Consider the following 114615-nt stretch of genomic DNA (forward strand, 5'->3'; position numbering starts at 1 on the left):
CGGCTTGGTCTCACACATTGCTGTATGAACCCCAAGATAGAGATCTTGGAGTTCCAGCTATCGAAGGTGGGTTTCCCCATTCGGAAATCCGTGGATCAAAGCTTCTTCGCAGCTCCCCACGGCTTATCGCAGCGTAGCACGTCCTTCATCGCCTCTCAGCGCCAAGGCATCCACCGAACACCCTTAAGGCACTTGATTGCTCTCATTATCAATGTCCACACACTCGGCAGAATGTTGTCTGCGCAACAGCCATTGAAGGCACGCATCCTCGATGAATGCGATTGCAACAGCCGGACACTGATTAGAAAGACCAGCTTGCTTCGTAAGATCGAACCGATAGCGAGGCGGTCAAGCTTCGCTAAAAAGGTCATTTACAACCCGATCATCTTGCGATGAACGAGCGCCGAAATGACCTGGAGATTATGAATGAGAGCCCGCAAATTGCTTTGCAGATCCCAAACTCGGATCGATCTCCTCTTTACGATGTCAGATATCACGCACGTCGCAGTCCATCCGGACAAGCGCGTGCGAAGTGATGTTTCGCGGACGATTATTCGAGGCATTCTCGATCTTCGATTTCATCTGGTGGAGCCAGACGGGATCGAACCGACGACCTCATGCTTGCAAAGCACGCGCTCTCCCAGCTGAGCTATGGCCCCGTACCAGAAGACGAATGCTCCGCACTCGATCAAAGTGGTGGGCCTGGGAAGACTTGAACTTCCGACCTCACGCTTATCAAGCGCGCGCTCTAACCAACTGAGCTACAAGCCCCTAACACGAAGGACTCCAGCTCGCGCGCAATCGGCTCACGCCAAATGCATCGCACAAGCGCTAAGCCCCTGGCGCGTGTTCGTCCGCGAAGAAAGAGAAACGAAGACGGCGAAATCCCGCCAATGCAGCTCAACAATCCTGACGATTGTTGGCCACTGATGTTTCTAAAACGATCCGATAGATAGCAAGCTATCTGAAGGATCATCCTTAGAAAGGAGGTGATCCAGCCGCAGGTTCCCCTACGGCTACCTTGTTACGACTTCACCCCAGTCGCTGACCCTACCGTGGCCGGCTGCCCCCTTTCGGTTAGCGCACCGTCTTCAGGTAAAACCAACTCCCATGGTGTGACGGGCGGTGTGTACAAGGCCCGGGAACGTATTCACCGTGGCGTGCTGATCCACGATTACTAGCGATTCCAACTTCATGGGCTCGAGTTGCAGAGCCCAATCCGAACTGAGACGGCTTTTTGAGATTTGCGAAGGGTCACCCCTTAGCATCCCATTGTCACCGCCATTGTAGCACGTGTGTAGCCCAGCCCGTAAGGGCCATGAGGACTTGACGTCATCCCCACCTTCCTCGCGGCTTATCACCGGCAGTCTCCTTAGAGTGCTCAACTAAATGGTAGCAACTAAGGACGGGGGTTGCGCTCGTTGCGGGACTTAACCCAACATCTCACGACACGAGCTGACGACAGCCATGCAGCACCTGTCTCCGGTCCAGCCGAACTGAAGAACTCCGTCTCTGGAGTCCGCGACCGGGATGTCAAGGGCTGGTAAGGTTCTGCGCGTTGCGTCGAATTAAACCACATGCTCCACCGCTTGTGCGGGCCCCCGTCAATTCCTTTGAGTTTTAATCTTGCGACCGTACTCCCCAGGCGGAATGCTTAAAGCGTTAGCTGCGCCACTAGTGAGTAAACCCACTAACGGCTGGCATTCATCGTTTACGGCGTGGACTACCAGGGTATCTAATCCTGTTTGCTCCCCACGCTTTCGTGCCTCAGCGTCAGTATCGGGCCAGTGAGCCGCCTTCGCCACTGGTGTTCTTGCGAATATCTACGAATTTCACCTCTACACTCGCAGTTCCACTCACCTCTCCCGAACTCAAGATCTTCAGTATCAAAGGCAGTTCTGGAGTTGAGCTCCAGGATTTCACCCCTGACTTAAAGACCCGCCTACGCACCCTTTACGCCCAGTGATTCCGAGCAACGCTAGCCCCCTTCGTATTACCGCGGCTGCTGGCACGAAGTTAGCCGGGGCTTATTCTTGCGGTACCGTCATTATCTTCCCGCACAAAAGAGCTTTACAACCCTAGGGCCTTCATCACTCACGCGGCATGGCTGGATCAGGCTTGCGCCCATTGTCCAATATTCCCCACTGCTGCCTCCCGTAGGAGTTTGGGCCGTGTCTCAGTCCCAATGTGGCTGATCATCCTCTCAGACCAGCTACTGATCGTCGCCTTGGTGAGCCATTACCTCACCAACTAGCTAATCAGACGCGGGCCGATCTTTCGGCGATAAATCTTTCCCCGTAAGGGCTTATCCGGTATTAGCCCAAGTTTCCCTGGGTTGTTCCGAACCAAAAGGTACGTTCCCACGCGTTACTCACCCGTCTGCCGCTGACGTATTGCTACGCCCGCTCGACTTGCATGTGTTAAGCCTGCCGCCAGCGTTCGCTCTGAGCCAGGATCAAACTCTCAAGTTGGACTTGAAACCTTGAACCGGCTGATCACAACGTTTGACGAGGTCCCACCATATTTATCGCCCGCGATTCACATCGCTGACGACGATGGTGTAACCTTTAAAACGTGTACCGCCGAAGTCTTTCGTCCAGCCTCAATGCTTCAATACTTGCGTATTCAAGCGATCGAGACTCGCAAGGACTCCGCCGTCCACGTTTCTCTTTCTTCATCTTCACTTGTCAAACAGCCCGGGACCGCTGGGGATCCCACCCTTCCATCTCTGGAAGGTTCCGTAGCCACCCATCCGACGACAATTAACAACCGACTGGTATCGGCTGTTGAGTCACTCATCGTAATGAGGAGCTTACGGGGCGCGAATAGATGCCTTGGCCTCGAGGCCAATGCATCGCCGCGCTCAGTGGCCGGGTTATAGGCCCGCCCGATCGGGGTTGTCAACGCCCTTCGTCAACAAATTGTCGCATCACGTCGAAGAATTTTGGGACGCCAAGAAGTCCCTATGTTTCGGGCCTTTGGCCGCACTTGAGCCACAATCCTGCGACGTTCTGACTATAAGGTAAGCATTGAATCACCGGATGCCAGTGGGGGCTGCCCGGTGTTCATCTACCCGGGACAGGCGGTCTCGAGGAACCCGTCGCCTTTCCCACGCGGCCAGGAAACTTCGAGAGATCTGCTGACCATTGACGTTCGAGACTGCGGCCGGTCTTCTTCTGGCCTCTGATTCCCGAATTTCCATGCGTGCGGCAACGCCATGCTCCGAATCGCTCCCTCAAAAGGGCGGAAACGTGGGGTCTGGATCGGGCGAGGTCTTGTCGGATGTTGATGGAATTTGGGGGGATACAGGGTTGAGCCAGAGGGCGCCACGCGGAAGCGGCTATGGACGCGAGATCGGGATCATTGATCTCGGTCACGAGCCGCCACTTTCCGTCGATGGCTCCGAAGCCGCGGTGATCGATCGCCGCCGTGTCTCTGTACAATGGTTCAGCGGCACTATCCTGACCGGTCTGTGCGGCGCGGCCCTCATCCGGCGGCGCCGTTTTTGCGTCCCTCGACGGCGAAATGACCTTTGCCAAGGTGCCAGAGCGCGTCGAAGGCGCGTTGCGCGGGGCATTCGGCGCCAATGACCGCACTGCCACCCTGCACAAGAGCGACCGCCTGCCGCCGCCCGGCGAATCCACCGCCTCGCGCAATGTGATGCGGGTATCGACGGTTACCCGCGTCGGGAACCGCGACGTGATGCGGGTGCGGCCATTCGTTCGCATCTCCGGCAATCTATCGATGACGACGAGCGATCTCGCCGCCAAGATCCCGCCGTTCAACGCGCAGCGCATGCTCACCGATGTCGGCAGCCCGACTCAGCCGGCTTCCGAGGATCCGAACAATCCCGAGGCGGTCGAACCCGACGCCGAGGTTTCCTTCGTGACCAAGGATCTCGCAACGGTGCTGCCGAAGGCGAAAGTCTCCGCCGTGGTCGCGCTGGACGAAGTCCTGATGCGGGTGCGGGATGCCGCGAACTGGCGCGGCTCGGGCGGCGTCCGCTACACGGCGCTTGCCAATGCAGCCGCCGACGCCAGCGGCGTGCAGTCCGATCTCAAGCTCGCCTATGCCACCGAAGGCAACGTCTCCGATCCCTATGCCGGCTTTGAAACCCGCATCGTGCCGGAAAATGTCACCCTGCTGCCGAAGACCAAGGACCAGATCACCGGCGGCAACCCCACCGGCGAACGCGTTCACATCGTGAAGAAGGGCGACAGCGTCGCTTCGATCCTGCGCGACCAGGGCGCGACGCCCGATGAAGCCAGGGCGATCGCGCTGACCCTTGGCGCCCGCGGCCGCGACGGCGGCCTGAAGGAAGGCCAGAAGCTGCGCATCCTGATGGCGCCCTCGGGCCTCGGCCCCGCCGCCCGGCTGCAGCCCTATCGCGTGATCGTCGCTAACGACACCACCGTCGAAGCCGTGGCCGCGCTGTCGGACGTCGGTAAATATGTCGCGGTCGACGTGCAGAGCATGAATACCGTCGCTGAAGCCCCCGCCGGCAAAGATGACGACGATGACGACGAGGATGATGGCAGCGGCGTCCGGCTCTACCAGAGCATCTACGAGACCGCCATGCGCAACAAGGTGCCGGCCGCCGTGATCGAGGACATGGTCCGCATCTATTCCTACGACATCGATTTCCAGCGCAAGGTGCAGCCGGGCGATTCCTTCGACGTGTTCTTCGCCGGCGACGACGAAGCCACCCCCACCACCGAAAAGACCGAGGTGCTGTTCGCGTCCCTCACCGTCGGCGGCGAGACCAAAAAATACTATCGCTTCCAGACCCCCGACGACTCCGTCGTCGATTTTTACGACGAGACCGGCAAAAGCGCGAAGAAGTTCCTGGTCCGCAAACCTGTCAACAACGCCATCATGCGTTCGGGCTTCGGCGGCCGCCGCCACCCGATCCTGGGCTACACCAAGATGCACACCGGCGTGGACTGGGCGACCCCCTACGGCACGCCGATCTTCGCCTCCGGCAACGGCGTGGTCGAGAAGGTCGGCTGGGAGGGCGGCTACGGCAAATATGTTCTTCTGAAACACAATAACGGCTACGAGACCGCCTACGGTCACATGTCGGCCTATGCCAAGGGCATGGAGCCCGGCAAGCGGGTGCGGCAAGGCCAGGTAATCGGCTTCGTTGGATCGACCGGCATGTCGACCGGCGCGCATGTTCACTATGAAATCAAGGTCAATGGCCGCTTCGTCGACCCGATGCGCGTCAAGCTGCCGCGCGGCCGTTCGCTCGAAGGCTCAATGCTGGCGAGCTTCGAAAAGGAGCGGGACCGTCTCGACGCCCAGATGAGCAACCGCGGCAACTCGGCGCGGGTTTCCGAAGCCACCGGCACCACGCCGCAGACGCGCCAGGTCAGCCGCTGAGCCTTCGATAGTATATCTGCAAGGCCGGCAGGGCTTCTCACGCCGCGTGCCGGATCTATGGCAGCGGCTGCGCCCGACGGTTTCGTTTGCCAAACCCCCCGCCGCGACAAATACTACCTCCACAAAAATCCGTGGGAGGTAGCGTCATGACGAGCAGGCTTGCACTCGCAGCGAGTGTTGCGGCGATCGCTTTTGGATACGCGGCCGGCGCATCGGCGCAGACCTATGAGGTCATCAAGCTGGTTCCAGGCTCTGCGTTCCACGGCGTGCACGGGCTAGGCATCGACAAGTCCGGCCGCCTGTTCGCCGGTAGCGTCGCGGGCGCCGCGCTCTATGAGGTCGATCGCGCGAACGGCACGGCGAAGATTGCGGTCCCCTCCCCCGAAGGCATGTCCGACGACATTGCGTTTGCGCCCGACGGCACCATGGCATGGACCGCCTTCCTCACCGGCGATCTCTATTCGCGCAAGGGCGATGGCCCGGTGAAGAAACTTGCCTCCGGCCTGCCCGGCATCAACTCGCTCGCCTTCCGCAAGGACGGGCGGCTGTACGCGACGCAGGTATTTTTGGGCGATGCGCTCTATGAGATCGATGTCGAGGGCGCAAAGCCGCCGCGCAAGATCATGGAGAAGATGGGCGGTCTCAACGGCTTTGAATTCGGACCGGACGACAGACTGTATGGTCCTCTATGGTTCAAGGGCCAGGTCGCCAGGGTCGACGTCGACAAGGCCGAACTCTCCGTGGTCGCCGACGGCTTCAAGATTCCGGCCGCGGTCAACTTCGATTCCAGGGGCAATCTCTGGGTGGTCGATACCGCGCTCGGCCAATTGGTGCGGGTCGATCCGAAGACCGGCGCGAAGAAGATGGTTGCCCAACTCAAGCCCTCGCTGGACAATCTCGCGATCGACGACAAAGACCGCATCTTCGTCTCCAACATGGCCGACAACGGCATCCAGGAGGTCGATCCCGAGACCGGCGCGGCGAAGCAGGTCATATCAGGCAAGGTGGCGCTGCCCGGCGGCATCGGCGTCGTCTCCGACGGGGCAAAGGATACGATCTACATCGCCGACGTATTCGCCTACCGCACCGTGGACGGCGCGACCGGCGAAGTCTCCGAACCGGCGCGCATGCATGCCGACGGCGTGACGCTGGAATATCCGATGAGCGCCACCGCCAAGGGCGACGACGTGCTGCTGTCAAGCTGGTTCACCGGCACGGTGCAACTGATCGACCGCAAGACCGGCAAGACCAAGGAGATGCTGCACGGCTTCAAGGCGCCGCACGACGCCGTCAAGCTCGGTGACGGCTCTATCCTCGTCAACGAGCTCGGCAGCAAATCGCTGGTCCGCGCCAGCGGCGAACACGGCAAGGACCGTACCGTGGTGATCGGTAACCTCGAAGGCCCGGTCGGCCTCGCCGCCGGATCGGGCGACACGGTCTATCTGACCGAAGCTTTTGCCGGACTGGTCTCGAAGGTCGAAGCCAACGGCGAGAAAACGGTGGTCGCCAAGGACCTGAAGGGCCCAGAGGGCATCGCAGTCGCGCCCGATGGCAAGCTGATCGTGGCCGAAGTCGGCGCGAAACGCATCGTGCAAATCGATCCAGGCAACGGCGCCGTCACCGAAATCGCCGGCAACCTCCCGATCGGCCTCCCCGCCGCGCCCGGCGGCCTGCCGAGCAACATCCCGACCGGCGTCGGCGTCGGCGCAACGGGGGTAATCTACTTCTCGTCGGATATCGAGAACGCGATTTACAAGGTGGTGAGGAAGTAGGGGTTTTGCGACACGCATCGCATCGCAATGTTCCGCTATCCCGTCCAATCCCTGTTCACACCCCTTGTGTCGCAATGAACGAACGAACTATACACACCGATACCTCCGGAAAATACACCTCTGCTTCTGTATTCTCTCAGTTTTCCGGCCCAGATGCTGGGGCGACCGACGTCGCAGACAAAGTCGATGGCCTGGTAGCGCATGTGAAAACTATTTGTGGCTGACCCGTCAATGCATCGATTGTACGCAGGCGCTCGATAAAGGCTGAGGAAATGCATCGGCGCCCCAAGTTCTTCGCGCAACTTGTCGAGCACCGCTACCGTTGGCGCAATGTTGCGCCAAAGGATTTCTGGCGGATATTCGTTTAGACCCTTGCAGGATCCCGCACCGTTTTGGTTACCCAGGAACAAGAGTTCATCAGCCACGAAGTGCCGCAGTCCTAAAGTGGCCACGAAGCCGACGAACTTGGTATAGAGCGCCCAGCCCGCATGCGGGCTCACAACAGTGGCCGCAGCAGCATCCGACACCACTGGAATAACAGCCGGACCAGTCATGCTGGCCGCTTCGCCAGCTTCTTCGTCCGGAGCGAAGATGACCTCGCTTGCGGCGGACACCCCAGCCCCCAATATTTGAACTATTGTCGAGGGTGAGGCTATCTGCTCAGGACTCCGTTGAGCGCCGGTAAGACCCCAGTCCGAAAGCTGATAATCCGAGCTGTGAACGGTACCTTGTCCAACTGCATAAGTCATTTTGCGCGCCAAGACGTCCTTGCGCCATCTGGGAGCGCTCCCTTCTGCAATTGTTGTCGCAAATGCCTCGCGCAGCGCGCCTCCGACCCTAGCAGATGAACCTATCCTCTCAAGTCCGCTTCGTTCCTCCTGATCCAGCGAGTTTTGAACCGCCACATCGAACCAAAGCCCGGCATCCAGGTCGACCACGGGTTTTCCGGCCATAAAGTCAGTGATGTGTTGTTGAGCGGCCTTCCAATAGACTGAGTAAGCGCGCTCCATTTGGGCCCGCCTCGCCTCCGGCAACTGACCTATCCGCTGGAACGCATCTCTCCAAGGTTTCGCAACTTCCATTTTTGCGGAGCCAAGAGAAATTCCATCCGCCCAACGTTGCTGCTCTGCTTTCGAGAGAGCCAAAACGGACATCAACTCGGAATGGAGCGCTCCAAATGTTGTCGCGACGCTGCCGGGACGCAGCGTCTCGATCGTCGACAGTAGTCTCCTGATCTCGCCGTTAACGAGCGTAAATCCAATTAACCCAAATGTGATACCAGCTCCGTCGAAATTGCCAACGACTCGATCGAATCCGGTGCCTTCAAAATCGGAAACCAAATTGACGCAGACGTCGAACAGTGATGGGGCTGGCAGCCCCGTCAGAGTTTGCCATTGCTGAGCATCGATCGAGTTGCTTTGCGGCAACCCCTGTCCCGCCTGCCAGCGTCTTAACGCATCGCATGTAATTCTGCCGAACTCGCCGTCTGGCTCCATTGCCTGTCCCGCTTTAATCAGGGCAAGTTGCAGTGCCATCACGAGCGGGCCACTAGGTCGCCGGAACGGACCCGTCGGAAAACGGACAATTGCGCCAGAAATGCCGACGGGCGGATCTCCGGCACCGCTCGCCGGTCGACCTGCATTGCCACCTGTGCCTCCACCCAGACTAGCTTGGCCGGCCACAGGAACAGGCACCTTCGCAACTTCTAACGTAAACAGCCCGTTCGGTTGCCTGGTCTGTTTGACGACCTGAAACTGCGGTTGCCGGGCCAGATCGGAAAGAACATCCGGAAGTGCATCTTCCGGGATATCAGGCATAATGAATGTCGCCATTATCTTCTTCCCCTCAATAACTACGGAATTCCTAATTCACGAACCATCCTTTGCTGAAGTTCGCGGTTTGACGATCGCAAGAAGAAAGCAATCGGCATGTCGACTCCGTTCTTGGCCAACCAAGCTTCCACGGCTGCTTGATTCTTCGAATTGGCATTAGAAAACGCACGAATTCGCGCAGTGATGTCAGTCGGCTGCGTAAAGACGACTCTCGTTGAGACCACTGGCGCGGGAGTGCTCGCCTGCTCAAGAATTGCCGCTCGCTGAGCTGGAGGAGCTTGGGTGACGGCCTCCTTTATTTCCCTGCTGGTAGCTTCTCTTATGCCCACCGTGGTTGACGTGTCGATGACTCCGCTCGTCAACGTTCCGGCGGCGTAGTATTCTTCAAGGTCCGACAACGCAGCAGAGAGCGGGTACTCGCTAACGCTCTGAACGATCTTGGCAGATATGCTTGATGCGATTTGATTTCGGCTCGCACGCATCTGCTTTTGAATTGTCCTGATTGTTTGCGCGACGAGTATCTCGCTCTCGTAATAGCCCTTCGTTGAAAGGACGGCAGTGGAGAGTCCGCTCAGAACGGACTTGGTGACGACTGGCGTAAATAGGGTTGAGGCTGTACCGAGCGCGCCGGCGGTGGTCAGTGCACCAAACCCGACTTCCTGCCCCTCACGAGTAAGAGCCGTCTCATACTGGGTGTATTGGACGTCGATCGCATACATTCGCTGCGCGATAATTTCATTCCGAATAAGCTTCGCTTGGACAGGGGCTGAAAAGACATACATGTTGTACTGTCTAACCAGCTCTTCTTGCGTCGCCCTCACAACGTTCATCTCGTCCACAATAGGGTACAGCCGCTCAGGCGTACGCGTGGAAGGAAGGCAACCGGCTAGCAATATCGATAAAGCAATAGAACACAGCAAATTAATGTGCAGCAAAGTATTACGCATCGCACGCACCCCCTTAACTCCCCGTTAGAGATTGTGGGGACCGGGTCCGAAGTTGTTCAAGGAGAATCTCACAGCCCTTGCGAGATCACGCGATACGTGTCTCTTTTAAACAACACTCTCTTTTGATGCAGCGCCGCAGCGCGCGCTGAGGTTGCGGTATTATGCGGCCTGTTTGCTGCGACGGAGAACGCGGTACCAAGGGGGACGATCTCCTGAGCGGCATGATCCGTTGCTCCGCGGGCCAACAGCGATGCCCCGGCGCACTGTCTAGATCGATCGCCAGGGAAAGCGCCGCCCCGAGAGGCAACTCTACGGCGCCGCGCGAGTGCTGATCAGGAAAACTATTCCTATCGCCGTAAGTCCGAAGGCAACGGAGGCCAGCGGCAGCAGCATGTCGATTGCCGCGTGCGTACCATGGATCTTGCTGTCCCAGACCGCGAAGTCGCCAATTCTCCAATCATGAAATGAGGTCTCGTCGGAGTGCGGTTGATGTGGCTTCGCGTGCCTCTTCCAGACCAGCGACAGCGACCACGGAAGCAGGACGGCAACCAGCAACAATACGCTGACCATGGCCAACAGGAGTCCGATGTCACTCTGGCGGTCGAACAGTATCCAGGCCGCTGCCGCAAACCACGCCACAAGCCCGACGGCGGCTCCATAGATGGTGGGGTGGATCTGATCGAAGACGGGTCTGTTGTGCAGGACTATTTCTTTCGTCATCGGAGGGAACCCTGTCTCTGGGTTACTCTGGGCCGATGCTCCCGGCAGTAGCCGACGCCCATTACCTGCAAGGGCAATCGCAGCGCCGCCCGGCGGTTTCATTAATTTACATTCAGCCGCAGCCCCGATGGAACCCGAACGGCCGTTACCCGGTTGACTAATTGGCAAAATCTTCAATGGAGGATGCCATGGAGAACTGGAGCAACGCAAAATTGTGCGACGTCGCGAACCTGGTCCTCGGCGCGATATTGTTCTTTTCGCCCTGGATGTTCGGCTTTGACGCCGGAACGGTTTCCACCAACGCCTATCTCACGGGTCTCGTAATCGCGATCATTGCGATAGCGGCGCTGGCAGCGTTCGCGGTGTGGGAGGAGTGGCTGAACCTGATCGTCGGACTGTGGGCGCTGGTATCGCCTTGGGTACTGGGCTTCCAGGGGACCACGGCGATGACGGTGCACGTGTTGATCGGCGCTGCCGTGGCGGTGCTGGCGGCCATCGAAATCTGGCTCATGACGCAATACCCGCCGCGGCTTACTACGGGCCGCTGAGGCGCCTTGCCCTCGTACCGCCCGCCGCGAGCATGCGGCGGGCGGTTGTTGGCGCGACGTGAAGGGGATGAGCAGCAATGAACCGCATTACCCGGGACGACATCATCAAGGCAGTCAGCGGGGCTGACGAAGTCACGATCGCCCAGATCATCGGAACCGGCGCCACAGTAGATGAGCTGGCGGAGGCTCAAGCCTGGATGGCCAATGACGAGCCGATGCTGAATGCGGGCCGGCCGCTAGCGACCGGCCGGGTCCGCGAACTCGTGGATATATTGACGGAGCTCGAGCCCGAGGACGATGATCCCGGTGAGCCGGGGCCCGCCGTCAGTTCAACGGAATGACGCAGCCACAGGCTCCTTGGCCAAAGGCCCCGAACATTGCGTGCTCGGGGCTTTTGCGTTGGTGAGGCTCAATTCAGCTTGCGCTTCGGCACCGGCGCTTCGAACTGGGCGATCTCCGCGGTTTGCGCGGCATTGCCGTTGAAGGTCAGCACGTTGCCTTCGCTCGAGATCACGACGCGGTCGCCGTCGGCGATCTCGCCGGCGAGGATCATCTCGGCCAACGGGTCCTGCAGGTTGCGCTGGATCACACGCTTCAGCGGCCGCGCGCCATAGGCCGGATCCCAACCCTTGGCGGCCAGCCAGTCGCGCGCCGCTGCATCCAGCGTCAGCGTGATCTTGCGATCCTCCAGGAGCCTCTGCAGGCGAGCGAACTGGATCTCGACGATCCGGCCCATCTCGCTCTTCTGCAAGCGGTGGAACAGGATGATCTCGTCGACGCGGTTGAGGAATTCGGGCCGGAAATGCGCCCGCACCATCCCCATCACCTGTTCGCGCACCGCTATTGTGTCCTCGCCTTCCGGCTGGTTCACCAAAAACTCCGAACCGAGGTTCGAGGTCATGATGATCAGCGTGTTGCGGAAGTCGACGGTGCGACCCTGGCCGTCGGTCAGCCGGCCGTCGTCGAGCACCTGCAGCAGCACGTTGAAGACGTCGGGATGCGCCTTTTCGATCTCGTCGAAGAGCACGACCTGATAGGGCCGCCGCCGCACCGCTTCGGTGAGCGCCCCGCCCTCGTCATAGCCGACATAGCCGGGAGGCGCGCCGATCAGCCGTGACACCGAGTGCTTTTCCATGAACTCGGACATGTCGAGGCGGACCATCGCGGTCTCGTCGTTGAACAGGTACTCCGCCAGCGCCTTCGTCAGTTCGGTCTTGCCGACGCCGGTCGGGCCCAAGAACATGAACGAGCCCATCGGGCGGTTCGGGTCCTGCAGGCCGGCGCGCGATCGGCGCACGGCGGTTGCCACCGCACGCACGGCTTCGGCCTGGCCGACTACGCGCTTGCCGAGTTGGTTCTCCATTTTCAGGAGCTTGTCCTTTTCGCCTTCCAGCATCTTGTCGACGGGAACGCCGGTCCAGCGCGACACCACCTGCGCGATGTGGTTGGCGGTTACCGCCTCCTCCATCATCTCGCCCACGTCTTCCTTGGCTTCGAGTTCGGCGAGCTTCTTTTCGAGTTCGGGAATTCGGCCATAGGCGAGCTCACCCGCACGCTGGAATTCGCCGCGGCGCTGGGCATTGGCGAGTTCGATGCGCAAGGTGTCGAGTTCGCTCTTCAGCTTCTGCGCGTTCGACAGCTTGTTCTTCTCCGCGCTCCAGCGCGAAGTCAGGTCGGCCGATTGCTTCTCGAGTTCGGCCAGTTCCTTTTCCAGCGTCTGCAGGCGGGTTTTCGAGCCGAGATCGGTTTCCTTCTTCAGGGCCTCCTGCTCGATCTTCAGCCGGATGATTTCCCGGTCCATCAAATCGAGCTCTTCCGGCTTGGAATCGACCTGCATCTTCAGCCGCGCCGAGGCCTCATCCACGAGGTCGATGGCCTTATCGGGCAGGAAACGATCGGTGATGTAGCGGTTCGACAGCGTGGTCGCGGCGACAAGCGCGGAATCGGTGATGCGAACGCCGTGGTGCTGCTCGTATTTGTCCTTCAGCCCACGCAGGATCGAGATGGTATCCTCGACCGTCGGCTCGGAGACGAAGATCGGCTGGAAGCGCCGCGCCAGCGCGGCGTCCTTCTCGACATGCTTGCGAAATTCGTCGAGCGTGGTCGCGCCGATGCAGTGCAACTCGCCGCGCGCCAATGCCGGCTTCAAGAGGTTGGACGCGTCCATCGCGCCGTCCGCCTTGCCGGCGCCGACCAGCGTATGCATCTCGTCGATGAACAGGATGATCGAGCCTTCGGCTGAGGTAACTTCCTGCAGCACCGCCTTCAACCGCTCCTCGAACTCGCCGCGGTACTTGGCGCCTGCAATCAGCGCGCCCATGTCGAGCGAGAGCAGTTTCTTGTCTTTCAGGCTTTCGGGCACGTCGCCGTTGAGGATACGCAGCGCCAGGCCTTCGACAATCGCGGTCTTGCCGACGCCAGGTTCGCCGATCAGCACCGGATTGTTCTTGGTGCGGCGGGAAAGCACCTGGATGGTGCGGCGGATTTCCTCGTCCCGGCCAATAACTGGGTCGAGCTTGCCGTCGCGCGCGGCTTGCGTGAGGTCGCGGGCGTATTTCTTCAGCGCGTCATAGGCGTTTTCGGCCGATGCGCTATCGGCTGTACGGCCCTTGCGCAGCGATTCGATTGCCGCATTGAGGTTTTGCGGCGTGACGCCGCCCTTGCTCAGAATGGTACCGGCCTCGCCGCTCTTCTCGAGCGTCAGCCCCAACAGCAGCCGCTCGACCGTGACGAAGCTGTCGCCGGCCTTCTCGGCCGCTTTTTCCGCCGCGTCGAAGGCGCGCGCCATATCGGGGGCAAGATAAATCTGCCCGGCGCCGCTGCCCGAGACTTTCGGCAGCTTCTTCAGCGCGTCCTCGGTGGCCTTGAGGATGGCGCGGGAATTACCGCCCGCGCGGTCGATCAGACCGCCGGCAAGCCCCTCGCTGTCGTCCAGCAGCACTTTCAGCACATGCAGCGTCGAGAACTGCTGGTGCCCATCGCGCATGGCGAGCGATTGCGCAGACTGGATGAAGCCGCGCGCCCGCTCGGTGTATTTTTCAATATTCATCTTTTGCTTCCCTCGGCATGCCGCTCCCACCCGGGGCGCGATCAGCAAAAGTGGAAACCGGTTTTGCGTCCGATCGCGCCCCATTTATGTTTGGCGCGTGACCTTGACGCGAAACCGCACACACTTTCGCGGGTCACGCGTGGCATGATTACGGCATCTTCATTGGGTATCCGCGGACCGCGTTGATATTCCTCAACCGACCGCGGGTCGTCGCCCTGTTTTCAGGCTTGACGCAAATGTGGGCACTGCCGGGCAAAACGGAAGAGCCGCAGCCATAAATTCGGAGTTGTGGCGCGAGTCGGGGGAATCTCTTAATAAGCCGCATGGACACGACCTCCCCCGCCCGGATCGCCGGGATTTACCGTTACCCCGTCAAAGGCCTGACCCCGGAGCAGCTCGACCGCGCCGAGCTCAAGCCCGGGCAAACCCTTTTGGCTGACCGCCGCTACGCCATCGAGAACGGCCCCTCCGGTTTCGACCCGGCGGAGCCGAAATGGCTGCCGAAGCCGCACTTCCTGATGCTGATGCGGGATGAGTGGCTGGCAGGCCTGCACACCCATTTCGACGACGCCAGCAACGTCCTCTCGATCCGCCGGAACGGCGAGATTGCAGCCCAGGGCGACCTCACGACTGCCGAGGGCCGGCGGACAATCGAGAACTTCTTTGCCACCACCTTTGCCGGCCATATCAAGGGCCCGCCGAAGGTGCTGGAAAGCCCCGGCCACAGTTTTTCGGACGTCGCCCGCAAGGTCGTTTCGATCATCAACCTTGCCAGCGTCCGCGCCATCGAAGACATCGTCGGCGCCCCGGTCCATCCGCTTCGCTTCCGCGCCAATCTCTATGTCGAGGGCTGGCCGGCCTGGCACGAATTCGACCTGCTCGACCGGACGCTTGCGATCGGCGACAGCAGGCTGAAGGTGGTGAAACGCATCGTCCGCTGCGCCGCCGTCAATGTCGATCCCGATACGGCCGAACGCGATCTCGCGATTCCCCCGGCGCTGCAGCGCCAGCTCGGCCACGGCGATTGCGGGATCTATGCCGAGGTGATCACCGGCGGCAGCATCAGCACTGGCGATGCGATCGCGGCGGAGCAGGCGGAGTTGTTGTAGGGCGTCTGCCGTCATTTGCGAGTACGTCCACCATACTCCGCATGCGGGAGTACGCCGCGGCCTATCCGCGTCATTGCGAGCGCAGCGACGCAATCCACATCTCGGCTCGGGGATAGCTGGATTGCTTCGCTCCGCTCGCAATGACGTGGAGATAGCGACGCAACACTCGACTGTCATCCCCGCCAACGGGTCGCGCGAATGCGCGCCCGATGACAGGCTCCGGCGGGGATCCAGTACGCCGCGGCTTATCGGTTCAATCACTGCTGTCTCTGGAATACTGGGTCACCCGCCTTCGCGGGTGACGACAACGGAATATGAGGCGACATTCTCGCGACGCATTGCGCCCGAGGTTTACTCTCAACTTCACGCCCTCTTGTTCTGAGGGCGCAGGGAAGACCGGGTGCTTGCTGCACCCGCGGTCTCGTGTGCCATTGCGTATAAAGAACACGCACACGAGCATACAGGTACAGCGGGAGCATCCCGGCCTTCCCTGCGCAATGGCTTTACGGCTTACTTCGTGCTCTTCCCGGAGAACGGCTCTTTTGCCTCCGTCGCCGACGGGATAATTCCCGCAGACTTAACGCCAGCACCGCGGCGCCCGAACCACACGACTTCGCCGTACGCTCCCGTCTTCGCCAAGAGGCTTCGCCGAGTTTGGTACCGGTCCGCCGAAGCTTTAGCGAAGGCGGATCCTGCGCCTACGTCTTGCGCATTCCGCGTCCATCGCATCTCACCGCACGGTCGTGACGATCGCGAGCGCACCCTCAATGGGTGAGACGGACGGAGTTATGCGACTGATTTGCCCCTCGTGTGAAGCGGAATATTTTTGATTCCCGGGCTTGACACGATTTCTGAAAATCAGAAGTGATTTGCCCGTCAGAGGCAGTCACAGACAAAGTCACAGAAGTCGTCGGGTGAGCAAAGCGCTCACCGACAATTGTGACGGCCGCGGCTTTGATCACCCTCCCCTGGAGGGGGAGGGTCGACGCTCATGCAATGAGCGGCGGGGTGGGGTGACGGTCTCTCCACATCCAACAGTGCCCGTGAGGAGAGATCACCCCACCCCGTTTCGCATTTCGCTACGCTCATGCGAACCGACCCTCCCCCTCCAGGGGAGGGTAAGCAACACCTGCTGCACGTCGATGACGACGCGCGATAGAGCTACTCCGCCGGTGCAAGCTGGCCTCTGCTCGAGCGTGCTGCAGCGGTTTCGCGCACCCGGACACGGGCACGGCGCTTGCGCCACCAGATCACGACGCCGGTCACCGATAGCGCCGCAACCACCAGCCCCATCACCGAGATCAGGATGCGGCCGGGCAGTCCGACGATGCGTCCGGAATGCAGCGGGAATTGCGCCTGCACGAAGATATCCGCGGCGGTGCCGACCCACGGCAGTCGCTCGCCGATCGGGCGTCCATCCTCGCTGTCGTAATAAAGCTGCGCCGGACCGACGCCGCCGGCGCCATGATCGTCGCCGGGATGGAAGAAGGCCGCTGCATACACGCCGTGCGCCGGGCCGTAGTTGATCGAACCGACAGGCGTGGTCCACCCCCTGCTCTTGCCGTCGGCCGCGGCGCGCGCGGCGATGTCGGCATACGTGACCTTGGGTTCGATCGGATCGTCGAGGTGCCGATAGGGACGCTGCTCATACGGCGTCGGGGTGTAGTTCGATACCGTCTTCATCAGCGGCGAGAATACCTCGAAATACAGGTTGAGCGAGAACGCCGTGAAGGCGATGACGAACAGCAGCGCCCAGGTCCACAGGCTGAAAGCGCGGTGGATATCGAAATTTATTCGATAGGCACTGCCCGAGGTCTTGATCTTCCAGGCTGGCGCCCAGCGCGCCCAGAAGCCTCGGCCGAGTTCGCGCGCAACGGCAGGCGCCCGCTCAGCCCTGGCGCGGCGACGCGACGGCAGCGTGAGATAAAAACCGACGAAGCAATCGATGGTCCAGATGATCGCGATGACGCCAAGCACGCGCATCCCCCAGCGATCGCTGCCCCAGAACTCCGGAATGTGCATGGTATAGTGCAGCTTGTAGAGGAACGAGACGAAGTTGGCGCGCGTCACCGGCCACACCGCACCCCAATGGCGCCGCCCGAGTTCGGCGCCGGTGTTGGGATCGAGGAAGATCTGATTGTAGTCGAGCTCAAATCGCTTGCCGGTCGCGGGATCGATCCGCGGCAGCACGAAGAACCACAGCGAATGGTCTTTCTCCGGGGTCATGAACATGTGGACGACGCGCGCGCGCGGATCGCGCTGCTCGATCAGCTTGACCAGCTCGACGGAAGGAATCGCAGGACCGCTGCTGGTCACGTCGAACAGATGCGCGTTCAGGAGGTCGTCGATCTCGTGATCCCACGAGATGATCGCACCGGTGATGCCGGAAAAAAACAGAAAGCCGGCGGTGAGAAGGCCGGCCCAGCGATGCAGTCGCCCGAAGATCGATTTCATGGCTTCGCCCGTGCTGTTGGTGCCTCAATTAGCAAACATCATCACCGCCGGTCGATTTGACCGGCGGTGATGTATACGTCGCATTTCGCGGCAGACCTACCATCGATAGGTCAGCTTGGCGATCGCCTTGCGGCCTTCGGCATAGAAGCAGCTGGTGTAGCCGTAGCAGGCCGCGACATAGCGGGTGTCGGCGATGTTGGTGACGTTCAGCGCCAGGCGATAGTTGTCTTTGGTGTAGGCCAGCAGCGCGTCGACCGCCGTCGATGCCGGCACCTTGAAGGTGTTGGCATCGTCGCCGAAGGTTGAGCCGACATAACGGACGCCGCCACCGACCTGGACGCCGGCGAGCGAGCCACCCTGCACCGTGTAATCGGTCCACAGCGCGAACCGGTTGAGCGGCACGGTGGTCGGCGCCTTGCCGACGTTTACGGGGTCCTCCGTGACCACGGCATCGATGTAGGAGTAGGCGCCGCGAACGTTGAAACCTTCGATCAGCGTGGCCGTGCCTTCGAGCTCGATGCCGCGCGAGTTCACCTGCCCTCTCTGCTCGGCGAAGTACGACGGAGGTGCGAAGGTGACGACATTGGACCGCGTCAGATCGAACGCCGCCAAAGTGATCAGCGCATTGATTCCGACCGGCTGATACTTCACGCCGACTTCATACTGAACGCCGGTTTCCGGCTTCAGCAGCTCGCCCGCGGCGTTGGTGTTGAGCACCGGCAGGAATGATTCGGCGTAGCTGAAATACGGCGCGATACCGTTGTCGAAATTGTACATCACGGCGGCGCGACGGGTGAATGCCGAAGCATTGGTCGTGGCGAAAGACTTGTTGAAACGGTCGTCGAGATCGGTCGTCGCGAAATCCTGCCGGCCGCCCAGCAAGAACGAGAGCCGGCCGAGTTTGATCTGGTCCTGCGCGTAGAACCCCATCTGCGACTGCTTGATGTCCTTGTCGTCGTACGGGCCGTCATTGGTCCATGTGTTGGTGTAGACAGGCGCAAATACGTTGATCTTGCCGGTGCTGTACCCTGAAGCGGCGTCCCGGAACGAGGTGTTGCGGTAGTCGATGCCGAACAACGTGGTGTGGCTCAGGATGCCGGTGACGAACTTACCCTGCAGCTGGTTATCGACAGCGAAGGAGTTGATGGTCGATGCACCGCCTGCGCCATAGCGTGACATCAGTCCCGCGGCTTCGTCGGCCGCGGAGGCGTAGCCCATGCCGTAGAAGCTCTGCTGTTCGTTGTGCATCCACGCATAACGCAGGTTCTGCCGGAACGTGAGCGCCTCGTTGATGTCGTGCGAGAGCAAATACCCGGCTGTGGCCAGTTCGGTATCAAACCGGTTGAAATTGGGTTCGCCGCCGAAAAACGTATTCCGGATGTAGCGGCCGTTATTGGCAAACGCCGTGCCCGATGCCGGCAGGAATTGCAGGCCCCACCCCGTGGTGTCCTTTTGATAGTTGGCCAGCAGCGTGATGGTGGTGTCTTCGTTCGGCTTGATCGTCAGCGCCGGCGCGATGAAGACGCGGTTGTCCTTGGTGAAATCGACCTGGGTTTCGCCGTCGCGGACGACGCCGGTCAGGCGCCACAATACGGTGCCTTCCTTGTTGGCGGGGCCGCCAACGTCAAATTCGCCTTGATAACGATTGAAGCTGCCGCCCGAGACGGAGATCTCGCCGAACTGATGGGCCGTGGGCAGCTTGCTGACATAGTTGAGAATGCCGCCGGTGCCGCTGCCGCCATACATCACGGAGGACGGCCCCCTCAGCACTTCCAGACGCTCGGCGCCGTAGGGATCGAGGCAGAGAAAGTGCACGTAGTTGCTGCTGGGCAGCCGCAGGCCGTCGAGATAAAGGCCCGGCATGGTCATGTCGAAACTGCGGATCTGCAGGCCGCCGCAACGCGTGTCGGAGCCGCCGTTGACGTCGCCGCTGACGCCCGCCGTGTAGCGCAGCGCCGCGCCGACCGATTCCGCGCCCTGGTTTTTGACCTGGTCTGTGGTGACGACGGAAATCGACTGCGGGGTTTCGATGATCGGCGTGTCGGTCTTGGTCGCGGTGCCGGTGCGGGTTGCGACAAAGCCGCGCACGGGACCATTGGCGCGTTCGCCGGCGCCGGGGCCTGACACGGCCGCAGGCGCCGCCGCTTGCGGGTTGGCGGCGGCGCGAGTGACGCGCGTCGCGCGCGTGTTCGCAGCACGGCGGGATGGTTGGGCCGCGGCTGGGCGCGCGCGCTGCTGCGGCGCGTCCACGGTGACCGGCGGCAGTGACGACTGCGCCAGCGCAGCGCCCGTCGGCAGGAAGAGGGTGAAACTGCTGACTGCCCCGAGGCAGATCATTCGCATCAGTTGAAGTCGAGTGGCGGAAAACGAATGAAATGCTGTTGGTGTCACCCTTAGATACCCCGAAGTCTGCCGGCTTGGCCGGTAGGATTTTTGATGCCCCGCTCTAGCGCAGGCATCTTCGGAGTTCGATGGGCGGTTGCTAGAATTGCTCCAGACTGCGCGATCGATCGGAATATCCCTGAAATCGTTCAATACGCGCACGTCGTCTTGCAGACAGCCACGACGTGCGGCGGCGATCTCATCATCAACGTCGATGCGACTGGAGAGAAGCGCCGGTTTGCCGAAGGCAACAGCGGGAGAGACGTGCGCTCGCGTCGCCTTCAATCGTGGCGCGCATCAGCGTCGCGCCGACGCACGGGTCGCCTCCAACTGGATTTCAGATTCCAAGCGCTAGAAGGCCAGTACAAACCACAATCAAACTGACGACGATAACCGCAAGAAAACTGGATGAAGCAAAATCTTCGCGCATGACGACACCTACCGCCTCAGGCAAATCTCGCGTGAGCCTGAACCTCGCCCCAGGGAGTCTCTCCGGTTGTTTGGGGACAGCCATCAAACCACTGGTTTGTTTCAAGGCGTCTTCGTCGGACTGAGAAAACGACTTCGTCGGAAGGTCCTGCTGTTACGTCCCAGAGTTCCCACGAAACGTCCTCACGAAACTGAGAAGCCAGTGCGGCATAGGGATACGCAACAAGGGGCGGGTTTCCGAGATGTGGCGTAGTTCATACGCCGCTGCCGCGCCCCGCATTACACATTAGCGACCGGAGGGCAGACCCGTAGGGTGGGCAAAGCTAGCGTGCCCACCATCACGAAGCGTGCTCGACGATAGATGGTGGGCACGGCGCACGCGCGCCTGCGTCATAAGTTCCTCATGGTGAGGAGCGCGAAGCGCGTCTCGAACCATGAGGCCCCGTCTGTGGCCTACATCCTTCGAGACGCCCGCTCTGCGGGCTCCTCAGGATGAGGGTTTGAACGGGTGTGACGCAGTAGAATTTGCCCACCCTACCGTTTAGCCGCGCCTCAGCTCGCCGGCATGACGTAGGCGTAGATGCGGCCGCGCGAGACTGGGGCCGGCGTCCCTAAAACGTCGCCCGTTCGCCGGCCATTGCACGATCGATCGCGTCTATCAAGCCCTGTATCTCGACGAATTTTAGCCGCGCGCGCTCCGCCTTGTCGCGATCGAACGGCGCGGCGAGCACCTTTGCGTGTGCATCGCGATCCTCAATCATGCGGTCCCGAGCCTTCTTCAAAATCTCATGGCGTTCGTTCATCTTGTTTCTACCTCTATTGTGCCGAAATCCCTCAGGCGAAGCGGACTACCAATTGATAATCACCACGCCGGGGCGAGCAGCCCCAGGAAGACCGGCAAAAGGATCGGTGGGACAAGCCGCCAGCTCTCATGCTCATCATTTCTTTCGAACGGGTTGAGGATCGATCTCCGCAATCCTGCGCAGGCACTCGGCTTCGGAATCGTGCGGGCCAGAGACGAATGTCCCGCTGACTTTGGTGGAGTACCATCCGGAAACGACACCGAGGCGGAGCGATTCTTCAGTCTTGACGTGACGAGGCGAGAGATTTTGCATTCGGTGCTTTCAGTTGCGCGTTCGAGGGAATTCGAGTGCGTGGCAAGAAGCTCGACTGCCGAGCCGGAATATTCGCCACGTCAGCTTTCACCAGCCAGGCGGGTGAGGTCGGCCAGTACGGTGGCCACGAGGTCGCGGTGATGCGTGTCGGTCGGCGCCAAATCCGCCGCATAGAGATTCAGGACGTACCGCGCCTTTGCGACCGCTTCCGGCCACGACTCAGCCGGGACGGTCAGGAGCTGCAGCTCGAGGGCGGCCTGGCGGTCCCGCTGCAGCTTTGCGTTAGCCTCGACGTCGGCGAGCGCGCGGCGGATATCGGTGGCCTTTTGCGCCGCCATGCCCCGGTGCTTGTCGAGATCGACCGGGGTTTCACTCACGAGATGCGATCGCGTCGTCGCGCTGCGCATCGGAAAGGTCGACCGAGCTGATCGAAATCATTTCCGTCGAAGCTTGGTGCGGCGCCGCGCCGGGGACCATGATCATGGTGGCGACGCGGCGGAAGCTCTGAAATGAAAGACCTTCGATCATTTCCTCGTCGGTGATGACCTCATAAGCACCAGGCGGCAACAGCCGGCCGACCCCCTTGAGATGGAACGGACGCTTGAAATGAACCATTTCCCGTCGCGAGCGCGTGGTCATGTATCGACCGTGCGCCCTTTCCCCGCAAATAGCTATCGATTTCTCGAACAAAGCGGCATTCGTCCAGGTTAAGGCAACCCGCGCCAGCCGCTGAACCGGAGACTAATACGGCCCGGCATCGCAATTACGAGAACAATCGATCGGTCGCCTTGTCGAGCCGCTTCGCCGAACCGCTCGCGTCACTTAGATGACCAACCAATTCACCGGATAGCCGGTAGATGTTCTTGCCCTTGAGGTCAAAGAGCTTCTTGCCGCTAAGATCGAAAATTTCGGGACCGACCACCACAGCGACGCGGGTTCCCTTACTGTTGAATATGTTGCCGTTCATGAGCGGGCCTCCTTGTCTGACAGCCTGCTGTGAATGCTGCGCCCATTCGTCGACAGTAGCGAGATAAATCGACCGGCGCCCGCGCCTTTACTGGGGCGGTCTGGGCGGACTGCCCAACCATCCCAGCGCTATGCGCAAAGCGCCGGCTGCCGAGGTATCTGTCTTCCCGGCCTTCACCCTGCCTTCAAGCATCATCGTGAAGGCAGCCTCGCCCCGCATGGAACGGGCGAGGAGAACAAGCGCCGCGACGCAATCCGCCTCAGCTCGTCGGCATGACGTAGGCGTAGATCCGGCCGCGCGAGACTGGCATCTCGCGGACGCGGTTGCCGCTGTTGCCGGAGATCATGATCGGATTGCCCTTGGCGTCGACGCCGGTGATGATGCCGACATGACCGCCGCGGCGGCCGCGCGACATCACCGCAATCGCGCCGACCTGCGGGCCGGAAATGCGCTGGCCGTATTTCGCGAACGAGCTCGCCATGTCCGAGCCGGTGCCGCGATAACCGGAATGCTGCAGAACCATGTTCATGAACCGCGCGCACCACAGGCTGCCGCGTCCCGTCGGGTTGCCGCCGAGATATTTCCGTGCTTCGGCGACGACGTTCGACGAGGTGTAGCCTGAGGCCATTGCGCCGCTGGTCGGCGTTACCGTTGAATTGGATTCGACGCTCGTTCCCGGCGTGACGCTAGCGTTGGCATCGGCAAGACCACGCGCGTGCATTTTCGCGACCGCGCGCTCCCAGCGCGATGCGTGCGCGGCGTGCCGGATCCGGGCACGACGGCCGGCGCGATCGGCGCGCTCTGTCTTGACTGTGTTGGACGAGACGAAACCGCCAGGTGCAACCGTCTGGGGACTGCTTTCCATGAAGCTCGGGTTGATGCCCGCAAAGCCGCCGGCATGCGCTCGCGCGACCCTGCGCTCCCCGCGCGACATCCTGAGAGCATGGCGATGGTGGCGATATGCGTAGTGATGCTTCGCATGATGGCCGGCGTGATGGGCCCGGGCATGTCGCCCTGCGCCGTGGTGAGGCCGTGCTGAAGCTGGAGAGACGAATACGATGATGGAAGCCGAACACAGTGCCAGCGCAATTACTCGAAGCGACCGGCGAAACGCAAACAACTGACTCATACTTGGTCCTCTAACACTCCCACACTTTGCGTTCGTCTACGAACGAACGCGGGCGGCGTTTTGCGTTGCGGGATGTGACGAGAGGAAGATTTTATGTGGCGGAGAGGAAACAATTCCGGGGTGATTCCGTGACGATCCGAAGGCGAAAATGCAACTATTCTGCCGCATTGCAGCCCCGAGAATTAATTGCAATTTTGTGGATTGGCTGCGCAAGGAAGTTACGCAAAAACAAGAAAATCGAGAGGAATCCGAAATGCCCTATGCCGTCGCCAAGGATAGCGTCCGCCTCCATTTCGAGGAGGCCGGAAGCGGAACGCCAATCATCTTCCTGCACGAATTTGCGGCCGACCACACCAATTGGGAGCCGCAGATGCGCTACTTCTCGCGCGGCCATCGCTGCATCGCCTATTCGGCACGCGGCTATACGCCATCCGACGTGCCGCCCTCGGCCGAGGTCTACACCTACGAGCATTTCTACACCGACGCGCTCGCCGTGCTCGATCACCTCGGCATCGCCAAAGCGCATTTCGTCGGCCTGTCGATGGGCTCCTATTCCTCGCTGCAGGTCGGCCTCAATGCGCCGGAGCGCGCCCTGTCGATGACACTCGCCGCCGTCGGCGCCGGCTCGTCACTCGAACATCTCGACGCCTTCCGCGCGCAATGCGTCGCCAATGCCGAGCAGTATGAAACGATCGGATCGGTTGAAGTCGCCAAGGTGACGCGTGAGGCGCCGAGCCGGATTCCATTTTTGCTGAAGGACCCGCGCGGCCACGCCGATTTCTACGCCGCGCTGGCGCGGCATGATGCCAGGGGCTCGGCCAACACCATGCGCAGCTTTCAAGGCAAGCGACCGTCGATCTACACCATGACGGATGCGATCCGGCGCGTGCCGACGCCGGCGCTGATCCTGTGCGGCGACGAGGACGACAACTGCATCGGGCCGAGCCTGTTCCTGAAGCAGCATCTGCCGGCGGCGGGACTTTCGTTCTTTCCGAAGTCAGGCCACGTGCTCAATCTGGAAGAGCCGGCGCTGTTCAACGAGATGGTGGAGCGGTTCATCGCGCTGGTCGAAGCCGGGCGATGGCCGGCGCGCGATCCGCGGTCGATGGTGGCGGTTCACGTCTAGCCGCCACGGTCGCTGCAAGTTGCGCCTCGGCGTGACAACCACGTGTGAGGGATGTACCGGCGCATGGGTTCCCTCTCCCCTTGCGGGAGAGGGTTAGGGAGAGGGGTGCCGCTTGCTCCGTCGTTGGACGGATAAAGATAGCCTCTGCGAAGACTTTCTCGCGATGCGAGCCATGTTGAGCTCACCGTATCTCTTCCGCCGGAGCCGGGGCTTACCCCTCTCCCCAACCCTCCCCCGCAAGGGGGGAGGGAGCCCTGGCAGCGTGCTTACCTCACAATGGTGCGCGATCCGGGTCGCGCTGGTGGCGGTTTGACGGCGTCACTTCCCCTTCCCGCCCCTACTCAGCAAAAACACGCCCTGCTCGCCGAACATGTTCCAGACCCACCAGGGCAGGTTCAGCGGCACCGGGCGGCCGTAGAGATCGAGCGCGACGGCGCGCTCCATCTTGACGTTGATCTCGTCGCAGAGCTGCACGAAGTCCTTGATCGTGCAGAAATGGATGTTCGGCGTGTCGTACCAGGTGGCGGGGAGATTTTCGGTACGCGGCATGTGGCCGCCGACGAGTAACTGCAGCCGCATCTTCCAGAAGCCGAAATTCGGGAACGACACGATCGCGCGCCGGCCGATGCGCAGCAGGTTTTCCAGGACCGGCTTCGGCTGCCGCGTCGCCTGCAGCGTCTGCGACAGGATGACGTAATCGAAGGCATCGTCCGGATAATTGACGAGATCGGTGTCGGCGTCGCCCTGCACCACGGCGAGCCCCTTGGCGACGCAGCGGTTGACGCCCTCGCGCGACAGCTCGATGCCGCGGCCATCGATGCCGCGGCTCTCCAGGAGCTGCAGCAACTCGCCGTCGCCACAGCCGACGTCGAGCACTTTTGAGCCGGCCGCAATCATTTCGGCGACGAGGAGATGGTCGGTGCGATATTTGCCCGTGCGGTCGGGCGCGACGCCGCCGAGCGGCAATGCTTGTTCCTGAAGGGCCATGTCAGCCACCTGTACCATCGAGACCGCGCGACTTGCCCGCGGATTCCAGGAAGGCGCGAGAAATGTCGAAGAACTCGGGCACGTCGAGCAGGAAGGCATCGTGGCCGCGGTCGGTCTCGATCTCGGCGAACGACACCCGCGCGCTCGAAGCATTCAGCGCATGCACCAGCGCGCGCGATTCCGAGGTCGGAAACAGCCAGTCGGACGTGAACGACACCACGCAGAAGCGGGTCTTGATGCCGCGAAACGCTTCCGCCAGCACGCCGTCATGGTCGGCGGCGATATCGAAATAATCCATCGCGCGCGTCAGATAGAGGTAGCTGTTGGCATCGAAGCGCTCGACGAACGACGAGCCCTGATAGCGCAGATAGCTTTCGACCTGGAAATCCGCGTCGAACGAAAACGTCGGCAGTTCGCGGTCCTGCATCCGCCGCCCGAACTTGCGATGCAGCGCAGCGTCGGAAAGATAGGTGATGTGCCCCGCCATGCGCGCCACCGCCAGTCCGCGGTGCGGATGCGTGCTGCGCTCGAAATAGCGCCCATGGTGCCAGTCCGGATCAGCCATCACGGCCTGCCGGCCGAGTTCGTGAAACGCGATGTTTTGCGCCGAATGGCGCGTCGAGCAGGCGACCGGCAGCGCGGAAAACACCCGTTCCGGATAGGCTGCCGTCCATTGCAGCACCTGCATGCCGCCCATCGAGCCGCCTATGACGCACAACAATGTTTGGATGCCCAGCCGGTCGAGCAACATGGCCTGCGCGCGGACCATGTCGGGGATGGTGATGATCGGAAAATCCAGTCCCCACGCCTTGCCGGTCGCCGGGTTGGTCGAGGCCGGACCGGTCGATCCCATGCAACCGCCGATCACGTTCGAACAGATGATGAAATATCTGTCGGTATCGAGCGGGCGCCCTGGACCGACCATGATTTCCCACCAGCCGGCCTTGCCGGTCAGAGGATGCACGTTGGCGACATGCTGGTCCAGCGTCAGCGCGTGGCAGATCAGGATCGCGTTGGAGCGGTCGGCGTTCAACTCGCCATAGGTCTGGTACGCGATCTGGAATGGCGCGAGATCGATGCCGCAATCGAGCTTCAAGGGCTGCTCGATGCCGAATTTGACCACCGGCGAGGTCGGATGATCGGCCTCATGGGCGCGGTCCTCGCTGTGAATCGACGGACTGGATACCGACTGCAATTGTGTCATCCCGACCTTCCTCCTCGCGGAGGTCCTTAACGACAGAAATCAGGCCGTAAAAAACCCGGCCTGAACGAAAGGTTCGGCCGGGATCAATCTGTCCCCGGCCTGTTTAGCGAGTTGTTTAACGTGGCTGCAAGCCGGCCGGCTCAAATGACCACGGAATGGAACAAAGCTAGTCCGAAGCAGGCCCCCCGTCAAGGCAGCCGCATGGTTAACCCTGCAGCGATCATGGCGGATCTGACGTTTCTCTTTGCTTTCGACGGCCGTCTTTTCTAATCAATGCCCTTGCTGGGTGGTGATTTCAGACCGATCCGGCGCTGAAGGTTTTAACATGTCCAAGGCTCCCCCGGCTCCGCCCTCGCTGCAGGAATTGCGCAAGGAGATCGACGCGATCGACGAGCAGGTCCATCGCCTCTTGATGGCGCGCGGCGACATCATCGACCGGCTGATCCAGGTGAAGCAGACCCAGGAGGTGGGCTCGGCGTTCCGACCCGCGCGAGAGGCCAGCATGATGCGCAGCCTGGTCGAGCGCCATCGCGGCATCCTGCCGTTAGACACCATCGAGAGCATCTGGCGCGTCATCATCTCGACCTTTACTTATGTCCAGGCGCCGTTCTCGGTACACGCGGACGTCTCGATCGGCGAGCCGGCGATGCGGGATTCGGCGCGGTTTCACTTCGGCTTTGTCGTGCCCTATGTCGGCCATTTCAGCGCACAGGCCGCGGTTGAAGCCGTCGCGAAATCCAAGGGCGATCTGGCGCTGGTCTCGGCGGTCTCGAGCCGCACGCCGTGGTGGAGTGCGCTGGAAGCCGAAGGCGCACCAAAAATCATTGCCCGCCTGCCGTTCCTCGAACGCGCCGATCATCCGGCCGCGCTGCCGGTGTTCGTGATCTCGCGCGTCGCCGATGATGCCATGGTGACGGAGGTGCAGATGTGGAGCGTCCGCGTCTCGGGGTGGAACGCCGATATCGCCCGCGCCCTCGCCCCGCTCGCCGAAATCGTCGCGGTGCCCGATACCGCTTTCGACGGTGCGGCGCTTTTGGTGTCGGACGCCGGCAGCGGGTTCGAAAAGATCAAGACCGCCCTGATCCAGGCCGGCGCCTCGGTGCGCTCGTCGGCTCTCGTCGGCAGCCACGCAACACGCTATACGGTGCCCCCGAACGGGTCGGCGAAGCCCTGAAACGCCGCCCGAAATTCCGGAGTTGAAGATGAACCGCCCCGTGCCGAATCCCGGCATTCTCGATATTGCGCCCTACACGCCCGGCAAGACCCCGGTGCCGGAGCCGGGCCGCAAGGTGTTCAAGCTGTCGGCCAACGAGACCCCGTTCGGGCCGTCGCCGAAGGCGATCGAAGTCTACAGGGACGTGGCTGCGCATCTGGAGGACTATCCGGAAGGGACCTCGCGGGTGCTGCGCGAAGCGATCGGCCGCGCCTACGGGCTCGATCCCAACCGCATCATCTGCGGCGCCGGTTCGGACGAAATCCTCAACCTTTTGGCGCACACCTATCTCAGCCAAGGCGATGAGGCGATCTCGACCGCCCACGGCTTCCTGGTCTATCCGATCGCGACGATGGCGAACGGCGCCAAGAATGTTGTCGCGCCCGAGACCAACTTTACCGCTGACGTCGACGCCATTCTCGCGCGCGTGACGCCGCGCACGAAACTGGTGTGGCTCGCCAACCCGAACAACCCGACCGGCACCTACGTGCCGTTCGACGAGGTCAAGCGGCTGCGCGCTGGATTGCCGTCGAACGTGCTGCTGGTGCTCGACGCTGCATACTCCGACTACGTGTCGCGCAACGATTACGAGCTCGGCCTGGAGCTGGTGGCCACCACAGAAAACACCGTGATGACGCACACCTTCTCCAAGATTCACGGGCTGGCAGCGCTGCGGATCGGCTGGATGTTCGGCCCGGCGCACATCATCGATGCCGTCAACCGGATTCGAGGTCCCTTCAACGTCTCGACGCCGGCGATGCTGGCGGCGGTCGCCGCGATCGAGGACACCGCGCATGTCCAGAAGTCGAAGGCGTTCACCGAAGAGTGGCGCAACTGGCTGACGGAGGAGATCGGCAAACTCGGACTGAAGGTGACGCCGAGCGTCGCCAACTTCGTGCTGATCCACTTCCCGACCGAGAAGGGCAAGACCTCGGCCGACGCCGACACGTTCCTCACCAAACGCGGCCTGGTGCTGCGGGCGCTGAACAATTACGGCCTGCCGCACGCGCTACGCATGACCATTGGCACCGAGGAGGCCAACCGCCTCGTCGTCGACGCCTTGCGCGACTTCATGGCGGCCAAGTGAGTACGGTACCGATCTTCCGACGCGTCGCGCTGATCGGCTTCGGCCTGATCGGCGGCTCGATCGCGCGCGCGGTGCGGGCCCAGGGGCTTGCGAGCGAAATCGTCACCACCGCGCGTTCGGAGAAAACCCGTGCGCGGGTTACCGAGCTCGGCATCGTCGATCGCGTGCTGGAGACCAACGCGGAGGCCGTCAACGACGCCGACCTCGTGATCCTCTGCATCCCCGTCGGCGCCTGCGGGCAAGTAGCGCAGGAGATCGCGCCGTTCCTGAAAGCGGGCGCGATCGTTTCCGACGCCGGCTCGGTCAAGGGCGCCATCGTCCGCGAAATGGCGCCGCATCTGCCGGGCCATGTTCATTTCGTCCCGGCGCATCCGGTCGCCGGCACCGAGCACTCCGGGCCCGACTCAGGCTTCGCCGAACTGTTCATCAACCGCTGGTGCATTCTCACCCCGCCCGAGGGCACCGACCCCATGGCGGTCGAAACGCTGCGCGCGTTCTGGGCCGGCATGGGCGCCAAGGTCGAGACCATGACGCCGGATCATCACGACCTGGTGCTGGCGATCACCAGCCATTTGCCGCATCTGATCGCCTACACCATTGTCGGCACCGCGGACGAGCTGGCGCAGGTAACGTCGTCGGAAGTGATCAAGTTCTCGGCCGGCGGCTTTCGCGACTTCACCCGCATCGCGGCGTCGGACCCGACGATGTGGCGCGACGTGTTTTTGAACAACAAGGAGGCCGTGCTGGAAATGCTCGGCACCTTCAACGAGGACCTTTCAAAACTCACCCGCGCCATCCGCCGTGGCGACGGCGAGGCGCTGTTCGAGCATTTCACCCGCACCCGCGCCATCCGCCGCGGCATCGTCGAGATCGGCCAGGATTCGGCAGCCCCAGATTTCGGCCGCCCGCATCCGCCGCTGGAGAAGAAGGCGGAGTGAGGAGGACGCGGCGTCGTTCAATTCGGGCGTCGCGATGGAATCGAGGTGCCGCTCCACACCACGCCGTCATACCCCGCGCATGCGGGGTATCCAGTACGCCGCGGCTTATTGTTCAAATCGCAGCCGTCTCTGGAATACTGGATCGCCCGGTCAAGCCGGGCGACGACATTGAATATCTGTCAAAACAGCGGCGGCACTTGGCCGACTTTCAGCGGGCCCAGAAACACCGCGCCATCGACAAAGCGCAGCGGGAAGGCGCGCGCTTTCCGCCCTTCCAGCTCTGCCTCCTTGCCAAGCGCGTTGATGCTGGCGGTGACGCCGGCATTGGCGTTCTGCTTGACGACCTTGCCGAGCCCCGGGATCGCCTTGTCCAGCGCACCGAACAGATTGTTGAGGTCCTGGCTCTTGACGCCGGGTGCGACGCGATCGAGCGTTGCCTGCGGCACGCCCTCCTCCAGCATCTTCTCGATTCCGAGCGCCGGAATCACGCGCTCGAGTCCCGTCACCGTCATCTGCAACTCGCCGTCGATCCGCCCCTGGGCGTTGAGGCGCAGCGTCCCAGCGGCCAGCGAGATCAGATCGCCCTGCTGAATCCGCGAGCGGACGATCTCGACATGGCCGCCCGCCGCCTGCAATTCCCGGAAACGTTCGGGCCACGGCTTCGGCGTAAAATCCTTCAAACCGGTGAGCTTGGTCTGGATGTCGGCGTCGAACGGCTGCGCCAGCACCGGGTGCACCTCCTGCACGTTGCCGCCCGATATCTGCAGCACGGCTTCGATCACGGGGTGATCCCTCGTCGAACCTTCGGCAAGGCGGCCGTGCAGCTCGACATGGCGGGCGCGCGCCAGCGGCGTCTCGACCGGTCCGTTGACGCGGTCGATCGAGGGATTGTCGAACACGATGGAAGCGCGCTGCGGCACATCGGGCAATCCGCTCACGCTGCTGCGGCCCAAGGTCCAGTTCACCTTCATCGACGGCGGCTGGCCGCGATCGGCGAGCGTGGCCGGCGCCTTGAATTCGGCGATCAAGAGTCTCGGCTGGTAGATCTGCGCGATCACCATGATCTCGCCGAGCCGCGCGGTGAACGGCGCCTGCGCGCCGGCGGTCTGCGAGACCAGCGAAACGCTGGCGTCGTCGCAGCGGACTTCGAAGCGGAACGGGAAGCCGGCCACCGAACGCTTGCCGCAGGCATAGACCCGGCCGGCCTTTGCTTCCTGCAGCGCCCACGCATCGGCGCGCACGCCGACTTCGGAAGCGGCATAGAACCAGAACGCGCTCCATGCCGCGGCAACAACAAGGAGCAGTGCAGGCGCGATGAAGAGGCGCCACAGCGGGCGCCGGCGCGGCGCAGGGGTCATGTCAGGCATGCGGCGTCCTTTGGCTAGCGATTTTGGCGAATGTAAGTATCCGCTCGTCGCAACAAAAGGCATTGAATCCACTTCGCTTTGTCGCGCCGTTCTGGTAGCGGTGCACCCGGCATGTCCGCAATTGAGTTCAACGATACGGAATTCTCGCAAGGCGACCTCTGGGTGTTCGGCTACGGCTCCCTGATGTGGCGCCCGGGCTTCGAATTCATCGAGCGGGTTCCGGCGCGGCTGATCGGCGAGCACCGCGCGCTCTGCGTCTACTCCTTCGTCCATCGCGGCACGCCGGAAAAGCCCGGCCTCGTTCTCGGACTTGACCGCGGCGGCGCCTGCCGCGGCATCGCATTCCGCGTCGCGGAGAAGCAACGCGCCGCCACCATCGCCTATTTGCGCGAGCGCGAGCAGGTCACATCGGTCTACCGCGAGGTGATGCGGTCGGTGTGGCTGGAGAACGATGCGCGTCAACGCGTCAGCGCACTCGTCTACGTGGTCGATCGCGGCCACGTGCAATATGCCGGCCGGCTGTCGCTGGCAGAACAATTACGTCACGTGCTGCAGGGGCACGGCCAGTCCGGCGTCAACCGCGATTACGTTCTGGCCACCGTGAAGGCGATCGAAGCGGAAGGCCTTCGCGATTCGCAACTGCACCGGCTCGCGGCGATGCTGCACACCCAGCATCCACCGCCGCTTCCCGCAGAGGACAGCGACCGTTGAGCTGGGGTGTGTACTCGAAATTCAATGGCCGCGACAGCCAGAATCAGACGGGCGGCTTGTAGTGCGGCCCGCCTGCCACCGGCTCCGCCATTTGCAAGAATTCGTCGAACGCGATGGCGCCTTCCGCAACAGTGTGACATGCGCGGCTGTCGATAAAAAGTTGCGCGTCATGGTCAAAGACATCGACGATAAAAAGCGGCTGCTTCGCGGCACTAGTCGGCGGGGCCGCGTGCATACGAATCTCATAGTCTCCGATCCACGCCAGAGAAATCGCCGTCGCGTCACCCTCAGGGCGGGACAATAGGCTGACATATGCTCGGGAAATTCTCAGCGTTGTCAGATTGTATTCCAACGCACGGCCCACAACAAAACCTCACGCTTTGATGGTTCGCCGCATGATTGCCAACTCCGCCATTACGAGATGCTGGCGGAGAAATTAATATTTCGAAAGAGGGGGCACAGCTTCAGGTGCAAATGGCCCGCGACTGCGCGGGTTTGGTTCCAATGCTATTGCGGTTGACCGTCTTGTCCGCTTCATGGCCCGTTTGAGACATGGCAGCTATCAGGCCGAACGGGCGATGTCACCTTTGGCCCAATGCGAGCATGCCGACCGTCTGACTGATGTTCGCCTTGGGGGTAAAGTCGACACGGAGCCGGTCGCACCCTCCCCAGATTCATGCACGCGCCTAGTTGACTTGCGCCGTCGCCGGCCGGGACGGCGCCGGCGTGGGCTGATCGGAAGGTTCGGGCACGAGATCGATGCCCGCACTGGCGAGGCGCACGCGCACCTCCGCGGCGACATATTTCGCATATTCCGACAGCAACAGACGCAGCGTCGCGCCGCTGGTCCACCAGGGCTCGTCGCGCCATTTTTCGCCGATCACCGCGAACGGAATCAGCGTGACATCAGGCATCGCATGCGACAATTCCAGAATGGCCCGCGGCATGTGGTAGTTCGACGTCACCACGATCAGCGACTTGAAGCCGCGCTCCCGCGCCCAGCGCCGCGTCTCCGCGGCATTGCCGCGCGTGTTGGCGGCGGAGCGGTCGAGATCGACGCAACAGCCGAGTAGCGACTGGTTGTCGGGCAGCGAGCGCGAAATGTCGCGCGCGGCGTTGGTCGGATGCACACCCGAAATCAAAAGCCGCTTGCCGTAGCCGCCGGCCAGCAATTCCATCGCATCCGCCACCCGCGACGAGCCGCCGGTGAAGACCACGATGCCGTCGGCGTTGCGCGCCGGCTTGATTTCGGCGCCGCGCAATTGCGAGAGAAAGGCAATGAAGCCTACCGCCGCAGCGACGAACAGGATCGCCATGGAGCCGACGATGGCCGCGCGCAGCCATCCGCGCGGCCGCGCGGCACCCTCCCTCGGCGTGCTATCGTCGTGCTGCAAAACCATATGGCCCGGCGATCCCTCTTCCCTTGGAGCCACGTTTCGATGGAATCGAAACGTGGCTCCAGATTCCTAATTGCGCGTTTTCTTGACGCGAACCGGGTGTCCACTTCGCTTGAAAACGCTTTAGCCAATTCTAGAACGTTTTCACGCGAAGTGGAGTCCCGGTCCGCGGGTCAAGTCCGTGACTTGCTTCACTTGAAAATACCAATGGCCCAAATCAATCGATATCGTCCAGCGTCGCAAACAGCGTCCGCCGCGACGCCCAGGCGGTAATGGCGGCAATCGCCACGGCCTGTACCGCCAGCGCCAGATAGCCAGACGGCGGCAGCGAAAATGTTCCGAGCAGCGCTGCGAACTGATCGCCGACGGGGGTGCCCGAGAACCAGCCGGCGATCGATTCGGAGAAGCCGAAACCCAGCATCGCGGCGCCGCCGCCGATCACCCCGCCCTCCAGCCCGAGCCTGAGAAAATGCCGCAGGAAATGGTTGGCGATATAGCGGTCGCCGGCGCCGACGAAGTGCAGCACCTCGACGATCGGGCGATTCGCCGCCATCGCGCCGCGGGTCGCGAACGACACCGAAATGATCGTCGCCACGATCACCAGCGCGAGAATGCCGATGCCGGCAAATACGGTCGCTCCGGTCATCGAGCGCATGCGCTCGATCCAGGCGCGGTGATCATCGACGCTCGCCGACGGCGCCACTTGCGTCACCCTGGAGCGCAATGCCGCGAGGTCGAGCGTGGTGCCGGGCTGGACGCGCGCGACGACGACGCGCGGCACCGGCAATTGCTCGATCGACAGCCCGCTGCCGAGCCACGGCTCCAGCAATCTGGCCGACTCATCCTTGCTGAACGGCTTGACCTGGACGATGCCGGGCTGCGTCCGCATCGCCTCCACCACCGCAGCCGCGTCGCGCTCGAGATCGCGCCCTGCCTGCGGGCGCACCTGAACGGTGATTTCGCTGGCGACTTCGGATTGCCATTCCGCGGCGGACGCGCTGACGAGCAGCACGGTGCCGGTGGTGATGGAAGCGAGGAACGTCATGATGGCGACGACGGCGACCAGCGCGCGGCCGGAGATCGACGCCCGCGGCACGATCGGCGACATGTTGCGCGCCCGCGCCGGCACCTGCGGACGTTCGTTGCCGAGGTCCACCAGCGGTCCATGCTCGTCACCGGCCCTACTCATAGATGTGCAGCCGTCCCTGGTGCAGCACCATCCGCCGCGCCTCGTACTGGTCCATCAGCGTGATGTCGTGGGTCGCGATGATCACCGCGGTGCCCAGCCTGTTCAATTCGATAAACAACCGTAGCAAGCGCCGGCCGAGCGTCGGATCGACGCTGCCGGTCGGCTCGTCCGCCAACAGCAATTGCGGCCGCGAGATCACCGCGCGCGCGATCGCCGCGCGCTGCTTCTCACCGCCCGACAGGATCGGCGGCAGCGCGTCCATGCGCTCGCCGAGGCCGACCCACTTCAGGAGGTCGATCACCTCGCGGCGATAGCTGGATTCGTCACGGCCCATCACGCGGAACGGCAGCGCCACGTTCTCGTAGGTCGTCATGTGGTCGAGCAGACGAAAATCCTGCAGCACGATACCGATGCGCGTGCGCAGACCCGCAATCTGATCCTTCCCGAGCAGCGAGACGTCCTGGCCGAACAGGTTGACGAGGCCGCGGGTCGGCCGCAGCGACAGAAACAGCAGCCGCAGCAGCGAGGTCTTGCCCGCGCCCGAGGGACCGGTGAGAAACTGGAAGGAATGGGCGGGAATCACGAAGGAAAGGTCGCGCAAAATCTCCGGGCCGAGCCCGTACCGCAAACCGACATTTTCGAACCGAACCAAGCTCAGCTCCGCTCGACATGGACCATGGCCGAGCTCTGCTCGGCATGGATCGTGGCCGAGCTCCGCTCGGCGTGGACCGTGGCCGGAAACCCCGGACTTGAACCTGAACCCGAACCTGAACTTTGGGCTCGTGGCCCGCTGGTTTGGGCACCAACCGGACAAAACGGTTTTGCGGCCGTTATGGTTTCCGATTCGTTAACGGTCGGTATGTAGCATCCGGGCGAAGACACTGGTGAGCTGGGCTCCATGCATATCGTTTGTCCCCATTGTACAACATCTTACGCCATCAATCCGGCCACCCTGGGCACCGGCGGGCGCACCGTCCGCTGCTCCCGCTGCAAGGAAACCTGGCTGGCGCGGCCCGAGGACGCGATCGAGCTGGCCGCCATGCCGGCGGCCATGCCAAGTGCTCCGCTGCCAAGTGCTCCGCCAGCTCCGACGCAATCGAGCCAGCCGGCCGCAAACGATGCCGCGGCCGAATGGGAGGCGATGGCGCGCGAGGAAGAGGAACAGGACACCCCGGTGATCGACAGTCCCTCGATTTCGGCAGGCTGGCCGGCCGAGGGCGAAGGGTCGCGCCAAGGCGGCGACAGCGACTGGCCAACGGTTGCCCGGCGAGATGCAGAAGACCATGGGGATATCCCGATCACCACGCACCGCGAGCGGCTGGCCCGTCTTTTCCGGCTACCCTCCCTGCCCCGTATTCCGTTCATCCCGTCCGTCGGCCTGCCGACCGCCTGCGCCGCAATGGGCGCGCTGATACTGGCGCTGATGATCTGGCGCACCGAAATCGTGCGGCTGCTACCGCAAACCGCGACGTTCTACAAGATGGTCGGGCTGGAAGTGAACCTGCGCGGGCTGGCGTTCAAGGACATCAAGATCACCAACGAGACCGTGGACGGCAAGCCGGTTCTGGTCATCGAGGGCGTGATCGTCGGCGAGACCCAAAAGCCGGTCGAATTGCCGCGGCTGCGCTTCTCCGTCCGCGACGCGCAGGGCGCCGAGATCTACGCCTGGAACGCGGTGCTGGAGCAGCCGGTGCTCAAGCCCGGCGAGCGCGCCTATTTCAAATCACGGCTGGCTTCGCCGCCGCCCGAAGGCCGTAATATTGACGTACGCTTTTTCAACAAGCGGGATCTGGCCGGCCACGCCTGAACCCGGCCGCGCTTCCGCAAGGCGAGAGATCAAGACTTCATGCCACGCGTGCTGATTGCCGATGACGAAGACTCCATGCGCTCGCTGGTGGCGCGCGCCATCGCCATGGATGGCCACGAGACCGTCACCGCCGAGGACGGCGCCGACGCGCTCGATATCCTGACGCGCGAGCAAGGCCTGTTCGACCTGCTCTTGACCGATATCCAGATGCCGGTCATGGACGGCATCGCGCTGGCGCTGACGGCGGCGCGCGATTTTCCCAACCTGAAGATCCTGCTGATGACGGGCTTCGCCGACCAGCGCGAACGCGCCTCCGGCCTCAATGCGATCGTGCACGACGTGGTGACGAAACCGTTTTCGGTGCACGACATCCGCACCGCGGTGGCGGACGCGCTGGCGGCGGGGAAGGCCTAGCGGGAGCAGTGCCTCTCACAAGCGAGAATCCGTAGGGTGGGCAAAGCGAAGCGTGCCCACCATCTAACCGCGACTGTTGTCTTGAATGGTGGGCACGCTGCGCTTTGCCCACCCTACAATTCCCCGCAATAGCGGACGGCGCTAATAATCCTTCAACAGCCGCTCGATGTAATCCAGTTCGATCTGCGGACGGGCCGGATCGCCGAGACGGCGGCGCAGTTCTTCCAATATCCGGCGGACCCGCTGCACGTCGATCTCGCCGGGGATCTTCACCGAATAGTCGTCGGTGAATTCGTTATGGCGCATCGGCCGTCCGAGCGGATCGGTCGAGTTGGCGGCGCCCTGCTGGCGGCCCCTGGGGTTGCCGGGGCCGTCGCCCGGCTGGTCGCCGTCACCCTGCTGCATGGCTTCCGCCAGGCTCTGGGCGCCCTTGCGCAGTGCGTCCAGCGCGCGGCCCTGCGAGTCCACCGCGCCTTCGGCATTGCCCTCGCCGAGCCGGCCGGTGGCATCGCCCATGGCCGAATCGGCCTGATCGAGCCCGTCCTCGCCGTCGCCCTGCTCGCCGCCTTGACCCTGCTGGCCCTGACCCTGTTGGCCCTGCTGGTCGCCACGCTGGCCCTGCTGGCCGCGCTGGCCCGGGCCCATGCCGCGCTTGGCGAGCTCTTCCTGCAACTTCTTCAGGCGGTCGCGCAGGCTCTGCTGGTCCTGCTGCAGGTCGCCCATGCTCTGATCGCCCTGCTTGTCGCCTTGCTTGCCGCGCATGCGGTCGCGCCGAGAATCCTGGCCCTGCTTGTAGGTCTTGTCGCGCAATTGCTGCTGCTTGCGGATCATGTCGCCGAGCTCGTTCAGCGCCTGCTCCATTTCGTTGTCGCCGCCCTGGCCGGGCTGCGCCATCTGCAGGTTTTCCAGCATCTGCTGTAGCTGTTCCAATAGCTGCTTGGCGGCATCCTTGTCGCCGGAACGCGACATCCGCTCCAGCCGGTCGAGCATGTTCTTGAGATCCTGCTGGCTCAGCATTTTCGTGTTGGGATCGAGCGGGCGCGCCTGTTGCTGCGGGTTGTTGCGGAACTGCTCGGCGAGCTGGCGCAGGAAATTATCCAGCGCAGCGCGCAGATTATCCGTCAGCTTCTTGATCTCCTCGTCGGTGGCGCCACGCTCCAGCGCCTGCTTGAGCGCGTCCTGCGCCGCACGCAGCGCCTTCTCGACATCGGTGATGTTGCCGTCCTCGATGGTGACGGCAAGCGCCCACATGCTGGCGACGACGTCGCGCATCGCGGCATCGGTGCGCGCCTCCTCCAGTTGGTGCTTAACACTGAAGAGACCGAGATAGTGACCGGCTTCGGGCGTGAACAATTCCGGCGCGATCATCAGCGCATCGAGGGCGGTATGGACTTGCGAATTCTGATTGGCATCGAGCGCCAGAATGCGGCGCTGTTCGATCAGGGCGCGGGCGAGGGGCTTGGTGAACAGTCGTTCCGGCAGCCGCATGTTGAACGGCTCGCTCTTGCCCTCATTGCCGGCCTCGTCCTTGGCCGTGAGCGTCAGCGTTACATCGGCGCCGGCATAGGGATCCTCGCTGAGATCCTTCACCGTCTGGCCGACGCCATTGCGGGTGCGCGCATTCGGCAGCACCAGCGCAAACTGCGGCGGCTCGAACAGCGGCCGTGGCTCGGCCTTCTCGGCCTCCTTGCTCTTGTCTTCCTTGTTGCCTTCCTTATTCCCTTCCTTGCCGGAATCGGGAACACGGACGGCGAATTGCGCGCGCGCTTCGGTGACGCCGTAATCATCCTCGAGCTTGTAGGACGTCTGCAGCGAGCCGCGGGCCTGGCGCTCCGGATCTTTCGCCAGCGAGATGGTCGGGGCACGGTCGGGCGTCGCCGCGAAGCGCCACAGCGGCTGGCCGGAGGGCGCGCGGACATGCGCGGTGCCGTCACCCGTGATCTTGAAATGCCGTTCGTTGGTGCCCTTCGGCGCCTGCTCGCTGGGCGCGACCTCGGTCACGCCGCCGCCGACCACGACGTCGATACTGCCGCCGCTGGAGCGCACCAGCAGCGTGCTGCCTGCAGGCACCGACAATGATGGTGCCCCGCTATCGGGAGAAGCCGCATCCCTGTTGGCGGCAGACAGAATGACCGGCGGCTTGCCGGTATAGAGCGGCGGGGTCACCCAGGCATCGACCCGGACGTTGGCCGGCGCCAGCACGCCGTTCCAGTCGAACGCCGCGGCAATTCGTAGCCGGCGCTCGTCGCCGGCGGCGACATAGGCGGCCGCCAGCATCACCATGACCAGTGCACGCAGTGCCCAGGGGTCGTGGATCGCCAGCCGCGGCGAAGGCAGCCCGGCGCGGATCCGCTTGATCGAGGCCAGCGTGCGTTCGCGCTGCTCCCGCCACAGCGCCTGCGCGATCGGATCCCGGGTCGAGAGTGTATCGGTCAGCGCGGTCGCCGGGCGATGGCGAATGCCGGTGCCGCGGTCAAGCCGGCTCAACGCCTCTTCGCGGCTCGGCCAGCGAAACCGCGCGAGCGGGAACAATGCGGCGAGCGCCGCGAGGGCGAACAGGCCAAGGCAGATCGCGCGTGCAAGGAACGGCAGCGCCAGCCACAATCCGGCCCAGGACGCCACCAGGAACAGCCCAATGACGCTCAGAAACCGGACGAGCCCCGGCCAGGTACGTTCCCACGCAATTGCGTATTGGGCCCGTTGCAGAGCCTGCGTCAGTTGGAGCCGCGCGACAGCATCCGGCTCGCGCGCTGGCTTTGTGGGATCGGGGGAAGCGCCGCTCAACAATCTCTCCAAGTTGCCGCCAAGTCAGCCTAGCACAACGGCGGCAATGAGGCACCCGTTCCCGGGGTAACCCACACCCGGAAATACGCATAGCATTACACGAAGGCGTGACTGCGGGCGTCCCTCCCCGTAACGTTCGCGCCGAACCGTAAAAATACGAGGAAGCGACATGGACCAGAAGACACACGACAAGGGGCTGGCAATTCGCAAAGCGGTGCTCGGCGAGGCCTATGTCGACAACGCGCTGAAGAGCGCCGACAGTTTTAACAAGCCGTTCCAGGAACTCGTCACCGAATATTGCTGGGGCGCGGTGTGGGGCCGCGAGGAACTGCCGCGCAAGACCCGCAGCATGCTCAATCTGGCCATGATCTCGATCCTGAACCGCCCGCATGAACTGAAGGCGCACATCAAGGGCGCGCTGACCAACGGCGTCAGTCGCGACGAGATCCGCGAGATCTTCATGCAGGTTTCGATCTATGCCGGCATCCCCGCCGGCGTCGACAGCTTTCGCATCGCGCGCGAGGTGTTCGCGGAATTGGACAAGGGCTGAGGCGTAGCACCATGGAAATCGGATTCATCGGCCTCGGGAAAATGGGCTTCCCGATGGCGCGCCGCCTGATCGAGGCCAGGCATCAACTCACCGTGTTCGATACGCGGCAGGAAGCCATCGACAAGCTCGTCGCGCTCGGCGCGCAGGCGGCATCGTCGCCGAAGGATATCGCCGACCGCTGCGAGACCGTGCTGGCGAGCCTGCCGTCGCTGCAGGCTTCGCTTGACGTGGCGACCGGCGCGGGCGGCGTGATCGAAGGGAGGCGCGTCAAACGCTTCGTCGATCTCTCCACCGTCGGCTCTCAGATGGCGGCGAAAATTCACGGCCTGCTGGAAGCCAAGAGCATCGTGCAGATCGACAGCCCCGTCAGCGGCGGCGTCGGCGGCGCCGAGAAGGGAACGCTGGCCGTGATGGTCTCCGGCCCGCGCGCCGATTACGAGCTGACAAAACCCGCGCTCGACGTGATCGGAAAAGTGTTTTTCATCGGCGAAAAGCCCGGCTCGGCGCAAACGATGAAACTGGCGAACAACTTCCTGTCGGCGACCGCGATGGTGGCGACGTCGGAGGCGGTGGTGATGGGCGTCAAGGCAGGGCTCGATCCGGCCGTGATGATCGACGTCATCAACGCAGGCTCCGGGCTCAACACGGCGAGCCGCGACAAGTTTCCGCGCTCGGTGCTGCCGCGCAGTTTCGATTTCGGCTTCGCCACGGGACTGATGGTGAAGGACGTGCGGCTTGCGCTGGAAGAGATGAAGTCGCTCGGGCTGTCGATGGAAGTCGCCGAAGCGGTCGGACGCTTGTGGGAAGTCATCATCCGCGACGAGGGCGCAGAGTCGGATTTCACCGCGGCGATCAAGCCGATCGAGAAGGCAGCGGGCGTGGTGGTCGGCGGCGCGAAGTGAAGGCCCGCGTTCCCCGGGCGCTGCGCAGCGCGTCGCGCTTGCGGCGTGGTGCGCTGCTGATCCGGGCTCCATCGTGGTTGGTCAGGTATGGATCCCGGCTCTGCGGAGCAGCGTTTCACGCTGCACCGCGTCCGGGACACGAAACATCACAGCCACGGCGCAGGCTTATCCATCGCGATCAATTCCTCGACCTCGATGCGGGGGCGGACCACGGCGTACTGGTCGTCCTTGACCAGGACTTCCGGCACCAAAGGCCGCGTATTGTAGAAGCCGGACTGCACCGCGCCATAGGCGCCGGCGGTCATGATGGCAAGGAGATCGCCGGCTTTGGGCTCGGGCAAATTGCGATCGAGCGCGAGATAGTCGCCGGTCTCGCAGACCGGTCCGACCACGTCGGCCGTGATCGTCCGCGCATCCTTCCCCGCCTCGCGAACCGGGAGGATGTCGTGGTGGGCTTCGTAAAGCGTCGGGCGGATCAGATCGTTCATCGCGGCGTCGATGATGACGAAGTTCTTGGCTTCGCCCGGCTTCACATAGATGACGCGGGAGACGAGGATGCCGGCATTGCCGACGATCATCCGCCCCGGCTCGAACATCAGCGTACAGCCGAGATTGTGCGTCACCCGCTTGACCATCGCGGCATAGGCCGACGGCAATGGCGGCGCTTCGCGGTCGGCGTGATAGGGGATGCCGAGCCCGCCGCCGAAATCGATATGCTCGATCCTGTGGCCGTCGGCGCGCAGTGTCTGTACGAATTCGGAAAGAATCCGGAACGCGGTTTCCATCTTGGAGAGATCCGTGATCTGGCTGCCGATGTGCATATCGGTGCCGGTCACCTCGATCCCCGGTAAGCTGGCCGCACGGGCATAGACCTCGCGTGCGCGCGCAATGGGAATGCCGAACTTGTTCTCGGACTTGCCGGTGGCGATCTTGGCATGCGTGCCGGCGTCGACGTCCGGATTGACCCGCAACGAAATCCGCGCGGTCTTGCCGGTCTCGACCGCGAGCTTCGACAGCAGTTCCAGTTCGGGTTCGGACTCGACGTTGATGCAGAGGATATCGGCCGCGAGCGCCGCGCGCAGTTCTATCTCGGTCTTGCCGACGCCGGAGAACAGAATCTTGTTCGGTGGAATCCCGGCCGCCAGCGCGCGCTTCAATTCGCCGCCCGAAACGACGTCGGCGCCCGCCCCGAGCTTTGCCAGGGTACGCAGCACCGCCTGGTTGGAGTTCGCCTTCATGGCGTAGCAGACCAGCGTCTTCTCGCCGGCAAAGGCCTCGGTGAAGACGCGGTAGTGACGCTCCAGCGTCGCCGTCGAATAGCAATAGAACGGCGTGCCGACGGCATCCGCGAGGTCGGACAGATTCACGGCCTCGGCGTGCAGCACGCCGTTGCGATAGTCGAAGTGATTCATGGCGTGCTCAGTCTCAGTCCAGTAGCGGATCGAGAACGAATTTCTTCTTGCCGCCCTTGGGGGCGCTGGGGCCCGCCTCGGATCCATAGGTCGAATTGAAGACGCCGGGCTGCGCCGCGCGCTCGGCCTCGGTATCCGACGTGGCCTGAGCCTGCGGCGGCGCGCTTGGCGGCAAATCGAGCCCGCCCTTGCGTCCGCAGCCCCCGAGTGCGAGCGCGGTCACGCTCAACAGGATGATGGCCCATCCCGATGATGACGGGCGGTAGTTACTGATCACGACGAAATCCCCAATGCGCGCCGCACCATACAAAGGTTGCCGCAGTCTGGCGAGTGCCGATCGGCCACGGAAACCCAAGAAAAACCCAAGGAAACCCAAGAAATTGCAGCGAAATTTTTCACTCAGCCCGATTTTCGCTCTTTTTCCAGCCGCTTCAGCCAGGCTTTGGCCTGCGAAAGCACGTTCTTCGGCGCGGTGCCACCATAGCTGGTCCGGCTTTTGACCGAGGCCTCCACCGACAGCACGCGCAGGGCATCGGCTGTGATCTTGGGCTCGACTTCCTGCATCGCCTTCAGCGGCAATTCGTGCAGCGCCACGCCTTGCTTCGACGCGAGCGCCACGATTCGCCCGGTAACATGATGGGCGTCGCGGAACGGCATTTTCAGCGTCCGCACCAGCCAGTCGGCGAGGTCAGTGGCGGTGGCATAGCCCTCGCCGGCCGCGGCCTTCATCCTGTTCTCGTCGGGGACGAGATCGAGGACCATGCCGGTCATCGCGCGAATCGCGAGCGAGAGCGCGGAAAACGCCTCCATCGCGCCCTGCTTGTCCTCCTGCATGTCCTTTTGATAGGCGAGCGGCAGCCCTTTCATCACGATCAAAAGCCCATTGAGCGCGCCGATCACTCGGCCGGTCTTGGCGCGCACCAGTTCGGCCGCGTCCGGATTGCGCTTTTGCGGCATGATCGAGGAGCCGGTGGTGAACTTGTCGGAGAGCCGCACCAGCCCCACCAGCGGCGAGGTCCAGATCACGATTTCCTCGGCAAAGCGCGACATGTGCACGGCCGCGATCGACGCCGCCGACAGGGTTTCGAGCACGAAGTCGCGGTCCGATACCGCGTCCAGCGAATTGGCCATGGGGCGGTCGAAACCGAGCGCCCTGGCGGTGGCAGGGCGATCGATCGGAAACGAGGTTCCGGCGAGCGCCGCGGCGCCGAGCGGCGATTCGTTCAGCCGCTTGCGCGCGTCGGCAAAACGGCCGCGGTCGCGCGCCACCATCTCGACATAGGCGAGCAGATGATGCCCGAAGGTGACGGGCTGGGCGGTCTGCAGATGGGTGAAGCCCGGCATCACGGTTGCGGCATGCTCCAGCGCGCGGGCAGCCAAAGCGTGCTGGAAGGCGGCTAGCGCCGCATCGGTCTCGTCGATCGTGTCGCGGACATAGAGCCGGAAATCGGTCGCCACCTGGTCATTGCGTGAGCGCGCGGTGTGCAGCCGCCCAGCGGCGGGCCCTATCAATTCGGAAAGCCGACTCTCGACATTCATATGGATGTCTTCGAGCGCGCGCTTGAAGTCGAACGAGCCCTTGCCGATCTCTGACAAAATCGTGTCTAGACCCTTGCCGATATTTTTCGCATCACTCGCGGTGATAATGCCTTGCGCGGCCAGCATTGCAGCGTGGGCCTTGGACGCCGCGATGTCCTGGGCATAGAGGTGACGATCGACGTCGATCGAGACGTTGATTTCCTCCATGATCGCATCGGGGCGCTCGCTGAACCGGCCGCCCCACATCTTGTTGCTCATGACTTCCCAAGCCCTGCCATCTATATCGTCGTAGCCGCGAAACGCCGCGCGGGTTTCGACCGTAATTCGACCGTAACCTTGAGCCCTGCATAGCCGTATCTGACACAGGATGACAAACGATATGCCCGAAATGTCCCCGCCCCGCCCCGCCCCGAGGCGCCGGATCCCGATCGCCATCGGCGCGGTGGCGGCTGCGGGCGTGGTCGGATTGGGCGCATTCTACGGGCTCGGCAGCTTCAAGCGCGGAACGGGCGGCGATCCGTCCTGTGCGGCAGCCGTCGAACTGGCCCGCAGGATATCGCCATTGGCGCATGGCGAGGTGGCCGCGCTGACCATGGCGACGACCCCATTGCGGCTGCCCGACCTCGCCTTCGAGGATGCCGAGGGCAAGCCGAGGAAGCTGTCGGAATGGCGCGGCAAGACCGTGCTGGTGAACCTGTGGGCCACCTGGTGCGTGCCTTGTCGCAAGGAAATGCCGGCGCTGGAGAACCTGCAGGCCAAGCTCGGCGGCAAGGATTTCGAGGTGGTCGCCATCAACATCGACACCCGCGACCCCGAGAAGCCGAAGAACTTCCTCAAAGAGGCCAATCTGACCCGGCTCGGCTATTTCGCCGATCAGAAAGCCAAGGTTTTTCAGGATCTTAAGAACATAGGCAAGGCGCTGGGCATGCCTACTTCAGTGCTGGTCGATGGCCAGGGCTGCGAGATCGCCACCCTTGCCGGCCCCGCCGAATGGGCCAGCGAGGACGCCATCAAGCTGATCAAGGGCGCGATGCAGCCGATGAAGGCGGGGCCTTAGGGGACTGAGATACGCCGGCGCTGGCCCCCGACCTCTCCTGCCAGAACTCATGCTTGAGGAGCCGCGTCAGCGCCGTCTCGAAGGATGAATGACACCAGCGGGGCCACATGGTTCGAGACGCGCGATGACGCGCTCCTCACCATGAGGGTCTAATGGTTCTTTCGGGGATGTTATCAGGCCGCAATATTGAGGTTGCCGCCGACGCCGGGGGCGAGATTGGCGGTCGAGGGCGCGCCGAGCAGCGTCTGAACCGCGGCCTTCTCGGCGTCTGCATTCTGCTTGATGATCGAGGTCTGGATCTGCTGCTGCGTGCCCGCCGCCTGCATCGCAAGCATGCTCGAAACCATAGCCATCATATCCATACGCAGCACTCCTCAAACCTGAGGGCACCGTACCCCGGCACCGGTTAATGAAATCTGGAGATTGAGGGGATGTAGGGTGGGCAAAGCGAAGCGTGCCCACCATTTCGAGCATATTCGGAGACGTGGTGGGCACGCTATTGCTTAGCCCACCCTACGGCACTGCGATCTTCAGCGCGTCGGGACCGGTTTGTCGCCGCGGTAGTCGTAGAAGCCGCGCTGCGTCTTGCGCCCCAGCCAGCCGGCCTCGACATATTTCACCAGCAGCGGGCACGGCCGGTATTTCGAATCCGCCAGCCCCTCATGCAGCACCTGCATGATCGACAGACAGGTATCGAGCCCGATGAAATCCGCCAGTTCCAGCGGCCCCATCGGATGGTGCGCGCCGAGCTTCATGGCGGCGTCGATCGCCTCGACGTTGCCGACGCCTTCATAGAGCGTGTAGATCGCCTCGTTGATCATCGGCAGCAGGATGCGGTTAACGATGAAGGCCGGGAAATCCTCCGACACCGCGATCTGCTTGCCGAGTTTCGTGACGAATTCCCTGGCGGTGTCGAATGTCAAATCGTCGGTGGCGATGCCGCGGATCAGCTCGACCAGCTCCATCTGCGGCACCGGATTCATGAAATGAATGCCGATGAAGCGCTCGGGACGGTCGGTCGAGGCGGCGAGCCGGGTGATCGAGATCGACGAGGAGTTGGTGGCGACGATCGCTTCCGGCTTCAATACCGCGCAGAGTTCGTGAAAGATCTTGCGTTTGACCTCTTCCTTTTCGACCGCGGTCTCGATCACAAGATCGCAATCCGAAAGCCCGTCGAGCGTCTCGGTGGAGGTAATCCGGTCCAGCGCCTTCTTGCGCGCGTCCTCGGTGATGACCTGCTTGGCAACCTGGCGCGACAAATGACCGTTGATGGTCGCCATCGCCGATTTCAGCCGTTCGTCGGAGACGTCGTTGAGCACCACGTCCAAGCCGGCGAGCGCCGCCACATGCGCAATCCCGTGGCCCATCTGGCCCGAGCCGATCACGCCGACCTTCTTGATTGTCACCGCCATTTTGTCATCCACCGGAACGGCGCGCATATCGCGCCTGTTCATCTCTAAACCTCAGCTACGATATCATCAGACGCGAGGTTTCAGTCCCACCATTGGCACGTATTCTTCACGCGAAGCTTAATCCCCTTCGCCCGCATCCGCTTAAGGTAAACACCGGCCGGACGTTTGCGCGTCCGGCCGGTGTTCCGTTACTTGCCGAGCTTGCCGAGCGCGTCGGTCAGTTCAGGAACCGCCTGATAGAGGTCCGCGACCAAGCCGTAATCGGCGACCTGGAAGATCGGCGCGTCTTCATCCTTGTTGATCGCAACGATCACCTTGGAATCCTTCATGCCGGCGAGATGCTGGATCGCGCCGGAGATGCCGATTGCGACATATAGTTCCGGAGCGACCACCTTGCCGGTCTGGCCAACCTGCCAGTCGTTGGGCGCATAGCCGGCATCGACCGCGGCGCGAGAGGCGCCGACGCCGGCGCTGAGCTTGTCGGCGAGCGGCTCGATATATTTGGCAAAGTTCTCGCGGCTCTGCATGGCGCGGCCGCCGGAAACGATGATTTTTGCCGAGGTCAGTTCCGGACGGTCGCTCTTTGCCACCTCTTCGCCGATGAAGCTGGAGAGGCCCGGATCAGCCGCAGCGGCGACGTCCTCCACCGGAGCACTGCCGCCCTCACCCGCCGCGGCAAAGGTCGAAGTCCGCACCGTGATGACCTTCTTGGCGTCCTTGGACTTCACCGTCTGGATCGCGTTGCCGGCATAGATCGGCCGCTCGAAGGTATCGGGCGAAACCACCTTGATGATCTCGGACACCTGCATCACGTCGAGCAGAGCTGCGACGCGCGGCATCACGTTCTTGAAGCGCGAGGTCGCAGGCGCGACGAAGGCGTCATAGCCAGGGGCCAGCGACACGATCAGCGCGGCCAGCGGCTCGGCTAGATCATGGGCATAGACGGCATTGTCCGCCAGCAGCACCTTCTTGATGCCGGCAAGCTTGGCTGCGGCATCGGCCGCACCCTTGGCGTTCTCGCCGGCGACCAGCACGTGCACGTCGGCGCCGAGCGCAGCGGCTGCCGTCAGCGCCTTGGTGGTCGCATCCTTGATCGACGCGTTGTCGTGTTCGGCAATCAATAGCGTCGTCATCAGAGAACCCCGGCTTCGGTCTTGAGTTTGGAAACGAGCTCAGCGACGTCCTTGACCTTGACGCCGCCCTTGCGACCGGGCGGTTCCGCTGTCTTGAGCACTTCGAGATGCGGCGTGAGATCGACGCCGTAATCGGCGGCGCTCTTGTCGTCGATCGGCTTCTTCTTCGCCTTCATGATGTTGGGCAGCGACGCATAGCGCGGCTCGTTCAGCCGCAGGTCGGTGGTGACGATCGCCGGTCCCTTCAGCTTCACGGTCTGCAGGCCGCCGTCGACCTCGCGCGTAACCTTGAAGTCGGAGCCTTCAACTTCGAGCTTGGAGGCAAACGTCGCCTGCGACCAGCCGAGCAGCGCGGCCAGCATCTGGCCGGTCTGGTTCGAGTCGTCATCGATCGCCTGCTTGCCGAGAATGATGAGGCCGGGCTTCTCGGCATCCGCTACGGCTTTGAGAAGCTTCGCGACCGCCAGCGGCTCGACATTACCTTCGGCCTTGACGAGGATGCCGCGGTCGGCGCCCATGGCGAGACCGGTCCGGATCGTCTCCGAGGCCTGCGCCGGGCCAATCGACACCACCACCACCTCGGTCGCCTTGCCGGCTTCCTTCAGCCGCAACGCTTCCTCGACGGCGATTTCGTCGAATGGATTCATCGACATCTTCACGTTAGCGAGTTCCACGCCGGTTCCGTCGCTCTTGACGCGGACCTTGACGTTGAAATCGACCACCCGCTTTACCGGCACAAGAACCTTCATCGATCCTCTTTCGCTTGAATTCTGGGGTTTGATCAGCTTGTTATTAGCTTGGGCGCGGAACCTAAAGGTCCCGCTATCGGCGGTCAACGCGCGAAAGCCAAAAATCGGCCCCCGAAGGCCCTACCTTCAAGGCTTACCTTAACGGTTCTGACCCGGCACCCACAACACGTCTCCGGCCCCATTATCGTTCATGGCGCGGCTGGCCACGAACAGGAAATCGGACAGGCGGTTCATATACTGAATGGCGGCCGTGCTCACCGGCTCCTCCGGCCGCGCGGCGAGTTCCACCATGATCCGTTCCGCCCTGCGGCATGTGGTACGGGCGAGGTGCAGGTATGCGGCAGCGGGGGTGCCGCCGGGCAGCACGAACGAGGTCAGGGGCGCGAGATGATCGTTCAGCGCATCGATGTCGCGCTCGAGCCGCTCGACCTGGCTTGACAGCATCCGGAGCCGCTCGGCCTTGCCGTCGCGCTGGGGCACCGCAAGGTCGGCGCCGAGATCGAACAAATCGTTCTGGATCCGGCCGAGCATCGCATCGAGTTCGCGAGCATCGCCGAGGTGCAGCCTCACCACGCCGATGGCGGCGTTGGTTTCATCTACGGTGCCGTAGGCGCTAATGCGCAGATCGTATTTCGGGCGGCGCTCGCCGCTGCCGAGCGCCGTGGTGCCGTCATCGCCGGTCTTCGTATAGATGCGGTTGAGCACGACCATAGCCGCTTCCCCTTTCCTGCCCTTATCTACCCAACGCCCACACCACGACCATGGTGATGACGATCGCGATGAACTGCAGCAGCACCCGAAGCCGCATCAGGTTCTGCGAGCGGTTCGGCGACCCACCCCGCATCATGTTGACGAGGCCGAGCAACAGTACGATAGCCACGGCCGCAACCGCGATGGGGAGGACGATCGAACTCAAAAAGGATGTCATCGGCGCTACATAACACCGTGAGGCGCTGACTTCCACACGTTCACAACTCGCGCACTCCCGCTCGACGATCTGGCTTTTAATCCAATAATATCAGATGCTAGCCCCGGCCTTAGGACCAGCCCGCGATACCCCGATCGAGGTGAGATGTGAAGCTCATTCGCTACGTCTACCTCGTCGTCATGGAGGCGTTTTATACGTTCCTCGCCGATGACGGCTGGGCAATCGCGAGCCACATCGCGCTGTCGACGTTGATGGCGCTATTTCCGTTCCTGATCGTGCTGACGTCGCTGGCTGGCTTTTTCGGCTCCAAGGAACTTGCCGATGGAGCCGTGGGACTGTTGCTGCAAACCTGGCCACAACAGGTCGCCGACGCGCTGTCAGGCGAAATCCACGACGTACTGACGACCACGCGCGGCGACATCCTGACCGTCGGCGCGGTGCTGGCGGTATATTTCGCCTCCAACGGCGTCGAAGCGCTGCGGGTCGCGCTGAATCGCGCCTATTCGGTGGTTGAGCCGCGGGCGTGGTACTGGCTGCGGCTGGAATCGATCGGCTATACGCTGGTCGCCGCCGTCACGTCGCTCTTGATGGCGTTCCTGATCGTGCTCGGTCCGCTGATCCTGGAGACGGCGCGCCGCCACATTCCGTTCTTCGTCGAGTCCAACGAAAGCCTTCTCACCTTCGCCCGCTACGGCATCACGATCACGGCGATGACAGTGGCGCTGTTTGTGCTGCATGCTTGGCTGCCCTGCGGCCGGCGGAGTTTTCTGCAGATCCTTCCGGGCATCGTCTTTACGATGGTGGGATCGTTGATCTCGGGCGTCGTGTTCGGCCAGTATCTGGCGCGCTTCGCCAGCAACTATGTGACGATGTATGCGGGGCTTGCCTCGGTCATCATCGCGCTGGTGTTTCTGTATTTCATTTCGGCGATTTTCGTCTTCGGCGGCGAACTGAACGCTGCCATCATGAAGTCGCAACTGCCGAAGGGGATGTCGCTGCATGCAGCGCAGTCGCCAGGGCGCGCGGGCTCACAGGCTTGACCAGAAATATCTCGGCCCCGGCGGCGCGCGACGCCGCCTCGTCTTCGCTGCGGCCAGATATGCCGATGATCGGAATGCTCCCGAGCGGCGGCTCCAGCGCGCGAATGCGCCTGATCGCCTCGACGCCGTCGATTCCCGGCAGGACCATGTCCATCAATACCGCATCGAATGCGCCTTGCGCGAGCCGCTCGGGCGCCGCCTCGCCCTGGCCGATGAAGTCGGTCTGATGACCGAGTTCGGTCAGGATCGTGTTCAGCACGACGCGGCCGAACGGGTTGTCTTCGACGCTGAGCAGGCGCAACGGCCGAGGCGAACTGATCGATACCTCGCCATCGGCACCGGACGCCGCCGTCACGGCGTCCTTTGCGGGCGACATTACGACGTTAAGGGTAAAGGTGGTGCCGCCGCCGCGGCGTTGCGTCACGATGATGTCGCCGCCCATGGCACGCGCCAGTTGCTTGACCGACGACAATCCAAGACCGGCGCCGCCGAAGCGCGATGCGATGGAGACATTGGCCTGCGAGAACGGCCGAAACAGGCGCTTGATTTCGTTCAGCGCAAGGCCGATCCCGCTGTCGGAGATCGCGAATGAAACGGCGACCTTGCCCTTCGGACCCCGCACAGGCGTGACCTGCAGCCCAACGCTGCCCTGTTCAGTGAATTTTACCGCATTGTCGATCAGGTTCTCCAGCGCGGCGCGCAGGCGGACGGGATCGCCGATCGCAAACCCTGGAAGCTTTTCGGAAATATCGACGGACGACTGCAGGCCCTTGGCCGCGGCGCGCCCGGTCAGCGAATCGCCGGCATTGCGAGCGAGCGTATGCAGGTCGAAGTAGTCCTGCCGCACCTCGAGCCCGGGGCCGCCGCTGCGCGCGGCGTCGACGAACAGGGTCGCGAGGCTCGCCAGATGTTCCGCGCCCGCCTTGATGGTATCGACCCAGCGCCGTTCGCGTTCGTCGAGGTCCGAGGTCGCGAGCAGATTGCTGATCGCGAGAATGCCGGTTAGCGGCGTGCGGACCTCGTGCGCAAAGGCCGCCAGCGCGGCCTCGACCATGCCGGGCGCAGCGATGGCGGACTTGCGCGTGCCGCGTTTTTTGACCGCGGCGCCGGGTACGCGCTTTTTCGCTCGCCGCTTCTTGATTGTTCCCGTGGTGCCTGGTGAGCGCCGCTTTGCCGCCATGATCCCCCTTCCTCTGCCGCGACCAGCATGACACGCGATGGCGGCCGGTGTCACGGAGACGTTTTCAACAACCCGCAGTAGTACTACAGGAATCGTCGGGCAAACCGACGAGGCTGCGAATATCCGCAGGCGTGGCACCTTGCCTACGCAATTCGCGCAAGGCCGTAGCCTGCGTCGATTTCGACAGCTTGAGTCCCGACGCATCCTCAATGAGGCGGTGATGCCGATACAACGGTTGCGGGATAGTGAGCAACTGTTGCAACACCAGGTGGACGCTCGTCGACCAGAACAGGTCCCTGCCCCGTACCACCTCGGTCACGCCCTGCAGGGCATCGTCGATCACGACCGAGAGATGATAGCTGGTCGGCGTCTCCTTGCGCGCCAGGATGACGTCGCCCCACGCTTCAGGGCGCGCGGCGACGACGCCGGTCTCGCCGCCGGGCCCTGCACCCTCTTCCTGCCAGGCCAGTTCCTTCGTGCGCGCGAGCGCTTGCTGCATGTCGAGCCGCAGCGCGTAAGGCACGCCTTGCGAGATCAACTCTTGGCGCCGGTCCGGCGGCAGCGATTTCGCGACGCCCGGATAGAGCGGCGCCCCGTCGGGATCCTGCGGCCAGGGCGCGCCGGCCTCGCGCTGCGCGACCAGACGGGCGATTTCCGCGCGGCTCTCGAAGCTCGGATAGATCAGGCCTAAGCCTGCCAGTTTTTCGACCGCTTCGCGATAGCGCGCAAAATGCTCCGATTGCCGCCGCACCGGCGTTTCCCAGGAAATCCCGAGCCAGGCGAGGTCTTCATAGATCGCCGCCTCGAATTCCGGCCGGCAACGCGTCGCATCGATATCCTCGATCCGCAGCAGAAACCGCCCACCGCGCTCGCGCGCGAGGTCAAAATTCACGAGCGCCGAATAGGCGTGGCCGAGATGGAGGTAGCCGTTCGGGCTCGGAGCAAATCGGAAAACGGGTGGCATGATTCTCCAAGCCCTTGTCATTGCCGGGCTTGACCCGGCAATCCATCCATCAAGTGTCTTTTACGATATAAGATGGATGCTCGGGTCAAGCCCGCGCATGACGAGAAAGCCAGCCGAAAGTTTCAATGACCATCCACCTCAACAGCCAGTCCGATCTCGAAGACGCCGTCCATGCGTTGGTCAAGCAAGACCCGAGGCTCAAACCGATTTTTGAGCTCACGGGTATGCCGGCGCTGCGGCAGCGCGCGCCGGGGTTCGCGGGGTTAGCTGCAATCGTCTGCGGCCAGCAATTGTCTACCGCGAGTGCCGGCGCGATCTGGGCGCGGCTGACGGCCGCGTTCGATCCGTTCGATCACGAGGTGATCCGCAAGACCCGCGCCGACCGCCTCGGCCGGCTCGGGCTTTCGGCCGCCAAGATCAAGACGCTGAAGAACATCGCGCGCGAACTGGCCTCCGAGCGGCTCAATCTCGAGGTGCTGGCGGAAGAGGATGCGGATGCCGCCCACCACACGCTGACCGCGCTGCCCGGCATCGGCCCCTGGACGGCCGACATCTATTTGCTGTTCTGCCTCGGCCATGGCGACGCCTGGCCGGCCGGCGATCTCGCGGTGCAGGAGGCGGTCAAGATCGGGCTCGGCCTGAAGGAGCGGCCGACTGCCAAGCAGATGGCGCCGCTGGCGGAACCCTGGCGTCCCCTGCGCGGCGCGGCGGCGCATCTGTGGTGGAGCTATTATCGCCTGCTGAAGAAACGCGAGGGCGTGCTTCCTGACAAACTCATCCCCGCAACCTCACCCGATCCTCCCGCGCGGAAGCCGTGACGAAATCGATCACGGCGCGCACGGCGGGGAGATCGACAAGATCGGGATGGGCCAGCAGCCAGAGATCGGCCACGCTGACGAGTTTTTGCGGGGCGACGCGGACGAGTTCCGGATAGGCGGCGGCGACGAAACAGGACAGCGTCGAAATTCCGAGACCGGCGCGTGCGGCGGCGAGCATGTCGCCTTGCGAGGAGCAGCGCATCACCATCGAGCCCTGCCGCGTGATCGCATCGCTCCAGCGCGCCAGCCGCTCGTTCGACAACCGGTCGGCGAAGCCGATGACGCTGTGGCCCTTCCATTCGTCGCGCCGCTCGGGCAGGCGCCGCCGCGCGGCATAATCGCGTGAGGCGTAAAAGCCGGTGCCGAGCCGGCCGATCTTGCGGCCGATCAAATTCTCCTCGCCGCTATCGACGGGGCGCAGCACGACATCGGCCTCGCGGCGGCGGACGCTCGCCGGATAGGGATGCGTGATGATCTCGAGCTGGATATGGTCGTGCTGGCGCAGGAACGGCCCGAGCCGCGGCATCAGCCAGTGCGAGGCGAGCGTGGCGCCGATCGACAGCTTGACCACGCCGCGCGCCTGCGCACCGGTCGCCGATACCGCGGCTTCGGCGCGCAACGCCGCCGCGGCCATCGCATCGACATGCTCGCGAAATTTCTGCCCGTGCGACGTCAGCGAAAGCCCTTCGTTGGACCGGGCGAACAGGGGAATGCCGAGCTGACCTTCCAGTTCGGCAATCTTGCGCCCAACCGTCGGATGACTGGAGCGCAAGCGGCGCGCGGCCGCCGCGAAGCTGCGGGTCTCGGCCACCGCGACGAAGGTCTTGCACAGGTCCCAGTCCATCGGTGCTCCCCGCGGTTCAGATCGGTCCTGTTCATAACTGGATGAACGTCTGTTCAATATTGAACGGATGGCGGCTGCCGTCCAGCCTTATAGTGGCGGCAACAACAGCGCCCGGCGGCGGCTCCGCCCGCGGTACGGCGCTCTCAATCAACATCATCGACGCAGTCCGGATTTTAAGTCCCGGCTTGGCGTTGCAAGGGAGAGACCCGAATGCCGTTGCCTGCTTCGCTTGCCAATTCGCTCGAACTGCCGGTGGTCGGGTCGCCGCTGTTCATCGTGTCCGGGCCCGAGCTCGTGATCGCCCAGTGCAAGGCCGGGATCGTCGGCTCGTTCCCGGCGCTGAACGCGCGACCGGTCGAAAAACTCGACGAGTGGCTGAGCCGAATCGAGAACGAGCTCGGCGAGTACAAGGCGCTGCATCCGGAAAAGAAGGTCGCGCCCTACGCGGTCAACCAGATCTGCCATTCGTCCAACGACCGGCTGATGAAGGACATGGAGACCTGCGTGAAGCACCAGGTTCCGGTCATCATCACCTCGCTGCGCCCGCCGATCGAAATCGTCGAGGCCGCGCATTCCTATGGCGGCGTCGTGTTCCACGACGTGATCAACGTCAAGCATGCGCGGAAAGCGGCCGAACATGGCGTCGACGGCCTGATCCTGGTCTGCGCCGGCGCCGGCGGCCATGCCGGCACGCTGTCGCCGTTCGCACTGCTGCGCGAGGTGAAGCAGTGGTTCAAGGGCACCGTGCTGCTGTCGGGCGCCATCTCGGATGGCTGGGGCATTGCGTCCGCGCTCGCGCTCGGCGCCGACATGGCCTACATGGGAACGCGCTTCATCGCGACGCGGGAGGCCAATGCCGATCCGGCCTACAAGGCCGCGCTGATCGGCCACGCCGCGCACGATATCGTCTATTCCAACCTGTTCACCGGCGTGCACGGCAACTATCTCGGCCCGTCGATCGTGGCCGCGGGCCTCGATCCCGCCAATCTGCCGCAAAGCGACAAGTCGAAGATGAATTTCGGCTCCGGCGGCAACACCAAGGCCAAGGCGTGGCGCGACATCTGGGGCTCCGGCCAAGGCATCGGCCAGATCGCCGACACGCCGCCGGTCGCAGAGTTGGTGGAGCGGCTCAGGTGCGAATTTGCCGACGCCAGCGAGGATTTTCTAAAACGAGCGCGTGCGTAAGACACGCCGGATTCAACGACAAGCCAATCAAACAAACAGAGGGATGGGAACCATGAGACTGTCGCGGCCTGTGTTGACTATCGCACTCGTGTTGCTGGGAAGCACGGCTCTCGCCGAAGGAGACAAGGGTGAAATCCGCATCGGCCAGACGCTGCCCTATAGCGGCCCGGCATCCGGCTTCGGCATCATCGGCCGGGCGCAGGAAGCCTATTTTGAGAAGATCAACGCCGATGGCGGCGTCAACGGCCGCAAGATCAAGTTCTTCAGCCTTGATGACGCGTACTCGCCGCCCAAGACGGTCGAGCAGACCCGAAAGCTCGTCGAGCAGGAAGAGGTGCTGCTGACCTTCGGCTCGCTGGGAACCGCCACCAACAACGCCGTGCATCGCTACCTCAATAGCAAGAAGGTGCCGCAGCTGTTCGTGCTGAGCGGCGCAACCAAATGGGCCGACCCGAAGAATTTTCCGTGGACCATGCCGGGAATGGCGACCTATCAGTCCGAAGGCGTCGTCTACGCCAAGCATGTCCTGCAGACCAAGCCCGACGCCAAGATCGCCATCCTGTCGCAGAACGACGATTTCGGCCGCGACTACGTCGCCGGCTTCAAGCGGGCACTCGGCGACAAGGCCGCGACCATGATCGTGTCGGAGGCAACCTACGAGACCAGCGCGCCAACCATCAGCTCGCAGCTTGCGACACTGAAGGCCTCGGGCGCCAACGTGATGTTTGGTGTCGTGCTCGGCAAGTTCACCTCGCAGATGATCAAGGGCGTGGCCGAGATCAATTGGAAGCCGGATCTGTTTTTCGTGCCGACCTCGGCGTCATCGATCTCGTTCCTGGAGCCGGCCGGGCTGGAGAACGCCGTCGGCCTGATCTCGTCCAGCAACCAGAAGGACACGATGGACGTTCAATGGGCAAATGACCCCGGCGTGAAAGAGTATTTCGCGTTCATGAAGCAATATTTGCCGAATGCGGACCTCTCCAATTCGAACTACGCCGCCGGCTATCACTATGCGAACCTGATGGTGAAAGTTCTGATGGCCTGCAAGGATGACTTCAGCCGCGAGAACATCATGAAGCAGGCCGCCTCGTTGCGTGATGTGCCGCTTCCACTGCTATTGCCGGGCATCACGGTAACGACCGCTGCCGATGACTACCTGCCGTTCCAGCAATTACGGCTGCGCCGCTTCGACGGCAAGAGCTGGGTCGGCTTCGGTGAAATTCTGGACGACCGCTAAGCGGCGCGTCCGGTTAGCCCGGGAGGGAATATGACATCGATCATCAGCGGCGACCGCCAGATCAGCTATCCCGACATCCACGCCCGCATCGCGCGGGCGGCGACGGGCTTCAAGGCGCTCGGCGTCAGTGGCGGCACGCCGGTCGGCATGATGCTGCGCAACGATTTTGCATTCTTCGAAGTCTCCGGCGCCGCCGCAGCGCTGGGCAGCCCCGTGGTGCCGATCAACTGGCACCTGAAGGCCGAGGAAGTCGCCTACATCCTCGCCGACAGCGGCGCGAAAATCCTGGTCTGCCACGCCGACTTGCTGCCGCAGATCAGAGACGGCCTGCCCGCCGACGTGCGGCTCCTGGTGGTGGCTACGCCGCCGGAAATCGCAGCCGCCTTCAACGTCGCGCCCGCGCTGACGCAAATCCCAGACGGCATGACGGATTGGGACCGCTGGCGCGACACGCATGCGCCCTCGCAGGACGCGCCGATCGGCAGCGCGCCGATGTTCTATACCTCGGGCACCACAGGCCTGCCGAAGGGCGTGCGCCGCAAGCCGATGACGCCGGAACAGGCTGCGGCCTCCGCCCGCGTCGGCGGCATCGCCTATGGCGTCAAGCCGAACGAGGACCAGGTGATCCTGATGAACGGCCCGATGTACCATTCGGCGCCGAACTCTTACGGCATGCTGGCATTCCGCAGCGGCTGCGCAATCGTGCTCGAACCGCGCTTCGACCCCGAAGACATGCTGCAACTGATCGAGCGTCATCGAGTTACCCACATGCACATGGTGCCGACGATGTTCGTGCGCCTGCTGCGGCTGCCGGATGAAATCAAGCGTCGCTACGATCTGTCGTCGCTGCGCTTCATCGTGCATGGGGCTGCGCCCTGCCCGCCGCAGGTCAAGCGCGCCATGATCTGTTGGTGGGGCCCGGTCATCAACGAATATTTCGGCTCGACCGAAACCGGCATCCCGGTGTGGCACTCCGCCGAAGAGGCGCTCGCAAAACCCGGCACTGTTGGCCGCGCTATCGAAGGCGGCGTCGTGAAAATCTTCCGCCCCGACGGTTCACCGTGCGGCGTTGGCGAACCCGGCGAAATCTATATGCGGCAAATGTCCGTGCCGGATTTCGACTATCACGGCAAGGCCGAGGCCCGCGCCGAGGCCGGCCGCGACGGCCTCGTCAGCGTCGGCGACGTCGGCTACCTCGACGCGGACGGCTATTTGTTCCTGTGCGACCGCAAGCGCGACATGGTGATCTCCGGCGGCGTCAACATCTATCCGGCGGAGATTGAGAACGCGCTGATCGGCATGGACGGCGTGCGCGACTGCGCGGTGTTCGGCGTTCCCGACGACGAATTCGGCGAGCGGCTTTTTGCGTGCATCGAGCCGGAAGCGGATGCGGCGCTGTCCCCGGCCGCCGTGCAGGATTTTTTGCGCGGACGTCTCGCCAACTTCAAGGTGCCCAAGGACATCCAGTTCATGGACGCCATGCCGCGCGAGGCCACCGGCAAGATTTTCAAGCGCAAGCTGCGCGATCTATATGCCGAGGGCAGGCTGCGGGCGATTGGATGAGAAACTGTCTGAGTTCGTCGTTCCGGGGCGACGCGAAGCGTCGAACCCGGAACCTCGAGATTCCGGGTTCGCGTCTGCGACGCGCCCCGGAATGACGGCAAAGGACTCGCACCGCCGCGATCCGAACAGCGTTTTAAACATCATGGTTGTTGCAAAACGGTCATCGGTCGGCGCAAAGATCGCTGCACGTGAGAAGCAGGGATGGAAACCATGCAAGCCACCGACTTCGTCGTCGCCCGCAACGATCTGCAGCAATGCAAGACCATCGAGACGCAACTGCCCGACGCGGCCGCGCTGCCTGACGAGACGCTGCTGGTAAAGGTGACGCGCTTCGCCTTCACCGCCAACAACATCACCTATGCCGTGCTCGGCGATCATCTAAAATACTGGCAGTTGTTTCCGGCCCCGGAAGGTTTCGGCAACGTTCCGGTATGGGGGTTTGGCGAGGTGATCGCGTCGAAGCATGCCGGGATTGCCGTAGGAGAAGTCCTGTTCGGCTATTTCCCGATGTCGACGCATCTCGTGATCGAAGCCGCCGACGTCAGTAAGCGAGCCTTGCGCGATGCCGCCGCGCACCGGCAGGGCGTGGCGCCGGTCTATAATGCCTATGCGCGGGTCAGCGGCGATCCCTCGTTCGCAGGCAGGCAGGGCGACTATCAGGCGCTGCTGCGCCCCTTGTTCATGCTGTCGTTCCTGGTTGATGACTTTCTCGCCGAGAACGAATTTTATGGCGCAAAAAGCGTGATGCTGTCGTCGGCTTCCAGCAAGACCGCCTACGGGCTCGCGCACCTCCTGCATGCGAGAGGTAACGGCATCAAGACGATCGGCTTGACCTCGCCGGGCAACACGTCCTTCGTCAAATCGCTCGGCTGTTACGATGAGGTCGTGACCTATGAGGACATAAGCTTGCTGTCGACGAACTCTGCGGTCGCCTATGTCGACATGGCCGGCAATACTCCATTACGTGCGACGCTGCACCAGCACTTCGGCGAGCAAATGAAATACAGCGGAATCGTTGGGCTCACGCATCGCAAGTCATCGCCTGATGAACCGGCGCAGGCACTACCCGGCGCCAAGCCGCAATTCTTCTTCGCGCCGGACCATATCCGCAAGCGCGCCAAGGAGTGGGGACCGGGCGGCGTCGACATGCGGTTCGGCGCCGCATGGTCCGGCTTCGTCCCGAACCTGGAACGTTGGATGAAGGTGAGCGAGCACCGCGGGCCTGCGGCCGTTCAACGCGCCTATCTCGACACCCTCAACGGCCGCGTCCCGCCGGATCACGGGCTGATCCTGTCGCTCTCGGAATAGGCGGCATCTCCTCGCGCCCTTTCCGCGCCGTCCGGAATAGGTATAGGCTCGCGCACAGGAAAACGCCGCGAAGACGGCCGGTGATGGGAAACGCCCATGCTCGACAGGACGGACGACAGTTCGGTTGCCGCCGACACTTGGCTTGCGCAGTTTGAAGAAGCGCTCGGAAAACCCGACGAAGGGTTGTTGAAGACGCTGTTCCATCCCGACAGCTACTGGCGCGATGTGCTGGCGCTGAGCTGGAATATCCAGACGCTGAATGGCGCCGACGCCATTCTGGAAGCCCTTCCGCCGCTGGCTCACCGCATGGCTCCCGCAGGCTTTGCCATCGCCCCCGATCGCGCTGCGCCGCGCAAGGTGATGCGGGCGGGCACCAACGCCATTGAGGCGATCTTCAGGTTCGAAACCAGGGTCGGGCGCGGCAACGGCATCATCCGCCTGATCCCCGATGCGGACGATGGCAATCGGCTGAAGGCCTGGACGCTGCTGACCGAGCTTGGCGAGCTGAAAGGCTTTGAGGAGCAGCTCGGCGTCAACCGCCCGCGCGGCAACGCCTATTCGCGGGATTTTCGCGGGCCGAACTGGCTCGACCTGCGCAAGGCCTCAGCCGGATATTCGGATCGTGATCCCACCGTGCTGGTCATCGGAGGCGGGCAATCCGGGCTGTCCATCGCCGCGCGGCTGAAGCAATTGAATGTCGATACGTTGATCGTCGATCGCGAAATGCGCATCGGCGACAATTGGCGCAAGCGTTATCACGCGCTGACGCTGCACAACCAGGTGCAGGTCAATCACCTGCCCTACATGCCCTTCCCGCCGAGCTGGCCGACCTATATCCCCAAGGACAAGCTCGCCAACTGGTTCGAAGCCTATGTCGAGGCCATGGAGCTGAATTTTTGGACCGGGACCGAGTTCGAGGGCGGCAGCTATAACGAGACGGAAGGCCGCTGGACGGTGACGCTGCGCTGCGCCGACGGCAGCAAGCGCAGCATGCATCCACGCCATGTCGTGCTGGCGACCGGCGTCAGCGGCATTCCGAGTGTGCCTGACATTCCGGGATTAAAGGACTTTGCCGGCAAGGTGATGCATTCCAGCCAGTATGACGACGGTGAGAATTGGAAGGGCAAGCGCGCCATCGTGATCGGCACCGGTAACAGCGGTCACGACATCGCGCAGGACCTGCATTCCAGCGGCGCTCACGTCGCGCTGTTCCAGCGCTCCTCCACGCTGGTCGTCAGCATCGAACCGTCGGCACAACTGGTCTACGCGCCTTACAATGAAGGCACGCTGGAGGATAACGACCTGATCGTGACCTCGATGCCACTGAAGCTGGCACGCAAGAGCCACGCATTGACCGCGGAAAAATCCAAGGCGCTCGACACAGAATTGCTCGAAGGGCTGGAACGCGTCGGCTTCAAGCTCGATTTCGGCGAGGACAATACCGGCTGGCAGTTCAAATATCTCACCCGCGGCGGCGGCTATTATTTCAACGTCGGCTGCTCGGATCTTATTGTCAGAGGCGATATCGCGCTGAAGCAATTTGCCGATCTCGACACGTTCACGGCCGCAGGCGCCAAGATGAAGGACGGCGAGACCATCGCCGCCGATCTCGTCGTGCTGGCGACGGGCTACAAGCGCCAGGAAGAGCTGGTGCGAAAACTTTTCGGCGAGAGGATCGAAAAACGCGTCGGTACCATCTGGGGCTTCGGCGAGGAGCAGGAACTGCGCAACATGTATACGCGCACCGGCCAACCCGGCCTCTGGCTGATCGCCGGCGGCCTCGCGCAATGCCGCATCGGCTCAAAGCACTTAGCCCTGCAGATCAAGGCGATCGAGGAAGGGCTGTTGCCGCGCTGACGCTCACCATTCGCCGTGATCGAGGATTTGCCGGGCAAGGAAGGATTCCGCTCGCCGCCAGGCCGCGTCGTTGTCGCCGCGGAAGCTGATATAGCGAGCGAACACGACTTTCCGCGCTTTCACGTCGATGACGTCGAATTTCGCCTGCTGTATCAGCGTGCTCATCTTGTGAAAGCGGCCAATCAATAGATGGGTGGCGCCGGCCTCCTTCGCCTTGCCCAGCAGTTGACCGTCATGGATGTCGCCCACCGAGCAGGCGTTTGGCGGACATTCAAGCGCTGCATTCGCTATCTTTCCACTCGCTACCAGATCGCTGCGCAACGCGGCTTCGAATTCACGCAGCCGCCGGCGGTGGTCGGCGCTTTGATCGATCACCTCACCCGAGGTGTCGACATAGTAGATTTCGGCGACGGCGAGCACGGGAAGGCCAGCCTGCGCTTTGCCGTGCCGGACAGGACAGACGGAGACAATAGCGGCGGCGGCCAAAGCGAGGCTCATGATCCGCAATTTCATCAGTTTTTCCATTGCAAATGATTCCTTTCGGCTGCGCCACTAATTCACTGCTCCAGCAGACGGCGCTCGATCAGCCACCGCGCCCCGCGGCTCCAGGCCACGTTCGCGCCCATGCGCAGGTCGGTCTGCTTGACATCCACCAGCGCCCCGGACCGGGCATCGCGAAGCTTGTAGGTGACCGCGTATTCCGTTCGGGTGATACGCGTGACGATCCCGATCATCGACTGATCTGCGCCGAGGCCGGCGGCGATCCTGGCTTCGCAGCCGTCGCAATCCCGCAACTTGCCTGCCTTCGCTGCCTGGTCGTTCACGGCGCTGACGTCGACCAGTTGGTAGCGCCCGGATGCTGCGATCAGCCGACGCGTTTCCTCCGTCGAAAGCCGCAACTGCTCGCGGTCGACGTCGTCAGGAGGGACGTAGGCAGCTCCGGCGCTGAAATCCTCCAGTTCGAACGGAAACACCGCGATCTTGATCGGAGGCGGCGCGGCCGTCTCGGCAGCCCCCGCCGCCGCGAGCACGATGGCCGGAGCGAGGACGAGGGCGATGTGGCGCATGGATCACCTCGGAACTGCTGCTTTACTCGCCGCGATACCGCCCAATCCATAGCCCTGCCGAAACGGCAGCTTTCCCTGGATCAGCCGGGTGAAATACCCGATCTTATCTTGGCCCGCTTTCTTCCCAACTAAATTTGCCGCAATATTCGAAGTCGTCGGGGAGGTAGCTTGGGGAGGAAGCTTGCAGGCAGCGTCCAACTCCGTGGCGGGCCCGCCGCCCGCGATCGATCTGAAACTGCGGCTGACGTTACGCGTCGCGGCGCTCGCGGCAGTTTGCTTCATCGCCGTTGCGGCCTACGCCTTGTTTGACAGCGACCGTGCCGCGAAGGCCAAAGCGGGCCGTATCGCCGAGATCGTCGCCCGCGATCTCTCGTTGCAGCAATCGCAGGCGCAATGGCTCTCGGTGTCCATCAACCCAACGCCGGATTTGCAGGGAATCGCGGCGTTGATGGAGCCGGGCCTTTGCATTGCCTACCGCGACAATACCGGCGCGTTTCGCCAGGGCGTCTGCAGCGGAGCGCCTGCCGACGAAATGGCCGCGCCCGAAAGCTTCGCCTCCCTCTATCGCGCCGTCTTTCGTCCGGGTGAACCGGTCTCGATGCCGGTCCTCGTGGCCGGCAGCGCTCGGGGCATGGCGGTCGCGACCTTCGACCCCGCCACGCAGATCGGCCAGAGCTGGCGCGAGGTGAGCCGGCTGCTCTCCATCATGGCGTTCGCGCTGGCCGGACTTTGTGTTGCGGTCTATGCCGCGCTGGCGCGGGCACTGCGGCCGACCCAGGCCATTGCCACGGGACTGCGGCAACTGGCGGCGAACGATCTTTCCGCGCGCCTGCCGCGTTTCGACCTTGCGGAATTGTCGGCAATTTCCGGCGTCTTCAACACCCTTGCACAGCGGCTGCAGGCAACGCTTGCCGAACGCAACGCCTTGACGCGAAAACTGATCGAAGTGCAGGACGAGGAGCGGCGCCATCTAGCGCGCGAGCTGCACGACGAATTCGGCCAGTCGCTTTCCGCCATCGCGGCGCGGGCTGCCGCCGCCGCTCACACCGCCGAGCGCCAATGCCCGCCACTGTACGAGGAATGCCGGGGCATCTCCCGCACGACCGCGCATATGATGGAGACCCTGCGCGGCGCGCTGGTGCGCCTGCGGCCGCCCGACGTCGAGGAACTCGGCCTCACCCTCAGCCTCGAAAGCCTGGTTGCGAGCTGGAACGGTTTCGAGAAGGGCCGCACCCGATTCGAGATTGCCGTCAGTGGCAAGGCCGACGATTTCCCGCCCGGTGTCAGCGCCAGTCTTTATCGCATCGCGCAGGAGGCGATCACCAATGCAGCCAAGCACGCACAGGCGAGGTGCGTGCAATTGCGTCTCGAGGCCGGAGACGCCGAGATCGTCCTGACCGTCGAGGACGACGGCGAAGCGGCCAGCGCCAGCCTGACGCCGAAAGCCGGCATGGGACTGCTCGGCATGCAAGAGCGCGTGGTTTCGCTCGGAGGGACCTTGCAATTCGAGCGGCCAGAGGCAGGCGGCGCCCGACTTGTCGCGCGCATTCCCACGATGCGGGTGGAGTCCTAGACATGGCGGACGCCGGTGGCCGTACGCGCGTGATGCTGGTGGACGACCATGCCATCGTGCGCGAGGGCTATCGCTCGCTGTTGCAGAAGCAGGATCGCCTGCAAGTCGTCGCTGAAGCCGACAATGGGGCCGACGCCTATCGCGTCTACAAGGCAGCCAAGCCCGACCTCGTCATCATGGACCTGTCGATGCCGGGAATTGGCGGGGTCGAGGCTATCAGGCGCATCCGGCAATGGGACAAGTCGGCGCGCATCCTGGTCTTCACGATGCACCAGAGCGCCGCCTATGCGGTCCAGGCAATCAAGGCGGGCGCACGTGGCTTTGTCACCAAAAGCAATCCGCCCGACGCGCTGCTGCGCGCGATTGCCGAAGTCATGGCCGGACGCATCGCGCTCAGCCCCGACATCGACCACGAACTCGCCATCAACCGGCTCGCCGACGAGCCTTCGGCAGTCGACGCACTGAGCCCACGGGAATTCGAAATCCTGCGCATGCTGCTGGCGGAGAAATCCGTGGATGAGATCGCAAACACGCTGCATATCAGCGTCAAGACCGCGGCCAACACGCGCTATCAGATCCGCGCCAAGCTCGGCGTCGCCTCCGACATCGAGTTGGTACGCCTGGCGCTTCGCCAGCGCATCATCGCGGCATCGCGAACGGTACGCCTGGCGCTTCGCCAGCGCATCATCGCGGCGGAGGATATAGGGAGCTAGTCTGGAAGAAACGTGCCATGCGCAAATCCCCCTCGTGCTTCGGGCAGGTCTCTGCAACACTCCCGGCCAACCAATATCAGATCGGGAGAAACGCATGCCTACCATTCTCGGCTCGGGCGAGCATCGATACCGCGTCGTCGAAAACTGGGCGAAACTGCCCGACGGCTGGAGCCTGACCGACGTCGCCTCTGTCGCCGTTGACAGCAAGGACCGCATCTACGTCTTCAACCGCGGCGCCCATCCGATGGTGGTGCTGGACCGCGAGGGGAATTTCATCAAGAGCTGGGGCGAAGGGCTGTTCAACCGCGCCCACGGTTTGCACATCGATGCCGACGACAATCTGTATTGCACCGACGACGGCGACCACACCGTGCGCAAGTGCACCACAGACGGCAAGGTGCTGCTGACCATCGGCATTCCAAACAAGCCCGCGCCGTTCATGAGCGGCGAGCCGTTTCACCGCTGCACCCATACAGCGCTGTCGCCGAAGGGCGAGATCTACGTCTCCGACGGCTACGGCAATGCCTGCGTTCACAAATATTCGCCTGACGGTAAGCTCTTGAAGACCTGGGGCGAGCCCGGCACCGATCCCGGCCAGTTCAATATCGTACACAACATCGCCACCGACGCCGCCGGCTGGGTCTATGTAGCGGACCGCGAGAACCATCGCGTGCAAGTGTTCGACGGTAACGGCAAATACGAGACGCAGTGGAATTATCTACACCGGCCCTGCGCGCTGTGCTGCTGCGGCGGCAAGCAGCCGAATTTCATCGTCGGCGAGCTCGGCCCCGGCATGGCTGTCAATCGCAAGGTGCCGAATCTCGGTCCACGGCTCTCGATCGTGGATTCAAAAGGCAAGCGCATCGGCCGGCTCGGCGGCGAGAACGGCCCGGGGCTGGAGGCCGGCAAATTTCTCGCGCCCCACGGCATCGCGCTGGATTCCAGGGGCGATATCTATATCGGCGAGGTCGGCGTCACCGACTGGAAGACCAGCTTTCCGGACACGCCGATGCCGCCGGAGGTCGGGGTGACGCGCTGCCTGCAGAAGCTGGAGAAGATCTAGACCATGATGAGATTAGGTCGGATTGCAGCCGCGACGGGATTGCACCCCCTCTCCCGCTTGCGGGGGAGGGCTGGGGTGGGGGTGCCTCCACAATTGACACTCCCCATGTGGAGAGAGCCCCCACCCGGCGCTCCGCGCCGACCTCCCCCGCAAGCGGGAGAGGTGAAGCAAGTCTGCGGCCAAATCGATCTAACCAAGAGTCATCAGGCTATAGACGGGCGCTAACCGCAACGTGCCTCGCTACTGGCGATCGGCGGCGCGGGAACGGCCTTGCCCGTCAAACAGGCTGTGCTCACGCGCCAGCCCATCTCCAACTATATCGAAGAAGGCACGCACGCGCGCCGTCTTCTTCAGATCAGCATGTGTCACGATCCACAGTTCACCAACCAGATCCGGCACCGGATCGGGCAGCGCGCGGGCGAGATCGCGATCCTCATCGCCGAGATAGCAAGGAAGCAGCGCGAGACCGATGCCGGCCTTCGCGGCGATGAACTGATTGACGAGGCTGTTGGTCCGGTAGACGAAGGCGTCACCTGGCACCGTTCGATTGAGCCAGTCGGCAGCCATGATGCCAACAGCCGTTTCCTCCCATCCGATCAGGGCGTAGCGGCCGAGATCTTCGGAGGATGAAACGGCCCCGCCTCTTTCCTTGAGATAGCCGGTTGCGCCGTAAACTGTCCATGCGACATCGGCGAGCTTGCGGCCCCAGAGATCACCCTCCTTCGGCCGCATCGGACGAAGCGCGATATCCGCCTCACGGCGCGAGAGATTGAGGACGCGGTTGTCGACCACGAGCTCGACGACGATGCCGGGATGGGTTTGCCGGAACGACGCGAGATGGCCGGTCAGCTTTCGATACGCCAGCGTCTCCGAGGATGTTACGCGCAGGCGGCCGGAGGGACGGTGGTCCCGCCCCGCAATGTCGCGGTCGATGGCGAGCGCTTCATCTTCCATCCGCTCGGCCGCTGCCGCCATACGCTCGCCAGCCGGCGTCGCTTGATAGGCTCCGCCGGGAAGCCGCTCGAACAGACGCACGCCGAGCCGCGTTTCCAGGGCATTCAGGCGCCGAAACGCGGTCGAGTGATCGATATCAAGCGCTTTGGCGGCGCCTGTGAGGCTGCTTGCCCGATGCACCGCCAACACGAGTTGGGGCTCGTTCCAGTCCTCCATGACGCAGACGTAAGCGCCGCTTGCAGTTTCGCAAGTGACGCTGGCGTATTCCCAACGTGCTTTCCGTCGCGCCAAACGTTACCTACCGCAGCGAAAAGCGAGATGAGGAACTTAAGGTGACACCGATCCGGCCTTGCACCGGAGCGTGAGGCCACGGCCTCCTCGCATCGACAACCGTCAACACGTGGGAGTCCAAGAAATGGGTGCTCCGTCCCCCGAACTTTGCAATCTCTGGCTGGCACGCGCGTTCAATGCGCAGGACGTTGACGCCGCGGCAGCGATGTATCACCCCGAAGCATCGATCGTTCAGGTCGACGAGGTCCATGGCGGCAGCAGCGTCGCGCGCGGCGCCGACGGCATCCGCAAGACGATGGCGGCCTATGTCGGATTGAAGCCGCACATGGATGTTGTGACCCACCACACGACAGTTTCCGGCGACTTCGCGATGACGCGGTCTCAGTGGCTGATCAAGGGCACCGACGAAAACGGCAAGCGCACCGAGGTGCATCACCATGGTATGGAAGTTCACCGCCGGATGCCCGACGGCACCTGGGTGTTCTTCATGGATCACCCGTTCGGTGCCGATCCGAGCTGGGCGGTCGAAGCTCCGCCGCACACCGAATAGTCACGCCACAAGCAGAATTCGGGTGCTTGTCACAGCCCTGGGCATGGTGCAGGCAGCGCCGCCTTCGGTGCGGCGGCGCCGCTCGGACTGCAGAGCATCTTGACCAGCGCCGCCAAGCCGCCAGCGCCATTCCTCCTATGAAGTCTTCGAAAATGCGTGCCTACCGTCGAATCGCCCCGCCCCGGGCCGCCTATCACGATGGGTTGACCGCGAATGTCCGACATTGGCGAGGTCAGGAACCAAGGCTTTTTCCAGGGGCACGGCAGAGAATCACGCGTTCCCGCTGCTGGATAAGCCCCGGAACGCTCTTCACAATCCCGTCACGCTGCCTGTAGTATGCAGGGCGCACGCTGCTTCGCAGCTAACATGGGGGTCAGGAGCGTTACTTGAACGCACATGTCTCGCAGGGCGGTTGGCCGGTACTGGTGCTGAACGCGGATTTCCGGCCGCTGAGTTACTACCCGCTGTCTCTCTGGTCGTGGCAGGACGCGATCAAGGCGGTGTTTCTCGATCGCGTCAACATCGTCGAGCACTATGACCGCGCGGTGCACAGCCCGAGCTTCGAGATCCAGCTTCCGAGCGTGGTGTCGCTAAAGTCCTTCGTCAAGCCGACCACGCATCCCGCCTTCACCCGATTCAACGTCTTCCTGCGCGACCGCTTCGTCTGCCAGTACTGCAATGCGCATGACGACCTGACCTTCGATCACATCATCCCGCGCAGCAAAGGCGGCCAGACCACCTGGGAGAACGTCGTCGCGGCCTGTTCGCCATGTAACTTGCGCAAGGGCAATCTGACCCCGCAGCAGGCGAAGATGTTTCCGCGGCAACACCCGTTCGCGCCGACGGTGCATCAGTTGCATCGCAACGGGCGATTATTTCCGCCGAACTATCTGCACGATAGCTGGCTGGATTATCTTTATTGGGATACCGAGCTCGATCCGTAAACCCCGCCGCCGCTGTTTTCGCCCGCAGGACAGTTCCACACGGCCGAAAGGCCGAGCTTCTTACAGTGCGCCTCACATGGAATTCTCGGACATTCACCCTGAGAATGTCCACCGTTGGAAGTGAGCCGAGCTGACGGCGACTTCCCGTTTTGACCCATCTCAGATGATGCCGGTCGCTCTGCGGGCGGGCCACTCGGATCGCTCATCCGACCTGGAAAATCGCTCCACCAGACGCCGGCCTACCGTTTTTCACATTTTTTTGACGCCGGGCTGATGGGCTTCCTTCGATGCAGTTCAAGCGCGTCGACCGCCTGCGCGTCCGTTGGGCTAACCGGACGGAATAGGATCTGGATAAGGAGATCTAACGTGAACAAGCCTTCTTCGATCAGGAAAAATTCTCTGTTTGGATCGGGCCGTTCGATGGCCATCCTTGTCGCCGCCTGTGCGATCGTCTGGACCGGTCCTGCAGCGGCAAACCTCGTCGCGAACGGCAGCTTCGAGCTGGGGACGTTCACTGGAGGAAATTCTCTCGCTCAACAAGTTCAGCCCGGTGGCAGCGAGCTTGCTGGCTGGACAATCAGCGACGCTCCTGCGACGTGGTATGCGAGCGGATGGAGCAACAACCCTCAGCAGATCGCGCTGACGCCACGCACTGGAAATTTCGGCCTTAGCCTGGCCGATGGCACCGTAAACACCATAAGCATAAGTCAGACCATCAATCTTCTGCCATTTCAGCAGTATCAACTTAGCTTCTGGGTTGGAAACTACAGTGCCAACAATGGTTCTGCAGGGCTCAACGTCAGTATCACCGACGGAACGTCCAATACGCTCCTGTTATCGGAGAGCGTGACGGCCCCGGCAACGAGCGAGCCCTCTACATGGGTTCGGTTTGCGTTCAGCTTTATCGCAGACGGGACCTCCAACACGATCAGCTTCAACGAACTCAACGGGCCTTCCTACATTGGCCTGGACGACGTGAGCATCGCAGCCGTGCCCGAACCCGCGACCTGGGCGATGATGATATTGGGCTTCGCTGCTGTTGGTTTTATGGCCTACCGCCGGAAGTCAACGCCAGCATTGATGGTTGCCTGATCGGAGGCACACCGAGCTCGACCCATAGGCGGAGCGGTTCAGAATTCGTGGAGCGAGATACCCATCGCCGATGAACTGTGATTGGCGCGGTCGAAGACGCGCCAATCACTCGCGAGTTAGATCTGATAATCCATATCGGCCATGCTCGCACCCGCGCCTGGAACTGTCGGTGGCGCCTTCTTCTTCGGGAGCTCAGCGACCATTGCCTCAGTGGTGACGAGCAAGCCTGCCACCGAAGCGGCGTCCTCAAGCGCAGTGCGCACCACCTTGGTCGGATCAATAATGCCCTTTGAGATCAGGTTGCCGAACTCGCCGGTCTGGGCATCAAATCCGAAGGCGTACGTATCCCTGTCCAGGATCTGTCCGACCACGAGCGAGCCATCCTCGCCCGCGTTGATGGCGATCTGGCGGGTCGGCCATGAAAGCGCTTTCTTCACGATCTCGACGCCATAGCGCTCGTCCTCGTTGGTTGGCTTCAGCTTGTCGAGCGCCTTGACGGCGCGAAGCAGGGGAACACCGCCGCCGGGCAAAATGCCTTCCTCGACTGCCGCCCGGGTGGCATGCAGCGCGTCGTCGACGCGATCCTTGCGCTCCCTCACCTCGACCTCGGTGGCTCCACCGACACGGATCACCGCGACACCGCCCGCCAGCTTGGCGAGCCGCTCCTGAAGTTTCTCACGATCGTAGTCGGAGGTGGTCTCCTCTATCTCGGCCTTGATCTGGGCAATGCGAGCCTCGATATCGGCTTTCTTGCCACCGCCGTTGACGATCGTCGTATTCTCCTTCTCGATCCTCACCTTCTTGGCGGAGCCCAGCAGGTTGATCGTTACGCTCTCCAGCTTGATGCCGAGATCCTCTGAGATCATGGTGCCGCCGGTAAGGATGGCGATATCCTGAAGCATCGCCTTGCGGCGATCGCCGAAGCCGGGCGCCTTCACTGCCGCGACTTTCAGTCCGCCCCGCAGCCTGTTCACGACGAGGGTGGCAAGCGCTTCGCCCTCCACGTCCTCGGCAATGATGAGCAGCGGCTTGCCTGACTGCACGATCGATTCAAGCAGCGGCAGCAGCGGCTGCAATCCCGACAGCTTTTTTTCGTAAATCAAAATGTAGGAGTCTTCGAGCTCGACCCGCATCTTCTCGGCGTTGGTAACGAAGTAGGGCGAGATATAGCCGCGCTCGAACTGCATTCCCTCCACTACTTCGAGTTCGGTCTGCAGCGACTTGGCCTCTTCCACGGTAATGACACCGTCGTTACCGACCTTCTTCATGGCATCGGCGAGGAAGCGGCCGATCTCAGCATCGCCGTTGGCCGAAATGGTTGCAACCTGCGCGATCTCGTCATTCGACGTGATCTTTTTCGAGTTCTTCTCGATATCACCGATCAGCGTATCGATCGCGCGGTCGATACCGCGCTTGAGGTCCATCGGATTCACGCCTGCGGCGACGGCCTTCGCCCCCTCTTTCACGATCGCCTGCGCAAGCACGGTGGCAGTCGTGGTGCCGTCGCCAACGCGATCCGAAGTTCTCGACGCCACCTCGCGCACCATCTGCGCGCCCATGTTCTCGAACTTGTCGTCAAGCTCGATCTCTTTCGCGACGGTCACGCCATCCTTGGTGATGCGTGGCGCACCGAACGACTTCTCGATAACGACGTTTCGTCCTTTCGGACCAAGCGTGACTTTCACCGTATTGGCGAGAATGTCGACGCCGCGCAGCATCTTCTCGCGGGCATCGACCGAAAATTTGACTTCCTTGGCAGCCATGGTCATGCTCCTAAGATACTGTTCCTCGGTTGCACATCACATCGGGCGGCTTTCAAGCGGCCTTACGACTGGCGCCGGCCTCCCACCAGCACGCCCATAATGTCGTCTTTCAAGATCAAGTCAGTGCCATCGATCTTGCTCGGTACCGATCGTTTGCCGAACAGCACGCGATCGCCACCTGAACGTCGATCGGAACCTACACCATGCGACCTAGGTGGGTCAGAATTGCGCTGCAAGGGGGCTTGCAAAAATCACCGGGCATCTAGCGCCTGGCCGTTCTAGGAACAAACCGGCTGCTCGCGCAGTTATCCAATCCGTTGGCCTGCAGGGGCTGCCCGCCGCCTTGCGGATCATGTCCCTCCCGAGCAGGCTTGAAGCAACCGATGGTTAGGCGCAACCGTGCTTACCGCGCCCGTACATCTATTGCGTCCCCCGCCCCATGTCGTCGTGGTTGGTAATGAGAAGGGCGGCTCGGGCAAAACCACAATCGCGATGCACCTCGCCGTTGCGCTGCTGAAGGCCGGCCAGCGCGTCGCGACTGTTGACCTCGATGGCCGGCAGCGGACCCTCACCCACTACGTCGAGAGCCGGCGCGGCTGGGCGCGGCGGAGCCAGGTCGATCTGGAGTTGCCGACGCATTTCTGCATCGCCCCCGTCGAAGGGGCCATGGTGGCGCAAAACGAGGCCGCCGAATGCTCCGATTTTCAGCGAGCCATTGCCGCAGCGCAGGATCGCCATGACTTCGTCGTGATCGATACGCCCCCGCATGACAGCTACCTGATGCGGCTCGCCCATTCGATCACCGATACCCTGGTAACGCCGCTCAACGACAGCTTCTTCGACCTCGACGTGCTGGCGTCGCTCGACCCGGTCACGCTGACGGTCACCGGGACCAGCCATTACGGCGAGTTGGTACGCGAGACGCGTTGCCATCGTCGTCCGGTCGATGGCGACCTCATCGATTGGGTAGTCCTGCGCAACCGGATTTCGCCGCAACAATCATCTACCGCCCAGGTTGTTTGCGACTGCCTGCAGGAGCTGGCTCTCAATGCAGGTTTCCGGGTGGTCTCCGGCTTTCACGACCGCCCGATTTATCGCGACCTGTTTCCCCGCGGGCTCACCGCGCTGGACGAGCTATGCGAGACAGTGCCCGGCATCGACGTGGATATCTCTCGCGGCCCCGCGTGCCGCGAGGTTGAGGACCTGATCGAGGCGTTGAAACTGCCGGTCGACGATCGTGGTCGCCGCCGCGTGGCGCTGCGCGCCGAGTGGTTTGCTTCTCGCGACAGCCCGCTGGATACCGATATCCTGGTCGGTCCGTAGGCGGAAGGTGTCATTACGGAGCTTGCGGCCAACAACTTCGTGAGCGCCAGGAACGACCGTGCGTGGTGTGGGTTCGTTGGAAGCCGTAACAAGCAGCAAAGGAGATTGCGGAACATGACAATGAGATCGCGCATTTGCTCGATGGCCGGCGTGGCAGTCGCCGGCTCGTTGGCCTTCGGCGTCACCAGCGCATCCGCGCAGGCAATCTATGTCGATTCGTACGTCGACCCCTATCCCGTGGCAGTGGCTCCCGGCAGCGTTTACGTCGCACCGGCGCCGGTTGTCACGGCACCGCCGATTGTGCGGCCACGCACCGTCGTGGTCAGTCGTCGGGCCTATGTGCCGACCCCTGCGTTTGGCGCGCCGGTGCCTGTCGACTACGGACCCTACGGCTATACCACGGAAGTCGGTTATGGCATTTCCGACTGGTGAGCCCATCGCGTAGACGCCCGACGCCTGCGTTGGAAGGCCCCGCCGAGGCGGGGCCTTTTCTTTTCGCGGTCTGCCTTGCATGCTCCGGTCTCCCTTCACGCCGCCATCCAATTCTGTCACGATAGTTTTTGAGGCGCTCGCCTCATCAGAAACTAAGAGCGGCATCAACGCTCCAACGGAAACGCCCCATGCTCATACCCATTGCCGACGTGCCGCGCTGGTATGCCGAACGCAAGCCGGCGGACACGGTCGCGATCAGCCACGGTAACGACACGCTCACCTGGGCACAGCTCGAGCGCAACGCCAACCGCCGAGCCCGCGCCTTCGCCGCCAAAGGCGTCAACCCCGGCGATTTCGTCGCAATCGGGCTGCCCAACAGCAACGTGTTTTTCGAGACCACCTTTGCGGTGTGGAAATGCGGCGCGACGCCGACGTCGCTGACCTGGCGATTGCCGCGCGGCGAGGCCGCAGCCGTGCTCGATATCCTCAAGCCATCGCTGGTGGTCGGCGGCCAGCCCGACTGGAACGCGCCTAATTCGCTGCCGGCCGACTTCGTGCCTGAAGGCTTCTCGGACGAGCCCGTCGACAATCCGGTGGCGCGCTACTGGAAGGCCATGACCAGCGGCGGCTCGACCGGACGGCCCAAGGTGATCCTCGATCACATGCCGGCGGTGGTGGAGACGACATTTCCCTCTCCGCTCGGCATTGCGCAGAATGCTTCGCTGCTCAATCCCGGTCCCCTCTATCACAATGCGCCGTTCATCGTGTCACACACCGCGCTGTTCAACGGCGGCCGCGTCACTGGCCTCGTCAAGTTCGATGCCGAGGAGACACTGCGCCTGATCGAGAAGAACCGCGTGCAATGGGTGAATTTCGTGCCGACCATGATGCATCGGATCTGGGCGCTTCCCGACGAGGTGCGTAACGCCTACGACCTGTCCAGCCTGCAGATCGTGTTTCACATGGCTGCTCCGATGCCGCCATGGCTGAAGGAGAAATGGATCGAGTGGCTCGGGCCAGAGCGCATCTACGAACTCTATGGCGGCACCGAGCGACAGGGCGCCACGATCATCTCCGGCACCGAATGGCTGGCGCACAAGGGCTCGGTTGGCAAGATCGGCGACACCTGTCGCTTGCGGATCATCGGCGAGGACGGCAACGATGTAGCGCCAGGCGAGACCGGCGAGATTTATTTCCTGCCCAATGACGGCCCGGGCTGCACCTATCACTATCTCGGCGCCGAGCCGAAGCGCCGGCCTGACGGCTGGGAATCGCTTGGCGATATCGGTCGGCTCGACGCGGAAGGTTATCTCTATCTCGGCGACCGGCTTGCCGACATGATCCTGCGCGGCGGCGCCAACATCTATCCGGCCGAAGTCGAGGCTGCGGTATCGGCGCATCCCGATGTGCGCTCCTGCGTCGTGGTCGGCCTGCCCGATCCCGAATTCGGGCAGCGTGTGCACGCTATTCTCGAACTCGACCGGGGCACAGACGCGAAGGCTATCGCCGACGGCATGGCTGCGTTCCTGGCCGACCGGCTCAGCCGCTACAAGCACCCGGAAAGTTTCGAGGCCGTCCATGTCGGCCTGCGCGACGATTCCGGCAAGGTCCGCCGCACGTTGCTGCGCGACGAACGCGCCGGCTGGCTGAAGGAGAACCGCGATTTCCGGATCATGCCGGCCCGCGCGCGGGCAAATGTGGAATGATCCTCAACTGGCCTTGGAACAATTCTGAATCTGCCCGTTATGAGTCGCATGCCGGCCCATTTGGGGGGACACTTTCAAGACGGCCGTTTGCAGCATAGATTGTGATGAATTTCCCGCGCCTTCGCCCGAAACGCGCGCCGGTTCGCCAGGAGACCATCCATGCCTTCTTTGACCGAATGGAGAGTGCCGCCCGCAAACCAGCCGCGCCCGGGCGATTACGCCTTCGACCTCGACAAAGCCCTGTCGTCGGTGGTCGGTCTGCATTCGATCATTCCACCCGATGCGTTCAGCGCCGAGACGCTCGGCACCGAACGCGCCGGCAATGGCGTCGTGATCGATGACGGGCTGGTGCTGACGATCGGCTACCTCATCACCGAGGCGGAGGCCGTCTGGCTGCACCGCAGCGACGGCCGCGTGGTGGAAGGCCACGCGCTCGGCTTCGATTTCGAGTCCGGCTTCGGCCTGGTGCAAGCGCTCGGCGACCTCGACCTCGATCCGCTGCCGTTCGGTTCTTCCGCCACTGCTGCAATCGGCGACCGCGTCGTGGTCGGCGGCGCCGGCGGGCGCACGCGCTCGGTCGCCAGCCAGATCGCGGCAAAACAGGAATTCGCAGGCTACTGGGAATATCTGCTGGATGAAGCGATCTTCACCCATCCCGCGCATCCCAATTGGGGCGGCACCGGGCTGATCTCGAGCCGCGGCGAACTGATCGGCATTGGCTCGCTGCAGCTCGAACGCGAGCGCGACGGCAAGGCCGAGCACGTCAACATGATCGTGCCGATCGACCTGTTGAAGCCGGTACTCGACGACATCAGGAAATTCGGCCGCGTCAACAAGCCGGCGCGACCCTGGCTCGGCATGTTCACCACCGAAATCGACAACCGCGTCGTGGTGGTCGGCATCGCCGGCAAGGGACCCGCGGCGCTCGCCGAACTGAAGACCGGCGACGTCATTCTCGCTGTCAATGGCGACAAGATCACCAGCCAGACCGGCTTCTATCGCAAGCTCTGGTCGCTCGGCAGCGCCGGCGTCGACGTACCGCTCACGGTCTACCACGAGGGTCTCACCTTCGACGTGGTGCTGGCCTCGACCGACCGCGCCAAGCTATTGAAGGCGCCAAGACTCCACTAGATCAGACTTCACCAGGTCAAGACTTCACTAGAGGCTGCATTGAAATAGGGGATGGCGTGATGCGTGAGGCCGTGGTGGACGACATCGTGGCCGTGCTGCCGCCGCTGTTGCAATCGCTGGAAGCCCTCGGCTTTGTCGCGCGCTACCTGAACCCGCCCGATTTCGACCGCGTGATGGAGGCCGCAGGGCAGCCTGACGAGGCCCTGCGCGCGGTTCGCTCGAAGCTCGCAGAATGGCCGGCGGAGTTCGCAGATATCAAGACCTCCCTCGAAACGGCGAGCGATGCGGCACTCGCCGCGTTCGCTGCCCTGCGCGTCGTGCAAAATGGCAATGGCGATCTCGTCAGCGTGTTTCGCGCACTTCGCTACGCTCCGCGTGCGCAGGAAGCGCTATACGCGCTGGCGACAAAATTGCCGCCGGTGAGCGAGTTCTTCGTCGATCCGTCGCTGCGCGACGACGGCGATCTGGCGGCGCGGCTGGCGGCGCCAGCCAATCCAAGCGCCGGCGTCTTTCACGACCATAACGAGTTGGGCAGCCGCGGTGGCTTCTCGCTTTACGTGCCGGAATATTACACCCCCGACCGCGCGCTTCCGCTGGTGATGGCGCTGCATGGCGGCAGCGGCAATGGCCGCGGTTTTCTGTGGAGCTGGCTGCGCGATGCCCGTAGCCGCGGCGCGATCCTGGTCGCCCCGACCGCGACCGGCTCGACCTGGGCACTGATGGGCGACGACACCGACACGCCGAATTTGCTGCGCATCCTGGACGCCGTGCGCTCGCGCTGGAACGTCGATCCCAGTCGGATGCTGCTGACCGGGATGAGCGACGGCGGCACGTTCTGTTACGTCACGGGATTCGAGAGCGCCTCGCCCTTCACCCACCTCGCACCGGTCTCGGCAACGTTTCATCCGCTGATGGCAGAAATGGCCGATGCCGACAGGCTGCGTGGCCTGCCCGTTCACATCGTGCACGGGCGGCTCGACTGGATGTTTCCTGTGCAGGTGGCGCGGCAGACAGCCCAAGCGCTGTCGGCCGCAGGCGCCAACGTCATCTATCGCGAACTCGACGATCTCAGCCACACCTATCCGCGCGAGATGAATGCGGAGATCTTGCAATGGCTGAACGGCCAGGCCTGAGGGACGGCACCTTCCGCGGCGGCTCCCCGCCCGGCGCCGCCGAAGGTGCGATCGTAGATCGGGGAACCATCCCTCGTCCTCCGCGTTAGTGAGCGGTCACGGAGGTATCGCATGCGGACGTTTGTCGGAATGATTTTGGGCGCGCTGCTGCTGGTTTTCGGCGTCTATGTCTACGATTCCATGCGGACGTCGAGCGTCGCCAGCGGCCAGGTCGCGCAGGCCAACCGCACCCTCGTCAACTGGGATGTCGTGGCGGAGGACTGGAAGGCGCTGAAAACGCGCGCCCACGAGGATTGGGTCAGGATCTCGTCGCGATAATTGCTTGATAATTTCCGGGCGAGATCAATCGCAACATTCAAACGCCGTCGTCCCGAACGACGGCGTTTTGATGCGCGCGAGCTAATTGCTCTTCTTCGCCTTGCGCGCGTCGGCAATCACCATCTCGAATTCCGCCATGGTCAGGATGCCCGGCACCCGGAACTTGCCGACGATGAAGGACGGCGTCCCCTTGAATCCGAAGGCCACCGCCTGATCGTGGTTGCGGGCGAGAATGGTGTCGATCGCCTTCGCATTCGAGGTGAGGTCGCGGTTGAGGCGGTCCATATCGATGCCGGCGCCTGCCACCAGTTCGCGGATGCGCGGTTCGGTCAATTTCGAACTGACGCCGATCAACGCCTCGTGCGCCGGCAGGTACTTGTCCTGATACTTGGCGGCGAGCGCCACCCGCGCCGCATATTTCGAGACGTCGCCCAGAATCGGCCAGTCCTTCAGCACCAGGCGGACCTTGCCGTCGTCCTGCACGACCTGTTGGATCTCAGGCGCGATCTTGCGGCAGTAGGGGCAGTTGTAGTCGAACCATTCGACGATGTTGATGTCGCCATCGAGATTGCCGGTCGCGGGAGCGTCGGGGTCGCGGAGCACCAGGGCTTCGGTCAGGATGTCGTCGCCTTGCGCGAACGCCGGACGCGACATGCCCGCGCCGAACAGGGCCACGCCCGCGCCGAGCAAGCCAAGCGCTTCGCGCCGCGTCGGGCCTGGGATCGTCCCGGCCGGATTATTCAATCGCTTCATCTGGGTCTCGCCAAGGGCTGCATTTCCTGTCTACGGCTGAGGTAGGGATATGTTACGCGCCAGCATATAGAGCGCCACGGCAATAATGACCACGGCGAACACGATGTTGAGCGCGCCGCGGCGCTCGGCGAGGTGCCGCGCCGAACGCGTGCCGGCCAATCCGCCGGCGAGGCCGCCCGCTACGAACAACCCCGCCAATGCCCATGAGACCAGCCCGGACCAGGCATAGCTGGCGGCCGTGGTCAGGCCGAACGCGGTAACCGCGACCAGCGAGGAGGAGACCGCGTTCATGATCGGCATACCGGTCGCCAGCATCAGGGCCGGCACGATCAGGAATCCGCCGCCGATGCCGAAGAATCCCGACACCGTTCCGGTGGCGAGGCCGAGGCCGACGATAGCCGGCATGTTCGCCATCGAGACCTTGACGTCAGGCAGGCCGATCCGCGAGCGCGTCTTCAGCATCAGCAGCGCGATGACGATCATCACCAGCGCGAATAGCGCCAATAGCCGCTGACCGTCCATCATCTTGCCGAGGATCGAGCCACCGAAGGCGCCGGCCATGCCGGCCGCGGCGAAGATCAGCGCGCAGGACCAGATCACGGTGCCGCCGCGTGCATGGTTGGACAGGTTGAGCGCGGCGTTGGCGGCCACCGCAATCGCACTGGTGCCGATCGCGACATGAGGCTCCGCCACGCCGACCACATAGACCATCAGCGGCACCGCCAGGATCGAGCCGCCGCCGCCGACCAGGCCAAGCGAGAACCCAACCAGCATCCCCGACGCTAGTCCCAGCACGCCTTGCGCGGTGGAGATGATCAAGTTGAAAGACTCAGTTGCACGGCGCGACCATAGAAGGATTTTCTGCAGATCGCCATGGCCGCAGCACAAAGCTGCACTGCAATACACATCAGCCGATCAGGCTGCGACATGCCCCCTCTCTGGCGATGCGCCCTCGCGGCCGGTCAGCGCCATCAGTGTGCCGGTCATGGTCGCGATCAACGTCTCCTTGCCGTCATGCGCCGCATAGGCGCGGGCCTCGCATACCGTCAGCGTGCGGCCGGGCTTGACGACGTTGGCGCGAAACGCGAACCGCTCGCCGCGCGCCGGCGCCAGCAAGTTGGTCTTGAATTCCACGGTGAGAATCCCCGCACCCGGCGGCATCAGCGTGAAGGCGGCGACGCCGCAGGCATTGTCGAGCGCCGCCGTGATGATCCCGGCGTGGATGAAGCCGTGCTGCTGGGTGAGGTCGGCGGAATATTCCATCGCGAGATCGACCTCGCCCGGCTCCAGCCGCGCGATCGAAATACCGAGCGTCTTCATGGCGCGCTGCTGCTCGAACATGGCGGTCGCGACCGCACGATAATCCGTGTTCTTCGGCTCGAAGCGCGGCATGGGTCACGCCATTGCCGGTTCGAGATGCCGTATTGTCAGTTCCATCACTTGCTCCGGCTCTTTTGTCTCTTGATACGGTAGCGTATCAGGCCCTCTCCAGGTTAGCAATACGGTACCGTATCGACACTCGGCGAGACCGCACCAATGAGCGACGCCAAAGGAGAGCCGCGAACCGGAGAGGCACGCGCCGGCGAGGTTCGCCACGAGAGCTGGATCGCGGCCGGCTTTGAGGAAATCGCCCGGACCGGCGTCGAGGGTGTACGGGTCGAGGTGCTGGCCAAGAATCTCGGCGTCACCAAGGGCGGCTTTTACCGCCGCTTCCGCGACCGAGCGGCGCTGCTGGACGCCATGCTGCAGCACTGGAGCGCGGGCCGCGTCGCCGCAATCGAGAAACAGACCAGCCTCGACGGCGCGACCGCGCGCGAGCGGCTGAAGGCGCTGATCGCGCTCTATTCCGAGCGCATGAACACCGAGGCCATGGCGGTCGAACTGGCGATCCGGCAATGGGCCCGCTCCGACGAACTGGCGGCCAATGCGGTGGCGAGCGTCGACGCCGCGCGGCTGAAGAATGTCGGGCATCTCTATCGCGCGACGGGACTGGCGGCCGAGGAGGCCGACGCGCAGGCCTTCCTGTTCTACTGCTTCGTGTTCGGGCAGAGCTTGCTGTTTCTCGAACGCGGCCAGCGCAAGCGCGCGCAACTGGTGGCGAAGTCAGCCGAAACATTGCTCCGCGAAACATAGGCGCGGCCGAAACCTCCGGCCGCGCCTGTATCGATTGCTGCCTAGGCCGAGCCCTTCAGCTTCTTGTTGCATTCGCTGTAATAGCCGCCGCCCTTCTGGATCCACTTCATCCCGCCATTGGCGTTGCTGGCCTTGTTGGCGTTGTATTGATCGAGGCAGGTGTGGAAGCGCTGCTTCGTCGCCGTCTCCTTCGAATATTTTGCGTCGACTGCGCTCGGAAAAGTCGCGGGGCCGGATGGCGCCGCCGGCGCAGCCGCAGGTGCGGCTTCCTTCTTGGCAGCCGTCTTCTCTTCCTTCGGCGCGGCGGCCGGAGCCGCAGCGGCGGCAGCGGGCGCGGCGTCGGCTCCGCACTGGGCTTTCCGGAAGTCGTTCCACTTCTGGCCGCCGAGCGTGCCGGCGGCCTTCGCGGCCTGGTATTTGGCGCTGCATTCCTGCGCCGTCAGGGCATTCGCCTGCGACGTCATCGCAAACGCAGCCAACGCCGACAGCGCACACGCGCCCAGTATTTTTGCTTGAATAGTCATCCCTGGTCTCCTTAGGGCAGTAGTCATCTGCGGCGACCATCCTAGCGCAACCACAGCTTGCGACAACGCATCGGCCCACCGCTGTAGTAAAAATTTTCTGGCGGCGAACAGGCGCGATCCGCCGTCGCATTCAGCCCGCGTTCAGCCAAGGCTACGGGACGTTTGTGCAGGCATTGTGCAGACGCTACCCATGCATTGCTGCAATCGCGTGACGCATTTGTCCGGTGCAAGCGGATTTGCCATAAGGCGGCGTGAGCCTGATCCCCGCCTCGATATCCTCCGCTATGTCCGACCGCGCCAAGATTCTCGGCACGCTCGAGACGCTCGTCATCGGTGCCGCCGGCGGCCTCTTGTTTCTGTGGCTCAACCTGCCGGGCGGGTTGATTTCCGGCGCGATGGCCGCGGTGGGCATCGCCGCGCTGGCGGGGCGGCCGGTCACCATGCCGGCGATCCTGACGCAGAGCGTTTTGGTGCTGCTCGGCATCACGCTGGGCTCGCTGGTGTCGCGGCAACTGATCCAGCACATGAGTGCCTATCCCCTGACCATCGGCCTGTTGGCGCTGGCGACGTTCTGCTCGACCTTCGGCTCGAGCTTCTATCTGCAGCGCATGCACGGCTGGGACCAGACCTCGGCGCTGCTGGCAGGAAGTCCCGGCGCGCTGTCGCAGATCACCATGCTCGCCGCTGAGAAGGGCGCCGATGTCGCGGCAATCGCGGTGGTGCAGACCATGCGCGTTATCATCCTGACCGCCGCCCTGCCGCTGCTGCTGGCTTTGACCGGCATTGCGTCGAGTACGCCGACGGAAGTGGCGAGCCTCATTGCTTCGCCGCTCGAGCTCGCCGTGCTGGCGGCCGCGGCCATCGCCGTCGCACTGCTCTTGCGGCTCGCCAAATTTCCGGCGAGCTGGATGTTCGGCGCGATGATCGCTTCCGCCGCGCTGCACGGCACCGGCCTCATCGACGGCGGCCTGCCGCCCTGGATGCGCGGCGTGGCGCTGGTCGGCATCGGCGCCGTGATCGGCACGCGCTTTGCGCGCATCAGCAAGTCGACGCTGCTCAGCCACATCAATGCCGGGCTCGGCTCGTTTGCGGTCGCGATTCTCATCTCCGCCATTTTCGTCACGGTGATCATGCTGGCCACCGATGTGCGCTTCGCCGACGTCGTCGTCGCGTTTGCACCAGGCGCGATGGATGCCATGCTGGCGCTGGCGCTCACGCTGCATATCGATCCGATCTTCGTCGGCGCCCATCATCTGTCGCGCTTTGTGTTCGTCTCGATCACGACGCCCGGCATCGTGCATCTGTTCGGCCGCCCACAGGAGGACGTGGACGATTAGACGAAGTCGATTTTTGCGGGCTATCACTCGTCGTCCCTGCGCGGGGAAGTCTCGTAGGGTGGGCAAAGCGCAAGCGTGCCCACCATCACTTGCACCGGACATTGGATTAGTGAGCACGGCGCTATCGCGCCTTTGCCCACCCTACGAGGCTGCCCGCTTGGCCGACACGATGCCCCACATGGCGATCGCCGCCATCGCCAGCGAGATCAGCACGTTGTAGCCGGCAAGCGAGAGCCCGAGGAAGCGCCACTGCACCTCGTCGCAGCGGATCACCTTCACCGTGTCGAGACGCTGCAGCAGCGTGCCGGCGCTGCCGAGATCGGCCAGCGGGCCGGAGCAATCGGTCGGGCCCTGCCAGAATTGCCATTCGACGCCGGCGTGATAGCCGCCGAGCCAGGCATTGGCGAGCGCAGCGAGCAGAAGCACCGCAAACCCGGCCAGCGCTACCTGCCGCGGCGCCCCGCGCGAAGCGGCAAAGGCGACCAGGAGGCCGAGCGGGACCGCCAGATAATAGGCGTAGCGCTGTTCGAGGCAGAGCGGACAGGGGCGGATATCCAGCACAAGCTGGAAGAACCAAGCGCCTGCCAGCGTCGCCGCGGCGACGACCGCGATCGCCAGCGCCGCAACGACGATCGGATCGGCGGGACGGCGCGCGTGCGACGGATGGAGGGCATCTGACGTCACGGATGTTCTCCGGAGCATGGGTCCATGCTCAAAAATAGGCATCAGCCTCCTATCCCGCCACTGCAAAGGTGTCGAGACAGGCCACAATCACTTCCGCGCGGGTTGACCCGGAAGCGCCGCCCGCTATATTCCGCCGGCTTCGCCGCACCGGCCTCCCGGCCTCGCGTCCGAAGGCCCCTGTGGCGGAACTGGTAGACGCGCTCGACTCAAAATCGAGTTCCGCAAGGAGTGCTGGTTCGATTCCGGCCAGGGGCACCATTCAATGCCAACGATCGCCGGTTACCCGCGAGATTCCCGCCACGACGTCAGGCCGGTTCTTTTCTAGCCAGGCCACAGCCTCCGAGCCGTCGACAATACACTCGAATGTTTCCCAGGTTGGGTCCTCCAGGGATTCTAGCTGCAGCCGCTTTGCCGCGTACTCGACTAGGTCATGCACGCGTTCGTATCCTCGTCGGTACTCCATAGATTCCGCGATCGCCGTGCTGGCCCACCCTCGTCGGGCCAAATCGATAATGCGTGGAGCATCGGCCTCGCTGAACCATGGTGTGGCATCGAACTCGATACACAGGATATTATCGGCGGTATGGCAAGTAGCGTGGATCATTGAGTCCCTTTCTGTCGTGCGTGCCCATCAGCCCTTGACCAGGTCCCCCAGCAAATTGGCTGTCACCATCAGCTTGGCAAGCGTCAGGCCGCTGGCCGCGATCTCCTCGACCAAGCGGCGGATGCGTGTCGCTTCAGGATGAGCAGCGAGCCAGTTGGCAACGGCCTGCTGGCCGGACTCGCTGGTTGCCAGCATGTTGGCGACCAGTGTTCTTTCCGCGGCCGCGATCTGGTCAACGGCGCGATCGATGGCGAGACGTTCGTAATTATCGTTCGCGGGCACGCTACGCGCGGCAGCGATGATGCGATTGAGGCTGAAATCGGCCTCGGCAGCGAAAAAGGTCGTGGCGGCGTCACCGATGGCCCGGTTGGTGCGCTCCGCAACGGTTACGATATCCGGTGCCGAAACCAGGGCATCGAGATTAGCGAGCTCGGCGGCAAGGTCGGCCGGCACGCCGGCATCGATCAGGTCCTGCCGCCGCCTGGTGCGCCCGCTTCGCAAGTCCTCCGGCAGGCTCTTGTCGAGCCCGGCGGCAATCTGCCGGATTCCGGGGCCGAAGCGTGCGATCACGGCATCGAGGCCCGCCTTGAAATCGACATTGCGCACATACCAGACCATGCGGGAGAGCAGGAGATCCTGAATCGCCGCGTAGAGGGTAAGTTGCAATTGCCCGTCGATGCGGGTGTCGAGCGCGTCTATCGCGGCATTCAGCCGCTTGAGCCCGTAGCATTCATCCACCGCGACATAGGCCATGACAATCGTCGGGATATCGGCATCGGTCTCGTCGATCAGGCGCACGACAGAGGCCGGGCCGCCGCGGTTGATCACGGCATTGGCGAGATTGGTCGCGATGATCTCCCGCCGCAGCCGATGCAACTGCACCGCTGTCGGGAATTTGTCTTGAACCTCGCGCGGAAAATACTGGGACAGCTCGCGGGCAAGATAAGGATCGTCGGGTACGCCGGTGACGAGCAGGTCATCGTAGAGCGTCAGCTTGGCGTAAGCGAGCAACACGGCAAGTTCAGGCCGCGTCAGAAGCGCACCGCGCCTCGTGCGTTCGGCGATCGCGGCATCATCGGGCAAGAATTCAACAGCGCGGTTAAGCAGGCCGCGCTGCTCAAGCGATTGCATCAAGCGGGTGAGGAAGCCGATCTCGGCCAGGCCCCTACGTTCGGCGAGGGAGAGCGTCAGCGTCTGCAGATAGTTGTTGCGCAGTACCAGCGTGCCGACCTCCTCGGTCATCGCGGCGAGCAGGCTATTGCGGTCGGCAGGGGTGAGGCGTCCCTCGCGCTCGGGGCGAGCCAACGCGATCTTGATGTTGACCTCGACGTCGGACGTGTTCACGCCGGCCGAATTGTCGATCGCGTCGGTGTTGAGCTTCACGCCCTTCTGCGCCGCTTCAATGCGGCCGCGCTGGGTGACCCCGAGATTGGCGCCTTCGCCGATCACCCGGGCACGGACATCCGCGCCCGCGATGCGGATTGGATCGTTGGCGCGATCGCCGACATGATCGTCGCTTTCGCCCGACGCGCGGATATAGGTGCCGATGCCGCCAAACCACAGAAGGTCCGCGCGCGCTCTCAGGATCGCGGTCATCACCTCGAAAGGCGTCGCTTGCGGCCTGTCGAGATCGAGAAGGATCCGCAGTTCCGGTGTGAGCGGGATCGCCTTGAGCGAGCGCGAGAACACGCCGCCGCCTGGCGAGATCAGCGACTTGTTGTAGTCCTGCCAACTCGAGCGCGGCAGGTCGAACAGGCGCTTGCGCTCGGCGAAGCTGCTCGCCGGGTCGGGCGCAGGATCGATGAAAATGTCGCGGTGATCGAAAGCCGCCACCAGCTTTGTCGCCGGCGACAGCAGCATGCCGTTGCCGAAGACATCGCCGGACATGTCGCCCACGCCGACCGCGGTGAAGGGCGTGGTTTGAATGTCAGTGCCGAGCTCGCGGAAGTGACGCTTGACCGCCTCCCAGGCTCCTCGCGCCGTGATCCCCATCTTCTTGTGGTCATAGCCCTGGCTGCCGCCGGAGGCGAAGGCATCGCCGAGCCAATGGTTCTTCTCAGCCGAGATCGCATTGGCGATGTCGGAGAAGGTAGCCGTGCCCTTGTCGGCGGCGACGACGAGGTAGGGGTCGTCGCCGTCGTGGCGCAGGGTGGAGTCCGGTGGCACGATGATGTCGCCGTCGAAGTTGTCGGTGAGCTCGAGCAGCGTGCGAACGAAGATGCGATAGGCTTCGGTGCCCTCGGCCAGCCAGGCCTCGCGATTGGACGGCGGCGGCAGTCGCTTGGGTACGAAACCGCCTTTGGCGCCGACGGGAACGATTACGGCGTTCTTGACCTGCTGGGCCTTGACCAGACCGAGGATCTCCGTGCGGAAATCCTGCGGCCGGTCGGACCAGCGCAAGCCACCGCGCGCCACCTTGCCGAAGCGCAGATGAATGCCTTCGACACGGGGCGAATAGACGAAAATCTCGTAGAGCGGTCGCGGAGCCGGCAGGTCCTCGATCCTGCGCGCGTCGAACTTGAAGGAGATCACCGGACGCGGATGTCCGTCCTCGCCGACCTGCCACAGGTTGGTGCGGATGGTTGCCTGCACCAGATTGGTGAACCGGCGCAGGATGCGGTCTTCATCGAGTGAGGCGACAGATTTGAGCTGCTCCTCGATCTCGGCAAGCAGGGCGCGCTCGCGCGCCGAACGTTCGGCGTCGGTGGCGGCGAGGCGTGGATCGAGGCGGGCCTGGAACAGCGCGACGAGGTTGGCGGTGATCGCGGCGTTCTTGCGCAGGGTTTCCCACATGTAGTCCTGGGTGAACGGCGCGCGGATCTGGTGCAGGTAGCGGGACAACGCGCGGATGGCCGAGACTTCCCTCCAACCCAGAGCCGTGCGCAGGATTAGCGCGTTATAGCCGTCGGACTCGGCGCGGTCGCGCACCACCGCCATCATCGAGGCTTCCAGGCGATGGCTGAATTCCGGGCTGATCTCGATCGGCTGGCCGTCGCTGGTCTCGATCGTCATATCGTGCAGCCATACCGGCGCCGGCCGGGCGACGGGCACGATCTGATAAGTCCGTTCGTTGACTACGCGCAGGCCGTGATTCTCGATCACCGGCACGCGGTAGGACAGTGACAGCGGTACGGCGTCGGAGAAGACCTTGAGGCCGAAGCGCCTGGGATCGTCATGGCCCTCGTCGCGGTGAACCGAAATCGCCACCGGGCGCGCTGTCGTGAGCTTTTCGATGGTGGCGATGTCGGCGATCGCTCGTTCCGCGCTGAAAACCTCTGTGTAGCCGCCGGCGAAGGCCCGGGCATAGCGGTTGGCGAGCATGCGTGCGCGCATGCCATCGGTAGACGCGTTAAGCGCGACCTTGAGCTTGTCGGCCCAGGTCGCAGCAATCGCGCTGATCCCGGCTTCGAGTGTCGCGCGCTCGACGACGGGCGTTTTGCCTTCATAGCGCCCGATGATGTAATGGACGCGCGCAAGTGATCCTTCGGGGAAAGACACGTAGGAGGCCGCCAGCCGTCCCTCATAGGCGTGCGATAGGAAGTTGGCGACGCGCGTGCGCACGTCGGTGTCGTACTTCTCGCGCGGAATGAAGGCGAGGATGGAGACGAAGCGATCGAACTTGTCCACTCGGGACAGCGCCCGGACGCGGGGACGCTCATAGAGGATCAGGATCTCCATGACGAAATTGTAGAGCGTGTCGACGTCGACCTGGAATAGTTCGTCACGCGGATATTCTTCGAGAATATGCATGAGCGCCTTGCCCGAATGGCTGTTCGGGTCGAAACCCGCGCGCTGCAGGACTCGCTCCACCTTATGGCGGACATAAGGGATCTGCCGTGCCGACCGCGTGTAGGCGCCCGAGGTGAACAGGCCGACGAGCCGCAATTCGCCTTCGAGGCGGCCATCGGGCGTGTAGAGCTTGATGCCCACATAGTCCATCCGGATGCGGCGATGAACGCGGCTGGAGACATTGGCCTTGATCACGATGAGCAGTGTCGGCTCGCGCATGAACTCGCGAATTTCCGCCGTCATCACCACCATTTCGGTACCGCGGCGCAGGACCTTCACATCGGGATCTCGCAAGATGCCGAAGCCTTCGCCGGTCGAGACGTCGTCGGACGCATCAGCTTCTGGCGCGATGCGATATTCGCGCAGGCCCAGAAAGGTGAAATTGTCCGCGCACAGCCATTGCAGGAACTGGCTGGCTTCGGCGACCTCATCGATCGGCAGCGGCGGCGGATTGGAAGAGAAGGTCCTGATCGCCTCCTCGATGCGGGCGCGCATGGGTTTCCAGTCGGTGACGCAGGCGCGGACGTCGTTCAACGTCCTGGTCAGGCCGTCGATCAGCCTCTGGCGGTCGGCCTCGGCGTCCAGGCGGGTGATGTGGAGATGTATCAGGCTTTCGCGCGCGCCTCTTGCTCCATCCGGCAGTGCGTCGCCATGGAAGCGCATGAGCTGGCCTTGCTCGTCGCGCTCCACGGCGATGATCGGGTGAGCAACCAGGGCGACCTCGATGCCCTGCTCGGCGAGCTCCGCCAGCGTGGAATCGAACAGGAAGGGCATGTTGTCGTTGAGAACTTCGAGCACGGAGATCTCGCGGCGATCCGGCATCATCGGATTGACGACGCGGATATCGGCGCGACCCGCCGTGCGCCGCTGCACATGTTGCCAGGCCTGCTCGGCCAGGAAGGCCAGCGAGGTGGCGTCGTAGCCGGCGAGATCCTCGCTATTGGTGTGGCCGAACAGCAGCTCGGCAAACATCCGGGGGGTCTTGCCCAGTTGCACGCTTCCCGCTGCATCGCGGATCAGGGTCGCCCGGGCCTTGTCGTCGCGCCACGCTTCCATGACCTCCTCCATTTCTCGCAACGGCCGACCGCAATCGCGATCATCAGCTTGATTCTGGAGTGCATCCCTTCGAGGGCGGTTGTCCGCGATCCCACGGCGGGAAATCTCCGGTCTCGTATCTTTGATATTACCACCCCCGAGCGGCCAAGGCGCGCGAAGTCGTGGCGCGCATGCCGAAATGCACTCGACCGGGTCGCTAAAAATCTAAAGCAATTTCAATTACATATATGTCGCTAATTTAGTCTGCATGGCGCACCACGCTTCGCCCTTGTGGGCTATGCGTGGCGCAGCCGCTCAGAACCGCGAGGCCGAAGCGTGTCGGGCGAAGCTTGAGCCTGCGACAGCGAAGACGGACAGCCTTCCACTGCTTTCGCAGCTTCGAAGCCGACTCACCTCACTGGTAACCGGCCGCTTTTTGAGAGTGACTGCCGACGCGCGGCAGTCCGTATCGCCAAATTCCACGGGTAACGCAGCCCTGCCTTTTGCCGCCGTTCGGCGTGGCGTCTCGCCTCACCGCGAAGCAGTCGCGGCTGTACGGAAATAAAATGGTTCGCTCGGAAGCGAGCCATACACAAATGGCTCCTGCTGCCGACCGGTTGCGGCCATTACGTCATCGCGCACGAAGCGGAAGAGCATGGAAATCTCCAACCCCGGCTGCTTCAGCCGCTTGAGCAGCGCTTTCATGAACGGGCTATTACCGTCGTCACCGTCATGCGCCACCTGGCCAGCTTTCGCCGCATAGGCGACCATGGTCCCGCCCTCGGGCTCCACCCGTGCCAGCCCCGTTCCGAGCGAACGCGTGCTGTTGGTAAAGCGCATCTGCGGCGCAAACGGATTGTTGCGGCACGCATCCAGCACGATGAGACGCAGTCCTCGGGCGCCTTCGATTGCCGCGCTCAGTTCGTCGATCGACACCGCTTCGAGGCGCACGTCGCGATCGGTCTTGAACTGCGCATCAACAGGCGCGAGCCAGTTGACGCCGCCCATCTCGAGCCCGTGGCCGGCAAAATAGATTACGGCCCAATCGGACGTCTCGGCTTCCTTCGCGAACATGCGCAGGGCGGCGAACATTTGCTCACGTGTCACGTCGCGCAGCAGCGTCACCTTGCGGAAGCCGAGCGCATTGAATTCCGCCGCCAACGCTTCCGCGTCGCGGCCGGCGTTCGTGAGCGGCATTACATTCTGATAGGCGCCATTGCCGATTACCAGCGCGATCCGATTGGTCCGCTCCCGTGCCGGCTGCGCCGGATCTTCAGGGCGCGGAGCCATGGCGCCATCCAGTTCGCGCAGAAGCTGCTCCGCCTCGCGGAACACATCGGCAGCATCGACACTGGAGAGCGGCAGGCGGCGTACGGCGGCCAGCGCATCGCGAGCGGCCGCAAGATTGTTCGTCCGAGACGCCGCCACGCTCTTGAGGGCGAACGCTTCAGCATTGTTCGGATCGACCTTCAATAGCGCGTCCAATACTGTCAGGGCTTCCGAGTTGCGTTTCAGCGCCACCAGGCTCTTGCCGTGCAACAGGCCAATATCCGCAGCGGTCTTCGTCTGCGAATAGCCGGGCGCGCTCTTGCGCGCGCGAGCCTTCCCGACCTGGGCGAGCGCCTCTTCCGCACGGCCGATCTGCAGCAAGAAGTCAGCCTGCATGATGAAGTTGTAGGTCTCGCCGGGCTGTAGCTTGGCCGCCTGGTCCAGGTCGGCACGGCTCTCGGTAATGCGACCGCTTCGCACCAGCGCCGCGGCGCGATTGCGCAGGGTGCCGGCACGGTCGGCATCGGTACGTGCTACCGCGAGCGCCTTCGTCGCGTCTTTTACCGCGAGGTCGAACTGACCGAGTCCGCTGCGGATCACCGTCCGATTGAGCCAGGCGTCGAAATAGCCCGGATTGTCTTCAAGCGACCTGTCGCAATTCGCCAGTGCGTTCCGATAGTCGTGCCGAATGATGTAATTGTAGCAACGGTTATAGTAGGCGGTCGCACGTTCGCGCGCCGGTATGCCGCGGGTGTTGATGATCGCCATGCAGGCGGTGAGTCCCGCCTCGCCGTCGTTATTGCGGCAGGTGTTCCATAGATTTGCGCGGTTGTCGGAAGGTGCGGCCAGCGATGCCCTGGCGACAGGCAGCAGTGTGGCCAGCACGAGCAAATACGCCAGGCCAAACCTCGGTCCGCAAGCGCGCCGATACCAGGATGGAAACGAGGTCATGACCTCTTGAGCCCAGCGTCGTGTCTTGGCGGGCTGGCTACATCAATGACGTGCAATGGTGCGCCGAAAGCCCGCGACACCCTCTTGATCAGCACGATCATGGCCGTTGCGACGATCAGGAAGATCGACCCGATGAAAGCCAGGATGATCGGCATCAGCCAAAGGGAAAACACGCCCCGGATCGCAGCCGATTCGGGTACATCGGGATCGTAGAGAACCGAGACGGTTTGACCGGTGCGGTAAGCCGGCGGATTGCTGCGCAGCCCGGACTGAAATTCAATGGTGCGACCGTCCCTCGTCTGGAAGCGCACGACTGGCGCAAACAGGTAGCCCTTATCCTCGCTGTCGCGCAGGCGCACCATCTCGATCACCGACCCGGGCGTTTCAAGAGCGCGTTCAATCCATGTTTTTGTTGACCAGACACTGAAGCCCGCTCCGAGCAATAGCAGCAGGCCAACCGGTATCAGGACGAACTTGGCAATACGGCTGAGAAAAACTGCAGGATCTTCCATGAAAAGACGCGCGCTGCGGCAAACATTGTTGTAGGCGAGGATGTGTCTTGGCGCGGACCGAAAGGTTCAACGCGCCACGGGTGTCATGACACCAGCGGCGAGCTCAGCTCCCGAGCAACACTAGACAGCAATCTGCGCACAGGACCAGGTATCATATCCGCTCACTTCTTCCCGAACGCGCCGAGCAGTCCGCCCAACAGCTTCGATGCAATCCCACCCAGCGCGCCGAAGCCGCCGGTGGCGCCGATTACGCCGGTGATGATCGGAATCAAGGTCGCCATCGTCGAGCCTGAAACCGGCGCGGTTGTGCTTGGCGCCTGGCCGGCGATCGCTCCCAAATTGAAGGGCAAATTGAGAATGCCGGCCGACTGCAGCAGGGTAACGATACCGAGCACGCCGGCAGAAAGCTGTACGCTCGGCCGCGTCATGGCCGGCGCGAGTGGCTCGGCGGGCTTGTCCGGCTTTTCGGTGCCCGGAAGCGGCTTGCCGGTCAGCCGCTCGTAGAGCAGCGGCATCAACACGGTGATGAGATCGACCGGCGCCGCCGCGGCGCCAGGCTGTTGCGGCGTTACCGGCTGCGAGACGACCGGCGCCGGGACAGTGTTGACCGGTTGCGCGAGCACCGGCGCATTCGCGATCGGCGTGACCGCCGGCATCGCAACGGGCTTGCCGGTCGCAAGCACGGTAAGAAGCTGCGTGATGTCGAGTTGCTTGCCGGTAAGCGCCGACTGCAGAATCAGCGGCAGCAGCAGTTCGAGGCCTTGGCCCGGCTTGGCTGGATCGGCGGCCATCGGTTTCTCCTTCGATAGCAACATGAGAATGAGCGGGAGCAGTTGCTGCAGGTCGAGCGCGGCAGCGCCAGCGGCGGGACCCGTCTCCGCGACCGTAACGCCGGGCTTGACGGTTTCGACCCCGAGCGAGACGCCGAGCGCTGCCGCCGTCTCCGGCCCGACCGCGCCATCGACGACCATGCCCTCGGCTTCCTGGAAACGCAGCACGGCAGCTTGCGTGTTCAATCCGAACTCGCCGTCGATCAGACCGGGATCGAAGCCCTTGGCGGCCAGCGCCGCCTGGATGCGCGCAACCACGGCCATATCCATGTTCGGCGCACCGACCTCGTAGATGACGGCCGGCGGGCTGACCTTGATCGGCGCGGCATTGTCATAGGAGATGCCAGGAATCAGGATGCCGGTGTGCCAGCCGCGGCCATGCACCGTGTCGGCCACCACGCCGTAACGCCGTCCCTTGGCCTCGATGGTGCCGCCGTTGCCGTCGCATACCGCGATGTGGCCCATCTTGCCGGGACCCGGCGGATAGCGGAGCACGATGCCGCCGACGGTCGCCGCCGCCTCCTCCACCGAAACGCGCTTGCCTAGCCGCTCGAGGTCAGCCTTCCAGGCACCGGTATAGGCATCGGCCTTGGCCGGCTGTGCCGTGTGGTCGACGCAGCCGTAAAGCGTGCCGGCTTCCTGATAGACCAGCCATGAGACGAACTCGGCGCAGTCCCACGGGCCATGCCAATGCGGATCGTCCTTCGGCACCTGGGTGTTGACGTATTGCTCGCCGATATGCGCGCGGGCGCGCTGCACCAGGCCCGCACCCGAGGGCACACCGCTCGCGGGCGGCTGGGCAACGGCTATGGCCGGCAGACCGTCGAAGAAGGCGTCGGCGCTGCCGGCCTTGTACATTTGATGGGCCTGACGCCACTGCTCCTCGGTCAGGTTATTGCCTTTGCCCGACTCGCGGCCTGCGATGGCTTTCAGCAGGGCAATGGCCTGCACGGCATCGTCGACCATCTCCTTCGTCAGGATGGCGTTCGCGTCATAGCCGGGCACGCCGAAACCGTGTCGGCCGGTCCACTTCGTTCCGGCCTCGCCGATCCGCATGCCGACATAGCTGCGCGACAACAGGTCGAAGTTCGAGGCAGCGCCGTTCACCGGCGAGGGAAAGCGCGCGATCTTGTGGCCGCCACCGATGATGCCATAGCCGGTCTGGCCGAAGCGCGCGGCGCGCGCGCTGGGATATTGTGCGCCGGGATTGTTGTAGCGGAACGAAGCGACCTCGCTGCCTGCAACGTCGTCGCGGTTATCAGCGGTTGAAGGATCGGTAGACCTGCCGATTTGACCCATTGCGCGCTCCCCCGTTTGTGTGCCTGTTGCCAGTTTCCTCTTCACCGATCGCTGCGTCCTCGGCCTCGGTTTGTTGCTCATTGGCCGGCCCAGATCTGCCCTTTCGGCATGATGATCCGATCGTCGCGGCCAGTGACAACCGGCCGGACGCGCTGTCCGTACTATCGATATTCGCTTGCGCAGCCGGAGCATGATGGCTCACGGCGAAACGTGAAGAGCCTACATCGTTTTGCAGCCTTCACGTGTGAGCTAGCTAACAGTTGTGATGCAGGTCACCTGCAATTAGGTGCATCGGCCGCCGTTCTCGCGGCTGCCGGCGCGACGGTCGGTTGCGCGCCGGCGCCGGCCCAGCATGCGGGCCATGGCACGCCATCAGCATTCGGTGACCGCGCACTCTACTCGCGCGTCACGCCTTCGCTGGCATCATCTGCGATTTAGTTGCTGTCACCGTAGTTCTGACCATGATAGCCCTTCACTTAGCTGACGCGTGGCAGGGCGGCGCCCACTGCGTGGTCGATGACGTAGCGCCAGGTGCCATCTGACTGGCGGCGGACCAGTTCGGCCGAGCTGCCGGACGCCACGATGGAGCCGTCCTGGGCGCGCAGTTCCCAATCTGCGCGCAGCAGAGCGACGTCACTGTGCTGAACGCAAAAGTTATTGCGCGACGTCATTGTGCCGGATGCTTGCAGCAGGCCCTGCAACTCACCAGCGATCGCGTCGAGCCCTATCAGACTTCGCTCGCTTCCATCCACGCGCAGGACGGCATCCACCTCGTAAAGCGCGAGCAGATTGTCTATGTTACGGCTGTTGAAGGCTTGAGCGAATGCCTCATTCATCTGGGCTGGCTCAGTCGCGGTCATGTCTCATCTCCTCGTTGTTGGGAGAAGGAAAGAAACACACCCCTTCAGTGCTAACCAAACGGGAAGGAAGCTGCATTGTCATCTGCTGCGCTACGATTAGAACTCGACAATCCGCAACCGCGTCGCCCGGCAGATTGCCCGGTCGAGGATTGGCTGGCCTTCCTGGGCCACCGGTGGAACGCGCTTGTGCTCTGGCACCTGAAGGACGGTCCGAAACGGCACGGAGAGCTGGCCGAGCTTCTACCGGGCGTATCTCCGAAGGTGCTTTCCGAGCGTCTGGATGGGCTTGAAAATCGAGGCTTGGTGCTGCGCTCCCCAACCGTTGCATTCCCACGGCGCGTGACCTACTCGCTCTCGCTCAAGGGCACCGAGCTCCTAAGCATCCTCGATCGGCTTGAGCTTTGGTCACGCCGGGGATGATCGAGCGGCTGCTTGCTCGCATGACCAGACAAGCTGACGGCATTAGCGTAGAATCGTGATCGCCGGCACATCAGAAGCCCGCTCTCACGCCTCCCGATACCAGCTCGCGAGCTGCCAGCTTGCCGCCGGCCGCTGCGACCCGGGTCCGGGAGATGATGGGCTTCTATTACGAGTGCACTCGTACGCTCAACTAGCCATCGCCATCGCCCCGAGCACACGAGGGGCAGACCTGAGCTTGGTCATGATCACAACGTGGACCAGGAGATCGACAGGAACCAGCATCGCGGGCACGAAGATCCAGGGCAACGTCCCCATGACGAGCGTGCCCGGCCCTTCCGTGAACACGCGGAATGGTGTGCCGGGGACTGACAGCATCGCAAGAGTGAGAGCGGTAAGCAGATCGAGCAGTCCGAACGCGTTCCAGGCGCCGAGCCATAGCTTCGGCATTTTGACCCCAAGTACCAGCAACGGCACGAGCAAGAGCGCTATGGCGCCCGTAATGATGTCGCCAATAGCGGCGACCGGCGCGAACGGCGCCGATAGCCGCCCGTCGAAATAGAGAAGCAAGAAGAACACGCCGGCGACACGGCCGGCATGCACCGCCACCAGGGCTGGCATTGGAACCGACAGCAATGCGTCGCGCGCCTGCGGGATCAGCACCCAGGCTCCAAACAGGATCGCAAGAAAAAGGGTGAATGGCACGAGGTTGACCGGAAACGGGCCAAGAGCCCCGGGCGAGAGGACTCCCAGTCCATAGACTGCGACGACGGCTGCGAGCCACGCCGCCGTCGCAGCAAAAAGGGCAATCTTGGTTGCTCCGCGAAGGAACGCAGGGCCAATCAACAGACCCGCCTGAGCCGCGCAATACGCGGTGGCAAAAATCGCCGCGACGATATCGAGCATGATGACCTCCCGGAGCATTTGCTGCTGCGCCACAACCGAACCCGGCGTATGATAGTGAACATCATGTTCGGAACAACAGACAGCCCGTGACCCGCCGTTCGTTACCGAACGATCGACGGCACGAGTCCGGAAAAGGTGAGAAATGGGAGAGATCGACCGGCGCGTCGCGCGCACGCGGCGAACGCTTCACGAGGCACTGATCCGGCTGATCATGCGCAAGGGCTTTGATGCCCTAACCGTGCAGGAGATCATCGACGAGGCCGATATTGGCCGCGCAACTTTCTACGCCCACTACCGCAGCAAGGACGCTCTCCTCCGCGGCGGCTTCGAGCGGCTTCGCAGCGAGTTGAAAGCCGCACGACAAGGCGTGCGGCATGGCGGCGAGCAGGATCCGCCACTGACATTCAGCCTCGCGATGTTCGAGCATGCTTGCGCCTACCGGGATGTTTATCGTGCCATGTTGGGAGGAAAGGGCAGCAGCATCGCCGTCAACGAAATCCGCCGCGTCCTTTCCGAACTGGTGAAGGAGGAATTGACGACGATCGGCGACGATGGTGCGGTGCCGCGCGAACTGATGCTGCAATTCGTTGTAGGCACGTTTCTGACAACACTGACATGGTGCCTCGAGAAGCGGCCGAAACTGGCGCCTTCCGAGGCGAACGCCATTTTCCGTCATCTGGCGATGCAAGGCATTGGGCGGGCCATCGTCTCGGACGGCCGCCAACGGTAGAATCCATGCCTTGCGGTTGCGACCTCCCGCACTGTCACAGAAATTATCTGTGTCTCATTCCAGGGGTGCAGTCCAGTGCTGACCGTAATTCCTGCCTTTGCTGGCATCACCTGCGATTTAGGAGCACAGTAATTGTCTACACCGGCACATCCGATGTTCCGCTCTCACGCCTCCCGATACCAGCTCGCGAGCTGCCACAGATCGTTGTCCCAGCCGGAGATATGCGCGGTCAGCTTGCCGCCGAGCGCGGCGACCCGGGTGCGGGAGACGATGGGTTGGATGTGATTGTCTGACACGACGAGGTCGTTGAGCTTGATGAACAGCGCCGCGCGCTTCACCGCGTCGAGCTCCCGCTCGGCCTGCTTGTAGATCTCGTCGTATTCCTTGCTTTGCCAGCGCGAGACATTGCGCCCCTGCCACTTGTTTTCCTTGTTCGCCACCTGCCACGACACATACTGGTTCATGAAGAACTGCGGATCGGCCTGCGGCATGGTGGTGTTGTACATCTGCGCGTCGCAGTAGAAATGCGTGTAGGTGTCGGGATTGGCGGCGTCGGAGGAGAAGAACACCGATCCCACCACCGACTTCAGTTCGACGTCGATGCCCGCTTTCTGGCACGCCTGCTTGACGATGGCCTGGGTCTTCTGCCTGGGCGCATTGATCGAGGTCTGGAACACGAACTTCAGCCGCTTGCCGTCCTTGGCGCGAATGCCGTCGCCGCCCTTTTTCCAGCCGGCGGCCTCGAGGATCTGGTTGGCCTTCTCGATGTTGAACTCGAATTTGGTGTTCTTCGACCGGAAGCGTTCCGGGTTGTTGAGGAAGTTCGCGGTAGCCCGCGCCGTGCGGCCATAGATGTGTTTCTCGATCGACGCGCGATCGATCAGGAGATTGATGGCCTGGCGCACGGCCGGATCGCTGAACAGCGGATGTTTGGTCTTGATGCTGGCGCGCTCGCCGTCGACCTCGACCGCGGGATCAGTCGAGTTGAGCTGTATGAATTCGACATTGCCAGACGGGGTGATGTTCACCCTGCCCTTTCCGGCGGCTTCCAGCCTCAGCAGGATATCCTCTTCGACCAGCATGTTCCAGGCATAGTCGTATTCGCCGGACTGCAGCACCGCGCGCGCCGCCGACACCGCGTCGCCGCCGCCCTTGACCTCCACCTCATCGAAATGCGGCCGGTTGGCGACGTGGTAGTTGGGATTGATCTTGCCGCGGAGCATGTCGCCCGGCTTGAAATCCGCGAACAGATAGGGGCCGGTGCCGACCGGCTTCAGATTGTTCGGCGCCTCGCGCGACTTGGCGCCGACGTAATCCTTGAACAGATGCTTCGGGATGATCATGCCGTAATTGCCAACAAAGGCATCGGCCCAGAACGGAGTCGGCTTGGCAAAGGTGAGGCGGACGGTGAACTCGTCGATCTTCTCGACCGTAATGTCCTTGTAGTTGGCAATCGAGACCGCCGCGGTCTCCGGTGTTTTGGCATATTCCCAGGTGAAGACGACATCGTCGGCCGTGAACGGCATGCCGTCATGCCATTTGACGCCGCGTTTCAGCTTCCAGACCACCGAGCGGCCGTCCTCGGACAATCCATGATTCTCCTTGCTAGGAACCTCGGCAGCGAGGATCGGGACCAGATTGCCGTCGCCATCCCATCCCGCCAGCGGCTCGTAAAAGATCCGGCAGCCTTCCTGGTCCTTGGTGCCGACGGCGAAATGAGGATTGAGCAGGGTGATGGCCTGCCAATACATCAGTTTCAGCACGCCGCCGCCGCCGGCCTTGGTCGGCTTGTAGGGAAGTGCGGTCGCAGCCATCGCGACACCCGAATGGCTCAGCATCATCCCGGCCATCGGCGCCGTAAGACCTGCGGCGATCATTCGCTGGACAAAGGTCCGCCGCGACAGCCGGCCGGTCTTGACGTCTGCAATCAGGTCTCGAAGTTCCCGTTCTTTCATGGGGCCGGCTCCTCACTGGTACGAAATGCCTCGTAACTTTCAATCAAGGAAATGGATCAGGTCAGCGCGGACCTGTCAAAGCAGGATCCGGGGCCACCCCGTCACGCCAAGTCCCGTCAGCCAAGTCCCGTCAAGCATCACCTGCAATTGAGTGCATCGGCGCGACAGTTCCCGGCTTTGTTGTCTTGACCGGGCTAGGCTTTGTTACAACCTTTGATGATCCAGCCACTTTAGCTGAGGAGCTCTCATGTCGTCGACATCCGATCTGCCGCGTCTGAACAGGAGAGCTTTCGTTGCCGTGGTTGCCGGCGCGACAGTCGGTTGCGTGCCGGCGCTCGCCCAGCATGCGGGCCATGGCACGCCGTCAGGCACAGCGCTGCCTGAAGCAGCGCCCTCCTCCGATCCGTTCGCCCGGCTTCAGGGTGGCACGCCACATCACCTCACCACCGAGCAGATCGCCCAGCGAAAGGTGGACAGTCCGGCGCCGCAGGGCCCGCAGGGGCGCTGGACGCCGAAGGCGGCGTTGCCGCTGCCGCGAAGCGAAATGGCCTGGGCCACCGCCTGGGCGGGGCGCATGCATATTGTCGGCGGCTATGGCGAAGGCCGTGTCGATCGCGCCTATCATCATGTCTACGATCCGAAGGACGACCGATGGTTCAACGCCGCGCCATTGCCGCGCGGCGCCAACCATGTTGCCGTCGTGGCGGATGCGGGGCGTGTCTACGCGCTCGGTGGATTCATCGAGCAGAATCGCAATCCGGATCCGAATGCGTTTTTCTACGACGTGGCTGCCGACAAGTGGACGACGATCGCGCCCTTGCCGCGCTCGCGTGGCGCTGCCGCGGCAGTCGCACTCGATGGTAAGATCCATCTTATCGGCGGCGCCGGCGCGCCCACCAACGAGCGCGCCAGCGTCGGCTGGCATGAGGTCTATGATCCGCAAACCGACAAGTGGGAAATCCGGAAAGCGCTCCCCGCCGCGCGCGACCATGTCGGCGCCGTCGCCTATAACGGCATGATCCATATCATCGGCGGTCGCTTCAACACCTTCGAATACAACACCGATCTTCATCACGTTTACCTGCCCGTATCAGACACCTGGAAGGAGCGCGCGCCGCTGCCTACGGCGCGTTCGGGCCATGGCCTCGTCGTCTACCGCGACCGCTTGTTCGCTATGGGCGGCGAATACGGCGTGCAGGATAGAGGCCAGATCTCGCAAGGCGTCGTATTCGGTCAGATGGAGAGTTACGATCCGAAAGAGAACACCTGGCAGTCCCATGCGCCGATGCTGACACCGCGGCACGCGGTCGGCGCCACCACGATCGGCGATACCATCTACGTTGCCGGCGGAGGCGCGGTGACGGGCGGCGCGGTCCAGTCCTCCGTGCACGAGGCGTTTACGCTTGCGGCTTGATTGCGACCTCGTCGCCGACCACGCGAAGGTCGATCCTGCCGATCAGATCGGAACGAAGCGCCTCGGCTTCGCTGATGGCGGCCATGGTCTGCCGCAAGGTGCTGACGTTCGAGCCGAGCGACACGATGCCGCCCAGCACCGCGGCAATCGAGCCGAGCGCGGCGACCTGATTGGACCCGAGCAGGCCAAGCATCGTGACGAGCATCAATCCGGCTCCAGCAGCGATTACCGACTTCGAAACCAGCGTGATCTTGCGGCAGCGCTCGGCGATCTCGGCCAGCTCCTCGAGCCGCGCTTCGATCCGCGAAATCTCGTCACTCGGGTCGTCCTCGTCCATCAATATCAAAATCCGGTTCTGCAGGGTTTGTTTCAAGAATCGTCGGCGGGCAGATCTCTTACCGCAATGATACGCCGATGCCCATCGGCCTCACTTCTCCTGCCTGTCATCCAGCCGCGGTCGTCCGGTCCACGCCCGATTGAGCCACCGGGTGGCCAGCTCGAGCCGCGGCTTTCCCTGCAGCCGCGCCTGCGCTTCGTGATAGGGGCCGACGTAGCGGAGGCGGGTCGGCAGGTGCGGATATAGGCGGCGTATCCACTTGAGCGCGCGATCCGCGGCCTTCTGATCGCGTTCGTCGAGATCGAAGCCGAAGCCTGTGCGCAGCCGCTCGGGCAACATCTGTGCGCTCAGAGCCACGTACCAGCGCGGCGGCCGCAACCACGGACGTGCACCGGTCAAGATGTGGTGGGCCACGTCACGCGCCGCGGTGCTGACGGACAAGGTATCCGATCGAGCCATCGCGGCGTTGTAGTCGGCGAAGGATGACCAATCCGCCGGCAGGTCCGCAGGTCTCAGCCCGAACAATGCGCCGAACAGCCGGCTTTCGGCCCAATATTGCTCGCGCTCTTCGGGCGAGAGCGGAGGCAAGACGAGGTCGTGCGCGATGGCGGCAGTTTCGACGAGGGTGGCGTGAACCCAGCGCAGCGCGGCGATGTCGTTGGCATTGTAGGATGACCCCTCGTCGAAGCGGCCGGCCGTTTCGGGCAACACGCCGGAGATCATCGCGTGCCGCCGATGCAGACGCCGGGCCGCGGCAGTCGCGCCATCGAGCGAACCGAACACCATTGTGAACATCAGCTCAAACGTTCGATGAAAGCGGCCGACCGGATCGGTAAAGGTGCGCGAGTGCTCGGCAATAGCGGTCGCGACCCAGGGATGCGCAAGTTGAAGCAGCAAGGCGCGCCCGGCTCCCAGAAAGATCACGGCTTCCCTGTCGATCCGCCACGTCATCGACGCCGGGCCAAAAATGCCCTCAGCCGACCCGGCAGCGCCGGCCCTGACGGCATCGAGAGTAACCTCTAGATCGCTTTCCGAGACCAATTGGCAAACCTTCGAGAGAGATCGACCTGTTTTTCGCGACGCGGATTCTACCGTAACTCAGCGTGCGCGGGCAGAGATATCCCGAGCATCGGTAAAGCCAAACCAGGCGAGCGGCAACGCGAGGCCGCAAAGCACCGCCATCGCAACGAACGCCCCTCCGCCATACCTGGCATAGAAAAGCCCAGAAAGCAGCGTTAGTGCGGCCGTCACCACGCCTGAACCAAACGCATAGATTGCCTGAGCCGTTGCGGCCATTCTGGCGGGGACAAGAGCTGCCATCAACCGCATGCAAGAAAGATGCAGCAGTGCGAACGTCAATCCGTGCAGCGGCTGCACCATCGCAAGCGCCACGACGGAAGTCGTCGTCCCCGCAACCGACCAGCGGATGATTCCACCTGCTGCCGCCAACGCCGCTGCACCACGCGCGCCGAACCGGTTGAGCAAGGCCGGGCCGATCAGAAAGAACACGATGACTTCCGCGGCGACGGCCTCCGACCACAAGACGCTTATGACGGAGGTGTCTATTCCGGCATTGCTCCATCGGATCACCGCAAAGGCGTCATGCATGGCGTGGCTGCCATAGATCAGAGCCGAGACGAGGATCAGGATTCGGAATCGCGCGATCCCAAGGAGTCCACGAACCTCGCTCGCAAGCTGCGATGTGTCGGTATGCGGCGCGGATGGAGCTGAAACCCTGGGCACCAGCGCGGTTGCCCCAGCGGCAGCGACAAGCAGGGCTGCGTTCAGCCAGATCACACGCGTCAGGTCAGTAGACGTGATGAGTTGCCCGATGAGCAGCGTACCGCAGACGAAAGCCGCCGATGCCGAACCGCGGATCCAGCCATATTCGAACAGCCGCCCCGCGATCTGCGGCCTGGCCGCGTTGACCGACAACGCGTCGGCTATCGACGTCGTAGGAGCCAATGCCACGGCTTGAACCAGCGCCAGAAGCAGCAACAGCCAGAAGCCATCGGCCGGCAGCAACGCCACAGCCGTTGCTGCTGCCAGGGCGGCGCAGAATGCGAGCACGAGGCGCAGCGATTGCAGGAAGTCTGCAAACATCCCGACGAGTGGACCGGCGACAAGACGCGCAAGCAACGCAGCCGCCAGTATCAAGCCGATCTGCTCGAACGTCAGCGCTCTGGTTTCAAAAAACTTCGGCCAGAACGGCGATGCCACGCCGAACGCCGCGTACAACGCGGCGTAAAGAGCGATGTAGGCGACCGGCCCAGGAACGCGCATTTCTGAAAGTTCCCCTCGGTAGAATTACGGCCACAAAGAACACTGCTCTGCCGTAGTTCATCCGCGAAATCTCCACATCCAACTTCTATCCGACCGGCCTTCTCACAAATGGATGGAAGTTGATGCGATATCTTTTCGCCGCCGTGATTGCTGTGTTCGTAGTCGCGGTGGATTTTGAAAGTTCCAACATCAGGTCAGTATCGGGACTATCTTTCGTTGTTGCCGAAGCGCAATCGGAACCTGCCACGACGTCGAATTCTCACACAGGAACTGTGACCGCGTCGGTTGAGCATTCACAAGAACCGGGCGCAACAAACGTCGTCACGGCGCCGTACGAGTCGGCAACGACAGCAGATGCCGCGGCTCATGCGGTCGCCTCGATAAAGGAGGAGGCCGCGCCAGCGAACCCGATCTGCGAGGCGGTCAGGACTGCCGCCGAGGAACACGATATTCCGATCGGGTTTCTCGTGCGCCTGCTCTGGCAGGAAAGCAGGTTTAAAGCGGCGGAGGTCAGTTCGGCAGGCGCGCAGGGCATTGCGCAATTCATGCCGCGAACGGCGGTCGAAATGGGCTTGAAAGACCCGTTCGATCCGCTGCAGGCGATTCCTGCGTCGGCAAGATTTCTTCGCAAGCTTCATGATCAGTTCGGAAATCTCGGGCTTGCGGCGGCAGCGTACAACGCGGGCGGCGGCAGGATCGCGAAGTGGCTATCGCGGCGCGGCGCCTTGCCGAAGGAAACGCGCGCTTACGTCAAGATCATTACCGGCAACAAGGCGGAGGCCTGGACGGACGCAAACAATACTGTCCACATGCCGACGGACCTTCCGGATAAGGCGCCATGTGAAGGAGTCGGTGGCCTGTCGAAGGAAGACCAGATCGCCGAAATTCCGGTCGATCTGGCGCCTTCCATCAGCGGAATGGTGCTAAAGGCTGATGTTGCCGAAGAGAGCCACGCGGCTCTTAAAAAGCGGCGAGTTGTTGCAAGCCGAACCGCAAGGGCCGTACGTACGGCGTTCCGGAATGCAAAAACCCGGGTAACCCGGCTGGCAGCAAAGGCTGCGACACGGAAGCCCGGCAAGCAATCCGCTACCCGCGTTGCGTCGGCCGCCGGCAGCGGCAACCGGACAAAGTCATCGAAGGCATCGCGGGAATTGTAGGCTCGGGTACTTGCCAGTTGATACGCGAAAAAAAGCCCGCATTGCTGCGGGCTTTTTGTCTCGCCGGCCTGTCTTACCAGCGGCCGGTGCCGAAGCTGAAGGTTACGCCGGGACCGCCGCCGTAATAGCGGGGACCGCCGTAGTAGCCGTACCGGCGCGGCGCGTAGTAGCCGTAGCTATCGTAGTACGGGCGATAGTGCCGGTGGTAACCCCAGTGCCGATGACGCCAGTGGCGGCGATGGGCGCTGAAGTCAGTGGAAGACTGCACGGTATCCGTCGAAGGTTTCGCCTTCACCGCATTGTCGGCGGCGTTGGCGGCGGAACCGCCGATCAGCGCAGCAGCACCAACGGCAAATACGATGGCTAGTTTCTTCATCATCGAACTCCAGTGATTGTGTCGACTCTACCGAGTCTAATCACCGCAACACGCGCACGTTCCTGTCTGCGACATTACGTCTGCGACAGCTCCTTGAACAAACATTCATGAATATGAACGGCAGTTCCTTCGACAGCCGCGCATCACGCGCCGGAATCGCTGGCGTTGGGATAGAATAACTGCTCGCCGCTGATCTTGTAGCCAGCGATCGCCTTCTGTCCCTCTGGTGATACCAGCCAGTCGATGAATCGCTGGCCGAGATCCTTCTTGACGCTCGGATGCTTTTCCGGATTCACCAGCATGACGCCGTACTGGTTGAACAGGCGCTTGTCGCCTTCGACGGCAATTCCGAGGTCGCCACGATTCTTGAACGACAACCAGGTGCCGCGATCGGCGAGCACATAGGCGTTCGAGGCCGAGGCGGTGTTGAGCGCAGCGCCCATGCCCTGCCCGATCTCCTTGTACCAGGGGCCCCTGTCCTTGGCGATGTCGATGCCGGCGACCTTCCAGAGATTGAGCTCGGCCTGATGCGTGCCGGACTTGTCGCCGCGCGAGATGAAATCGGCAGCCTTGGCCTTGATCGCGGAGACCGCAGCAACGATGTCCTTCGAACCCTTGATGCCGGCGGGATCGCTCTTCGGCCCGATCAGGATGAAATCGTTGTACATCACGGGATGGCGCCTGACGCCAAAACCTTCGGACACGAATTTCTCTTCCGCAGGTTTGGCGTGGACGAACACGACGTCGGCATCGCCGCGGCGGCCGGTATCGAGCGCTTGTCCCGTGCCCTGCGCCACCACCTTCACGTCGATGCCGGTCCTGGCCTTGAACATCGGCAGGATGTGAGCGAACAGGCCGGAATCCTGCGTCGAGGTGGTCGAGGCCACTACGATCGATTTATCCTGCGCGATGGCGTGGCTTGCGAATGCGAGGGCGGCGGTCGCCGCAACCAGCAAGCGGCGGGTGAGCATCTTCATTTGCTTCCTCTTTCTTTAGTTTGCGCATGATCTTTTCGGAAAGCCGGTGACCACTTTGCACTCACGTGGCCCTCCGGGTCCGGATCATGCGCTAAATCAATAGTTCGCCGGCAAGGAACGCCCTCGCCTCCGCGGTTTGCGGCGCGTCGAAGAACGCTGCGGCTGCACCGGTTTCGACAATACGGCCGCGGTGAAGCATGACGACTTCGCCGGCGAGCCTGCGCGCTTCGCCGAGATCATGGGTCGCCATCACGACCTTGATGTTGCGCTCGCTCACAGTGCGAATGATGTCTTCCACCGCCTTGGTGGCGATGGGATCGAGGCTCGCGGTCGGCTCGTCCAAAAACAGCACCGCCGGATCGCGCGCGAGCGCGCGCGCCAGCGCCAGCCGCTGCTGCTCGCCGCCGGAGAGCCTTCGCGCCGCGCGGTCGGCGAGCGCGTGCAAGCCGACCAGTTCGAGCAACTCGGCTATGCGTCGCGCATGCTCCGCGCGCGCGATGCCGGCGGCGCGGAGCGCAAAACGGAGATTGGCGCTAGCGCTGCGCCGGAGCATCGCCGGGCGCTGAAACACGATCGCGCGCTTGAGCGGCGGGACATGTTCGAGCCCGCCCCAGGTGATGCGCCCGCGCGACGGCGCGAGCAGCCCCATCGCGAGACGCAGCATCGTCGATTTGCCCGAGCCGTTGGGGCCGATCAATACCGTGGGCGGGCCCGGCGCCAGCGTGAGCGCGATGTCGTCGAGGATCGTGACCCCGCCAGCCGTAACCGTCACGCCATGGAATTGGATCGGCAGTTCGCTCGAAGGCGCGCGCATGGTCATCCCGCCAATCGCTCGCCGGCGCGGCGCACGCTCCAGGCCAGCGCGTTGACGGTGATCACGATCGAAATCAGCACGAGGCCGAGGCCGACCGCGAGCGGCAGGTCGCCTTTGGAAGTCTCCAGCGCAATCGCCGTCGTCATGGTGCGGGTGAAGCCTTCGATGTTGCCGCCGACGATGATGATGGCGCCGACCTCCGCGGCTGCGCGGCCGAAGCCGGCGAGCAGCGCGGTGACCAGGCTGAAGCGCGCGTCCCAGATCAGCGCCATGACGCGGCCGAGGGCCCCGAGGTTCATCGCGGTGAGTTCGTCGCGGTATTCGAGCCAGAGATCCTCGATGGTCTGGCGCGTCAACGCAGCGATGATCGGCGTGACCAGCACGGTCTGCGCGACGATCATGGCGCTCGGGGTGAACAACAGGCCGAACCCGCCGAGCGGCCCGGAGCGCGACAGCGCGAGATACACCGCGAGGCCGACAACGACCGGCGGCAGGCCCATCAAGGCGTTGAGCAGGACGATGACGCCCTGGCGGCCGGGAAATCTCGTCAGCGCGATCCAGGCGCCCAAGGGAATGCCGATCAGCGCGGCCAGCGCCACCGCAGACAGGCTCACATAGAGCGACAGCCGCACGATCGCGAACAGCGCGGGATCGCCGCTGAGGACAAGTTGAAGGGCGGACGGGTCGTCTGGCATTTGTAATTCCAACGAGCGCACGGACATCTTGCGCAGATAGCGACGATATGGTCAATTTCTGTAATACTTGCACTCTGATGCATATTGGTGCCGATGCCGGAGCTCCTCACGACCGACGAAGCGGCGGATTATCTTCGCCTCTCCGAGCGCAAGCTCTACGAGCTGGTGGCGAACCGCGAAGTGCCCTGCAGCAAGGTGACCGGGCGCTGGCTGTTTCCGCGCACGGCGCTGGATCGCTGGGTGTCCGCCGGACTCATTGCGCCTGCTGGCCTGGCACAGGTCGCGCCGCCGATCGTCGGCGGCAGCCACGATCCGCTGCTGGAGTGGGGCTTGCGTGAGAGCAATTCCGGCCTCGCCAGCCTTGCCGAAGGCAGCGAGGAAGGCCTGCGCCGGCTGACGCGTGGCGAGGTGATGGTCGCGGCTATCCATCTGCACCGGCTCGACGGCGATGACGAGAGAGCCAATGTCGAGGCGGTCGCCGACGCGCCGGGTCTCCACGATGCGGTCGTGCTCGGCTTTGCGCGGCGCGAGCAGGGCATTCTGGTCGCGTCAGGCAATCCGCTTGATCTAAGCGACATGGCCTCGATCGCGACATCACGCGCACGCATGGCGCAACGCCCGCCCGGCGCCGGCGCGCAATTGCTGCTGCTCGCGCTACTCGCCCGCGCGGGCATCACGCTCGACGATCTGAAACTTACAAAACCCTCCTTCCCGACCGGCCCCGATATCGCGCAAGCCATCCGCGCCGGCCGCATCGATTGCGGCATCGCCACGCGAAGCGTGGCGAAATCGGCAGGGCTCGATTTCCTGCCGCTCGTCTGGGAGCGTTTTGATCTGGTGATGCGGCAGCGCGACTATTTCATGAAGGGACCGCAGGCGCTGTTCGAGTTCATGCGCGGGTCAAGCTTCCGCGATCGCGCAGGCGAGCTCGGCGGCTATGACGTCAGCGAGGCAGGCGCGGTGCGGCTGGTGAATTGAGGGACGGACTCATTAGCGCCTAAGCCTTATGCGGATCAACGCGAGCATTTCTCATGGAACAGAACGGCCTCTACGATCGCCCCGATCTGTACGACTTGATAGCGCCGCGCGATCCGGCCATGGAACGCTTCTACGTCGAGACGGCTCGCGAACGAGGTGGTCGCGTCCTCGATCTCGCGTGTGGAAGCGGTCGTCTCACCATTCCGCTGGCCCGATCAGGCCTACGAGTGACTGGAGGCGATCTATCCGCCAAGATGCTCGAGCGTGCGCGACGTTCCGCCGAGGCTCAGTCGGTCCAGCTCGATCTGGTGCAGTTGGACATGCGCCATTTCGACCTTAAGGGACGCACCTTCGACACCATCATTGTTGCCGTGAATTCGGTTCTGCACCTGCACAGCTCGGACGATTTCAGGGGCTTTTTTCAATCGGTGGCACGGCACCTATCACCGAAGGGCAGGCTTGTGTTCGACGCTTTCTTCCCGAATGTGGCCATGCTCAGCAGCGATCCTGACAGGCGCCAACTGGTCGGAGCGATTGTCCATGACACTCAGGCAACATAATCGTCGAGGAGGCTCTCAGATACGAACCTCTCACCCAAATCAGTCATGTGGATTGGTATTGGTCGACATCGGCAAAGAAGGATTTCTGGAAAACGCGTTTGCAGATGCGAAACATCTTTCCGCAAGAGATGCCGTTGCTAGTAGCATCAGGTGGCTTGCGCCTCATCGAGCGCTTTGGCGATTTTGACCGCAGCCCGCTGGCGGCTGGGAGCGCGCGACAAGTATGCGTGTGTGCTGGCCAGGGATGATAAAATAAGTACCTACGAGCGAGCGTCGACAGAGAACTTGCAGCAAGTGATCCGCGCCCGGGCCGGATCGTCAATCAGCTTGTGAGAATCAGCTCCCGATCCAGCACGCCCATAAGGATATCGTCCTGCCATTGTCCATCAACGAACGCCGCTTCGCGTTCGCGGCCCTCGATCATGAAACCACACTTGCGGTAGCACGCGATCGCACGATCATTGCTCGCCAGCACGCGCACGGATATCCGATGAAATCCAATTGAGAAGATGTAATTCAGAGCCAGGCGAATGGCTTCGGAACCATAGCCTTTTCCGAGATGCGCCGGATCTTCGATACCGATCGCCAGCGATGCCCGTTGGTCGCGCTGATTCAGTCCGAAAAAACGGATATGGCCGATAAAGCCCTTAACGTCGATTACCCAAGCATATTCCTGGCTCTCGATGAAAGCGATCAGCGATTCCGCATGGTTGCGAGTGAAGGCGGCAGCGGGATCGAACGTAGCGCCATAGGCTTCCACAATTTCCCTATGTGTCCCTAGCCTGAGGCGAGCCTCTATGTCTTCCGCATGTGGCTTACGAAGGATCAGGCGATCGCTAGTTAGAATGGGAATCTCTCGTGCCATGCCTTCATCGTAGAAAGATGGCACCTCGCTTTCAAGCGCCGGCTTTCGTGCAAGCAAATCCGCGACGCGATAGTCACTCACCGCCGCCCCGGCAACCAAGCGACATATCCCGCTTCGCCGAGCCGCTTCATCACCTCATCCAGATGCGCGCGGTCGCGGGTTTCGATGACGACTTCGAGCAAGGTGCCCTTGGCGGGCAGGTCGGAGAAGGTTCGCTGGTGCGAGACTTCGATGATGTTGGCGCCGGCTTCGGCGAGCAGCGCCGAGACGGCGGCGAGCTGGCCGGGCCGGTCGACGATGTCGATGGCAATCTGCGTCAGTCGGCCCTCGCGCGCGAGTTCGCGGGTCAGCACGGAGGCGATCAGCCGGGTATCGATGTTGCCGCCGGTTAGCACAAGGCCGACATTGCGGCCGGCAAAGCGCTCCGGCGCGGCCAGCACCGCGGCAAGGCCCGCCGCGCCGGCGCCCTCGACCACGGTCTTTTCGATCGCGATCAGCATCGCCACCGCGCGCTCGATCTGGTCTTCGGTGACGAGCACGATGTCGTCGACGAGACGGCGGATGATTTCGGTGGTGATCCGGCCCGGCACCTTCACCGCAATACCCTCAGCGAGCGTATCGCCGCGCATCGGCAGACGATCGCCCTTGATGGCGTTGTACATCGAGGGATAGAGCTGTGCCTGCACGCCTATGATCTGCAGATCCGGCTTCAGCGATTTGGCCGCAACCGCCATGCCGGAAATCAGCCCGCCACCGCCGATCGGCACCACCAGCGTATCGAGCTGCGGCGCGGCCCGCAGCATTTCGACCGCGATGGTGCCCTGCCCCGCGATGATCAAGGGATCGTCGTACGGATGGATCATGATCATGCCGTGCGCCTCGCCATGCGTGCGGGCGAATTCGCCGGCCTCTTCCAGCGTCTTGCCGGAGATGATCGTGTTCGCGCCATGACGCCGCGTGTTCTCGATCTTCACCATTGGGGTACCGACCGGCATCACGATGGCTGCGGGAATCCCGAGCTGGCTCGCATGATAGGCCACGCCCTGCGCGTGGTTGCCGGCCGACATCGCGATCACGCCGCGCCGCCGCTCCTCCGGTGACAGCGCCAGCAGCCGGTTGAGCGCGCCGCGCTCCTTGAAGGTCGAGGTGAACTGCAGATTCTCGAATTTGAGCCAAAGATTGCAGCCGCAGATCTCGCTCAGCGTCCGGCTCTGGTCGCATTCGGTAACGAGGACCGACCCGGCAATGGACGCGCCCGCAGCCGCGATGTCCTCGGGCGTGACGGCAAGGCGGCCGGGCTCGGAACCGACTTTTGTCGGCGGTACATTTTTAGGAGGATTCGGCATTTCGGTGGCCTCGTTGAGAGGCAATCGTATAGGCCTTTTCGGCTCCTTTCGCCTCCCTCGAATCTCGTAAAACTCCCGCCCCATGAACATGGGTGTCGCAAAAAACTGCCACGGGGTTACACTTGCGCGGGCTGCAGGGACAGGCAGCCGGAGTTTTCAGATGAATTCATTGAGCGACGGGCCCAAGGCGGAAGCCATCACGGTGGTGCTGGTCGAGGACGACGCGCCGACGCTGTGGCGGCTGCAGGACGCGCTCGCCAAGGCCGGGTACCAGGTCAGGGCCGCGGGCACGCTCGCGGAAGCCCGCGCCTGTCTCGCGCAGGGCGCGCCAAAGGTGCTGTTGACCGATCTTCAGTTGCCGGACGGCCATGGCGTCGACCTGATCCGCGAGACCCGCCGGCGCTTTCCCGATACCGAGATCATGGTGATCTCGATTCTCGGCGATGAGGAAAGCGTGATTTCGGCGATCACGGTCGGCGCGACAGGCTATCTGCTCAAGGACGCATTCCCGACCGACATCGCCGCCACCGTGCGCGACCTCGTCGCCGGCCATTCGCCGATCTCGGCCTCGATCGCGCGTTTCATCGTGCGGCGAACCCAGAGCACGCCGGAGCCGCCGCCCGGCCCAGTACTCAACACCGCCAAACTGACGCCGCGCGAAATCGACATTCTCTGGGGCATCGCCAAGGGCTTTAGCTACGCCGAGATCGCCAGCCATCTCGGCCTGTCGCGCCAAACCGTGCCCGGGCATATCAAGAGCATCTATCGTAAGCTCGAGGTTCATACCCGGGGCGAGGCGGTGTTCGAGGCGGTCCAGCAAGGCTTGATCAAGTTGTGAACGATCACGGCGACGACGTGCAACCGGAGCTGCCCGGCCGCGTGCGGCGTCGGCTGCGATCGTCCCGTCTCATCCAGTATCTGCTGCTGCAGGCGGTGATCGCCGTCGCCGGCGTCGCGGTGCTTCTGCAATCGCTGCCCGGACCTCCCGCGCAGTATCAGGTGACGGCCTTTCAGCTCACCGAAGCCGGCGCCGAGCGGGCGGTGACGCTGCCGTACTTCTCCCCGTTGCGGAATGCAATGAACGATCCGCCCCGCTTCAGGGGACACTTCGTCCACCCGGCCGGCGAGGCCTCGCGGGCCTGGTCGGTGTTCCTGCCGCGCTTCACCAACGGCGTCGAGGTTACCGTCAACGATGTCGTGATCCTCGATAGCCGGCGCGATCCCGCCGCCAACCGGCCCGACCGCAACACGCCGGCGATTGCGGTGATCCCCGCTTCGGTGCTGCGCGATGGCGACAACGCCATCTCGATCCGGCTGTTCATCTGGGGTCCGATCACAGGTTTTCTCGATCGCATCTGGGTCGGCCCGGACGAAGAGTTGCGCCCGACCTACAATCTGAGAACGCTGGTGTTCGTGACATTGCCGGTGGTGTTCTCATCCTGGCAGGCGATTCTGGCGGTCATCCTCGGCATCATGTGGGTGATGCGTCGCCACGAACCGGCCTACGGCGTCCTGGCGGCGGCGATGGCCGTGGGTGTCGGCCAGGCGTTCCTGCAAACGCCGATGGGCGAGACGCCGTTTTCCAGGTTCAATGTGATCCTGATTTCCTCCGCGCCGATCGAAAGCGCACTGGTGCTGGTCTTTGCGCTGCTGCTCTCGGGCTGGAAGTGGCAGCGCTACGCCTGGATCATCTTCATTCCGGGCATCGCCTTGGCGCTGGCCGGCCTGTTCGGAAATCAGGCGCTGGTGCGCGCCCTCTTCCTGATTCTCGCCGTACCGATGGTCGGCATCTCCCTTCTCATTATGGCCGTCGTTACCGCGCGATCGGCGCTGCAACGGCAGAACGTCGCGAGCTTCCTGCTCGGCTGCGCGGTCACGATCATGCTGACCTGCTGGATCGTCGACCTGCTCTCGGTGTTTCAGATGATGCCCAACCGCATCTTCACCGCGCGGTTGTCCTATTCGGCGATGCTGGTCGCGATCGGCGCGGGGCTCACCTGGCGGTTCGCCCGGGCGCTGAACCAGGTCGACGGCTTTGCCGGCCGCCTCGTCACCCAGGTGCGCGAGGCGGAGGAGAAGCTGAAGGCCAGTTTCGCCCGCGAGGAGGAGCGCGCCCGCGCCGCGGCGCTGGCGCGGGAGCGCACGCGCCTGATGCGCGACCTGCATGACGGGCTCGGCGGCCAGCTCGTGAGCATCGTGGCGCTCAGCGAGCGCGGCAATGGCAGCGCGGGGATCGGCGATGCGGCCCGCGCGGCGCTGAAGGATTTGCGCCTCGTCATCGACTCCATGGACGACATCGGCGGCGATCTGATGCTGGCGCTCGGCTCATGGCGCGAGCGCGCCATGGCGCAGCTTCGTCCGCATGACATCGCGCTGGACTGGCGGGCGGTCACGGCGCAGGGCCTGCCGGTTCATCCCGAACTGCGGCCGTGGCACGTCATCCAGATCGTGCGGCTGTTGGATGAAGCGGTGACCAATGCGGTCAAGCACGCCGAGGCACGGCGCATTACGGTGAGGATCGAGACGCTGGCCAGCGCCGACGGCCTCGAGCGCGGCTGCATCACCGTCGAGGATGACGGCAGGGGGTTTGAGATCACGCCTGACGGCGGAGCCGCCGGAGCAGCGAAAACGGCGCGCGGCCTGCGCAACATGCGAAGCCGTGCCGCGCGCTGCGGCGCGGAGCTGGAACTGAGCTCCTGCGCCCAAGGGACTCACAAAGGTACGCGCGTGAGGCTGACCTTGCCCCACCGCTTTCCCGACAGCGACGGCGCTGCCGGTTAGCATTGCTGAGTCGTGGACCCTCATGGTGAGGAGCGCGAAGCGCGTCTCGAACCATGAAGCCCGTCTGTGGCCTACATCCTTCGAGACGCCCGCTCTGCGGGCTCCTCAGGATGAGGGGCCTGGGAAGCTGGGACGCACTACAATTAGCACGTTCTACCTCAGCGGCGACCAACGCGGTTGACCGGGCCACCGCGGTTCATCGGCGTGCCGGGACGAACGCCGACGCCCCGAGCTCCGACGCCCACAGCGCCGACGCCGACACGGGCAACGCCAACGGCCGGCGTCACGACCGCAGCCGCCGCGACCGGCGTCGGACGCGCGACGCAGCCCTTCGGCACGCCAACCGTCTTGCAATAAACCACTGCAGCCTGGGCAGAGCTTACGCCGCCGACTGCAAAGGACGCCACGGCCGAAAACGCCGCGAGCGTCAGACCTGCGCTCAGCCAACCTGTCTTCTTCAACATGTGTCATCTCTCCCGAATTGGGCGTGCAGCTCTTTGCGATGTGCCCGATCGGTCACCGCAGCCGACGCGAGATGTACATGGTCCATCGAGATGCCCGGCAACATCCCATGAAAATGGTGTGAGTGCGCGCGGGGCGATTTGCGGCCCGCTTCCGACGCCATGAACATGGCATGGACCGCCGGCGCAAGCTCGACGAGTTTTCGCGCGCTTTCAATCTCCCATTCTCGTCAAAAGGTGATCCACGATGAAATCAATCCATGTCGCGGCCGCAGCCCTGATCCTGTCGCTCGGCGCCGGCTCGCTGGCGCAGGCGCAATCCGGCCCCACTCCCCAGGAGCAGATGGCCTGCCGTTCGGATGCCGGAAAATTCTGCGCCGAACATATCGGCAAGCCGCCGCAGATGAATGCCTGCCTGAAAGCGAACAAGACGAAGCTGTCGGATGGCTGCCGCAAGGTGGTGGAATCGCGCGGCGGCTAAGACGTGCGGCGGCTAGCTGAGTCCATGTGCCGCGACAACTTGGGTCCGACACGTGGGTCCAGGCTCTGTGGTGCAGCGTTTCACGCTGCACCACGTCCGGGACACGGATACCCCGTTCGAAGTAAACGATCGATCAATCCTGATCGAACAGCCTGATCCGGGGCATTTCGATCCGTGCCGGCTCGCCAGCGAACGCTTCTTCGCGGATGATGATGCGCCGCGGCTCGGTTGCTTCCCGGACCTGCGTCTCGACCGCCTCGAGGTCCTGCTCGCGTGGCTGCTGGAAGCGGCGCTTGTCGGCCCAGCGCTGGCGCCGCTCGGCGCGCCGCTGTTCGGCGGCAGCCCGTTTGAGATCGGCATCACGCGCCCTCGCAAACGCCTCCTGGGGCGCAGCAGTTTTCTCCGGCGCAGCCGTCTTTTCGCTGGCCTGTTCGGCGGGCTTCGAGGGCTTCGGCGGTGGCGGTACAGGTTGAGCGGCCGCTGCGTTATTGGCCGTCTTCTCTTCAACATTGTTGGCGGGCGGCGGCGCCGCCGCCGTTTGCGGCTGTGGTTGCGTTTGGGGCTGTGGCTGCGTCTGTTGGGGCTGCGTTTGCGGCTGCTCCTGGGCGGGCGCGGTATTGGCCGCAGCCGCCGTCGCCGCGACGTAGGGCACCGGTTCCGATGGCTCCGTCGAGACGGGTATCGCCTCCGCTGACATCCGGCGTTCCAGTTT

General features: G+C 63.1%; 103 protein-coding genes, 3 tRNA genes, 2 rRNA genes, 1 pseudogene and 1 riboswitch (2 of these 110 only partly in view). Of the genes and pseudogenes, 46 read left to right on the top strand and 63 right to left on the bottom strand.

The window, feature by feature from the left end; translation table 11 throughout:
* The 4 genes from V1292_RS04010 to V1292_RS04025 all read right to left on the bottom strand — a co-directional run.
* Positions 1–198 (bottom strand): 23S ribosomal RNA (locus tag V1292_RS04010) (it extends 2646 nt beyond the left edge of the window).
* Positions 199–583: 385 nt separating this feature from the next.
* A tRNA-Ala gene (locus V1292_RS04015) sits at positions 584–659 on the bottom strand.
* 35 nt (positions 660–694) lie between these two features.
* A tRNA-Ile gene (locus tag V1292_RS04020) sits at positions 695–771 on the bottom strand.
* 211 nt (positions 772–982) lie between these two features.
* Positions 983–2471: ribosomal RNA gene (locus tag V1292_RS04025) — 16S ribosomal RNA — on the bottom strand.
* Together the 16S and 23S rRNA genes with 2 tRNA genes alongside form the textbook arrangement of a ribosomal RNA operon.
* A gap of 840 nt (positions 2472–3311) precedes the next feature.
* On the opposite strand from V1292_RS04025, the pseudogene V1292_RS04030 reads away from it, so the two are divergent.
* Positions 3312–5382, top strand: a pseudogene (locus V1292_RS04030) (peptidoglycan DD-metalloendopeptidase family protein).
* A gap of 146 nt (positions 5383–5528) precedes the next feature.
* Positions 5529–7154: a hypothetical protein gene (locus tag V1292_RS04035; protein WP_334370452.1), complete on the top strand. Its 1626-nt coding sequence runs from the start codon at positions 5529–5531 to the stop codon at positions 7152–7154.
* Positions 7155–7189: 35 nt separating this feature from the next.
* On the opposite strand, the gene V1292_RS04040 is transcribed toward V1292_RS04035, so the two are convergent.
* The 3 genes from V1292_RS04040 to V1292_RS04050 all read right to left on the bottom strand — a co-directional run bounded on the left by V1292_RS04040 (position 7190) and on the right by V1292_RS04050 (position 10653).
* Positions 7190–8986, bottom strand: a complete 1797-nt coding sequence (locus V1292_RS04040; RefSeq protein WP_334370453.1) for a D-Ala-D-Ala carboxypeptidase family metallohydrolase — start codon at positions 8984–8986, stop codon at positions 7190–7192.
* A 20-nt stretch (positions 8987–9006) separates the two neighbouring features.
* Positions 9007–9933: a hypothetical protein gene (locus V1292_RS04045; RefSeq protein WP_334370455.1), complete on the bottom strand. Its 927-nt coding sequence runs from the start codon at positions 9931–9933 to the stop codon at positions 9007–9009.
* A gap of 309 nt (positions 9934–10242) precedes the next feature.
* Entirely contained in the window at positions 10243–10653 is a 411-nt protein-coding gene (locus tag V1292_RS04050; protein WP_334370457.1) for a hypothetical protein, read from the bottom strand.
* Positions 10654–10841: 188 nt separating this feature from the next.
* Here V1292_RS04050 and V1292_RS04055 point away from each other — a divergent pair, with 188 nt between their 5' ends.
* A complete protein-coding gene (locus V1292_RS04055) occupies positions 10842–11201 on the top strand; it encodes an SPW repeat protein (RefSeq protein WP_334370459.1) in 360 nt (119 codons plus the stop codon).
* Between the two features lie 77 nt (positions 11202–11278).
* The gene (locus V1292_RS04060; protein ID WP_334370461.1) at positions 11279–11542 is read left to right on the top strand and encodes a hypothetical protein; all 264 of its coding nucleotides are present in this window, start codon (positions 11279–11281) and stop codon (positions 11540–11542) included.
* A gap of 68 nt (positions 11543–11610) precedes the next feature.
* On the opposite strand, the gene clpB is transcribed toward V1292_RS04060, so the two are convergent.
* Positions 11611–14250: an ATP-dependent chaperone ClpB gene (gene clpB / locus V1292_RS04065; RefSeq protein WP_334370463.1), complete on the bottom strand. Its 2640-nt coding sequence runs from the start codon at positions 14248–14250 to the stop codon at positions 11611–11613.
* Positions 14251–14573: 323 nt separating this feature from the next.
* On the opposite strand from clpB, the gene V1292_RS04070 reads away from it, so the two are divergent.
* Positions 14574–15359, top strand: coding sequence for an MOSC domain-containing protein (locus tag V1292_RS04070; protein WP_334370465.1), 786 nt, complete (start codon positions 14574–14576; stop codon positions 15357–15359).
* A gap of 1161 nt (positions 15360–16520) precedes the next feature.
* On the opposite strand, the gene fsrB is transcribed toward V1292_RS04070, so the two are convergent.
* The 7 genes from fsrB to V1292_RS04105 all read right to left on the bottom strand — a co-directional run bounded on the left by fsrB (position 16521) and on the right by V1292_RS04105 (position 23835).
* Positions 16521–17813 carry a siderophore utilization protein FsrB gene (gene fsrB / locus V1292_RS04075; protein ID WP_334370467.1) on the bottom strand — a complete coding sequence of 431 codons (1293 nt, stop codon included), beginning with the start codon at positions 17811–17813 and terminating at the stop codon, positions 16521–16523.
* Between the two features lie 96 nt (positions 17814–17909).
* Entirely contained in the window at positions 17910–20150 is a 2241-nt protein-coding gene (locus V1292_RS04080; protein WP_334376935.1) for a TonB-dependent siderophore receptor, read from the bottom strand.
* A 1085-nt stretch (positions 20151–21235) separates the two neighbouring features.
* Positions 21236–21427, bottom strand: a complete 192-nt coding sequence (locus tag V1292_RS04085; protein ID WP_334370468.1) for a hypothetical protein — start codon at positions 21425–21427, stop codon at positions 21236–21238.
* Between the two features lie 392 nt (positions 21428–21819).
* Positions 21820–22116 (bottom strand): hypothetical protein, encoded by a 297-nt coding sequence (locus tag V1292_RS04090; RefSeq protein ID WP_057842871.1) that lies wholly within the window; start codon positions 22114–22116, stop codon positions 21820–21822.
* Complete coding sequence (locus tag V1292_RS04095) at positions 22109–22378, bottom strand: hypothetical protein (protein ID WP_334370469.1); 270 nt, start codon at positions 22376–22378, stop codon at positions 22109–22111. Before V1292_RS04095 ends, V1292_RS04090 begins: the two co-directional genes overlap by 8 nt.
* A gap of 124 nt (positions 22379–22502) precedes the next feature.
* On the bottom strand, positions 22503–22706 hold the full coding sequence (locus V1292_RS04100) for a hypothetical protein (protein WP_334366533.1): 204 nt from the start codon (positions 22704–22706) through the stop codon (positions 22503–22505).
* Between the two features lie 259 nt (positions 22707–22965).
* On the bottom strand, positions 22966–23835 hold the full coding sequence (locus tag V1292_RS04105) for a TIGR02594 family protein (protein WP_334370471.1): 870 nt from the start codon (positions 23833–23835) through the stop codon (positions 22966–22968).
* Between the two features lie 253 nt (positions 23836–24088).
* On the opposite strand from V1292_RS04105, the gene V1292_RS04110 reads away from it, so the two are divergent.
* Complete coding sequence (locus V1292_RS04110; protein WP_334370472.1) at positions 24089–24961, top strand: alpha/beta fold hydrolase; 873 nt, start codon at positions 24089–24091, stop codon at positions 24959–24961.
* Positions 24962–25279: 318 nt separating this feature from the next.
* Here the strand turns inward: V1292_RS04110 and metW are convergent, their stop codons facing one another.
* The gene (gene metW / locus V1292_RS04115; protein ID WP_334370473.1) at positions 25280–25948 is read right to left on the bottom strand and encodes a methionine biosynthesis protein MetW; all 669 of its coding nucleotides are present in this window, start codon (positions 25946–25948) and stop codon (positions 25280–25282) included.
* 1 nt (position 25949) lies between these two features.
* Positions 25950–27152: a homoserine O-acetyltransferase MetX gene (gene metX, locus V1292_RS04120; protein ID WP_334370474.1), complete on the bottom strand. Its 1203-nt coding sequence runs from the start codon at positions 27150–27152 to the stop codon at positions 25950–25952.
* Positions 27153–27234: 82 nt separating this feature from the next.
* A riboswitch (SAM riboswitch) is annotated at positions 27235–27314 on the bottom strand.
* 163 nt (positions 27315–27477) lie between these two features.
* Here metX and V1292_RS04125 point away from each other — a divergent pair.
* The 3 genes from V1292_RS04125 to V1292_RS04135 are packed head-to-tail and all read left to right on the top strand — an operon-like array spanning position 27478 to position 30390.
* Positions 27478–28326 carry a chorismate mutase gene (locus V1292_RS04125; RefSeq protein WP_334370475.1) on the top strand — a complete coding sequence of 283 codons (849 nt, stop codon included), beginning with the start codon at positions 27478–27480 and terminating at the stop codon, positions 28324–28326.
* A gap of 28 nt (positions 28327–28354) precedes the next feature.
* A complete protein-coding gene (hisC, locus tag V1292_RS04130; RefSeq protein WP_334370476.1) occupies positions 28355–29452 on the top strand; it encodes a histidinol-phosphate transaminase in 1098 nt (365 codons plus the stop codon).
* Positions 29449–30390 (top strand): prephenate/arogenate dehydrogenase family protein, encoded by a 942-nt coding sequence (locus V1292_RS04135; RefSeq protein ID WP_334370478.1) that lies wholly within the window; start codon positions 29449–29451, stop codon positions 30388–30390. The genes hisC and V1292_RS04135 overlap by 4 nt, the downstream gene beginning before the upstream one ends.
* Before the next feature lie 179 nt (positions 30391–30569).
* On the opposite strand, the gene V1292_RS04140 is transcribed toward V1292_RS04135, so the two are convergent.
* Positions 30570–31757, bottom strand: a complete 1188-nt coding sequence (locus tag V1292_RS04140) for a DUF2125 domain-containing protein (RefSeq protein ID WP_334370480.1) — start codon at positions 31755–31757, stop codon at positions 30570–30572.
* Positions 31758–31868: 111 nt separating this feature from the next.
* Between V1292_RS04140 and V1292_RS04145 the strand changes: the two genes are divergently transcribed.
* The gene (locus V1292_RS04145; RefSeq protein ID WP_334370482.1) at positions 31869–32468 is read left to right on the top strand and encodes a gamma-glutamylcyclotransferase; all 600 of its coding nucleotides are present in this window, start codon (positions 31869–31871) and stop codon (positions 32466–32468) included.
* A gap of 43 nt (positions 32469–32511) precedes the next feature.
* Here the strand turns inward: V1292_RS04145 and V1292_RS04150 are convergent, their stop codons facing one another.
* From V1292_RS04150 to ftsE, 4 genes are all read right to left on the bottom strand, one after another.
* A complete protein-coding gene (locus V1292_RS04150; protein WP_334370483.1) occupies positions 32512–32820 on the bottom strand; it encodes a hypothetical protein in 309 nt (102 codons plus the stop codon).
* Between the two features lie 334 nt (positions 32821–33154).
* A complete protein-coding gene (locus V1292_RS04155) occupies positions 33155–33868 on the bottom strand; it encodes a YdcF family protein (protein WP_334370485.1) in 714 nt (237 codons plus the stop codon).
* Positions 33869–34082: 214 nt separating this feature from the next.
* Positions 34083–35054, bottom strand: coding sequence for a cell division protein FtsX (locus tag V1292_RS04160; RefSeq protein ID WP_334366522.1), 972 nt, complete (start codon positions 35052–35054; stop codon positions 34083–34085).
* Positions 35047–35706 (bottom strand): cell division ATP-binding protein FtsE, encoded by a 660-nt coding sequence (gene ftsE / locus V1292_RS04165; protein WP_028348200.1) that lies wholly within the window; start codon positions 35704–35706, stop codon positions 35047–35049. The genes V1292_RS04160 and ftsE overlap by 8 nt, the downstream gene beginning before the upstream one ends.
* Positions 35707–35952: 246 nt before the next feature.
* On the opposite strand from ftsE, the gene V1292_RS04170 reads away from it, so the two are divergent.
* Together V1292_RS04170 and V1292_RS04175 are read left to right on the top strand one after the other, a co-directional pair.
* Positions 35953–36861: an MJ0042-type zinc finger domain-containing protein gene (locus V1292_RS04170; protein ID WP_334370487.1), complete on the top strand. Its 909-nt coding sequence runs from the start codon at positions 35953–35955 to the stop codon at positions 36859–36861.
* Between the two features lie 39 nt (positions 36862–36900).
* Positions 36901–37275 carry a response regulator gene (locus V1292_RS04175; protein ID WP_334370489.1) on the top strand — a complete coding sequence of 125 codons (375 nt, stop codon included), beginning with the start codon at positions 36901–36903 and terminating at the stop codon, positions 37273–37275.
* Between the two features lie 141 nt (positions 37276–37416).
* On the opposite strand, the gene V1292_RS04180 is transcribed toward V1292_RS04175, so the two are convergent.
* A complete protein-coding gene (locus V1292_RS04180) occupies positions 37417–40059 on the bottom strand; it encodes a TIGR02302 family protein (RefSeq protein WP_334370491.1) in 2643 nt (880 codons plus the stop codon).
* 169 nt (positions 40060–40228) lie between these two features.
* On the opposite strand from V1292_RS04180, the gene V1292_RS04185 reads away from it, so the two are divergent.
* Both V1292_RS04185 and V1292_RS04190 read left to right on the top strand, forming a co-directional pair.
* Entirely contained in the window at positions 40229–40609 is a 381-nt protein-coding gene (locus tag V1292_RS04185) for a carboxymuconolactone decarboxylase family protein (protein WP_334370493.1), read from the top strand.
* An 11-nt stretch (positions 40610–40620) separates the two neighbouring features.
* Positions 40621–41511 carry an NAD(P)-dependent oxidoreductase gene (locus V1292_RS04190; protein ID WP_334370494.1) on the top strand — a complete coding sequence of 297 codons (891 nt, stop codon included), beginning with the start codon at positions 40621–40623 and terminating at the stop codon, positions 41509–41511.
* A 146-nt stretch (positions 41512–41657) separates the two neighbouring features.
* Here V1292_RS04190 and lysA read toward each other — a convergent pair whose 3' ends face one another.
* From lysA to argH, 3 genes are all read right to left on the bottom strand, one after another.
* Positions 41658–42923: a diaminopimelate decarboxylase gene (gene lysA / locus V1292_RS04195; protein WP_334370495.1), complete on the bottom strand. Its 1266-nt coding sequence runs from the start codon at positions 42921–42923 to the stop codon at positions 41658–41660.
* 13 nt (positions 42924–42936) lie between these two features.
* On the bottom strand, positions 42937–43200 hold the full coding sequence (lptM, locus tag V1292_RS04200; RefSeq protein ID WP_334370496.1) for an LPS translocon maturation chaperone LptM: 264 nt from the start codon (positions 43198–43200) through the stop codon (positions 42937–42939).
* A 122-nt stretch (positions 43201–43322) separates the two neighbouring features.
* Positions 43323–44720 (bottom strand): argininosuccinate lyase, encoded by a 1398-nt coding sequence (argH, locus tag V1292_RS04205; RefSeq protein WP_334370498.1) that lies wholly within the window; start codon positions 44718–44720, stop codon positions 43323–43325.
* Positions 44721–44841: 121 nt separating this feature from the next.
* On the opposite strand from argH, the gene tlpA reads away from it, so the two are divergent.
* Complete coding sequence (gene tlpA, locus V1292_RS04210; protein WP_442895489.1) at positions 44842–45519, top strand: thiol:disulfide interchange protein TlpA; 678 nt, start codon at positions 44842–44844, stop codon at positions 45517–45519.
* Between the two features lie 173 nt (positions 45520–45692).
* Here the strand turns inward: tlpA and V1292_RS04215 are convergent, their stop codons facing one another.
* The 6 genes from V1292_RS04215 to V1292_RS04240 form a co-directional block, all read right to left on the bottom strand.
* Positions 45693–45881 carry a putative motility protein gene (locus V1292_RS04215; protein ID WP_247509633.1) on the bottom strand — a complete coding sequence of 63 codons (189 nt, stop codon included), beginning with the start codon at positions 45879–45881 and terminating at the stop codon, positions 45693–45695.
* A 168-nt stretch (positions 45882–46049) separates the two neighbouring features.
* Positions 46050–46931, bottom strand: coding sequence for a 3-hydroxybutyryl-CoA dehydrogenase (locus V1292_RS04220; protein ID WP_334370504.1), 882 nt, complete (start codon positions 46929–46931; stop codon positions 46050–46052).
* 188 nt (positions 46932–47119) lie between these two features.
* Entirely contained in the window at positions 47120–48064 is a 945-nt protein-coding gene (locus tag V1292_RS04225; RefSeq protein WP_334370506.1) for an electron transfer flavoprotein subunit alpha/FixB family protein, read from the bottom strand.
* Entirely contained in the window at positions 48064–48813 is a 750-nt protein-coding gene (locus V1292_RS04230; RefSeq protein ID WP_334370508.1) for an electron transfer flavoprotein subunit beta/FixA family protein, read from the bottom strand. The genes V1292_RS04225 and V1292_RS04230 overlap by 1 nt, the downstream gene beginning before the upstream one ends.
* A 138-nt stretch (positions 48814–48951) precedes the next feature.
* Positions 48952–49524 carry a cob(I)yrinic acid a,c-diamide adenosyltransferase gene (locus V1292_RS04235; protein ID WP_334370510.1) on the bottom strand — a complete coding sequence of 191 codons (573 nt, stop codon included), beginning with the start codon at positions 49522–49524 and terminating at the stop codon, positions 48952–48954.
* A gap of 22 nt (positions 49525–49546) precedes the next feature.
* The gene (locus V1292_RS04240; protein WP_334370511.1) at positions 49547–49741 is read right to left on the bottom strand and encodes a twin transmembrane helix small protein; all 195 of its coding nucleotides are present in this window, start codon (positions 49739–49741) and stop codon (positions 49547–49549) included.
* A gap of 146 nt (positions 49742–49887) precedes the next feature.
* Between V1292_RS04240 and V1292_RS04245 the strand changes: the two genes are divergently transcribed.
* Positions 49888–50781, top strand: a complete 894-nt coding sequence (locus V1292_RS04245) for a YihY/virulence factor BrkB family protein (RefSeq protein WP_334366509.1) — start codon at positions 49888–49890, stop codon at positions 50779–50781.
* On the opposite strand, the gene V1292_RS04250 is transcribed toward V1292_RS04245, so the two are convergent.
* Positions 50705–51961, bottom strand: a complete 1257-nt coding sequence (locus tag V1292_RS04250; protein ID WP_334370513.1) for an ATP-binding protein — start codon at positions 51959–51961, stop codon at positions 50705–50707. The two genes, V1292_RS04245 and V1292_RS04250, sit on opposite strands and share 77 nt — an antisense overlap.
* Positions 51962–52025: 64 nt before the next feature.
* Positions 52026–52925 carry a tRNA glutamyl-Q(34) synthetase GluQRS gene (gluQRS, locus tag V1292_RS04255; RefSeq protein WP_334370514.1) on the bottom strand — a complete coding sequence of 300 codons (900 nt, stop codon included), beginning with the start codon at positions 52923–52925 and terminating at the stop codon, positions 52026–52028.
* 125 nt (positions 52926–53050) lie between these two features.
* Here gluQRS and V1292_RS04260 point away from each other — a divergent pair, with 125 nt between their 5' ends.
* Positions 53051–53743, top strand: a complete 693-nt coding sequence (locus tag V1292_RS04260) for a DNA-3-methyladenine glycosylase family protein (RefSeq protein WP_334370516.1) — start codon at positions 53051–53053, stop codon at positions 53741–53743.
* Here V1292_RS04260 and V1292_RS04265 read toward each other — a convergent pair.
* Both V1292_RS04265 and V1292_RS04270 read right to left on the bottom strand, forming a co-directional pair.
* A complete protein-coding gene (locus V1292_RS04265; protein ID WP_334370518.1) occupies positions 53700–54587 on the bottom strand; it encodes a LysR family transcriptional regulator in 888 nt (295 codons plus the stop codon). The genes V1292_RS04260 and V1292_RS04265 overlap by 44 nt on opposite strands.
* A gap of 31 nt (positions 54588–54618) precedes the next feature.
* A complete protein-coding gene (locus V1292_RS04270; RefSeq protein ID WP_334370519.1) occupies positions 54619–54744 on the bottom strand; it encodes a hypothetical protein in 126 nt (41 codons plus the stop codon).
* 53 nt (positions 54745–54797) lie between these two features.
* Here V1292_RS04270 and V1292_RS04275 point away from each other — a divergent pair, with 53 nt between their 5' ends.
* The 5 genes from V1292_RS04275 (at position 54798) to V1292_RS04295 (ending at position 61737) form a co-directional block, all read left to right on the top strand.
* Complete coding sequence (locus V1292_RS04275) at positions 54798–55772, top strand: NAD(P)H-dependent flavin oxidoreductase (protein WP_334370520.1); 975 nt, start codon at positions 54798–54800, stop codon at positions 55770–55772.
* A gap of 52 nt (positions 55773–55824) precedes the next feature.
* Complete coding sequence (locus tag V1292_RS04280) at positions 55825–57009, top strand: ABC transporter substrate-binding protein (RefSeq protein ID WP_334370522.1); 1185 nt, start codon at positions 55825–55827, stop codon at positions 57007–57009.
* A 30-nt stretch (positions 57010–57039) separates the two neighbouring features.
* Complete coding sequence (locus tag V1292_RS04285) at positions 57040–58572, top strand: acyl-CoA synthetase (protein ID WP_334370525.1); 1533 nt, start codon at positions 57040–57042, stop codon at positions 58570–58572.
* Between the two features lie 210 nt (positions 58573–58782).
* Positions 58783–59880 carry a DUF2855 family protein gene (locus tag V1292_RS04290; protein WP_334370526.1) on the top strand — a complete coding sequence of 366 codons (1098 nt, stop codon included), beginning with the start codon at positions 58783–58785 and terminating at the stop codon, positions 59878–59880.
* A 96-nt stretch (positions 59881–59976) separates the two neighbouring features.
* Positions 59977–61737 (top strand): flavin-containing monooxygenase, encoded by a 1761-nt coding sequence (locus V1292_RS04295; protein ID WP_334370528.1) that lies wholly within the window; start codon positions 59977–59979, stop codon positions 61735–61737.
* 3 nt (positions 61738–61740) lie between these two features.
* Here V1292_RS04295 and V1292_RS04300 read toward each other — a convergent pair whose 3' ends face one another.
* Both V1292_RS04300 and V1292_RS04305 read right to left on the bottom strand, forming a co-directional pair.
* Positions 61741–62250 (bottom strand): DUF2380 domain-containing protein, encoded by a 510-nt coding sequence (locus tag V1292_RS04300; protein ID WP_334370530.1) that lies wholly within the window; start codon positions 62248–62250, stop codon positions 61741–61743.
* A 44-nt stretch (positions 62251–62294) separates the two neighbouring features.
* A complete protein-coding gene (locus V1292_RS04305; protein WP_334370532.1) occupies positions 62295–62804 on the bottom strand; it encodes a DUF3280 domain-containing protein in 510 nt (169 codons plus the stop codon).
* Positions 62805–62985: 181 nt separating this feature from the next.
* Between V1292_RS04305 and V1292_RS04310 the strand changes: the two genes are divergently transcribed.
* From V1292_RS04310 to V1292_RS04320, 3 genes are all read left to right on the top strand, one after another.
* The gene (locus tag V1292_RS04310; RefSeq protein WP_334370534.1) at positions 62986–64377 is read left to right on the top strand and encodes a sensor histidine kinase; all 1392 of its coding nucleotides are present in this window, start codon (positions 62986–62988) and stop codon (positions 64375–64377) included.
* A gap of 2 nt (positions 64378–64379) precedes the next feature.
* The gene (locus tag V1292_RS04315) at positions 64380–65090 is read left to right on the top strand and encodes a response regulator transcription factor (RefSeq protein WP_334370536.1); all 711 of its coding nucleotides are present in this window, start codon (positions 64380–64382) and stop codon (positions 65088–65090) included.
* A gap of 94 nt (positions 65091–65184) precedes the next feature.
* Positions 65185–66153 carry a peptidyl-alpha-hydroxyglycine alpha-amidating lyase family protein gene (locus tag V1292_RS04320; protein WP_334370538.1) on the top strand — a complete coding sequence of 323 codons (969 nt, stop codon included), beginning with the start codon at positions 65185–65187 and terminating at the stop codon, positions 66151–66153.
* Between the two features lie 240 nt (positions 66154–66393).
* Here the strand turns inward: V1292_RS04320 and V1292_RS04325 are convergent, their stop codons facing one another.
* The gene (locus V1292_RS04325) at positions 66394–67398 is read right to left on the bottom strand and encodes a LysR family transcriptional regulator (RefSeq protein ID WP_334370539.1); all 1005 of its coding nucleotides are present in this window, start codon (positions 67396–67398) and stop codon (positions 66394–66396) included.
* A gap of 124 nt (positions 67399–67522) precedes the next feature.
* Here V1292_RS04325 and V1292_RS04330 point away from each other — a divergent pair, with 124 nt between their 5' ends.
* The 3 genes from V1292_RS04330 (at position 67523) to V1292_RS04340 (ending at position 69984) form a co-directional block, all read left to right on the top strand.
* Positions 67523–67948, top strand: coding sequence for a YybH family protein (locus V1292_RS04330; protein ID WP_334370540.1), 426 nt, complete (start codon positions 67523–67525; stop codon positions 67946–67948).
* Between the two features lie 386 nt (positions 67949–68334).
* On the top strand, positions 68335–68892 hold the full coding sequence (locus V1292_RS04335) for an HNH endonuclease (RefSeq protein WP_057842830.1): 558 nt from the start codon (positions 68335–68337) through the stop codon (positions 68890–68892).
* A 366-nt stretch (positions 68893–69258) separates the two neighbouring features.
* Entirely contained in the window at positions 69259–69984 is a 726-nt protein-coding gene (locus tag V1292_RS04340) for a PEPxxWA-CTERM sorting domain-containing protein (protein ID WP_334370542.1), read from the top strand.
* A gap of 116 nt (positions 69985–70100) precedes the next feature.
* On the opposite strand, the gene groL is transcribed toward V1292_RS04340, so the two are convergent.
* On the bottom strand, positions 70101–71747 hold the full coding sequence (gene groL, locus V1292_RS04345) for a chaperonin GroEL (RefSeq protein ID WP_334370544.1): 1647 nt from the start codon (positions 71745–71747) through the stop codon (positions 70101–70103).
* Between the two features lie 399 nt (positions 71748–72146).
* Here groL and V1292_RS04350 point away from each other — a divergent pair, with 399 nt between their 5' ends.
* The 6 genes from V1292_RS04350 to V1292_RS04375 all read left to right on the top strand — a co-directional run bounded on the left by V1292_RS04350 (position 72147) and on the right by V1292_RS04375 (position 77790).
* The gene (locus tag V1292_RS04350) at positions 72147–73070 is read left to right on the top strand and encodes a division plane positioning ATPase MipZ (protein WP_334370546.1); all 924 of its coding nucleotides are present in this window, start codon (positions 72147–72149) and stop codon (positions 73068–73070) included.
* A gap of 114 nt (positions 73071–73184) precedes the next feature.
* Positions 73185–73502: a hypothetical protein gene (locus tag V1292_RS04355; protein WP_334370548.1), complete on the top strand. Its 318-nt coding sequence runs from the start codon at positions 73185–73187 to the stop codon at positions 73500–73502.
* Between the two features lie 188 nt (positions 73503–73690).
* The gene (locus V1292_RS04360) at positions 73691–75208 is read left to right on the top strand and encodes an AMP-binding protein (RefSeq protein WP_334370549.1); all 1518 of its coding nucleotides are present in this window, start codon (positions 73691–73693) and stop codon (positions 75206–75208) included.
* Between the two features lie 159 nt (positions 75209–75367).
* Positions 75368–76339, top strand: a complete 972-nt coding sequence (locus V1292_RS04365; protein ID WP_334370551.1) for a S1C family serine protease — start codon at positions 75368–75370, stop codon at positions 76337–76339.
* 59 nt (positions 76340–76398) lie between these two features.
* A complete protein-coding gene (locus tag V1292_RS04370; protein ID WP_334370552.1) occupies positions 76399–77472 on the top strand; it encodes a phospholipase in 1074 nt (357 codons plus the stop codon).
* A gap of 111 nt (positions 77473–77583) precedes the next feature.
* Positions 77584–77790: a hypothetical protein gene (locus V1292_RS04375; protein ID WP_334370553.1), complete on the top strand. Its 207-nt coding sequence runs from the start codon at positions 77584–77586 to the stop codon at positions 77788–77790.
* 81 nt (positions 77791–77871) lie between these two features.
* Here the strand turns inward: V1292_RS04375 and V1292_RS04380 are convergent, their stop codons facing one another.
* The 3 genes from V1292_RS04380 to V1292_RS04390 all read right to left on the bottom strand — a co-directional run bounded on the left by V1292_RS04380 (position 77872) and on the right by V1292_RS04390 (position 79935).
* Positions 77872–78543, bottom strand: coding sequence for a DsbA family protein (locus V1292_RS04380; RefSeq protein WP_334370555.1), 672 nt, complete (start codon positions 78541–78543; stop codon positions 77872–77874).
* Positions 78544–78573: 30 nt separating this feature from the next.
* The gene (locus tag V1292_RS04385; protein ID WP_334376936.1) at positions 78574–79359 is read right to left on the bottom strand and encodes a sulfite exporter TauE/SafE family protein; all 786 of its coding nucleotides are present in this window, start codon (positions 79357–79359) and stop codon (positions 78574–78576) included.
* Positions 79360–79458: 99 nt separating this feature from the next.
* Positions 79459–79935, bottom strand: coding sequence for a PaaI family thioesterase (locus V1292_RS04390; RefSeq protein WP_334370557.1), 477 nt, complete (start codon positions 79933–79935; stop codon positions 79459–79461).
* Between the two features lie 144 nt (positions 79936–80079).
* Here V1292_RS04390 and V1292_RS04395 point away from each other — a divergent pair, with 144 nt between their 5' ends.
* Positions 80080–80676 carry a TetR/AcrR family transcriptional regulator gene (locus tag V1292_RS04395; RefSeq protein WP_334370559.1) on the top strand — a complete coding sequence of 199 codons (597 nt, stop codon included), beginning with the start codon at positions 80080–80082 and terminating at the stop codon, positions 80674–80676.
* 41 nt (positions 80677–80717) lie between these two features.
* Here V1292_RS04395 and V1292_RS04400 read toward each other — a convergent pair whose 3' ends face one another.
* On the bottom strand, positions 80718–81200 hold the full coding sequence (locus V1292_RS04400; protein WP_334370561.1) for a hypothetical protein: 483 nt from the start codon (positions 81198–81200) through the stop codon (positions 80718–80720).
* Positions 81201–81451: 251 nt separating this feature from the next.
* On the opposite strand from V1292_RS04400, the gene V1292_RS04405 reads away from it, so the two are divergent.
* Complete coding sequence (locus V1292_RS04405; RefSeq protein ID WP_442895490.1) at positions 81452–82537, top strand: AbrB family transcriptional regulator; 1086 nt, start codon at positions 81452–81454, stop codon at positions 82535–82537.
* 141 nt (positions 82538–82678) lie between these two features.
* Here the strand turns inward: V1292_RS04405 and V1292_RS04410 are convergent, their stop codons facing one another.
* Positions 82679–83239: a disulfide bond formation protein B gene (locus V1292_RS04410; protein WP_334370563.1), complete on the bottom strand. Its 561-nt coding sequence runs from the start codon at positions 83237–83239 to the stop codon at positions 82679–82681.
* Between the two features lie 155 nt (positions 83240–83394).
* On the opposite strand from V1292_RS04410, the gene V1292_RS04415 reads away from it, so the two are divergent.
* Positions 83395–83479 (top strand) — tRNA-Leu (locus V1292_RS04415).
* A 373-nt stretch (positions 83480–83852) separates the two neighbouring features.
* Here the strand turns inward: V1292_RS04415 and V1292_RS04420 are convergent.
* From V1292_RS04420 to V1292_RS04440, 5 genes are all read right to left on the bottom strand, one after another.
* Entirely contained in the window at positions 83853–88682 is a 4830-nt protein-coding gene (locus tag V1292_RS04420; protein WP_334370565.1) for an NAD-glutamate dehydrogenase, read from the bottom strand.
* Between the two features lie 498 nt (positions 88683–89180).
* Positions 89181–90869 carry a caspase family protein gene (locus V1292_RS04425; protein ID WP_334370567.1) on the bottom strand — a complete coding sequence of 563 codons (1689 nt, stop codon included), beginning with the start codon at positions 90867–90869 and terminating at the stop codon, positions 89181–89183.
* On the bottom strand, positions 90866–91381 hold the full coding sequence (locus V1292_RS04430; protein WP_334370568.1) for a DUF3592 domain-containing protein: 516 nt from the start codon (positions 91379–91381) through the stop codon (positions 90866–90868). The genes V1292_RS04425 and V1292_RS04430 overlap by 4 nt, the downstream gene beginning before the upstream one ends.
* 161 nt (positions 91382–91542) lie before the next feature.
* Positions 91543–93510: a C40 family peptidase gene (locus V1292_RS04435; RefSeq protein WP_334370570.1), complete on the bottom strand. Its 1968-nt coding sequence runs from the start codon at positions 93508–93510 to the stop codon at positions 91543–91545.
* 476 nt (positions 93511–93986) lie between these two features.
* Entirely contained in the window at positions 93987–94370 is a 384-nt protein-coding gene (locus tag V1292_RS04440; RefSeq protein ID WP_334370571.1) for a YybH family protein, read from the bottom strand.
* Positions 94371–94445: 75 nt separating this feature from the next.
* Here V1292_RS04440 and V1292_RS04445 point away from each other — a divergent pair, with 75 nt between their 5' ends.
* Complete coding sequence (locus tag V1292_RS04445) at positions 94446–94790, top strand: winged helix-turn-helix transcriptional regulator (RefSeq protein ID WP_334370573.1); 345 nt, start codon at positions 94446–94448, stop codon at positions 94788–94790.
* A gap of 186 nt (positions 94791–94976) precedes the next feature.
* Here the strand turns inward: V1292_RS04445 and V1292_RS04450 are convergent, their stop codons facing one another.
* Positions 94977–95693, bottom strand: a complete 717-nt coding sequence (locus V1292_RS04450; RefSeq protein WP_334370575.1) for a hypothetical protein — start codon at positions 95691–95693, stop codon at positions 94977–94979.
* A gap of 142 nt (positions 95694–95835) precedes the next feature.
* On the opposite strand from V1292_RS04450, the gene V1292_RS04455 reads away from it, so the two are divergent.
* Positions 95836–96423: a TetR/AcrR family transcriptional regulator gene (locus V1292_RS04455; RefSeq protein ID WP_334370577.1), complete on the top strand. Its 588-nt coding sequence runs from the start codon at positions 95836–95838 to the stop codon at positions 96421–96423.
* A gap of 164 nt (positions 96424–96587) precedes the next feature.
* On the opposite strand, the gene V1292_RS04460 is transcribed toward V1292_RS04455, so the two are convergent.
* Entirely contained in the window at positions 96588–98378 is a 1791-nt protein-coding gene (locus V1292_RS04460; protein ID WP_334370578.1) for a peptide ABC transporter substrate-binding protein, read from the bottom strand.
* A gap of 247 nt (positions 98379–98625) precedes the next feature.
* Between V1292_RS04460 and V1292_RS04465 the strand changes: the two genes are divergently transcribed.
* Positions 98626–99792: a Kelch repeat-containing protein gene (locus tag V1292_RS04465; RefSeq protein ID WP_334370579.1), complete on the top strand. Its 1167-nt coding sequence runs from the start codon at positions 98626–98628 to the stop codon at positions 99790–99792.
* On the opposite strand, the gene V1292_RS04470 is transcribed toward V1292_RS04465, so the two are convergent.
* The 3 genes from V1292_RS04470 to V1292_RS04480 form a co-directional block, all read right to left on the bottom strand.
* A complete protein-coding gene (locus tag V1292_RS04470; RefSeq protein ID WP_334370581.1) occupies positions 99776–100129 on the bottom strand; it encodes a hypothetical protein in 354 nt (117 codons plus the stop codon). The two genes, V1292_RS04465 and V1292_RS04470, sit on opposite strands and share 17 nt — an antisense overlap.
* Before the next feature lie 90 nt (positions 100130–100219).
* A complete protein-coding gene (locus tag V1292_RS04475) occupies positions 100220–101170 on the bottom strand; it encodes an oxygenase MpaB family protein (RefSeq protein ID WP_334370582.1) in 951 nt (316 codons plus the stop codon).
* A gap of 57 nt (positions 101171–101227) precedes the next feature.
* On the bottom strand, positions 101228–102412 hold the full coding sequence (locus tag V1292_RS04480) for an MFS transporter (RefSeq protein ID WP_334370583.1): 1185 nt from the start codon (positions 102410–102412) through the stop codon (positions 101228–101230).
* A gap of 143 nt (positions 102413–102555) precedes the next feature.
* On the opposite strand from V1292_RS04480, the gene V1292_RS04485 reads away from it, so the two are divergent.
* Positions 102556–103569 carry a lytic transglycosylase domain-containing protein gene (locus tag V1292_RS04485; RefSeq protein WP_334370584.1) on the top strand — a complete coding sequence of 338 codons (1014 nt, stop codon included), beginning with the start codon at positions 102556–102558 and terminating at the stop codon, positions 103567–103569.
* Positions 103570–103642: 73 nt separating this feature from the next.
* Here V1292_RS04485 and V1292_RS04490 read toward each other — a convergent pair whose 3' ends face one another.
* From V1292_RS04490 to V1292_RS04505, 4 genes are all read right to left on the bottom strand, one after another.
* Positions 103643–103945 carry a hypothetical protein gene (locus V1292_RS04490; RefSeq protein ID WP_334370585.1) on the bottom strand — a complete coding sequence of 101 codons (303 nt, stop codon included), beginning with the start codon at positions 103943–103945 and terminating at the stop codon, positions 103643–103645.
* A gap of 143 nt (positions 103946–104088) precedes the next feature.
* A complete protein-coding gene (locus V1292_RS04495) occupies positions 104089–104916 on the bottom strand; it encodes a substrate-binding domain-containing protein (RefSeq protein WP_334376938.1) in 828 nt (275 codons plus the stop codon).
* A gap of 97 nt (positions 104917–105013) precedes the next feature.
* Entirely contained in the window at positions 105014–105736 is a 723-nt protein-coding gene (locus V1292_RS04500) for an ABC transporter ATP-binding protein (RefSeq protein ID WP_334370586.1), read from the bottom strand.
* A gap of 2 nt (positions 105737–105738) precedes the next feature.
* Entirely contained in the window at positions 105739–106431 is a 693-nt protein-coding gene (locus V1292_RS04505) for an ABC transporter permease (RefSeq protein WP_334370588.1), read from the bottom strand.
* Positions 106432–106524: 93 nt separating this feature from the next.
* On the opposite strand from V1292_RS04505, the gene V1292_RS04510 reads away from it, so the two are divergent.
* On the top strand, positions 106525–107409 hold the full coding sequence (locus tag V1292_RS04510; RefSeq protein ID WP_334370589.1) for a helix-turn-helix transcriptional regulator: 885 nt from the start codon (positions 106525–106527) through the stop codon (positions 107407–107409).
* Between the two features lie 53 nt (positions 107410–107462).
* Positions 107463–107969 carry a class I SAM-dependent methyltransferase gene (locus V1292_RS04515; protein WP_334370591.1) on the top strand — a complete coding sequence of 169 codons (507 nt, stop codon included), beginning with the start codon at positions 107463–107465 and terminating at the stop codon, positions 107967–107969.
* A gap of 322 nt (positions 107970–108291) precedes the next feature.
* Here V1292_RS04515 and V1292_RS04520 read toward each other — a convergent pair whose 3' ends face one another.
* Positions 108292–108915, bottom strand: a complete 624-nt coding sequence (locus V1292_RS04520; RefSeq protein WP_334370593.1) for a GNAT family N-acetyltransferase — start codon at positions 108913–108915, stop codon at positions 108292–108294.
* Positions 108912–110180 (bottom strand): threonine ammonia-lyase, encoded by a 1269-nt coding sequence (locus tag V1292_RS04525; protein WP_334370595.1) that lies wholly within the window; start codon positions 110178–110180, stop codon positions 108912–108914. The genes V1292_RS04520 and V1292_RS04525 overlap by 4 nt, the downstream gene beginning before the upstream one ends.
* 160 nt (positions 110181–110340) lie before the next feature.
* On the opposite strand from V1292_RS04525, the gene V1292_RS04530 reads away from it, so the two are divergent.
* Both V1292_RS04530 and V1292_RS04535 read left to right on the top strand, forming a co-directional pair.
* Positions 110341–111018 carry a response regulator gene (locus V1292_RS04530; RefSeq protein WP_057844358.1) on the top strand — a complete coding sequence of 226 codons (678 nt, stop codon included), beginning with the start codon at positions 110341–110343 and terminating at the stop codon, positions 111016–111018.
* Complete coding sequence (locus V1292_RS04535; protein WP_334370597.1) at positions 111015–112961, top strand: sensor histidine kinase; 1947 nt, start codon at positions 111015–111017, stop codon at positions 112959–112961. Before V1292_RS04530 ends, V1292_RS04535 begins: the two co-directional genes overlap by 4 nt.
* 158 nt (positions 112962–113119) lie before the next feature.
* On the opposite strand, the gene V1292_RS04540 is transcribed toward V1292_RS04535, so the two are convergent.
* Positions 113120–113425 (bottom strand): hypothetical protein, encoded by a 306-nt coding sequence (locus V1292_RS04540; RefSeq protein ID WP_065731710.1) that lies wholly within the window; start codon positions 113423–113425, stop codon positions 113120–113122.
* Between the two features lie 244 nt (positions 113426–113669).
* Here V1292_RS04540 and V1292_RS04545 point away from each other — a divergent pair, with 244 nt between their 5' ends.
* On the top strand, positions 113670–113903 hold the full coding sequence (locus V1292_RS04545) for a cysteine rich repeat-containing protein (RefSeq protein ID WP_334370599.1): 234 nt from the start codon (positions 113670–113672) through the stop codon (positions 113901–113903).
* Positions 113904–114036: 133 nt separating this feature from the next.
* Here V1292_RS04545 and V1292_RS04550 read toward each other — a convergent pair whose 3' ends face one another.
* Positions 114037–114615: the 3' portion of a hypothetical protein gene (locus V1292_RS04550; RefSeq protein ID WP_334370601.1), read on the bottom strand. Its footprint extends 120 nt past the window's final position; the window shows 579 of its 699 coding nt (coding positions 121–699); the start codon falls outside the window, past its right edge; it ends in the stop codon at positions 114037–114039.

It is taken from the genome of Bradyrhizobium sp. AZCC 1719 (genome assembly GCF_036924525.1).
Lineage (GTDB): Bacteria > Pseudomonadota > Alphaproteobacteria > Rhizobiales > Xanthobacteraceae > Bradyrhizobium.

Excerpts from the sequence above, each read along its gene's own strand:
- V1292_RS04035 (WP_334370452.1), top strand. The coding sequence starts at position 5,529 with ATGACGAGCAGGCTTGCACTCGCAGCGAGTGTTGCGGCGATCGCTTTT.
- V1292_RS04040 (WP_334370453.1), bottom strand. The coding sequence starts at position 8,986 with ATGGCGACATTCATTATGCCTGATATCCCGGAAGATGCACTTCCGGAT.
- V1292_RS04045 (WP_334370455.1), bottom strand. The coding sequence starts at position 9,933 with ATGCGTAATACTTTGCTGCACATTAATTTGCTGTGTTCTATTGCTTTA.
- V1292_RS04050 (WP_334370457.1), bottom strand. The coding sequence starts at position 10,653 with ATGACGAAAGAAATAGTCCTGCACAACAGACCCGTCTTCGATCAGATC.
- V1292_RS04055 (WP_334370459.1), top strand. The coding sequence starts at position 10,842 with ATGGAGAACTGGAGCAACGCAAAATTGTGCGACGTCGCGAACCTGGTC.
- V1292_RS04060 (WP_334370461.1), top strand. The coding sequence starts at position 11,279 with ATGAACCGCATTACCCGGGACGACATCATCAAGGCAGTCAGCGGGGCT.
- clpB (WP_334370463.1), bottom strand. The coding sequence starts at position 14,250 with ATGAATATTGAAAAATACACCGAGCGGGCGCGCGGCTTCATCCAGTCT.
- V1292_RS04070 (WP_334370465.1), top strand. The coding sequence starts at position 14,574 with ATGGACACGACCTCCCCCGCCCGGATCGCCGGGATTTACCGTTACCCC.
- fsrB (WP_334370467.1), bottom strand. The coding sequence starts at position 17,813 with ATGAAATCGATCTTCGGGCGACTGCATCGCTGGGCCGGCCTTCTCACC.
- V1292_RS04080 (WP_334376935.1), bottom strand. The coding sequence starts at position 20,150 with ATGATCTGCCTCGGGGCAGTCAGCAGTTTCACCCTCTTCCTGCCGACG.
- V1292_RS04085 (WP_334370468.1), bottom strand. The coding sequence starts at position 21,427 with ATGAACGAACGCCATGAGATTTTGAAGAAGGCTCGGGACCGCATGATT.
- V1292_RS04095 (WP_334370469.1), bottom strand. The coding sequence starts at position 22,378 with ATGACCACGCGCTCGCGACGGGAAATGGTTCATTTCAAGCGTCCGTTC.
- V1292_RS04100 (WP_334366533.1), bottom strand. The coding sequence starts at position 22,706 with ATGAACGGCAACATATTCAACAGTAAGGGAACCCGCGTCGCTGTGGTG.
- V1292_RS04105 (WP_334370471.1), bottom strand. The coding sequence starts at position 23,835 with ATGAGTCAGTTGTTTGCGTTTCGCCGGTCGCTTCGAGTAATTGCGCTG.
- V1292_RS04110 (WP_334370472.1), top strand. The coding sequence starts at position 24,089 with ATGCCCTATGCCGTCGCCAAGGATAGCGTCCGCCTCCATTTCGAGGAG.
- metW (WP_334370473.1), bottom strand. The coding sequence starts at position 25,948 with ATGGCCCTTCAGGAACAAGCATTGCCGCTCGGCGGCGTCGCGCCCGAC.
- metX (WP_334370474.1), bottom strand. The coding sequence starts at position 27,152 with ATGACACAATTGCAGTCGGTATCCAGTCCGTCGATTCACAGCGAGGAC.
- V1292_RS04125 (WP_334370475.1), top strand. The coding sequence starts at position 27,478 with ATGTCCAAGGCTCCCCCGGCTCCGCCCTCGCTGCAGGAATTGCGCAAG.
- hisC (WP_334370476.1), top strand. The coding sequence starts at position 28,355 with ATGAACCGCCCCGTGCCGAATCCCGGCATTCTCGATATTGCGCCCTAC.
- V1292_RS04140 (WP_334370480.1), bottom strand. The coding sequence starts at position 31,757 with ATGCCTGACATGACCCCTGCGCCGCGCCGGCGCCCGCTGTGGCGCCTC.
- V1292_RS04145 (WP_334370482.1), top strand. The coding sequence starts at position 31,869 with ATGTCCGCAATTGAGTTCAACGATACGGAATTCTCGCAAGGCGACCTC.
- V1292_RS04155 (WP_334370485.1), bottom strand. The coding sequence starts at position 33,868 with ATGGTTTTGCAGCACGACGATAGCACGCCGAGGGAGGGTGCCGCGCGG.
- V1292_RS04160 (WP_334366522.1), bottom strand. The coding sequence starts at position 35,054 with ATGAGTAGGGCCGGTGACGAGCATGGACCGCTGGTGGACCTCGGCAAC.
- V1292_RS04170 (WP_334370487.1), top strand. The coding sequence starts at position 35,953 with ATGCATATCGTTTGTCCCCATTGTACAACATCTTACGCCATCAATCCG.
- V1292_RS04175 (WP_334370489.1), top strand. The coding sequence starts at position 36,901 with ATGCCACGCGTGCTGATTGCCGATGACGAAGACTCCATGCGCTCGCTG.
- V1292_RS04185 (WP_334370493.1), top strand. The coding sequence starts at position 40,229 with ATGGACCAGAAGACACACGACAAGGGGCTGGCAATTCGCAAAGCGGTG.
- V1292_RS04190 (WP_334370494.1), top strand. The coding sequence starts at position 40,621 with ATGGAAATCGGATTCATCGGCCTCGGGAAAATGGGCTTCCCGATGGCG.
- lysA (WP_334370495.1), bottom strand. The coding sequence starts at position 42,923 with ATGAATCACTTCGACTATCGCAACGGCGTGCTGCACGCCGAGGCCGTG.
- argH (WP_334370498.1), bottom strand. The coding sequence starts at position 44,720 with ATGAGCAACAAGATGTGGGGCGGCCGGTTCAGCGAGCGCCCCGATGCG.
- tlpA (WP_442895489.1), top strand. The coding sequence starts at position 44,842 with ATGCCCGAAATGTCCCCGCCCCGCCCCGCCCCGAGGCGCCGGATCCCG.
- V1292_RS04215 (WP_247509633.1), bottom strand. The coding sequence starts at position 45,881 with ATGGATATGATGGCTATGGTTTCGAGCATGCTTGCGATGCAGGCGGCG.
- V1292_RS04220 (WP_334370504.1), bottom strand. The coding sequence starts at position 46,931 with ATGGCGGTGACAATCAAGAAGGTCGGCGTGATCGGCTCGGGCCAGATG.
- V1292_RS04225 (WP_334370506.1), bottom strand. The coding sequence starts at position 48,064 with ATGACGACGCTATTGATTGCCGAACACGACAACGCGTCGATCAAGGAT.
- V1292_RS04230 (WP_334370508.1), bottom strand. The coding sequence starts at position 48,813 with ATGAAGGTTCTTGTGCCGGTAAAGCGGGTGGTCGATTTCAACGTCAAG.
- V1292_RS04235 (WP_334370510.1), bottom strand. The coding sequence starts at position 49,524 with ATGGTCGTGCTCAACCGCATCTATACGAAGACCGGCGATGACGGCACC.
- V1292_RS04240 (WP_334370511.1), bottom strand. The coding sequence starts at position 49,741 with ATGACATCCTTTTTGAGTTCGATCGTCCTCCCCATCGCGGTTGCGGCC.
- V1292_RS04250 (WP_334370513.1), bottom strand. The coding sequence starts at position 51,961 with ATGGCGGCAAAGCGGCGCTCACCAGGCACCACGGGAACAATCAAGAAG.
- gluQRS (WP_334370514.1), bottom strand. The coding sequence starts at position 52,925 with ATGCCACCCGTTTTCCGATTTGCTCCGAGCCCGAACGGCTACCTCCAT.
- V1292_RS04260 (WP_334370516.1), top strand. The coding sequence starts at position 53,051 with ATGACCATCCACCTCAACAGCCAGTCCGATCTCGAAGACGCCGTCCAT.
- V1292_RS04265 (WP_334370518.1), bottom strand. The coding sequence starts at position 54,587 with ATGGACTGGGACCTGTGCAAGACCTTCGTCGCGGTGGCCGAGACCCGC.
- V1292_RS04270 (WP_334370519.1), bottom strand. The coding sequence starts at position 54,744 with ATGATGTTGATTGAGAGCGCCGTACCGCGGGCGGAGCCGCCGCCGGGC.
- V1292_RS04275 (WP_334370520.1), top strand. The coding sequence starts at position 54,798 with ATGCCGTTGCCTGCTTCGCTTGCCAATTCGCTCGAACTGCCGGTGGTC.
- V1292_RS04280 (WP_334370522.1), top strand. The coding sequence starts at position 55,825 with ATGAGACTGTCGCGGCCTGTGTTGACTATCGCACTCGTGTTGCTGGGA.
- V1292_RS04285 (WP_334370525.1), top strand. The coding sequence starts at position 57,040 with ATGACATCGATCATCAGCGGCGACCGCCAGATCAGCTATCCCGACATC.
- V1292_RS04290 (WP_334370526.1), top strand. The coding sequence starts at position 58,783 with ATGCAAGCCACCGACTTCGTCGTCGCCCGCAACGATCTGCAGCAATGC.
- V1292_RS04295 (WP_334370528.1), top strand. The coding sequence starts at position 59,977 with ATGCTCGACAGGACGGACGACAGTTCGGTTGCCGCCGACACTTGGCTT.
- V1292_RS04300 (WP_334370530.1), bottom strand. The coding sequence starts at position 62,250 with ATGAAATTGCGGATCATGAGCCTCGCTTTGGCCGCCGCCGCTATTGTC.
- V1292_RS04305 (WP_334370532.1), bottom strand. The coding sequence starts at position 62,804 with ATGCGCCACATCGCCCTCGTCCTCGCTCCGGCCATCGTGCTCGCGGCG.
- V1292_RS04315 (WP_334370536.1), top strand. The coding sequence starts at position 64,380 with ATGGCGGACGCCGGTGGCCGTACGCGCGTGATGCTGGTGGACGACCAT.
- V1292_RS04320 (WP_334370538.1), top strand. The coding sequence starts at position 65,185 with ATGCCTACCATTCTCGGCTCGGGCGAGCATCGATACCGCGTCGTCGAA.
- V1292_RS04330 (WP_334370540.1), top strand. The coding sequence starts at position 67,523 with ATGGGTGCTCCGTCCCCCGAACTTTGCAATCTCTGGCTGGCACGCGCG.
- groL (WP_334370544.1), bottom strand. The coding sequence starts at position 71,747 with ATGGCTGCCAAGGAAGTCAAATTTTCGGTCGATGCCCGCGAGAAGATG.
- V1292_RS04355 (WP_334370548.1), top strand. The coding sequence starts at position 73,185 with ATGACAATGAGATCGCGCATTTGCTCGATGGCCGGCGTGGCAGTCGCC.
- V1292_RS04360 (WP_334370549.1), top strand. The coding sequence starts at position 73,691 with ATGCTCATACCCATTGCCGACGTGCCGCGCTGGTATGCCGAACGCAAG.
- V1292_RS04365 (WP_334370551.1), top strand. The coding sequence starts at position 75,368 with ATGCCTTCTTTGACCGAATGGAGAGTGCCGCCCGCAAACCAGCCGCGC.
- V1292_RS04370 (WP_334370552.1), top strand. The coding sequence starts at position 76,399 with ATGCGTGAGGCCGTGGTGGACGACATCGTGGCCGTGCTGCCGCCGCTG.
- V1292_RS04375 (WP_334370553.1), top strand. The coding sequence starts at position 77,584 with ATGCGGACGTTTGTCGGAATGATTTTGGGCGCGCTGCTGCTGGTTTTC.
- V1292_RS04380 (WP_334370555.1), bottom strand. The coding sequence starts at position 78,543 with ATGAAGCGATTGAATAATCCGGCCGGGACGATCCCAGGCCCGACGCGG.
- V1292_RS04390 (WP_334370557.1), bottom strand. The coding sequence starts at position 79,935 with ATGCCGCGCTTCGAGCCGAAGAACACGGATTATCGTGCGGTCGCGACC.
- V1292_RS04395 (WP_334370559.1), top strand. The coding sequence starts at position 80,080 with ATGAGCGACGCCAAAGGAGAGCCGCGAACCGGAGAGGCACGCGCCGGC.
- V1292_RS04400 (WP_334370561.1), bottom strand. The coding sequence starts at position 81,200 with ATGACTATTCAAGCAAAAATACTGGGCGCGTGTGCGCTGTCGGCGTTG.
- V1292_RS04410 (WP_334370563.1), bottom strand. The coding sequence starts at position 83,239 with ATGCTCCGGAGAACATCCGTGACGTCAGATGCCCTCCATCCGTCGCAC.
- V1292_RS04420 (WP_334370565.1), bottom strand. The coding sequence starts at position 88,682 with ATGGAGGAGGTCATGGAAGCGTGGCGCGACGACAAGGCCCGGGCGACC.
- V1292_RS04425 (WP_334370567.1), bottom strand. The coding sequence starts at position 90,869 with ATGACCTCGTTTCCATCCTGGTATCGGCGCGCTTGCGGACCGAGGTTT.
- V1292_RS04430 (WP_334370568.1), bottom strand. The coding sequence starts at position 91,381 with ATGGAAGATCCTGCAGTTTTTCTCAGCCGTATTGCCAAGTTCGTCCTG.
- V1292_RS04435 (WP_334370570.1), bottom strand. The coding sequence starts at position 93,510 with ATGGGTCAAATCGGCAGGTCTACCGATCCTTCAACCGCTGATAACCGC.
- V1292_RS04440 (WP_334370571.1), bottom strand. The coding sequence starts at position 94,370 with ATGACCGCGACTGAGCCAGCCCAGATGAATGAGGCATTCGCTCAAGCC.
- V1292_RS04450 (WP_334370575.1), bottom strand. The coding sequence starts at position 95,693 with ATGCTCGATATCGTCGCGGCGATTTTTGCCACCGCGTATTGCGCGGCT.
- V1292_RS04455 (WP_334370577.1), top strand. The coding sequence starts at position 95,836 with ATGGGAGAGATCGACCGGCGCGTCGCGCGCACGCGGCGAACGCTTCAC.
- V1292_RS04460 (WP_334370578.1), bottom strand. The coding sequence starts at position 98,378 with ATGAAAGAACGGGAACTTCGAGACCTGATTGCAGACGTCAAGACCGGC.
- V1292_RS04465 (WP_334370579.1), top strand. The coding sequence starts at position 98,626 with ATGTCGTCGACATCCGATCTGCCGCGTCTGAACAGGAGAGCTTTCGTT.
- V1292_RS04470 (WP_334370581.1), bottom strand. The coding sequence starts at position 100,129 with ATGGACGAGGACGACCCGAGTGACGAGATTTCGCGGATCGAAGCGCGG.
- V1292_RS04480 (WP_334370583.1), bottom strand. The coding sequence starts at position 102,412 with ATGCGCGTTCCTGGGCCGGTCGCCTACATCGCTCTTTACGCCGCGTTG.
- V1292_RS04490 (WP_334370585.1), bottom strand. The coding sequence starts at position 103,945 with ATGAAGAAACTAGCCATCGTATTTGCCGTTGGTGCTGCTGCGCTGATC.
- V1292_RS04495 (WP_334376938.1), bottom strand. The coding sequence starts at position 104,916 with ATGCTCACCCGCCGCTTGCTGGTTGCGGCGACCGCCGCCCTCGCATTC.
- V1292_RS04500 (WP_334370586.1), bottom strand. The coding sequence starts at position 105,736 with ATGCGCGCGCCTTCGAGCGAACTGCCGATCCAATTCCATGGCGTGACG.
- V1292_RS04505 (WP_334370588.1), bottom strand. The coding sequence starts at position 106,431 with ATGCCAGACGACCCGTCCGCCCTTCAACTTGTCCTCAGCGGCGATCCC.
- V1292_RS04510 (WP_334370589.1), top strand. The coding sequence starts at position 106,525 with ATGCCGGAGCTCCTCACGACCGACGAAGCGGCGGATTATCTTCGCCTC.
- V1292_RS04515 (WP_334370591.1), top strand. The coding sequence starts at position 107,463 with ATGGAACAGAACGGCCTCTACGATCGCCCCGATCTGTACGACTTGATA.
- V1292_RS04525 (WP_334370595.1), bottom strand. The coding sequence starts at position 110,180 with ATGCCGAATCCTCCTAAAAATGTACCGCCGACAAAAGTCGGTTCCGAG.
- V1292_RS04530 (WP_057844358.1), top strand. The coding sequence starts at position 110,341 with ATGAATTCATTGAGCGACGGGCCCAAGGCGGAAGCCATCACGGTGGTG.
- V1292_RS04540 (WP_065731710.1), bottom strand. The coding sequence starts at position 113,425 with ATGTTGAAGAAGACAGGTTGGCTGAGCGCAGGTCTGACGCTCGCGGCG.
- V1292_RS04545 (WP_334370599.1), top strand. The coding sequence starts at position 113,670 with ATGAAATCAATCCATGTCGCGGCCGCAGCCCTGATCCTGTCGCTCGGC.